Origin of the sequence: Bacillus sp. 166amftsu (assembly GCF_900107445.1) — a bacterium.
Lineage (GTDB): Bacteria > Bacillota > Bacilli > Bacillales > Bacillaceae_G > Bacillus_A > Bacillus_A arachidis.
In genome coordinates this window covers 498,661-612,306 of record NZ_FNQA01000001.1, presented here as the reverse complement: position 1 = coordinate 612,306, position 113,646 = coordinate 498,661, and the positions used below count along the sequence as shown (strand labels likewise).

At 36.5% G+C, this 113,646-nt stretch carries 131 protein-coding genes, 3 pseudogenes, 1 riboswitch and 1 other annotated feature (2 of these 136 cut by a window edge); of the genes and pseudogenes, 99 read left to right on the top strand and 35 right to left on the bottom strand.

Translation table 11 applies throughout. The features are described 5' to 3' along the window. On the bottom strand, positions 1-637 hold the 5' portion of the coding sequence (locus BLV40_RS03490; RefSeq protein ID WP_090687465.1) for a hypothetical protein. Its footprint begins 206 nt before the window's first position; only the first 637 of its 843 coding nucleotides appear in the window; the start codon lies at positions 635-637; its stop codon lies beyond the left edge, outside the window. Between the two features lie 232 nt (positions 638-869). Here BLV40_RS03490 and BLV40_RS03485 point away from each other — a divergent pair. The 3 genes and pseudogenes from BLV40_RS03485 to BLV40_RS03475 form a co-directional block, all read left to right on the top strand. Then, a pseudogene (locus BLV40_RS03485) lies at positions 870-1,153 on the top strand (spore photoproduct lyase family protein); the annotation flags it as partial. A gap of 215 nt (positions 1,154-1,368) precedes the next feature. Then, positions 1,369-1,797 (top strand): transcriptional regulator MntR, encoded by a 429-nt coding sequence (mntR, locus tag BLV40_RS03480; RefSeq protein ID WP_026589968.1) that lies wholly within the window; start codon positions 1,369-1,371, stop codon positions 1,795-1,797. Between the two features lie 104 nt (positions 1,798-1,901). Next, a complete protein-coding gene (locus BLV40_RS03475; RefSeq protein WP_035414365.1) occupies positions 1,902-2,558 on the top strand; it encodes an HAD family hydrolase in 657 nt (218 codons plus the stop codon). 16 nt (positions 2,559-2,574) lie between these two features. On the opposite strand, the gene BLV40_RS03470 is transcribed toward BLV40_RS03475, so the two are convergent. Together BLV40_RS03470 and BLV40_RS03465 are read right to left on the bottom strand one after the other, a co-directional pair. Beyond that, complete coding sequence (locus BLV40_RS03470) at positions 2,575-2,976, bottom strand: SA1362 family protein (protein WP_026589970.1); 402 nt, start codon at positions 2,974-2,976, stop codon at positions 2,575-2,577. Positions 2,977-3,058: 82 nt separating this feature from the next. Next, positions 3,059-3,979 carry a DUF1385 domain-containing protein gene (locus BLV40_RS03465; RefSeq protein WP_026589971.1) on the bottom strand — a complete coding sequence of 307 codons (921 nt, stop codon included), beginning with the start codon at positions 3,977-3,979 and terminating at the stop codon, positions 3,059-3,061. A gap of 243 nt (positions 3,980-4,222) precedes the next feature. Between BLV40_RS03465 and BLV40_RS03460 the strand changes: the two genes are divergently transcribed. The 4 genes from BLV40_RS03460 to efp all read left to right on the top strand — a co-directional run bounded on the left by BLV40_RS03460 (position 4,223) and on the right by efp (position 6,846). Then, positions 4,223-4,687 carry a YqhR family membrane protein gene (locus BLV40_RS03460; RefSeq protein WP_026589972.1) on the top strand — a complete coding sequence of 155 codons (465 nt, stop codon included), beginning with the start codon at positions 4,223-4,225 and terminating at the stop codon, positions 4,685-4,687. Positions 4,688-4,760: 73 nt separating this feature from the next. Next, positions 4,761-5,201, top strand: a complete 441-nt coding sequence (aroQ, locus tag BLV40_RS03455; RefSeq protein ID WP_026589973.1) for a type II 3-dehydroquinate dehydratase — start codon at positions 4,761-4,763, stop codon at positions 5,199-5,201. Between the two features lie 5 nt (positions 5,202-5,206). Next, a complete protein-coding gene (gene pepQ / locus BLV40_RS03450; protein ID WP_026589974.1) occupies positions 5,207-6,268 on the top strand; it encodes a Xaa-Pro dipeptidase in 1,062 nt (353 codons plus the stop codon). Between the two features lie 20 nt (positions 6,269-6,288). Continuing rightward, complete coding sequence (efp, locus tag BLV40_RS03445; RefSeq protein ID WP_026589975.1) at positions 6,289-6,846, top strand: elongation factor P; 558 nt, start codon at positions 6,289-6,291, stop codon at positions 6,844-6,846. A 37-nt stretch (positions 6,847-6,883) separates the two neighbouring features. Here the strand turns inward: efp and BLV40_RS03440 are convergent, their stop codons facing one another. Continuing rightward, positions 6,884-7,195: a hypothetical protein gene (locus BLV40_RS03440; protein WP_170833612.1), complete on the bottom strand. Its 312-nt coding sequence runs from the start codon at positions 7,193-7,195 to the stop codon at positions 6,884-6,886. 53 nt (positions 7,196-7,248) lie between these two features. Then, positions 7,249-7,773: pseudogene (locus BLV40_RS28380) on the bottom strand (GNAT family N-acetyltransferase). Positions 7,774-7,993: 220 nt separating this feature from the next. Between BLV40_RS28380 and BLV40_RS03430 the strand changes: the two are divergent. Genes BLV40_RS03430 through BLV40_RS03390 form a run of 9 tightly spaced genes read left to right on the top strand, consistent with a single transcriptional unit; the run spans position 7,994 to position 13,483 of the window. After that, positions 7,994-8,275: a YqhV family protein gene (locus BLV40_RS03430; RefSeq protein ID WP_090687461.1), complete on the top strand. Its 282-nt coding sequence runs from the start codon at positions 7,994-7,996 to the stop codon at positions 8,273-8,275. Positions 8,276-8,302: 27 nt separating this feature from the next. Continuing rightward, positions 8,303-9,229 (top strand): stage III sporulation protein AA, encoded by a 927-nt coding sequence (spoIIIAA, locus tag BLV40_RS03425; RefSeq protein WP_026589978.1) that lies wholly within the window; start codon positions 8,303-8,305, stop codon positions 9,227-9,229. Next, positions 9,223-9,738: a stage III sporulation protein SpoIIIAB gene (gene spoIIIAB / locus BLV40_RS03420; protein WP_090687459.1), complete on the top strand. Its 516-nt coding sequence runs from the start codon at positions 9,223-9,225 to the stop codon at positions 9,736-9,738. Before spoIIIAA ends, spoIIIAB begins: the two co-directional genes overlap by 7 nt. A gap of 12 nt (positions 9,739-9,750) precedes the next feature. Then, positions 9,751-9,954 carry a stage III sporulation protein AC gene (gene spoIIIAC, locus BLV40_RS03415; protein WP_000020914.1) on the top strand — a complete coding sequence of 68 codons (204 nt, stop codon included), beginning with the start codon at positions 9,751-9,753 and terminating at the stop codon, positions 9,952-9,954. Positions 9,955-9,977: 23 nt separating this feature from the next. After that, positions 9,978-10,361: a stage III sporulation protein AD gene (gene spoIIIAD / locus BLV40_RS03410; protein ID WP_081810938.1), complete on the top strand. Its 384-nt coding sequence runs from the start codon at positions 9,978-9,980 to the stop codon at positions 10,359-10,361. Positions 10,362-10,371: 10 nt separating this feature from the next. Next, positions 10,372-11,544 (top strand): stage III sporulation protein AE, encoded by a 1,173-nt coding sequence (spoIIIAE, locus tag BLV40_RS03405; RefSeq protein ID WP_026589981.1) that lies wholly within the window; start codon positions 10,372-10,374, stop codon positions 11,542-11,544. Positions 11,545-11,556: 12 nt separating this feature from the next. After that, a complete protein-coding gene (gene spoIIIAF / locus BLV40_RS03400) occupies positions 11,557-12,189 on the top strand; it encodes a stage III sporulation protein AF (protein ID WP_026589982.1) in 633 nt (210 codons plus the stop codon). After that, positions 12,179-12,844: a stage III sporulation protein AG gene (gene spoIIIAG, locus BLV40_RS03395; RefSeq protein ID WP_026589983.1), complete on the top strand. Its 666-nt coding sequence runs from the start codon at positions 12,179-12,181 to the stop codon at positions 12,842-12,844. Before spoIIIAF ends, spoIIIAG begins: the two co-directional genes overlap by 11 nt. 12 nt (positions 12,845-12,856) lie before the next feature. Further along, positions 12,857-13,483: a SpoIIIAH-like family protein gene (locus tag BLV40_RS03390; protein ID WP_090687457.1), complete on the top strand. Its 627-nt coding sequence runs from the start codon at positions 12,857-12,859 to the stop codon at positions 13,481-13,483. Positions 13,484-13,521: 38 nt separating this feature from the next. On the opposite strand, the gene BLV40_RS03385 is transcribed toward BLV40_RS03390, so the two are convergent. Then, on the bottom strand, positions 13,522-13,719 hold the full coding sequence (locus BLV40_RS03385; RefSeq protein WP_090687456.1) for a DNA recombination protein RecO: 198 nt from the start codon (positions 13,717-13,719) through the stop codon (positions 13,522-13,524). A 591-nt stretch (positions 13,720-14,310) separates the two neighbouring features. Between BLV40_RS03385 and accB the strand changes: the two genes are divergently transcribed. From accB to BLV40_RS03310, 15 genes are all read left to right on the top strand, one after another. Further along, positions 14,311-14,799 carry an acetyl-CoA carboxylase biotin carboxyl carrier protein gene (gene accB, locus BLV40_RS03380; RefSeq protein ID WP_026589985.1) on the top strand — a complete coding sequence of 163 codons (489 nt, stop codon included), beginning with the start codon at positions 14,311-14,313 and terminating at the stop codon, positions 14,797-14,799. Positions 14,800-14,815: 16 nt separating this feature from the next. Beyond that, entirely contained in the window at positions 14,816-16,168 is a 1,353-nt protein-coding gene (gene accC, locus BLV40_RS03375; RefSeq protein ID WP_026589986.1) for an acetyl-CoA carboxylase biotin carboxylase subunit, read from the top strand. A 23-nt stretch (positions 16,169-16,191) separates the two neighbouring features. Continuing rightward, entirely contained in the window at positions 16,192-16,584 is a 393-nt protein-coding gene (locus tag BLV40_RS03370) for an Asp23/Gls24 family envelope stress response protein (protein WP_026589987.1), read from the top strand. 346 nt (positions 16,585-16,930) lie between these two features. Beyond that, positions 16,931-17,323: a N utilization substance protein NusB gene (nusB, locus tag BLV40_RS03365; RefSeq protein ID WP_026589988.1), complete on the top strand. Its 393-nt coding sequence runs from the start codon at positions 16,931-16,933 to the stop codon at positions 17,321-17,323. Between the two features lie 23 nt (positions 17,324-17,346). Further along, positions 17,347-18,207: a bifunctional methylenetetrahydrofolate dehydrogenase/methenyltetrahydrofolate cyclohydrolase FolD gene (folD, locus tag BLV40_RS03360; RefSeq protein WP_026589989.1), complete on the top strand. Its 861-nt coding sequence runs from the start codon at positions 17,347-17,349 to the stop codon at positions 18,205-18,207. Between the two features lie 26 nt (positions 18,208-18,233). Beyond that, positions 18,234-19,592 carry an exodeoxyribonuclease VII large subunit gene (gene xseA / locus BLV40_RS03355; RefSeq protein ID WP_026589990.1) on the top strand — a complete coding sequence of 453 codons (1,359 nt, stop codon included), beginning with the start codon at positions 18,234-18,236 and terminating at the stop codon, positions 19,590-19,592. Further along, positions 19,582-19,812 (top strand): exodeoxyribonuclease VII small subunit, encoded by a 231-nt coding sequence (gene xseB, locus BLV40_RS03350; protein WP_090687454.1) that lies wholly within the window; start codon positions 19,582-19,584, stop codon positions 19,810-19,812. The genes xseA and xseB overlap by 11 nt, the downstream gene beginning before the upstream one ends. Beyond that, the gene (locus BLV40_RS03345; RefSeq protein WP_090687452.1) at positions 19,812-20,705 is read left to right on the top strand and encodes a polyprenyl synthetase family protein; all 894 of its coding nucleotides are present in this window, start codon (positions 19,812-19,814) and stop codon (positions 20,703-20,705) included. The genes xseB and BLV40_RS03345 overlap by 1 nt, the downstream gene beginning before the upstream one ends. A 365-nt stretch (positions 20,706-21,070) precedes the next feature. Then, entirely contained in the window at positions 21,071-22,963 is a 1,893-nt protein-coding gene (gene dxs / locus BLV40_RS03340; RefSeq protein WP_026589993.1) for a 1-deoxy-D-xylulose-5-phosphate synthase, read from the top strand. 3 nt (positions 22,964-22,966) lie between these two features. Further along, on the top strand, positions 22,967-23,806 hold the full coding sequence (locus tag BLV40_RS03335; protein WP_026589994.1) for a TlyA family RNA methyltransferase: 840 nt from the start codon (positions 22,967-22,969) through the stop codon (positions 23,804-23,806). Between the two features lie 142 nt (positions 23,807-23,948). Continuing rightward, positions 23,949-24,398 (top strand): arginine repressor ArgR, encoded by a 450-nt coding sequence (gene argR / locus BLV40_RS03330; RefSeq protein ID WP_017150893.1) that lies wholly within the window; start codon positions 23,949-23,951, stop codon positions 24,396-24,398. A gap of 263 nt (positions 24,399-24,661) precedes the next feature. After that, positions 24,662-26,401, top strand: coding sequence for a DNA repair protein RecN (gene recN / locus BLV40_RS03325; RefSeq protein ID WP_090687450.1), 1,740 nt, complete (start codon positions 24,662-24,664; stop codon positions 26,399-26,401). Between the two features lie 117 nt (positions 26,402-26,518). Beyond that, positions 26,519-27,820 carry a SpoIVB peptidase gene (gene spoIVB, locus BLV40_RS03320; RefSeq protein WP_026589996.1) on the top strand — a complete coding sequence of 434 codons (1,302 nt, stop codon included), beginning with the start codon at positions 26,519-26,521 and terminating at the stop codon, positions 27,818-27,820. A 289-nt stretch (positions 27,821-28,109) separates the two neighbouring features. Next, complete coding sequence (spo0A, locus tag BLV40_RS03315; protein WP_026589997.1) at positions 28,110-28,904, top strand: sporulation transcription factor Spo0A; 795 nt, start codon at positions 28,110-28,112, stop codon at positions 28,902-28,904. Positions 28,905-29,126: 222 nt separating this feature from the next. Continuing rightward, entirely contained in the window at positions 29,127-29,657 is a 531-nt protein-coding gene (locus BLV40_RS03310) for a hypothetical protein (RefSeq protein ID WP_090687448.1), read from the top strand. 197 nt (positions 29,658-29,854) lie between these two features. Here the strand turns inward: BLV40_RS03310 and BLV40_RS03305 are convergent, their stop codons facing one another. Then, positions 29,855-30,001 (bottom strand): YycC family protein, encoded by a 147-nt coding sequence (locus tag BLV40_RS03305; RefSeq protein ID WP_081810939.1) that lies wholly within the window; start codon positions 29,999-30,001, stop codon positions 29,855-29,857. Between the two features lie 50 nt (positions 30,002-30,051). Here BLV40_RS03305 and BLV40_RS03300 point away from each other — a divergent pair, with 50 nt between their 5' ends. Next, complete coding sequence (locus BLV40_RS03300; RefSeq protein ID WP_026589998.1) at positions 30,052-30,780, top strand: glycerophosphodiester phosphodiesterase; 729 nt, start codon at positions 30,052-30,054, stop codon at positions 30,778-30,780. Positions 30,781-30,818: 38 nt separating this feature from the next. On the opposite strand, the gene BLV40_RS03295 is transcribed toward BLV40_RS03300, so the two are convergent. Continuing rightward, complete coding sequence (locus BLV40_RS03295) at positions 30,819-31,052, bottom strand: DUF2627 domain-containing protein (protein WP_026589999.1); 234 nt, start codon at positions 31,050-31,052, stop codon at positions 30,819-30,821. A gap of 138 nt (positions 31,053-31,190) precedes the next feature. On the opposite strand from BLV40_RS03295, the gene BLV40_RS03290 reads away from it, so the two are divergent. From BLV40_RS03290 to BLV40_RS03190, 19 genes are all read left to right on the top strand, one after another. Continuing rightward, a complete protein-coding gene (locus BLV40_RS03290) occupies positions 31,191-33,263 on the top strand; it encodes a sigma-54 interaction domain-containing protein (RefSeq protein WP_090687446.1) in 2,073 nt (690 codons plus the stop codon). Positions 33,264-33,458: 195 nt separating this feature from the next. Beyond that, positions 33,459-34,358, top strand: coding sequence for a phosphate butyryltransferase (gene yqiS, locus BLV40_RS03280; RefSeq protein WP_026590001.1), 900 nt, complete (start codon positions 33,459-33,461; stop codon positions 34,356-34,358). A 35-nt stretch (positions 34,359-34,393) separates the two neighbouring features. Further along, positions 34,394-35,494, top strand: coding sequence for a leucine dehydrogenase (locus tag BLV40_RS03275; protein ID WP_026590002.1), 1,101 nt, complete (start codon positions 34,394-34,396; stop codon positions 35,492-35,494). 87 nt (positions 35,495-35,581) lie between these two features. After that, positions 35,582-36,685 carry a butyrate kinase gene (gene buk / locus BLV40_RS03270; protein ID WP_090687445.1) on the top strand — a complete coding sequence of 368 codons (1,104 nt, stop codon included), beginning with the start codon at positions 35,582-35,584 and terminating at the stop codon, positions 36,683-36,685. Positions 36,686-36,689: 4 nt separating this feature from the next. Next, complete coding sequence (gene lpdA / locus BLV40_RS03265; RefSeq protein ID WP_090687442.1) at positions 36,690-38,111, top strand: dihydrolipoyl dehydrogenase; 1,422 nt, start codon at positions 36,690-36,692, stop codon at positions 38,109-38,111. A gap of 26 nt (positions 38,112-38,137) precedes the next feature. Next, a complete protein-coding gene (gene bfmBAA, locus BLV40_RS03260) occupies positions 38,138-39,139 on the top strand; it encodes a 3-methyl-2-oxobutanoate dehydrogenase subunit alpha (RefSeq protein ID WP_026590005.1) in 1,002 nt (333 codons plus the stop codon). A gap of 13 nt (positions 39,140-39,152) precedes the next feature. After that, positions 39,153-40,136 carry a 3-methyl-2-oxobutanoate dehydrogenase subunit beta gene (gene bfmBAB, locus BLV40_RS03255; RefSeq protein ID WP_090687440.1) on the top strand — a complete coding sequence of 328 codons (984 nt, stop codon included), beginning with the start codon at positions 39,153-39,155 and terminating at the stop codon, positions 40,134-40,136. Positions 40,137-40,151: 15 nt separating this feature from the next. Beyond that, positions 40,152-41,465: a dihydrolipoamide acetyltransferase family protein gene (locus tag BLV40_RS03250; protein ID WP_090687438.1), complete on the top strand. Its 1,314-nt coding sequence runs from the start codon at positions 40,152-40,154 to the stop codon at positions 41,463-41,465. A gap of 345 nt (positions 41,466-41,810) precedes the next feature. Then, the gene (locus BLV40_RS03240; protein WP_090687436.1) at positions 41,811-42,989 is read left to right on the top strand and encodes an FtsW/RodA/SpoVE family cell cycle protein; all 1,179 of its coding nucleotides are present in this window, start codon (positions 41,811-41,813) and stop codon (positions 42,987-42,989) included. Positions 42,990-43,108: 119 nt separating this feature from the next. Further along, the gene (locus tag BLV40_RS03235) at positions 43,109-43,819 is read left to right on the top strand and encodes a DUF421 domain-containing protein (RefSeq protein WP_090687434.1); all 711 of its coding nucleotides are present in this window, start codon (positions 43,109-43,111) and stop codon (positions 43,817-43,819) included. Positions 43,820-44,026: 207 nt separating this feature from the next. Next, positions 44,027-44,491: an NUDIX hydrolase gene (locus tag BLV40_RS03230; RefSeq protein WP_026590010.1), complete on the top strand. Its 465-nt coding sequence runs from the start codon at positions 44,027-44,029 to the stop codon at positions 44,489-44,491. A 138-nt stretch (positions 44,492-44,629) separates the two neighbouring features. Further along, positions 44,630-45,037, top strand: a complete 408-nt coding sequence (locus tag BLV40_RS03225) for a YjdF family protein (protein WP_090687432.1) — start codon at positions 44,630-44,632, stop codon at positions 45,035-45,037. A 142-nt stretch (positions 45,038-45,179) separates the two neighbouring features. Beyond that, positions 45,180-45,593 carry a BrxA/BrxB family bacilliredoxin gene (locus BLV40_RS03220; RefSeq protein WP_139265493.1) on the top strand — a complete coding sequence of 138 codons (414 nt, stop codon included), beginning with the start codon at positions 45,180-45,182 and terminating at the stop codon, positions 45,591-45,593. Positions 45,594-45,987: 394 nt separating this feature from the next. Beyond that, positions 45,988-46,767 (top strand): transporter substrate-binding domain-containing protein, encoded by a 780-nt coding sequence (locus tag BLV40_RS03215; RefSeq protein WP_090687430.1) that lies wholly within the window; start codon positions 45,988-45,990, stop codon positions 46,765-46,767. 37 nt (positions 46,768-46,804) lie between these two features. Continuing rightward, positions 46,805-47,464, top strand: coding sequence for an amino acid ABC transporter permease (locus tag BLV40_RS03210; RefSeq protein ID WP_026590014.1), 660 nt, complete (start codon positions 46,805-46,807; stop codon positions 47,462-47,464). Continuing rightward, positions 47,457-48,179: an amino acid ABC transporter ATP-binding protein gene (locus BLV40_RS03205; RefSeq protein ID WP_026590015.1), complete on the top strand. Its 723-nt coding sequence runs from the start codon at positions 47,457-47,459 to the stop codon at positions 48,177-48,179. Before BLV40_RS03210 ends, BLV40_RS03205 begins: the two co-directional genes overlap by 8 nt. Positions 48,180-48,470: 291 nt before the next feature. After that, positions 48,471-49,439: an aromatic acid exporter family protein gene (locus BLV40_RS03200; protein WP_026590016.1), complete on the top strand. Its 969-nt coding sequence runs from the start codon at positions 48,471-48,473 to the stop codon at positions 49,437-49,439. 16 nt (positions 49,440-49,455) lie between these two features. After that, positions 49,456-50,007, top strand: coding sequence for a L,D-transpeptidase (locus tag BLV40_RS03195; RefSeq protein WP_026590017.1), 552 nt, complete (start codon positions 49,456-49,458; stop codon positions 50,005-50,007). Positions 50,008-50,080: 73 nt separating this feature from the next. Further along, positions 50,081-50,320, top strand: a complete 240-nt coding sequence (locus BLV40_RS03190) for a DUF3894 domain-containing protein (protein WP_026590018.1) — start codon at positions 50,081-50,083, stop codon at positions 50,318-50,320. A gap of 104 nt (positions 50,321-50,424) precedes the next feature. On the opposite strand, the gene prli42 is transcribed toward BLV40_RS03190, so the two are convergent. After that, the gene (prli42, locus tag BLV40_RS28375) at positions 50,425-50,517 is read right to left on the bottom strand and encodes a stressosome-associated protein Prli42 (protein WP_090687428.1); all 93 of its coding nucleotides are present in this window, start codon (positions 50,515-50,517) and stop codon (positions 50,425-50,427) included. Between the two features lie 199 nt (positions 50,518-50,716). Here prli42 and BLV40_RS03180 point away from each other — a divergent pair, with 199 nt between their 5' ends. Together BLV40_RS03180 and BLV40_RS03175 are read left to right on the top strand one after the other, a co-directional pair. Continuing rightward, positions 50,717-51,262 (top strand): GNAT family N-acetyltransferase, encoded by a 546-nt coding sequence (locus BLV40_RS03180; RefSeq protein ID WP_026590019.1) that lies wholly within the window; start codon positions 50,717-50,719, stop codon positions 51,260-51,262. 120 nt (positions 51,263-51,382) lie between these two features. After that, entirely contained in the window at positions 51,383-52,501 is a 1,119-nt protein-coding gene (locus tag BLV40_RS03175; protein WP_026590020.1) for a tripeptidase T, read from the top strand. 54 nt (positions 52,502-52,555) lie between these two features. Here BLV40_RS03175 and BLV40_RS03170 read toward each other — a convergent pair. Further along, positions 52,556-52,785 (bottom strand): annotated as a pseudogene (locus tag BLV40_RS03170) (hypothetical protein). 121 nt (positions 52,786-52,906) lie between these two features. Here BLV40_RS03170 and BLV40_RS03165 point away from each other — a divergent pair. Beyond that, positions 52,907-54,145: a DNA polymerase IV gene (locus tag BLV40_RS03165; protein WP_090687424.1), complete on the top strand. Its 1,239-nt coding sequence runs from the start codon at positions 52,907-52,909 to the stop codon at positions 54,143-54,145. Between the two features lie 132 nt (positions 54,146-54,277). On the opposite strand, the gene BLV40_RS03160 is transcribed toward BLV40_RS03165, so the two are convergent. Beyond that, the gene (locus BLV40_RS03160; RefSeq protein WP_090688301.1) at positions 54,278-54,787 is read right to left on the bottom strand and encodes a YhcN/YlaJ family sporulation lipoprotein; all 510 of its coding nucleotides are present in this window, start codon (positions 54,785-54,787) and stop codon (positions 54,278-54,280) included. A 126-nt stretch (positions 54,788-54,913) separates the two neighbouring features. Here BLV40_RS03160 and BLV40_RS03155 point away from each other — a divergent pair, with 126 nt between their 5' ends. Then, positions 54,914-55,348 carry a hypothetical protein gene (locus tag BLV40_RS03155; RefSeq protein WP_090687423.1) on the top strand — a complete coding sequence of 145 codons (435 nt, stop codon included), beginning with the start codon at positions 54,914-54,916 and terminating at the stop codon, positions 55,346-55,348. 112 nt (positions 55,349-55,460) lie between these two features. Here BLV40_RS03155 and BLV40_RS03150 read toward each other — a convergent pair whose 3' ends face one another. Beyond that, positions 55,461-55,712: a DUF3932 family protein gene (locus tag BLV40_RS03150; protein WP_090687421.1), complete on the bottom strand. Its 252-nt coding sequence runs from the start codon at positions 55,710-55,712 to the stop codon at positions 55,461-55,463. A 189-nt stretch (positions 55,713-55,901) separates the two neighbouring features. On the opposite strand from BLV40_RS03150, the gene rnz reads away from it, so the two are divergent. From rnz to sdaAA, 5 genes are all read left to right on the top strand, one after another. Continuing rightward, on the top strand, positions 55,902-56,825 hold the full coding sequence (rnz, locus tag BLV40_RS03145; RefSeq protein ID WP_026590025.1) for a ribonuclease Z: 924 nt from the start codon (positions 55,902-55,904) through the stop codon (positions 56,823-56,825). Between the two features lie 460 nt (positions 56,826-57,285). After that, on the top strand, positions 57,286-57,474 hold the full coding sequence (locus BLV40_RS29055) for a PTS sugar transporter subunit IIC (protein WP_231503887.1): 189 nt from the start codon (positions 57,286-57,288) through the stop codon (positions 57,472-57,474). A 104-nt stretch (positions 57,475-57,578) separates the two neighbouring features. Next, entirely contained in the window at positions 57,579-57,710 is a 132-nt protein-coding gene (locus BLV40_RS29585) for a hypothetical protein (protein WP_255301430.1), read from the top strand. Between the two features lie 48 nt (positions 57,711-57,758). Next, on the top strand, positions 57,759-58,418 hold the full coding sequence (sdaAB, locus tag BLV40_RS03135; protein WP_026590027.1) for an L-serine ammonia-lyase, iron-sulfur-dependent subunit beta: 660 nt from the start codon (positions 57,759-57,761) through the stop codon (positions 58,416-58,418). A gap of 18 nt (positions 58,419-58,436) precedes the next feature. After that, a complete protein-coding gene (sdaAA, locus tag BLV40_RS03130) occupies positions 58,437-59,315 on the top strand; it encodes an L-serine ammonia-lyase, iron-sulfur-dependent, subunit alpha (protein WP_026590028.1) in 879 nt (292 codons plus the stop codon). Positions 59,316-59,371: 56 nt separating this feature from the next. Here sdaAA and proI read toward each other — a convergent pair whose 3' ends face one another. Continuing rightward, a complete protein-coding gene (gene proI, locus BLV40_RS03125) occupies positions 59,372-60,211 on the bottom strand; it encodes a pyrroline-5-carboxylate reductase ProI (RefSeq protein ID WP_090687419.1) in 840 nt (279 codons plus the stop codon). Between the two features lie 165 nt (positions 60,212-60,376). Between proI and BLV40_RS03120 the strand changes: the two genes are divergently transcribed. Further along, a complete protein-coding gene (locus BLV40_RS03120; RefSeq protein WP_090687418.1) occupies positions 60,377-61,330 on the top strand; it encodes an MBL fold metallo-hydrolase in 954 nt (317 codons plus the stop codon). A 9-nt stretch (positions 61,331-61,339) separates the two neighbouring features. After that, positions 61,340-62,134, top strand: a complete 795-nt coding sequence (locus tag BLV40_RS03115; protein WP_090687416.1) for an SDR family NAD(P)-dependent oxidoreductase — start codon at positions 61,340-61,342, stop codon at positions 62,132-62,134. Positions 62,135-62,163: 29 nt separating this feature from the next. On the opposite strand, the gene BLV40_RS03110 is transcribed toward BLV40_RS03115, so the two are convergent. After that, positions 62,164-62,349 (bottom strand): YqzH family protein, encoded by a 186-nt coding sequence (locus BLV40_RS03110; RefSeq protein ID WP_090687415.1) that lies wholly within the window; start codon positions 62,347-62,349, stop codon positions 62,164-62,166. Positions 62,350-62,575: 226 nt separating this feature from the next. On the opposite strand from BLV40_RS03110, the gene argC reads away from it, so the two are divergent. From argC to BLV40_RS28370, 7 genes are all read left to right on the top strand, one after another. Continuing rightward, a complete protein-coding gene (gene argC, locus BLV40_RS03105) occupies positions 62,576-63,613 on the top strand; it encodes an N-acetyl-gamma-glutamyl-phosphate reductase (protein ID WP_026590033.1) in 1,038 nt (345 codons plus the stop codon). A 10-nt stretch (positions 63,614-63,623) separates the two neighbouring features. After that, the gene (gene argJ, locus BLV40_RS03100) at positions 63,624-64,850 is read left to right on the top strand and encodes a bifunctional glutamate N-acetyltransferase/amino-acid acetyltransferase ArgJ (protein WP_280138891.1); all 1,227 of its coding nucleotides are present in this window, start codon (positions 63,624-63,626) and stop codon (positions 64,848-64,850) included. 11 nt (positions 64,851-64,861) lie between these two features. Beyond that, positions 64,862-65,629 carry an acetylglutamate kinase gene (gene argB, locus BLV40_RS03095; RefSeq protein WP_090687411.1) on the top strand — a complete coding sequence of 256 codons (768 nt, stop codon included), beginning with the start codon at positions 64,862-64,864 and terminating at the stop codon, positions 65,627-65,629. Further along, positions 65,626-66,786 carry an acetylornithine transaminase gene (locus BLV40_RS03090; protein WP_026590036.1) on the top strand — a complete coding sequence of 387 codons (1,161 nt, stop codon included), beginning with the start codon at positions 65,626-65,628 and terminating at the stop codon, positions 66,784-66,786. The genes argB and BLV40_RS03090 overlap by 4 nt, the downstream gene beginning before the upstream one ends. A 12-nt stretch (positions 66,787-66,798) precedes the next feature. Beyond that, the gene (gene argF, locus BLV40_RS03085; protein ID WP_090687410.1) at positions 66,799-67,749 is read left to right on the top strand and encodes an ornithine carbamoyltransferase; all 951 of its coding nucleotides are present in this window, start codon (positions 66,799-66,801) and stop codon (positions 67,747-67,749) included. A gap of 152 nt (positions 67,750-67,901) precedes the next feature. Then, a complete protein-coding gene (locus BLV40_RS03080) occupies positions 67,902-68,453 on the top strand; it encodes a DUF2062 domain-containing protein (protein WP_139265456.1) in 552 nt (183 codons plus the stop codon). 56 nt (positions 68,454-68,509) lie between these two features. Then, complete coding sequence (locus BLV40_RS28370) at positions 68,510-68,683, top strand: hypothetical protein (protein WP_170833600.1); 174 nt, start codon at positions 68,510-68,512, stop codon at positions 68,681-68,683. A 23-nt stretch (positions 68,684-68,706) separates the two neighbouring features. Here the strand turns inward: BLV40_RS28370 and BLV40_RS03075 are convergent, their stop codons facing one another. Both BLV40_RS03075 and BLV40_RS03070 read right to left on the bottom strand, forming a co-directional pair. Then, the gene (locus BLV40_RS03075; protein ID WP_026590040.1) at positions 68,707-69,153 is read right to left on the bottom strand and encodes a MarR family winged helix-turn-helix transcriptional regulator; all 447 of its coding nucleotides are present in this window, start codon (positions 69,151-69,153) and stop codon (positions 68,707-68,709) included. A gap of 71 nt (positions 69,154-69,224) precedes the next feature. Continuing rightward, positions 69,225-69,995 carry a GDSL-type esterase/lipase family protein gene (locus BLV40_RS03070; RefSeq protein ID WP_090687406.1) on the bottom strand — a complete coding sequence of 257 codons (771 nt, stop codon included), beginning with the start codon at positions 69,993-69,995 and terminating at the stop codon, positions 69,225-69,227. Positions 69,996-70,292: 297 nt separating this feature from the next. Here BLV40_RS03070 and cpdB point away from each other — a divergent pair, with 297 nt between their 5' ends. Further along, positions 70,293-72,596, top strand: coding sequence for a bifunctional 2',3'-cyclic-nucleotide 2'-phosphodiesterase/3'-nucleotidase (cpdB, locus tag BLV40_RS03065; RefSeq protein WP_090687403.1), 2,304 nt, complete (start codon positions 70,293-70,295; stop codon positions 72,594-72,596). A gap of 74 nt (positions 72,597-72,670) precedes the next feature. Here the strand turns inward: cpdB and nhaC are convergent, their stop codons facing one another. Continuing rightward, positions 72,671-74,044: a Na+/H+ antiporter NhaC gene (nhaC, locus tag BLV40_RS03060; RefSeq protein WP_026590043.1), complete on the bottom strand. Its 1,374-nt coding sequence runs from the start codon at positions 74,042-74,044 to the stop codon at positions 72,671-72,673. Between the two features lie 257 nt (positions 74,045-74,301). Further along, positions 74,302-74,521, bottom strand: a binding site (T-box leader). A 144-nt stretch (positions 74,522-74,665) separates the two neighbouring features. Here nhaC and BLV40_RS03050 point away from each other — a divergent pair. The 8 genes from BLV40_RS03050 to BLV40_RS03015 all read left to right on the top strand — a co-directional run bounded on the left by BLV40_RS03050 (position 74,666) and on the right by BLV40_RS03015 (position 81,517). Continuing rightward, complete coding sequence (locus BLV40_RS03050; protein ID WP_026590044.1) at positions 74,666-75,022, top strand: hypothetical protein; 357 nt, start codon at positions 74,666-74,668, stop codon at positions 75,020-75,022. Positions 75,023-75,143: 121 nt separating this feature from the next. Continuing rightward, positions 75,144-76,535, top strand: a complete 1,392-nt coding sequence (gene bioA, locus BLV40_RS03045; protein WP_090687401.1) for an adenosylmethionine--8-amino-7-oxononanoate transaminase — start codon at positions 75,144-75,146, stop codon at positions 76,533-76,535. Next, positions 76,532-77,260 carry a dethiobiotin synthase gene (gene bioD, locus BLV40_RS03040; RefSeq protein WP_090687400.1) on the top strand — a complete coding sequence of 243 codons (729 nt, stop codon included), beginning with the start codon at positions 76,532-76,534 and terminating at the stop codon, positions 77,258-77,260. The genes bioA and bioD overlap by 4 nt, the downstream gene beginning before the upstream one ends. Beyond that, on the top strand, positions 77,226-78,413 hold the full coding sequence (gene bioF / locus BLV40_RS03035; RefSeq protein WP_090687398.1) for an 8-amino-7-oxononanoate synthase: 1,188 nt from the start codon (positions 77,226-77,228) through the stop codon (positions 78,411-78,413). Before bioD ends, bioF begins: the two co-directional genes overlap by 35 nt. Beyond that, complete coding sequence (locus BLV40_RS03030; RefSeq protein WP_090687396.1) at positions 78,410-79,150, top strand: alpha/beta fold hydrolase; 741 nt, start codon at positions 78,410-78,412, stop codon at positions 79,148-79,150. Before bioF ends, BLV40_RS03030 begins: the two co-directional genes overlap by 4 nt. Further along, a complete protein-coding gene (bioC, locus tag BLV40_RS03025; protein ID WP_090687394.1) occupies positions 79,116-79,976 on the top strand; it encodes a malonyl-ACP O-methyltransferase BioC in 861 nt (286 codons plus the stop codon). The genes BLV40_RS03030 and bioC overlap by 35 nt, the downstream gene beginning before the upstream one ends. Further along, complete coding sequence (gene bioB / locus BLV40_RS03020) at positions 79,930-80,928, top strand: biotin synthase BioB (RefSeq protein ID WP_026590050.1); 999 nt, start codon at positions 79,930-79,932, stop codon at positions 80,926-80,928. Before bioC ends, bioB begins: the two co-directional genes overlap by 47 nt. A 268-nt stretch (positions 80,929-81,196) precedes the next feature. Continuing rightward, complete coding sequence (locus BLV40_RS03015) at positions 81,197-81,517, top strand: hypothetical protein (protein ID WP_026590051.1); 321 nt, start codon at positions 81,197-81,199, stop codon at positions 81,515-81,517. Between the two features lie 20 nt (positions 81,518-81,537). Here the strand turns inward: BLV40_RS03015 and ribH are convergent, their stop codons facing one another. From ribH to ribD, 4 genes are read right to left on the bottom strand one after another with little or no spacing between them, the layout of a single operon-like run. Next, positions 81,538-81,999, bottom strand: coding sequence for a 6,7-dimethyl-8-ribityllumazine synthase (gene ribH, locus BLV40_RS03010; RefSeq protein ID WP_026590052.1), 462 nt, complete (start codon positions 81,997-81,999; stop codon positions 81,538-81,540). Positions 82,000-82,021: 22 nt separating this feature from the next. Further along, on the bottom strand, positions 82,022-83,215 hold the full coding sequence (locus BLV40_RS03005; RefSeq protein ID WP_090687392.1) for a bifunctional 3,4-dihydroxy-2-butanone-4-phosphate synthase/GTP cyclohydrolase II: 1,194 nt from the start codon (positions 83,213-83,215) through the stop codon (positions 82,022-82,024). Between the two features lie 12 nt (positions 83,216-83,227). After that, complete coding sequence (gene ribE / locus BLV40_RS03000) at positions 83,228-83,872, bottom strand: riboflavin synthase (RefSeq protein WP_026590054.1); 645 nt, start codon at positions 83,870-83,872, stop codon at positions 83,228-83,230. Beyond that, complete coding sequence (gene ribD / locus BLV40_RS02995) at positions 83,854-84,966, bottom strand: bifunctional diaminohydroxyphosphoribosylaminopyrimidine deaminase/5-amino-6-(5-phosphoribosylamino)uracil reductase RibD (RefSeq protein ID WP_090687391.1); 1,113 nt, start codon at positions 84,964-84,966, stop codon at positions 83,854-83,856. Before ribD ends, ribE begins: the two co-directional genes overlap by 19 nt. A gap of 305 nt (positions 84,967-85,271) precedes the next feature. Beyond that, positions 85,272-85,416, bottom strand: a riboswitch (FMN riboswitch). A 145-nt stretch (positions 85,417-85,561) separates the two neighbouring features. Here ribD and crcB (BLV40_RS02990) point away from each other — a divergent pair. Then, complete coding sequence (gene crcB / locus BLV40_RS02990) at positions 85,562-85,966, top strand: fluoride efflux transporter CrcB (protein ID WP_026590056.1); 405 nt, start codon at positions 85,562-85,564, stop codon at positions 85,964-85,966. Further along, entirely contained in the window at positions 85,963-86,316 is a 354-nt protein-coding gene (gene crcB, locus BLV40_RS02985; protein ID WP_026590057.1) for a fluoride efflux transporter CrcB, read from the top strand. The genes crcB (BLV40_RS02990) and crcB (BLV40_RS02985) overlap by 4 nt, the downstream gene beginning before the upstream one ends. Positions 86,317-86,354: 38 nt before the next feature. Here crcB (BLV40_RS02985) and BLV40_RS02980 read toward each other — a convergent pair whose 3' ends face one another. Beyond that, positions 86,355-86,594 (bottom strand): CDGSH iron-sulfur domain-containing protein, encoded by a 240-nt coding sequence (locus tag BLV40_RS02980; RefSeq protein WP_139265454.1) that lies wholly within the window; start codon positions 86,592-86,594, stop codon positions 86,355-86,357. Positions 86,595-86,697: 103 nt separating this feature from the next. Between BLV40_RS02980 and BLV40_RS02975 the strand changes: the two genes are divergently transcribed. Beyond that, on the top strand, positions 86,698-86,943 hold the full coding sequence (locus tag BLV40_RS02975) for a DUF2552 family protein (RefSeq protein ID WP_026590059.1): 246 nt from the start codon (positions 86,698-86,700) through the stop codon (positions 86,941-86,943). Between the two features lie 17 nt (positions 86,944-86,960). On the opposite strand, the gene BLV40_RS02970 is transcribed toward BLV40_RS02975, so the two are convergent. After that, a complete protein-coding gene (locus BLV40_RS02970) occupies positions 86,961-87,884 on the bottom strand; it encodes an alpha/beta hydrolase (RefSeq protein ID WP_090687389.1) in 924 nt (307 codons plus the stop codon). Positions 87,885-87,962: 78 nt separating this feature from the next. Here BLV40_RS02970 and BLV40_RS02965 point away from each other — a divergent pair, with 78 nt between their 5' ends. Continuing rightward, positions 87,963-88,442, top strand: coding sequence for a GNAT family N-acetyltransferase (locus tag BLV40_RS02965; RefSeq protein WP_090687388.1), 480 nt, complete (start codon positions 87,963-87,965; stop codon positions 88,440-88,442). Between the two features lie 153 nt (positions 88,443-88,595). Further along, on the top strand, positions 88,596-89,525 hold the full coding sequence (locus tag BLV40_RS02960) for a LacI family DNA-binding transcriptional regulator (RefSeq protein ID WP_090687386.1): 930 nt from the start codon (positions 88,596-88,598) through the stop codon (positions 89,523-89,525). A 30-nt stretch (positions 89,526-89,555) separates the two neighbouring features. Here the strand turns inward: BLV40_RS02960 and BLV40_RS02955 are convergent, their stop codons facing one another. After that, positions 89,556-90,875 carry a Na+/H+ antiporter family protein gene (locus tag BLV40_RS02955; protein ID WP_090687384.1) on the bottom strand — a complete coding sequence of 440 codons (1,320 nt, stop codon included), beginning with the start codon at positions 90,873-90,875 and terminating at the stop codon, positions 89,556-89,558. A gap of 128 nt (positions 90,876-91,003) precedes the next feature. Further along, positions 91,004-92,005, bottom strand: a complete 1,002-nt coding sequence (locus tag BLV40_RS02950) for an alpha/beta fold hydrolase (RefSeq protein ID WP_090687382.1) — start codon at positions 92,003-92,005, stop codon at positions 91,004-91,006. Between the two features lie 134 nt (positions 92,006-92,139). Between BLV40_RS02950 and BLV40_RS02945 the strand changes: the two genes are divergently transcribed. Further along, on the top strand, positions 92,140-92,616 hold the full coding sequence (locus BLV40_RS02945) for a ribbon-helix-helix domain-containing protein (protein WP_026590065.1): 477 nt from the start codon (positions 92,140-92,142) through the stop codon (positions 92,614-92,616). Positions 92,617-92,663: 47 nt separating this feature from the next. Here BLV40_RS02945 and BLV40_RS02940 read toward each other — a convergent pair whose 3' ends face one another. Further along, the gene (locus BLV40_RS02940; RefSeq protein WP_090687379.1) at positions 92,664-93,107 is read right to left on the bottom strand and encodes a ferritin-like domain-containing protein; all 444 of its coding nucleotides are present in this window, start codon (positions 93,105-93,107) and stop codon (positions 92,664-92,666) included. Positions 93,108-93,289: 182 nt separating this feature from the next. Further along, positions 93,290-94,879: a bifunctional metallophosphatase/5'-nucleotidase gene (locus BLV40_RS02935; RefSeq protein WP_090687377.1), complete on the bottom strand. Its 1,590-nt coding sequence runs from the start codon at positions 94,877-94,879 to the stop codon at positions 93,290-93,292. A gap of 233 nt (positions 94,880-95,112) precedes the next feature. On the opposite strand from BLV40_RS02935, the gene BLV40_RS02930 reads away from it, so the two are divergent. The 3 genes from BLV40_RS02930 (at position 95,113) to BLV40_RS02920 (ending at position 96,939) form a co-directional block, all read left to right on the top strand. Continuing rightward, positions 95,113-95,367, top strand: a complete 255-nt coding sequence (locus BLV40_RS02930) for a YqkE family protein (protein WP_026590068.1) — start codon at positions 95,113-95,115, stop codon at positions 95,365-95,367. A gap of 69 nt (positions 95,368-95,436) precedes the next feature. Then, on the top strand, positions 95,437-95,961 hold the full coding sequence (locus tag BLV40_RS02925; RefSeq protein WP_026590069.1) for a GrpB family protein: 525 nt from the start codon (positions 95,437-95,439) through the stop codon (positions 95,959-95,961). 150 nt (positions 95,962-96,111) lie between these two features. Then, positions 96,112-96,939, top strand: a complete 828-nt coding sequence (locus BLV40_RS02920) for an aldo/keto reductase (protein ID WP_026590070.1) — start codon at positions 96,112-96,114, stop codon at positions 96,937-96,939. Positions 96,940-96,969: 30 nt separating this feature from the next. Here BLV40_RS02920 and BLV40_RS02915 read toward each other — a convergent pair whose 3' ends face one another. Together BLV40_RS02915 and mciZ are read right to left on the bottom strand one after the other, a co-directional pair. Further along, positions 96,970-97,884: an aldo/keto reductase gene (locus BLV40_RS02915; RefSeq protein WP_090687375.1), complete on the bottom strand. Its 915-nt coding sequence runs from the start codon at positions 97,882-97,884 to the stop codon at positions 96,970-96,972. Between the two features lie 53 nt (positions 97,885-97,937). Further along, positions 97,938-98,066: a Z-ring formation inhibitor MciZ gene (gene mciZ / locus BLV40_RS02910; protein ID WP_026590072.1), complete on the bottom strand. Its 129-nt coding sequence runs from the start codon at positions 98,064-98,066 to the stop codon at positions 97,938-97,940. 74 nt (positions 98,067-98,140) lie between these two features. Here mciZ and BLV40_RS02905 point away from each other — a divergent pair, with 74 nt between their 5' ends. Beyond that, positions 98,141-98,680, top strand: coding sequence for an NUDIX hydrolase (locus BLV40_RS02905; protein ID WP_090687373.1), 540 nt, complete (start codon positions 98,141-98,143; stop codon positions 98,678-98,680). A gap of 22 nt (positions 98,681-98,702) precedes the next feature. Here the strand turns inward: BLV40_RS02905 and BLV40_RS02900 are convergent, their stop codons facing one another. Next, entirely contained in the window at positions 98,703-99,254 is a 552-nt protein-coding gene (locus BLV40_RS02900; RefSeq protein WP_026590074.1) for a GNAT family N-acetyltransferase, read from the bottom strand. Between the two features lie 124 nt (positions 99,255-99,378). Between BLV40_RS02900 and spoIIM the strand changes: the two genes are divergently transcribed. From spoIIM to corA, 9 genes are all read left to right on the top strand, one after another. Beyond that, the gene (spoIIM, locus tag BLV40_RS02895; protein ID WP_026590075.1) at positions 99,379-100,026 is read left to right on the top strand and encodes a stage II sporulation protein M; all 648 of its coding nucleotides are present in this window, start codon (positions 99,379-99,381) and stop codon (positions 100,024-100,026) included. 106 nt (positions 100,027-100,132) lie between these two features. Continuing rightward, entirely contained in the window at positions 100,133-100,588 is a 456-nt protein-coding gene (locus BLV40_RS02890) for a ferric iron uptake transcriptional regulator (RefSeq protein WP_000392653.1), read from the top strand. A 104-nt stretch (positions 100,589-100,692) separates the two neighbouring features. Beyond that, a complete protein-coding gene (locus BLV40_RS02885; RefSeq protein ID WP_026590076.1) occupies positions 100,693-100,923 on the top strand; it encodes a YqzK family protein in 231 nt (76 codons plus the stop codon). Positions 100,924-100,929: 6 nt separating this feature from the next. Beyond that, positions 100,930-101,820: a site-specific tyrosine recombinase XerD gene (gene xerD / locus BLV40_RS02880; RefSeq protein WP_026590077.1), complete on the top strand. Its 891-nt coding sequence runs from the start codon at positions 100,930-100,932 to the stop codon at positions 101,818-101,820. Between the two features lie 374 nt (positions 101,821-102,194). Then, entirely contained in the window at positions 102,195-102,935 is a 741-nt protein-coding gene (locus BLV40_RS02875) for a FixH family protein (RefSeq protein ID WP_090687370.1), read from the top strand. Between the two features lie 365 nt (positions 102,936-103,300). After that, the gene (gene deoB / locus BLV40_RS02870; protein WP_026590079.1) at positions 103,301-104,485 is read left to right on the top strand and encodes a phosphopentomutase; all 1,185 of its coding nucleotides are present in this window, start codon (positions 103,301-103,303) and stop codon (positions 104,483-104,485) included. 13 nt (positions 104,486-104,498) lie between these two features. Continuing rightward, on the top strand, positions 104,499-105,320 hold the full coding sequence (locus BLV40_RS02865; protein ID WP_026590080.1) for a purine-nucleoside phosphorylase: 822 nt from the start codon (positions 104,499-104,501) through the stop codon (positions 105,318-105,320). A 7-nt stretch (positions 105,321-105,327) separates the two neighbouring features. Then, entirely contained in the window at positions 105,328-106,632 is a 1,305-nt protein-coding gene (locus BLV40_RS02860) for a pyrimidine-nucleoside phosphorylase (protein ID WP_026590081.1), read from the top strand. Between the two features lie 61 nt (positions 106,633-106,693). Beyond that, a complete protein-coding gene (gene corA / locus BLV40_RS02855) occupies positions 106,694-107,656 on the top strand; it encodes a magnesium/cobalt transporter CorA (protein WP_026590082.1) in 963 nt (320 codons plus the stop codon). A gap of 33 nt (positions 107,657-107,689) precedes the next feature. On the opposite strand, the gene BLV40_RS02850 is transcribed toward corA, so the two are convergent. After that, positions 107,690-108,979, bottom strand: coding sequence for an NCS2 family permease (locus tag BLV40_RS02850; protein WP_090687368.1), 1,290 nt, complete (start codon positions 108,977-108,979; stop codon positions 107,690-107,692). Between the two features lie 135 nt (positions 108,980-109,114). Then, on the bottom strand, positions 109,115-109,777 hold the full coding sequence (locus BLV40_RS02845; protein ID WP_026590084.1) for an SIMPL domain-containing protein: 663 nt from the start codon (positions 109,775-109,777) through the stop codon (positions 109,115-109,117). A gap of 159 nt (positions 109,778-109,936) precedes the next feature. On the opposite strand from BLV40_RS02845, the gene BLV40_RS02840 reads away from it, so the two are divergent. Both BLV40_RS02840 and BLV40_RS02830 read left to right on the top strand, forming a co-directional pair. Continuing rightward, positions 109,937-110,356, top strand: a complete 420-nt coding sequence (locus BLV40_RS02840) for a MarR family winged helix-turn-helix transcriptional regulator (protein ID WP_026590085.1) — start codon at positions 109,937-109,939, stop codon at positions 110,354-110,356. Positions 110,357-110,458: 102 nt separating this feature from the next. After that, a complete protein-coding gene (locus tag BLV40_RS02830; protein ID WP_139265453.1) occupies positions 110,459-111,004 on the top strand; it encodes a hypothetical protein in 546 nt (181 codons plus the stop codon). 19 nt (positions 111,005-111,023) lie between these two features. On the opposite strand, the gene BLV40_RS02825 is transcribed toward BLV40_RS02830, so the two are convergent. From BLV40_RS02825 to BLV40_RS02815, 3 genes are all read right to left on the bottom strand, one after another. Further along, positions 111,024-112,091: an ABC transporter permease subunit gene (locus tag BLV40_RS02825; protein ID WP_090687364.1), complete on the bottom strand. Its 1,068-nt coding sequence runs from the start codon at positions 112,089-112,091 to the stop codon at positions 111,024-111,026. 124 nt (positions 112,092-112,215) lie between these two features. After that, positions 112,216-113,304, bottom strand: a complete 1,089-nt coding sequence (locus BLV40_RS02820) for an ABC-2 transporter permease (RefSeq protein ID WP_090687363.1) — start codon at positions 113,302-113,304, stop codon at positions 112,216-112,218. Then, a protein-coding gene (locus BLV40_RS02815; RefSeq protein WP_090687362.1) for an ABC transporter ATP-binding protein crosses the window boundary here: on the bottom strand, positions 113,294-113,646 show its 3' end. The gene runs 529 nt beyond the window's last position; 353 of the gene's 882 nt are visible here — the last part of the coding sequence; its start codon lies off the right edge, out of view — the gene reads right to left on this strand; it ends in the stop codon at positions 113,294-113,296. The genes BLV40_RS02820 and BLV40_RS02815 overlap by 11 nt, the downstream gene beginning before the upstream one ends.

The following is a 113,646-nucleotide window of genomic DNA, read 5'->3' as shown; positions in this document are numbered from 1 at the left end:
CATAATTTTCTTGTAGTTTTGAGTTTGTTTCAGCCGCAGTTGTTTGTTTCGGCTTTGTAGGCATAACCGTAACTGTTTCTTTCTTTGCGACTGGAGTAGGTACTTCATTTTTTATAGGTGCTGGTTTAGGTGCCGCTACAACTGTTTCTGAACGCACTGGTTTAGGTGCTGGTGCCGGAATAGGTTTAGGCGTTGCAACAGGTTCCTCAACACGTGTAATAGGTTTAGGTGCCGCTGTAACTACCTTTGGTGCCTCTACGACTACTTCCTTCTTTGGCGCAGCTTCTACTGGTGTTATTTCTTGTTCTACAGCTTCTTTATTTTCTTTGCTCCACATAACGCGTTCAATTTCTAGAGAAACATTATTTTTGTTCATTGCTGTTAATGTAACTTTACCAACTTCAGCGTTTCCAGTGAAATCAACAATTTTATAAATGACACTCTTGTTCCAATCCACGTTTCCGCTCAAAAATAATTCTTCGTTACATTTCGGCGTTAAGCCCTCGATTTTAATTTCTGCGTTTACACCGTTTTCACTATATACCATAATTAGCGAAGCATTTACATCTTCGTCTGCTAACATTAGTTCACGAACCATTTTGCCGGTGCGTACTTGCGTTTTCTTCTTAAGTGACATCAAATTTCTCCTCTCAAAAATTCAGTAATAATAAAAAAATCGTATAACGAAAAATAATTGCTCACGAAGATTTATGATACCGATAATAAAAGCATCACGTCAACAATTTACGTTAATTATTTTGTATTTTTCTTTTTTTCTTTATGAAATTTTTCAGTTTGTAAAATTAGACAGAAGAAAAACAGCGTTATTAGTGTACTTTTGCTCATACTAAAAGCAGGGGGAAAGTTATATAAAGCTATTTATGCCAAAGGTTGTTTATTTTGAAATACAGGCACTTGAGTAATTATATGATAAGTTTACATGGATGGGTCTAGAAATTTGAGAGACAACATCCCATAATCAGATTCGTGATTTATCTGAAGAGAATGATTTGCAGAAATATCGTAATGCGAAAACGATTGAGTGTATTGGATAGAGTGAATAAGATCGTCTTCGTTACATTACGAAATATTCGCATGTAGATCATTTGTTGGATGCAAAGCATAATGGAAAACACGTTTTCGCTTTGTAGTGAGGTTAGAGGAGACAATAAGGGGATGTATTCACAAAAATTTTCCAAATACTGAAATTCAATATTCCGTATAGGGGAATTTATACATATACAGATTCTTTTTTTTGTTTCAGGGCATTTGATCGGTTCGACTCTTGTCATGATACCCTTTCTGGTGTATCATTTTATTGATTGCTTCGTGCGGAAAATATAAAATGAAATTGGATGGAGGAAACCGATGCCTACCCCTAGTATGGAAGATTATATTGAACAAATTTATTTGTTGATTGATGAAAAGGGATATGCCCGCGTGTCTGATATTGCTGAAGCGCTTAGTGTACATCCATCCTCTGTAACGAAAATGGTACAAAAATTAGATAAAGATGAGTATCTAATTTATGAAAAATATAGAGGGCTTGTATTAACAACAAAAGGGAAAAAAATCGGGGAGCGTCTTGTATATCGTCATGAGTTATTAGAACAATTTATGCGTATTATCGGTGTGGATGAAAGTAAGATTTATAATGATGTAGAAGGAATTGAACATCATTTAAGTTGGGAAGCTATTGACCGCATTGGTGATTTAGTACAATATTTTGAGCAAGATGAGCTTCGAATTGAAACACTTCGCGGCGTTCAAAAAGCAAATGAAGAGCAGGGAAAGTAAAGGGAACGAAGTGCGTTTCCTTTTTTGTTTAGAAAAGGAAATTCCTTTATTTAAATTGAATATATAGAGATGTGAAAAATCGTTTTGTAAAAGGTGGGATAGGAATGAAAGCAATTATTTTTGACTTTGATGGATTAATTGTAGATACAGAGACAATTTGGTTCCAATCTTTTCAGGAAGTGATTCACGAATATGGTGGTGAGTTACCTCTAGAAGAGTTTGCGAAATGTATTGGAACAACAGATGAAGTACTTTATACATATATTGAACAACAATTGAAAGAGCAATTTAATAAAAAATTGCTAAAAGAAAAAGTTTCGGCGTTACATCAAGAGAAAATGAAAATACCAGTCGTTCGTGATGGTGTGAAAGAATATTTAGAAGAAGCAAAAAGTCTTGGAGTAAAAATTGGTTTAGCTTCTAGTTCTTCAAGAAAGTGGGTTATCGGATTTTTAGAAGATTTAGGGATTCGAGAGTATTTTGAAGTTATTAAAACAAAAGAAGATGTTGAGAAAGTAAAACCGGATCCAGCACTGTATAAGGCAGCTATTGAAGAATTGAAAGTTGATGCATCAGAAGCTGTTGTGTTTGAGGATTCAGTAAATGGATTGAAAGCAGCGATTGCAGCGGAATTAAAATGTGTCGTTGTTCCTAATGAAGTTACAAAGACTTTGCAGTTTGAAAATCACCATCTTCGCTTAGGGAGTATGAAAGAAAAGAGTTTAACAGAAGTGCTTCAATATGTGAGAGAGCATAAATGAAAAAAGACCGCATTTCCTAAAAGGAAGCGCGGTCTTTCTTTTTATTTTTTTTACCCTCAATCACGGTTAAATGGGATTGTTTTCGCTTCCGCTTTAACAATGATGAATTGCTTTTCTTAACTTTGTCATCAGAAGCATTTCGTTTTAATAAAGAATTGCTTAGGGGTGCTACATTTTGTTTTCCGTATTTTCGGTTCGATTGTTTCGCAGCACGCTTATAAGAGTTTTGCGAATTGGCGGAACCGCTGGAATTTGTAAACATTTTATATAATACATAAAAGACACCAACAACAAGTAACATGATGACAATGTTTTTAACCATTCCATATGGATCAGTAATTGCAGATGATACGAGACCAAATATTGCTAGCCCAATAATAAGTACGAATAAAGCGAACGTAAACGAACGACCGTTCATAGGGAACACCTCCTAAATAACATATATTAAAATTAGTATATTAGCGACAAGGAAAGGAGTTGAGTACCATTTTAAAAAATTATTATTGTTTTTTCTCCAAACGTAATAATTCTTCAAAGGATGCAATCGCAACTTCAACTTGATCATCTTCTGGTTCTTTTGTTGTTAATAGTTGCAGCCATAATCCTGGGTATCCTAATACACGTAAGATTGGAATATCTCGTAATCGATTTGTAAACTGTAAGACTTCAAAAGAAATACCTAGAACAACTGGAATTAATAGAATTCGGTTTACGACTCTGACCCAAAGCGGATCAGTTGGAACAAGAAAGTAGACAAACATTCCGATAATGACTGTAAATATAATGAAACTACTACCACAACGATAATGAAGGCGAGTTTGTTTTTGGACATTTGCTACTGTCAGCGGAAGATTGTTTTCATAAGCGTTGATAACCTTGTGTTCCGCACCGTGATATTGAAACACACGCTTAATGATCGGAGTTAGGGACACAATATATATATAGCTCAGTAAAAGGATGAGCTTAATGATGCTTTCGACAATAATTTGCCCAGTGTGAGATGGGAAAAATGGTCTTGTCAATTCTGCTAAAAGTGCGGGAACTGCTGTGAAAATAACTTTACCGAATATGAACGATAAGACACCGACTGCGGCTACTCCTAATATCATCGTTAATTTGGATTGTTCTTCTTGTTTGTTTACAAGCTGTTCATCGTCTTCAGGATGAACGTCAAATCGTTCTGAAGCAAAGTTTAAGTGCTTTGCTCCATTAGCACTTGCATCAATGATAGCGGCGATACCACGTAGAAATGGAATCTTCTTTAGCGTAGATAATACTTTATTCTGCACGCGTCGTAGTCGATAAAATTCGATTGATTTATCTTTACGACGAACCGCTGTAACAGTATATTCTCTACCACCAAACATAACTCCTTCTATGACCGCTTGCCCACCGTATATTTGTTTTGTCTCCTCTGCCATGTTAACACCAACCTGTATTTGTTTCTCTCTTATGTAGAAAAGAGGCAATTGTCACACTTGGTTCTGTCATTGTGAGATTTGACAATCACCGAGTTTCCTTTATTTTATCGACAAACACAAGCTGCTGACAAGAAAAATTGTTGCAGGAGCCAGACATTTCTTATTCTTTTTATAGACAAAATTCGCATGATTTAAACATGCTTCAAAATAGTTTCGGACATACTAGTAAGCGGAGGTGTTGATGTGAAGCAAGAACAATCAGGAATAAATAAATTTGTACAGATTGGTTTGTTTGGCGGTTTTTTTTGGGGAAGTATATGGTATTTTCTTCATGTTTTTTCATTTACAGAAGCTGGACCAAACTATTTGCTTTTACCATTTGCGTTTGGATCATGGAAAGAAGGCGTTTGGGGAAATGTATTAGGTATTGTCTGTATTGGGATTCTCTCTATTTTGGTGGCCTTTCTCTATAAGGTTCTTTTTAAAAGATTTGAAGGGATACTACCTGGGATCATTTATGGTTTCTTTTGGTGGAGTATTTTATTTTTGGGGCTAGGTTCTATTGCACCTGTTATAAAAAATGCACTTCATTTACCAAAAGAAACAATTGTCACAACGATATGTATTTTTATTTTATATGGTGTATTTATCACATATTCTGTTTCGTTTGAAGCGAACAACATGAATCAAGGGGAAGGGGCAGAGTAGACAAACTATTCAAATAAGTGACTCCTGTGTTAAAATGTTGTATAGACATTTTTATATTAAGGAGTTTACAAATATGAAAAGATTACTCCTCGTTAACGGTCCTAATCTAAATCGCCTTGGTGTCCGAGAGGTGAATGTATATGGGAAAGGAACGTTAGCGACACTTGAAACAGAGATGAAGCAAGAAGCAGAGAAATTGGGAGTGGAGTTAGAATGTTTTCAATCGAATCATGAAGGTGTTCTTATTGACATCATTCATGAGGCCGATGACATATATGAAGGAATCATTCTAAATCCAGGAGCATTTACGCATTATAGCTATGCGATTCGGGATGCGATTGCGAGCATTTCGATTCCGGTTATTGAAGTACATATTTCCAACATACACCAGCGCGAATCGTTTCGCCATGAATCTGTGACGGCAGCTGCCACTACAGGACAAATTGTTGGATTTGGTTTTTATGGCTATAAGTTAGCGTTATTTGCATTAATGGAGAAACTTAGGGAGGCATAAAACTGATGGAAAAGATCACGAAGTTAAGAAGTGCATTTGATGAAGCTGGTATTGATGGTATTTTATTAACGAATGAATATAGTCGTAGATATATGACGAACTTTACAGGGACAGCTGGTGTTGTACTTATTTCTAACGATCGTGCTTTATTTATTACAGATTTCCGCTATGTAGAGCAAGCTAGTAAACAAGCTGTTAGTTATGAGATTGTACAACATACAGGACTAATTCTGGATGAAGTTGCGAAACAAGTGAAAAACTTGGGGATTCAAAAGCTTGGCTTTGAGCAAGATGATCTTACATATAGCTCTTATACAGCACATAAAGAAGCCGTTGAAGCGGAATTTGTTCCAACTTCTGGGCTTGTAGAAAAGTTACGCTTGATTAAGACGGATTCAGAGATTAAGATATTAAAGGAAGCTGCACAGATTGCAGATGCTGCCTTTGAACATATTCTATCATTCATTCGCCCAGGCGTATCTGAAATTGAAGTGTCAAATGAACTTGAATTTTTCATGAGAAAACAAGGAGCAACATCTTCTTCGTTTGATATTATCGTTGCTTCAGGACTTCGTTCAGCACTGCCGCATGGTGTGGCATCTGAAAAAGTGATAGAAAAAGGAGATTTCGTAACATTAGACTTCGGTGCTTATTATAAAGGATATTGCTCTGATATTACACGTACGATTGCAGTCGGCGAACCATCTGATAAATTAAAAGAAATTTATAATGTCGTTTTAGAAGCGCAAATCCGTGGTGTAAACGGCATTAAAGCTGGTTTAACTGGTCGTGAAGCAGATGCATTAACACGTGACTACATAACGGAAAAAGGATACGGTGAATATTTTGGGCATTCTACTGGTCATGGAGTGGGTCTTGAGATTCATGAAGCACCAGGTTTAGCGTTCCGCTCTGAAACGGTACTTGAGCCTGGTATGGCTGTAACAGTAGAGCCAGGTATTTATATTCCAGGTGTTGGTGGTGTGCGTATCGAGGACGATATCATCATAACAAGCGAAGGTAATGAAGTAATCACGAAGTCTCCGAAAGAACTTATTATTTTGTAATACACAGGAGGATTTTTTGCATGATTTCAGTAAATGATTTTCGTACAGGTTTAACAATTTCAGTGGACAATGGCCTTTGGCAAGTTCTAGATTTCCAACACGTAAAGCCAGGTAAAGGTGCTGCGTTCGTTCGTTCTAAATTACGTAACCTTCGCACAGGTTCTGTTCAAGAAAAAACTTTCCGTGCAGGTGAAAAGGTAGAAAAAGCACATATCGAAAACCGTCGTATGCAATACTTATACGCGAGCGGTGAGTCTCACGTATTCATGGATAACGGAACTTATGAGCAAATCGAACTTGGTGAAACTCAAATCGAGCGCGAGCTAAAATTCTTAAAAGAAAATATGGAAGTAGCTATTATGACATACCAAGGCGAAGTACTTGGGGTTGAACTTCCAAATACTGTAGAGTTAAAAGTTGTTGAAACAGAGCCAGGTATTAAAGGTGACACAGCTTCTAACGTAACAAAACCAGCTACATTAGAAACTGGTCTTGTTGTACAAGTACCAATCTTCATTAACGAAGGCGAAATGCTGATCATCAACACAGGTGAAGGTAAATACGTTTCTCGTGCATAGTTAGAAAAAGCACTCGTGATCATCACGAGTGCTTTTTCTATATGAAATAAGGTAAGTAATAAATAACACTTATAATAAGGCTAATCACTACAAGAATGGATGTTCCGAATGTGAAAGGATTCCAATTGATCTGAAATGGCCTTATTTCTCCTGTCTCTACGCCAGTCATTCCCTTATATACTGCGTGATCCATATTCGCATTACGGTTCATATTTAAAGTAGTGAGCCAAGAAACTCCAAATATACTCAGACTACTTAGGAAGAATACCTCTATAAATGACCAATCTACTATTTTAGAAAATAAAAAAATACCGATTACTTCCAATATAATTATGTAAAGAGCACGCATAAGGTTCATTCTAATCACCTCTCTATTTTTTAAAAGTAACTTCCTTATCAGCATCAATCATTTTGTTGTAACCACCTTAAAAAATTTTTTCGAGATACGGCATGTAGTACACAAGGAACTTTTGTTTCTTATTCTAATAAAGCGTGTTCCTTTAGGAATTGCTCCTCCATATGTAATGAAATATAAGGTAACTTTTCCTGCGCTTTTAAAGAACGAACATTCGCCGTTTTTGCACCGGAAAATACATATATAAGATCTAATTCTTCAAATGCAATTTTAAATATTTCTTTTTTAGCAGCCTCATTGTAACCTTGCCCCCAATAAGGATAACCGAGCCAACTACCAATATGAGATGTCTTTTTTTGGTGATCAATATGTTTGAGAGAAGTAATGCCAATTATTTCTTTTTTTCATTGACAATTATTCTGGATAGAGATTTCCCTTTTCGTTCTTCTTTCATTGCAAAACGAATAAATGCTTTTGTATCCTCGGGGGTATCTACTTTTATTCCTAGGGGCGTCCTTCACATGTGCATCACCTGATAAAGTAAAAAGGATTTCTGCATATTGTAAATCCAGTGGTACTAATGTTACGTGTTACATTCCCCCGCCCTCCTTCTTGCATTTAGTATAACATAAGTAGATGTGAATATTCGGAATTTTATGGAATTTAATACAGAAAATATGTTTTTACTTCTGAAATAGACAACCTCTGCATATGGTTGTACAAATATGATCTTTCAGCCTAAAGATTTTGTCAGCTATTTGTAAAGGAATTGTTAGGAGAGAGGGTGGGAGAATGAAACAGTGGCTGGCGGCAATGGAAACATCCGTGCTTGTCATGGGTTTGCTTCGGTTGTTTTCAGGTAGCGCGGAAATATTCGCCGCTTTGCTTATGCTCTATGTGAATGATGCAAAAAAAGCATTGTTTATAAATGGTATGTTGTCATTTGTTGGACCGACTGTATTAATTTTAACGATGTCAATTGGAATTGCGAGCGTTGCGAGTGAGATTTCTTTTTTAAAGCTTTTTTTTCTCGCTCTTGGAATAGGCTGCATTTTTATTGCGGTGTTGAAATAGTAAGTCAAGTATGGTGGGGAGAATCCTATGAAAGAAGTATTAGAGGTTTTACCAAAAACGATGAGACAGTTCATTGAGGGCTGTGAACAATATAGCAAGTTAGAAGAAATCCGAGTTCGAATCGGAAGGCCACTTGAGTGTATTGCACATGGAGAAGTGTTCTTTTCTGACTATATTGTTACAGCAGAGGATGCTATCTACTTGTTGAATAAGCTGAGTCAATATTCCATTTATACGATGGAAGAGGAGTTGAAGCGCGGATATGTTACCTTGCGCGGTGGACACAGAATTGGCTTAGCTGGAAAAGTAATTACTGAGAAAAGTGCAGTGAAAATGATTCGGGATGTGTCGTCATTTAATATTCGGATTGCACGTCAAAAAATTGGAATTGCTGAGCCGCTTCTGCCCTATTTGTATGATACACGTTGGCTAAATACGATGGTAATTGGGCCGCCACAAACAGGGAAAACGACACTTCTAAGGGATGTTGCACGTTGTATGAGCCAAGGGGTTCGTTCTCATGAAATTCCATCTTGTAAAGTTGGGATTGTTGATGAGCGTTCGGAAATTGCCGGATGTGTAAAAGGGATTCCGCAATATGAATTTGGTCCGCGTGTTGATGTATTGGATGCATGCCCGAAAGCAGAAGGAATGATGATGATGATTCGTTCCATGAGCCCGGATATATTAATAGTGGATGAAATTGGGCGTATAGAAGATAGTGAAGCAATTATGGAGGCGGTCCATGCAGGTGTTCAGCTTTTTATAAGTGCTCACGGATTTTCTTTTGATGATGTAATGAAAAGGCCATCTTTAAAGGGTGTGATGGAACTTGGTGTGTTTGATCGCTTTATTGAACTATCGAAAGCAAAGGGGCCTGGAACAGTTGCTCAAGTAAAGGATAAAGATGGAAAACCGGTTCGAAAACGAGGGAAGGTTCAAAGTGTATGGTAAAAATCTTTGGTGCGGTGTTAATTGTAGCGGTTACCACTTTTTTTGGTTTATCGTACGCTAAGAGGTATAGTGAACGCCCACGTCAACTTAGGCTTTTAAAGGCAGCACTGCAATCGCTAGAAGCTGAAATCATGTATGGACATACGCCTTTATCAGAAGCGGCAGAGCGTTTAGTTAAACAAATGCCCAAGCCTTTAAATTGGATATTTCAAAGTTTTTCAAAGCGATTAGATAGCGGTGAGCAAACAGTTAGAGATGCTTGGCTTGATAGTTTGCAAGAAAATTGGAAACTCACTGCATTTAAACAAACTGAATATGAGATTTTACAACAATTTGGTGAAACATTAGGACAGCATGACCGTGAATCGCAGCAAAAACATATTCGCTTATGTATTACACATTTAGAAAGAGAAGAGGGTGAAGCGAAAGCGCTACAACTTCAATATGAAAAGATGATAAAGAGTTTGGGTGTATTAGCAGGGCTACTTATCGTAATTTTACTGCTATAGGGGGGAAGGGCGATGTCCATCGATGTTGGATTAATATTTCAAATCGCCGGAATCGGCATTGTTTTAGCTTTCATTCATACAGTACTAAAAGAGTTAAAGCGGGAGGATATTGCAAACTGGGTGATTCTTGTCGGTTTTGTCGTTATTTTATTTCATGTTGCATTTTTAATTAATACTTTGTTTGACAAGATTAAAAGTGTCTTTCTTTTCCAGTAAAGGGGGCGGTTCGAATCGAAATCTTGCAAATTGTCGGATTGGGCCTCGTTGCGACATTTTTAGCAGCTGTGCTAAATCAACATAAATCTAGTATTACTTCTTTATTTATTGTGTTCATTGCGAGTGTAATGTTTCTGCTACTAATTGATCAAATTCATTCCATTCTAAAAATGATTGAGAGAGTTGCAAGTGAGGCGAAAGTGAGCAATGTCTATGTAGAGACGCTGCTGAAGATTATTGGAATTGCCTACATTGCCGAGTTTGGAGCACAAATTACAAAAGATGCTGGTCAAGGTGCAATCGCATCAAAAATTGAACTAGCGGGAAAAATTTTAATTCTTGTTATGGCGATTCCGATTTTAACGGTTGTCATTGAAACCATTCTCGGTTTCTTACCTACTGGATAAGGAGGAGTGAATGTTGCGAAGGCTTGGAAAAAAGCTGCTGTTTGCTTGCTTCCTTTTCTTTTCTTTACCAATTGTTGTACAAGCTTCTCCTATAGAAAAAAACGTCGTAGATCAGCAATTGGATAAGCTTGGGATAGAAGATGTGAAGCAGTATTGGGACGGGCTTGTCACGAAATATGGAGGCTATTTACCAGAAAGCCAAAAGGGAAGCTTTATGGAATTTGTAAAGGGCGAAAAGGAATTTTCGATAAAAGAATGGATGACAGGGCTATTAAAATATTTATTTCATGAGCTTATTGCAAATGGAAAGCTGCTTGGAACGCTTATTATGCTCACAATTTTTAGTGCATTATTACAGTCGTTACAATCTGCTTTTTCAAAGAGTAGTGTGAGTAAAATTGCAGATGCAGTTGTATACATGGTACTAATTATTTTTGCTTTAAATAGTTTTTATGTAGTAATGACATATGCGCGAGAAACGATTCAAACGATGGTAGATTTCATATTGGCGCTACTTCCTATTCTTTTAGCGCTCATAGCGACAGGAGGCGGGGTTGTATCGGTATCATTCTTCCATCCGATTATCATTTTTTTAATGAATACAAGTGGGCTACTTATGAACTATATTGTACTTCCACTTTTATTACTCGCGACCATTTTAAGCATTGTAAGTACAATGAGTGATCAATATAAAGTTACGAAATTGTCCAAGCTCTTGCAAAATGTAAGTGTGGGGATCATTGGTATCTTTCTAACAATTTTTCTAGGCGTATTATCTGTGCAAGGGACAGCAACAGCAGTTGCTGATGGCATTGCTGTTAAAACTGCGAAGTTTGTAACAGGGAACTTTATTCCAGTGGTAGGGCGGATGTTCACAGAAGCGGCAGATACGGTTATTAGTGCTTCTGGATTGTTAAAGAATACGGTAGGGATTATTGGGCTTATTATTTTATGTTTAATTGCAGCTTTTCCAGCCATTCAAATCTTTTGTATTGCATTTATTTATAAATTTGCTGCAGCGGTACTACAGCCGGTTGGTGGAGGGGCTATTATTAAATGTTTAGACATTATTGGGAAAAGTATTATTTATGTATTTGCCTGTTTATCTATCGTATCTTTTATGTTTTTTTTAAGCATTACCATCATTATTGCTGCGGGGAACATTACTCTCATGATGCGATAGGAGGTGACAGATATGCAATTTATTACAGAGTGGATTCGAAATATTATCGTATTTTTACTCTTAGCGACAATGCTTCATCTTATCCTTCCTAACTCGAATTTGCAAAAGTATGTCAAGTTTGTTGTAGGTCTATTGTTAGTTGTATTGATTTTAACGCCGCTATTTAAATTATTGCAAACAGATGTAAATGAAGTGATTGCAAATTTTAATCAAGAAAAATACGTAGCAGATGGATCAATAAAAAATTCAATTGACACAAAGAAAAAAGAAATACAAGCCCTCACACGTGCATATAGTTTAGAAGAGATGGCTGTCAAAATGAAAAAAGAAGTTGGGAAAGAATTTGAGAAAAAGTATGGCGTGACAGTGTCTGAAATAAAAGTAATCGCAGCAGAAACGAAAGAAGAAGTAAAAACAGCAAAGGATATTCAATCTGTTATTGTGACATTAAAAGAAATGGAGCCGAAAAAAAGCGATGCAATTGAAACAGTAAAACCAGTTGAAATTAATACGAAAGAACCACGAGAAACTTCGGAAGAAACAAACATAGAAATGAAAGAGTTTTTTTCAAGCAGGTGGCAACTAGAGGGTAAACAAATCCAAGTTCAAATGGAAGGGAGGACAGGTAGAGTAAATGGACAATAAAGATAAAAATTCGAAATTCTCATTTTTTCGCAACTTATTAAAAGGGGACGAAAAAGACGATAAGGAGAAGGGGAAAAAGGTAACACCGAAGTTTTTACTTGTCCTACTTATACTTGGAATGTTGCTTATGTTTTCTAGTAATTTTTTTCAACCTAAAAAAGAAGAAGTACCTGTGTTTAAAGAAAAGACAAGTCAAGAGACCGAAAAAGAAGTACCAACCTTTGGGCAAAAAAAGAGCGATAATATGTCAGCTGTAGAAAAATATGAAAAAGCGTATGAACAAGAATTGAAAACGGCATTAGAAGATATAACAGGGGTTAAAGATGTGTCTATTGAAGTGAATTTGGATTCATCTGAAGAAAAAATACTAGAAAAAAATATTGTAAAACGATCACAAACAACAGGTGAAACAGATAAAACTGGAGGTAAAAGGCAAGTTGAAGATGAATCTACTGATGAAAAAACAGTGATTATACGTGAAGGTGATAAAGAAACTCCAATTGTACTACGAACAGAGAAACCGAAAGTGCGAGGCGTTCTTGTTGTAGCAAAAGGAGTGGATAATATACAAATTAAAGCGATGGTGAAGGAAGCGGTGACACGTATGCTTGATGTGCCATCACACCGCGTTGCGGTACTACCAAAAAAGAGTTAGGGAGGAAATAAAGTGTTAAAAAAACAAACAGTTTGGTTATTAACAATGCTAAGTTTAGTTGTTGTGTTATCTGTTTATTATGTAACAACACCTGACAAGATGAACACTGCAACACCAACAGCGGGTGAAAAGGTTGGACAAGAAAAGCAAGGTGTTGAAAAAGAAGTGACGAAAGAAGCAACAAAAGAAACATCCAATAAAGAAACAGATAAAAAAGAGGATGGTAAAAAAGAGACAAGTAAAAAAGAAACAAATAAAAAAGAAAGCAATGTATCAGTACAATCAAGTGATGAGAATTTTACAGCCTTACGTATGCAATTGGAGGATCAACGTAGTGCACAAAAAGAAAAATTGCAAGATGTTATGAAATCAGAAAAATCTTCTGCTGAAGAAATAAGTAAAGCAAAAGATGAATTAAACGCAATCGATAAGATGCAGACAAAAGAAGGTTTGCTTGAAACAGTTATTAAATCACAAGGCGGTTATAATGATGCGCTAGTAAGAGCAGATGGAAATGATATTAAAGTAACAGTAAAAGCTGCAAAGCATTCTCAGAAAGAAGCGAATAAGATTATCCAACTTGTTCGAGCTGAGGCGGGATTAAAAGATGTAGGTGTCAAGTTTGACCCAGTTAAATAAAATGTATGATATATCAATAGCAAGAATAATAGAAAAAGCTATCGCTTTCGATAGCTTTTTTCTATGTCACTTTTTTGTGCTGTTTCAATCTTTTCTATAGGAAAAGGAGAAATGCGCTGCGAGTAAAAAATTAAAGGTTCGTGGTAATGATGATTACTATTTCCATATTTTACATGAGTGAAGACGACGATGAGCCATATCAATACAGCTGGAACGAACAAGATGAGCCATATCATATTTCTGCACCTCACTACAAGATATTTTACTTTGAATATACTATTCGTATATGAAGGAAGGATGAACGGCTTGTAAATAAAAAAATAATATTTGGTAAAAATATGTATTGATAAATCAACAAATGCAGGGGTACATAAAAATGAAAAAGAAACCTTTTTTGAGGGAGAGAATTCGTCTGTGCATAGAAGCGATCAGGTCCTTCTTTGTTCCTCGTAGTAGCGATTTATATGTTGGAGAATCAAAATGTATTAGTAGAAATAGGCTTTGTATTTCGTAGTTTTAATAAAGAAAAAACATGTTTTTTCTGAAGTGGTCTTGCCAATTTTGAGTGAAACTTGGTATTATTACTAGGTAATAAATCATTTAGTGAAATAATATTCTTACAGGAGTTTCGATTTATTGTAAAGAAATATAAAGTTGGAATGTTGAAAATATTTATCGTAAAATGAGAATAACAAATATTTTTATCTAGTAAGTGTCATAGGAATAAGCTTTCTAGTAGAATCATCGTATTTTTACAACCGAAACAGTTTTATATATGTTGGTAGTTGTAAAAACGAGACAAACAAGTGTATGGGAGTGGATTTTACATGTTTAAAATTCAAGAAGTTCGTGAACTAATTAAATTAATTGATAGCTCTAACATTGATGAATTTGAATACAAAAAAGATGGCACGACAATTAAAATGAAAAAGCGCGGTAATGAAGTGGTTTCTGTGCAAACTGCTCCAGTTATGAAGCAAGCGCTACAAACACAGGCTGTAGAAATCGAAACTGCGGTAGCGGCGGCGCAAGTAGAAGCACCGAAGCAGGAAGAGAAGAAAGCTGTTCAAGATGAGAATTTACATAAAATCGTATCACCGATGGTAGGTACATTCTATGCTTCTTCTTCTCCTGATACACCTCCATATGTAAGTGTTGGAGATCGTGTTTCAGAAGGAACAGTCGTTTGCATTGTTGAAGCGATGAAACTTTTTAATGAAATTGAAGCAGAGGTAAATGGAGAAATTGTTGAAATTCTTGTCAACAATGGACAACTTGTTGAATATGGACAACCGCTATTTCTTGTAAAAGCGTAATAAGGGAGTCTTTGTGATGATAAAAAAAGTATTGATAGCTAATCGTGGGGAAATTGCTGTACGAATTATTCGTGCTTGTAAAGAGATGAATATTGAAACAGTTGCTATTTATTCAGAGGCGGACAAAGAATCACTTCATGTGAAAATTGCAGATGAAGCGTATTGTGTTGGGCCAACGGTATCAAAAGAAAGCTATTTAAATTTAACGAATATTATAAGCGTTGCAAAATTAACAGGTTGTGATGCAATTCACCCTGGTTATGGATTTTTAGCTGAAAATGCTGATTTTGCAGAACTATGCCGTGAATGTAATTTGATTTTTATCGGACCTAGCCCCGAAGCAATTTCAAAAATGGGTACAAAAGACGTTGCTCGTGATACAATGAAAGAAGCAGGAGTTCCAATTGTACCGGGTTCACAAGGAATTATAAAAAACATAGAAGAAGCGATCGAGCTTGCAAAGCAAATTGGATATCCCGTTATTATTAAAGCAACTGCAGGTGGCGGTGGAAAAGGTATTCGCGTTGCGCGTCATGAAGAGGAGCTTGTAAAGGGGATTCAAATTACACAGCAAGAAGCTAGTACCGCTTTTGGGAACCCTGGTGTATACTTAGAAAAGTACGTTGAAGATTTCCGCCATGTTGAGATTCAAATAATGGCAGATGCACATGGCAATGCGATTCATTTAGGAGAGCGTGATTGTACAATTCAGCGCCGTTTGCAAAAATTATTAGAAGAAAGCCCTTCTCCTGCTCTTGATGCGAATATTCGCGAGAAAATGGGTGAAGCAGCGGTAAAAGCAGCGGTAGCGGTTGATTATACAGGTGCTGGTACGGTTGAGTTTATTTATGAATATAAAACGAAAAGCTTTTACTTTATGGAAATGAACACACGAATTCAAGTAGAACATCCGGTTACAGAGATGGTAACAGGGATGGACTTAATTAAAGAACAAATTCGTGTTGCTTCAGGAGAAAAGCTATCGCTACAGCAAGAAGAAGTACAATTTAGTGGATGGGCAATTGAATGTCGAATTAATGCGGAAAATCCTGCCAAAAACTTTATGCCATCTCCAGGGAAAGTAGAAATGTACTTACCACCAGGAGGATTTGGTATTCGCGTCGATTCAGCTGTTTATCCTGGTTATTCAATTCCACCTTTTTATGATTCGATGATTGCGAAATTAATTGTTCACGGAAAAACACGTGAAGAAGCAATTGCAAAAATGAAACGAGCGCTTAGTGAATTTGTCATTGAAGGCGTACATACGACAATCCCATTCCATTTACAATTGCTAGATCATCCTGATTTTATAAAAGGGGAATTTAATACGAAATTTTTGGAAGAGCATGAACTTGTGACGCAGTGATACATTTAAAGGAGGTTTTTTTCATGGCTGAACATATGTTAGATATGGGTCAAGATACAACCCTTGGAAAAGTAGAAATTGCACCAGAAGTAATTGAGGTAATTGCAGGTATTGCAGCTGCTGAAGTAGATGGAGTAGCTGCAATGCGCGGTAACTTTGCTACAGATGTTGTTGAAAAGTTAGGAAAGAAAAATCATGGTAAAGGCGTAAAGGTTGAATTAGTAAACGAAGATATTATTGTTGACGTTTATGTTGTTATGTATTTTGGTGTAGCAATTCCAGTTGTTGCACAAAAAATTCAAGATAATATTCGTCAAGCGCTCTTTACAATGACGGGTCTTGAGCCAAAAGAAGTGAATGTTCACATTGTTGGTGTAACATTCGAAACGCAAAAAACAGAAATCGAGCCAGTGTAAAAATGAAAAGGTGCCTCGTCAAAAAGGCACCTTTTTTTCTTGTTTCATTTCTTCACACACAAAACCCTCTAATTATTATACTATTTCAAAAATAGAAAAAATAAGCAAGAAATGATGCGTTTTAAAAAAAAACGTACATTGTGATATGATATGGAACTTGAAGTTAATCTTTTTATTATTTTTCAGCCTTATAACTCGTGTATGAAACGATAAATTGTGGTATTATCATTGTATTATAAAGTTGAAAAATCAATGAAAACTGTAAGGGTAAGTAAATTGACGGCTTATAAATTATAATAATATAACAAAACATAAGGAAAGACTTGAAGTATAAAGGAGAGTTACAATGAAACGTAGGACGGCTAGAGAAAGAGCCATGCAAGCATTATATCAAATGGATATTACTGGTGAATTAGAGCCGAAAGTAGCGGTGGAAAATACGCTAGAAGAAGGCGAAGAAACAAACGAGTTTTTAGAATCACTTGTTGTTGGTTTTGTAGAACATAAAGAAGCGATTGATGAAGCAATTCGTCAAAATTTAAAGAAGTGGAAATTAGAACGTATTAGTATTGTGGATCGCAGTATTTTACGTCTAGCTGTGTATGAAATGAAGTACATGGAAGAAATTCCGCATAATGTAACAATTAACGAGGCAATTGAGATTGCCAAAACATTTGGGGATGAGGAATCTCGTCGTTTTATAAACGGCGTTTTATCTAATATAAAAGACACACTGTAATTTCTTTAAGGGGGAATCTTAAAATGGTAGCAGTAATCATCAAAGGCAATGAAGTTGCGGAGAAAAAACGAGCACAATTAAAAGAAGAAGTTGTGAAGTTGAAAGAACAAGGGATTGTACCAGGATTAGCTGTTATTTTAGTTGGAGAAGATCCAGCGTCTCGTTCCTATGTAAAAGGAAAAGAAAAGGGCTGTGAACAAGTTGGAATTTATTCAGAGCTAATTGAGTTTCCAGATACAATTACAGAAGAGCGTTTGTTAGCTGAAATCGATCGCTTAAATGAAGATGACCGTATTAATGGAATATTAGTGCAACTACCTTTACCGAAACATATTGAAGAAAAAGCTATCATTGAAAGAATCTCACCTGAAAAGGATGTAGATGGATTCCATCCAATCTGCGTTGGTCGTATGATGACAGGCCAAGATACATTCCTTCCATGTACACCGCATGGTATTGTTGAATTAGTAAAAGAAACAAATCTTGATATTACAGGAAAACATGTTGTTGTAATTGGAAGAAGTAATATTGTTGGAAAACCAGTGGGACAGTTATTTTTAAATGAAAATGCGACTGTAACATATTGTCACTCCAAAACGAAAAATATAAAAGAATTATCAAAGTTAGCGGATATTTTAATTGTAGCTGTTGGAAGACCAAAAATGGTAACTGCTGACTATATAAAAGAAGGCGCAGTTGTAATTGATGTTGGTGTTAATCGTCTAGACACAGGAAAACTATGCGGTGATGTTGACTTTGATAATGTACTGGATATCGCAGGCTATATTACACCAGTACCAAAAGGAGTCGGTCCAATGACAATTACAATGCTTCTTCATAATACAGTTGAATCTGCAAAACGTGCAGGGGTTGTTTGTAAATAATTTGAATCGGCTATGAGGAGAGAGAGATGGAAAAGCAATATTTAACCGTTACAGCATTAACACGCTATATAAAAACAAAAATAGAGTATGACCCGCATTTACAGTCTGTTTGGTTAAAAGGAGAAATTTCAAACTTTAAATATCATAGCCGTGGCCATATGTATTTCACATTAAAGGATGAAAATGCAAGGATAGCAGCGGTTATGTTTGCGGGGCATAATCGTAATATAAAGTTTAGACCAGAAGATGGAATGAAGGTACTTGTAAAAGGGAAAATCTCTGTCTATGAAGCAAGTGGTTCATATCAAATTTATGTTAATGACATGCAGCCTGATGGAGTTGGTAATCTTCATTTAGCTTATGAACAATTAAAGGTAAGACTAGAGGAAGAAGGGTTGTTTTCACAAGTATATAAACAGCCAATTCCTGCATATGCAAAAACAATTGGTGTCATCACATCACCAACGGGAGCAGCGATTCGTGATATTATAACAACGATTAAACGTCGTTATCCAATTGGCAATGTGATTGTATTTCCTGTACTTGTACAAGGGGAGTTTGCGGCTCCCTCAATTGTACAAGCGATTCAAACAGCGAACGATATGAGGGAGATAGATGTATTAATTGTCGGGCGTGGAGGTGGCTCTATTGAAGAGCTATGGGCCTTTAATGAAGAAATGGTTGCACGGGCGATTTTTACAAGTGAAATTCCAATCATCTCAGCAGTTGGACATGAAACAGACTTTACAATTGCAGATTTTGTAGCAGATTTACGTGCACCAACTCCAACAGCAGCAGCAGAACTTGCAGTACCTAATATACTTGAATTACAAGAGAAAGTGTTGCAACGAACCCTTCGTCTGCAAAGAGCAATGCGAGAAACGTTACATAAAAAGCAAGAACAGTTGCAAACACTTCAAAAATCGTATGCGTTTCGTTATCCAAAGCAAGTGTATGAACAAAAAGAAGAACAGTTAGATCGCACTCTTGAGCAGCTTATTTTAGCCAAAGAACGTTATATAGAGAAAAAGATAAATCAGTTAAAACAACTTTCATTTTATTTGGAGAAGCATCATCCCTCTCAAAAGATTTTACAAACAAAGACAAGAATACAAACATTGCAGAAGCAATTACAACGCGAAATGCAAACATTACTGCAAACGAAAGAATTTGCATTTATGGGGGCGGCTCAAAAACTAGAAGCATTAAGTCCGCTGAAAGTAATGATGAGAGGTTATGGACTTGTGTATAGCGAGAAAAAGCAAGTGTTAAAAAGTGTGAAAGATGTCGGTCTTGGTGACGTTGTTTCAGTACAATTACAAGATGGTGTTTTAGATTGTAACGTATCGGGCGTAGAGGAGCGTGAATTAAACAATGGAAAATAAATTAAGCTTTGAAGAAGCAATTTCTCAGCTTGAACATCTCGTTTCTAAGCTCGAACAAGGTGATGTTCCTTTAGAAGAGGCAATCTCATATTTTAAAGAAGGTATGGTGTTGTCTAAGCTATGTGATGAGAAGTTGAAAGATGTACAAGAACAAATGGCGGTTATCCTGGGAGAAGATGGAGAACTTAGTCCATTTACGGCTGTAGGAGATGAAGCATAGTGGCATATGTAGCTTTTGATGCTTTTGTGAAAGAAAGTAAAACTTTCGTCGAGGGGCAGCTTGTACGCTATGCAAATCAATTACAATGTCCAAATGTACTTCGTGAAGCGATGACATACTCATTGGAAGCGGGTGGAAAACGTCTTCGTCCGTTACTTTTATTTGCAACGTTGCAAGCTTTTGGAAAAGAAAGAGAACTGGGCATAGGAGCAGCTTGTGCTCTTGAAATGATTCATACGTATTCGTTAATTCATGATGATTTACCATGTATGGATGACGATGATTTAAGACGAGGAAAACCAACAAATCATAAAGTGTTTGGTGAAGCGATGGCTGTTTTAGCAGGAGATGGCTTATTAACATATGCTTTCCAAGTAGTGTCAGCGTATGATCATCAAGATGTTTCTGCAGAAACAAAACTAAGGCTTGCGCTTGAACTTGCCAAAGCAGCTGGACCAGAAGGAATGGTTGCCGGACAGGTAGCGGATATGGAGGCGGAAGGAAAGCAACTGTTGCTTAGAGAATTAGAATATATTCATAGGCATAAAACAGGGCGTTTATTAGAGTATGCTGTGCTTGCGGGAGCTATACTTGCAGGAGCAACTAGAGAGCAAGAAGAAAAACTACTTGCATTTGCAAAATATATCGGTCTGGCTTTTCAAATTCGCGATGATATTTTAGATGTAGAAGGAACAGAAGAAGAGATTGGAAAACCAATAGGTAGTGATGTTTCCAATGAAAAAAGTACATATACTACGTTGTTTACGATAGATGAAGCAAAATGTATCTTAGGAGAAACAATTGCTAAAGCGAAAGATGCGATAGCATCTTTACGATTACAAGATGAATATTTATTATCCATTTGTGATTTAATAGCAAAGCGTAATAACTAATATAGAAGCGTTTTCATTTGTTGAGTCATTCTTCATTTTGTGGTATAAATGTAGAAAAAGGTTTTTCTTTTTTTGTTATTGGCAAAAATATATTTAGATTACGTTGCCGTTATCACTTTGTGTTAGCGGCTCTTTTTTCATCGTATAGAGAAGCTGCAATCAATAATCCTTTGAATCGAATCACTTCTTAATAGAAAGGGATAATTCACTTTCTTAGAAGGTAGAGAAGGATGGAAAATTGTTTGCTAAAGTAGGGTAGAATAGAGTGTAATAGGAAAACCAGTAAAGAATTTCTTGTGTTGTACAAATATTTTTTATAATATTTGACATGTTGACAGATTATGAAACGAAAGTGAGTGATCCATGTGGATCTAACGCAAATTCAAAACCCTAGTTTTTTGAAAGATATGTCTATCAGCGAACTAGAGGCACTGAGTGAGGATATTCGGAAGTTTTTAATTGAAGAGCTTTCTCAAACAGGTGGACATATTGCTCCTAACTTAGGTGTAGTAGAACTCACAATTGCTCTGCATAAATTATTTGATAGTCCAAACGATAAATTTTTATGGGATGTAGGACATCAATCCTATGTGCATAAAATTTTAACAGGGCGTGCAAAAGAGTTTGGTACATTAAGACAATATAAAGGTCTATGTGGTTTCCCAAAACGTTGCGAGAGTGAGCATGATGTATGGGAAACAGGCCATAGTTCAACTTCATTATCTGCTGCGATGGGAATGGCTCTGGCGCGCGATTTAAAGAAAACGAAAGAATGTGTTATACCAATCATAGGGGATGGCGCTTTAACGGGTGGAATGGCTTTAGAAGCGTTAAACCATATCGGACATGAAAAAACAGATATGATTGTTATTCTTAATGATAATGAAATGTCGATTGCGCCGAATGTTGGTGCACTTCATAATGTACTTGGTCGCTTACGTACCGCTGGGAAATACCAGTGGGTGAAAGATGAACTAGAGTATTTACTTAAGAAGATTCCAGCAGTTGGCGGGAAGGTTGCAGCAACGGCAGAAAAAGTAAAAGATAGCTTAAAATATTTACTTGTATCAGGTGTCTTTTTTGAAGAGTTAGGGTTTACATATTTAGGTCCTGTTGACGGGCATAGTTATGAAAACTTGTTTGAAACGCTTCAATATGCAAAGAAAACAAAAGGGCCAGTGCTTGTTCATGTCATTACGAAAAAAGGAAAAGGTTATAAACCTGCCGAGAGTGATGTCATTGGGACTTGGCATGGAACAGGGCCATATAAAATTGAATCGGGAGACTTTGTGAAACCGAAGGAAGTTGCACCAGCATGGAGTTCTGTTGTAAGTGATACGGTTCATAAGCTTGCAAGAACAGATGAGCGCATCGTTGCGATTACACCAGCGATGCCAGTTGGTTCTAAGCTAGAAAAGTTTCATAAAGAGTTTCCAAATCGTATGATTGATGTTGGAATTGCTGAGCAACATGCAACAACGATGGCCGCTGGGATGGCAACGCAAGGAATGAAGCCGTTCTTAGCAATATATTCAACTTTCTTGCAGCGTGCATATGACCAAGTTGTTCATGATATATGTCGTCAAAATTTAAATGTCTTCATTGGAATTGACCGTGCAGGACTAGTTGGGGCAGATGGTGAAACGCATCAAGGTGTATTTGATATCGCATTTTTACGTCATTTACCGAACTTGGTACTCATGATGCCGAAAGATGAAAATGAAGGTCAGCATTTAGTATATACAGCGATGCAGTATGAAGATGGTCCAATTGCTCTGCGTTATCCTCGTGGAAATGGACTTGGAGTTCAAATGGATGAAGAATTCAAAGCGATTCCAATTGGTACATGGGAAACATTAAAAGAAGGCACGCAAGCAGCAATTTTAACATTTGGTACAACGATTCCAATGGCAATGGAAGCAGCGGAGCGTCTTGAAAAAGCTGGAGTTTCAGTGAAAGTTGTGAATGCTCGTTTTATTAAGCCAATGGATGAAACGTATTTACATGAACTCTTAGGAAAAAATATGCCGATTTTAACAATTGAAGAAGCTTGTTTAATCGGTGGATTTGGTACAGGTGTAGCAGAATTTGCTACTGAGCATGGATATCATAGTGCTTTAATTGAACGAATGGGTATTCCAGATTATTTCATTGAACACGGTAGTGTTACAAAGCTGTTAGAAGAAATTGGTTTAACGACAGATGCTGTTGTGGACCGTATTCATACAATGATTCCATCAAAACAAAAAAGGGCGTAACAAATGAGTGTAAAAAAAGAAAGAGTAGATGTACTATTAGTAGAACGAGGGCTTATAGAAACACGCGAAAAGGCAAAACGCGCTGTTATGGCAGGACTAGTGTATGCAAATGAAATGAGACTCGATAAGCCAGGGGAAAAAATACCACAAGATACACCGATTACGGTAAAAGGACAAGTCATGCCATATGTGAGCCGTGGCGGTTATAAGTTAGAGAAGGCATTAGAGACTTTTCACCTTGATTTACAAGATAAAATTATGTTAGATATTGGTTCATCAACTGGTGGCTTTACAGATTGTGCGCTGCAAAACGGTGCGAAGTTATCTTACGCTTTAGATGTAGGGTACAATCAACTCGCTTGGAAGCTTCGTCAAGATGAGCGAGTTGTTGTCATGGAACGAACGAATTTTCGTTATGTAACACCGACCGATTTAGAGCGTGGATTACCGCAATTTGCTAGCATTGATGTTTCATTTATATCATTAAAATTAATTTTGCCAGTCTTAAAAACAATATTGACTCCAAATGGTGATGTTGCGGCTTTAATTAAACCACAATTTGAAGCCGGAAGAGAGCAGGTTGGGAAGAAAGGTATTGTTCGCGATCGTAAAGTTCATGAAGCTGTCGTAGAAATGATCATTGATTTCGCAATAAAAGAAGGATATGATGTTGAAAATTTAACATACTCTCCAATTACGGGTGGAGACGGAAATATTGAGTTTTTAATTCATTTAACGTGGCATGGTGAGCGTGAGAGTGGTGAAAATCATTCCCTAGTTTCTGTAGAGCAAGTTGTAACAGCAGCTCATGAGGTCTTAAAACAAAAAGGGAAAGAGGAATAACGATTGTTGTTCCTCTTTTTGTTGGAATTGTATAATGATTGTAAAAACAATTATGTACAAGTAAACGATTATAAGTTAACATAAATAAGTGAAGTATACCAATGTTTAAACTATGGTAAGAGATAGTGTGAGGTGCAAATGTATGAATAAAGGTCAGCGCCATATTAAAATTAGAGAAATTATCGCGAATAAAGAAATCGAAACGCAAGATGAACTAGTTGATATTTTACGTAATGAAGGCTTTAATGTTACGCAAGCAACTGTGTCACGTGACATTAAAGAGTTGCACTTAGTGAAAGTGCCATTACATGATGGTCGCTATAAATATAGCTTGCCAGCAGATCAACGATTCAATCCGTTGCAAAAATTAAAACGTAATCTCGTCGATTCGTTTGTAAAGTTAGACACAGCAGGACATATGCTTGTGTTAAAAACATTACCTGGTAACGCGCACGCGCTCGGAGCACTTATTGATCATTTAGAATGGGATGAGATTATCGGAACCATTTGTGGTGACGATACTTGCTTAATCATTTGTCGTACGCCTGAAGATACAGGTTTTGTATCAGATCGTTTCTTAAATATGCTGTAAAGAAAGAATCTTGTTTATTTTTTGCTTTAAGCAAAAAGTAAACAAGATATTTTTTTGTTATGGGAAAAATAGATAAATGTAAAGTGGAATATAGTGTTTGTTAGAATGAAGTTAGGAAATCGATGGATTGACCCGTAAAACAAATGTTTGGTACAATGGAGCGGGCTAGAAGAGTAAATGATACATGTAATAACTACTTGAGCGAAAAGTGCTCAGCGGAAGCCCTTAGTAGAGGATTAGTTTATAACGAGGTGAATGGAGCATTGTTATCGGAATTATCGATTAGAAACTTTGCTATTATTGAGTCATTAAATATTTCTTTTCAAAAAGGTTTAACAGTTTTGAGTGGTGAAACAGGTGCCGGTAAATCAATTATTATTGATGCAATTAGCTTACTTGTTGGTGGCCGTGGTTCAGCAGAGTTTGTTAGGTACGGAACAGAGAAAGCTGAAATCGAAGGTTTATTTTATATAGAGGATGACAAGCATCCATGTATTGCGAAAGCTGAAGAGCTAGATATTGAAATTGAAGATGGAATGATCATTTTAAAACGGGATATTGCTGCGAACGGGAAAAGTGTATGTCGTGTAAATGGTAAGCTTGTTACATTGAGTATATTAAAAGAGATTGGGAAAACACTTGTCGATATTCATGGACAACATGAAACACAAGATTTGATGAATGAGGAACGTCATTTGTTTATGCTCGATCATTTTGATGGGGATCGTATCGTGAACCAATTAGAAATATATCAAGGTGTACACGCTGAGTATGAGCAGTTGAAGAGGCATCTTAAATCTCTAACAGAGAATGAACAACAGATGGCACATCGATTAGATTTAATTCAATTCCAGCATGAAGAAATTCGTAAAGCAGATTTGAAGGTTGATGAAGAACATGAATTGACGGAAGAGAGATTAAAAATCTCCAATTTCGAAAAAATTTATAAAGCGCTTGGTGATGCATACCGTTCATTAAGTGAAGATGGCGGTGGGCTCGATCATGTACGAAATGCAATGGGACAAATGGAAAGTATTACACACCTAGATGAGGCATATCAAGAAAATCATGATTCGATTGCTAATAGTTATTACTTGTTAGAAGAGGTTGCCTATCAGCTTCGGGAAAAGTTAGATATGATGGAATATGATCCGAATCGCTTAGACGAAATTGAAACACGTTTAAATGAAATTCGTATGTTAAAGAGAAAGTATGGAAATACTGTAGAAGAGATTTTGGCGTATGCTGATAAAATAGAACAAGAAATTTTTACAATTGAAAATAAAGATATACATATTGAAACGACGAAAAAGAAATTAAAAGAAGTAGAAAATGTAGTTTTAAAGGAAGCAACGATGTTGAGTGATATGCGTCATCAGCTGGCAGATCACCTTACGAACGCAATCCACCAAGAATTAAAAGAACTCTATATGGAAAAAACGAAATTTGAAGTGAGGATTGCGAAAAGGGAAGGAAGTATTGATGATCCGCTTGTAGACGGGATGCCAGTGAAATGTACGATGGATGGATATGATCATGTGGAATTTTATATTTCAACAAATCCAGGTGAACCATTAAAACAACTTTCAAAAGTAGCTTCTGGTGGAGAATTATCCCGTATTATTTTAGCTTTGAAAAGTATTTTTTCTAAGCATCAAGGTGTTGCATCTGTCATTTTTGATGAAGTAGATACGGGAGTGAGTGGCCGGGTAGCACAAGCGATCGCGGAAAAAATTTATCGTGTATCTGTAAACTCACAAGTACTTTGTATTACGCACTTACCTCAAGTAGCATCGATGGCGGATTCACATTTATTTATCCGTAAACAAGTTGCAAATGATCGGACGATTACATCAGTTGCTGTATTAAGTACAGAGGATAAGGTAACGGAGATCGCTCGAATGATTTCTGGCGTGGAAATTACCGATTTAACGACGGAACATGCTAAAGAGTTACTTATGCAAGCACATCGTTTTAAACAGACAGCAGAGGCTATCCAATAATGGATAGCCTTTTTGCTCAAATGCTGATTTCTTAATTCTTCCGGTTATAAACAGAGCGTTGCAAGGAGAAATTAAAAGATGAAGTCGTTAGGCTGAATGTGGGTAGGAGCGAGGAGAGTGAACAAATTGAAATTAGAGCAATTTCGAAAAATAATAGGTCTTTGTCTCCTTGTTTCATTAGTTTTTATCGGATGTTTTAAACCGCTTCGTACGTTTATTTCATCCCCAAAGCAACTTGTTATTTTTGAGGGACAACAATCAGAAATAACATCATTTCCAGTTTTCCAGGCTTCATCGACAAATCATAGTGTTTTTACAGTGAGTTCAAATAAAGAACAGAAATCCGGACTTGTAGTAAATTCGCATCAAACTGGTGAAGCGGATATGGTTTTTCAACTTGCTGGTTTTCCAGTAAAAAAAGTAAATGTTAAAGTATTGAAAGATTTTAAAGTGATTCCAGGCGGCCAATCAATTGGAGTAAAATTGAATACAAAAGGTGTACTTGTTGTTGGGCATCATTTAATTCAAACAGAGAGAGGTAAAGTATCACCTGGAGAAGTGGCTGGTGTACAAGTTGGGGATATGATTACTGAAATTAATGGAAAAACAATTGAAAAAATGAGTGATGTGGCACCTTTTATCCATGACAGCGGACAAACAGGTGAACCGATTAATCTTGTTTTATTACGAGATGGTAAGTATATTCGTACAAAACTAACACCAGAAAAAGGTAATGGTGAGTCGTCTTACCGAATTGGTTTATATATTCGTGATTCAGCTGCTGGTATTGGAACAATGACGTTTGTTCATCCGGATTCCATGAAATATGGAGCACTTGGGCATGTTATTTCTGATAATGATACGAAAAAACCAATTCAAGTAGAAGACGGACAGATTGTTCGTTCGACAGTTACTTCTATCGAACGCGGTAGTCATGGAAATCCAGGAGAAAAATTAGCAAGGTTTTCACCGGATCGTGAAGTAATTGGTAATATTACAACAAATAGTCCGTTTGGTATTTTTGGTAAATTAAATACAGGCATAAAAAATGGCATAATGGATGAGGCGATGCCGATTGCTTTATCTCATCAGGTGAAAGAAGGACCGGCAAAAATATTAACAGTTATCGATCAAGACAAAGTAGAGGCATTTGATATCGAAATCGTAAGCACGGTACCACAAAAGTTCCCAGCGACAAAAGGAATGGTTGTAAAAGTTACAGATAAACGTTTGTTGGCCAAAACAGGTGGTATTGTTCAAGGGATGAGTGGTAGCCCAATTGTTCAAAATGGAAAAATGATTGGTGCTGTTACACATGTATTTGTGAATGATCCGACTTCGGGGTATGGTGTTCATATTGAATGGATGTTACATGAAGCAGGAATTAATATTTATGAGCAAGAGAAAAAAGCAAGCTGACTAACATCAGCTTGCTTTTTTTTTTTTGAGAAATTCGTTGAAATTTTGTAAAAGCTCCGCAAGAGCTGCTTTTTGTTGTAAAATAAAACAAAAGAGTGAACGTTTCGTTGTAAACCTATGATGGAATGTGTAAAGAAAGAAAATAAATGAACGATAAACATATTTTTTTGTGATTTTATCGGAAATTAAGAAACTTTAAAAGGGAAATTTCACACAATTGTCGAACAATTCATGTAGCCTAGAAGCTTACACATGTCGGGAGAATCGATTCGGTAAGGGAGGAAAAGCTGTGGAGAAAATTAAAGTGTGTCTTGTGGATGATAATAAGGAACTAGTATCAATGTTAGAAAGTTATGTTGCTGCCCAAGATGATATGGAAGTAATTGGGATTGCTTATAATGGTCAAGAGTGTTTAAATTTACTGAAAGAGAAACAACCAGATGTACTCGTTTTGGATATTATTATGCCGCATTTAGATGGTTTAGCGGTATTAGAGAAAATGCGGCATATTGAACGACTAAGGCAGCCGAATGTTATTATGTTAACAGCATTTGGACAAGAGGATGTAACGAAAAAAGCAGTTGATTTAGGTGCTTCTTATTTTATCTTAAAGCCATTTGATATGGAAAATTTAACGAGCCATATTCGTCAAGTAAGCGGTAAAACGAATACTACAATTAAACGTCCACTACCATCTTTCCGATCTGCAACAACAGTAGATGGAAAACCGAAGAATCTAGATGCGAGTATTACCAGCATCATTCATGAAATTGGTGTACCAGCTCATATTAAAGGATACATGTATTTGCGAGAGGCGATCTCTATGGTATATAACGATATCGAGCTTCTTGGCTCTATTACGAAAGTTTTATACCCGGATATTGCAAAAAAATATAATACGACAGCAAGCCGTGTAGAACGCGCAATCCGCCATGCAATTGAAGTGGCGTGGAGCCGTGGGAATATTGATTCAATCTCGTCCTTATTTGGTTATACTGTATCGATGTCAAAAGCAAAACCTACGAATTCAGAATTTATCGCGATGGTAGCAGATAAGTTAAGGCTTGAACATAAGGCTTCGTAAGTGTTGTTGTATCAAGATGTTAAGCGTATTTCATAACAAAATTTAATAGCCAACAAATTACGTATGTAGGCAATAAAGTACATAAGTAATTGGCGGTTAATTTAAAAACCTTTTATTTATTGGATTAGAAGTTTATTCCGATAGATAGGAGGTTTTTATTATGTTACGCTGGAAATAAGAGGTATCTTTTTAGAAAATAGAAAAAGGAGTATAAGGACTGATATGAAATTTGTGGTGATTAATGAAAATACAGAAGAGGGATTTCAAGATTTAACGTTTAATATTACACATTATTGGAGAGAGAAAGGGTATCATGTTGTTAAAGCTTTTGGTCAATTTGAAGGGGAAATTGTTGGATTCATGATTGCTTTTAAAAATAATATGATAAGGGGTATAAGTACTGAAGGGGAAATAAATGATAACGCTTTTCATCAAAACGGTATTGTATTTTATTCTTTGGGGAGTGATTCCGATTATTTAGTACACGTTATATCACATTTATACTTATCGAAAGATAGTAATTCTAAAATGAATAATGTAGTACCTTTTACGTGTTTTACATTAGCGGGTGATCCATCAAATTTTGAAAATGAAATTCTAAAATTTAAATTGTTTTTTGATGAAGATGAAGAATTAAATCGTTATTGCGAACTATATGTGAATATTGATTTGAGGCGTAAGGTTCTAGAATTGAAGGAAAAGGACGAGGAGTATAGAGAAAATATCGTAATGGCTTTAACATTGCCAATCTAAATGGGTTCACTATCGAGGTTATAAAGTAAGAGGTGTTTTTCTTTCGCATTAAAAAATGTTTGTTAATGATGGGCAACTGTGCACTCACATTATTTTCGTTTAAACTATAAGGTTTTATGTGAAATTGCTCAGTGATAAGATGAATTAAAAAGGGAATAAATTGAGGGTAATAAAAAGCCCTGCAAAACAGGACTATATTATTCTTTATCTTTATTTTGTTTTTCTAATTCAACTAACTTTTGAATTAAAATATGCTGTGGCATATGCATAATTTGTTCAAGTGGAACACCTAGAGCTTTTGATAGGCGAATTGCAGTGTCTGGAGAAATTTGTAATGGTCTCATAGAAGTACCTCCTTTTTCGTATAGTATAGCATAAGATTGGGGGAGAGAGGATGACTCTTGTATTTGCTCACAGAGGTGCAGCTGGGACGTATCCAGAAAATACAATGATTTCGTTTGAAGCTGCGGAATCATTTCGAGCAGATGGTATTGAATTGGATGTACAGTTTACAAAAGACAAAAAAATCGTTGTTATTCATGATGAAACGGTCAATCGTACAACGAACGGTAAGGGTGCTGTTCGAAATTATTTATATGAAGATTTACGGAAGTTAGATGCCAGTTACAAGTTTTCTGAAAAAGTAGGGTTCTGCAAAATTCCTTTACTGGAGGAAGTGCTAGAATGGCTACAATCTAATTCATTGTTGCTTAACATTGAATTAAAAAATAATAAAATTCCATATCATGGTTTAGAAGAAGAGGTTATAACACTTGTAAGAAAATTTGCCTTAGAAGATCGAATCATTTTCTCCTCTTTTAATCATTACAGTATGAAGATGTGTCATATGATGGCCCCGGATATTCAAACGGCTATTTTATATCGAGAAGGTTTACATAGTCCGTGGGCGTATGCGCAAAAAATGGGTGCTACTGCTATTCATCCGAATTATCGTTACCTTCCTGATGCGATTGCTGAATTAACAATGGAATGTGGAGTTGATGTTCGTCCGTATACGATAAATGATGAGACGGTCATGCGTAAATATTTTGATATGAATATATCAGCAATTATTACTGATTATCCAGAAACTGCTAGAGTACTATTGCAAGTGGAAAAATGAGACCCTTAATGAAAGAAGGTCTCATTTTTTATGTTTACTTATCTTCGAAAACGGGCTTGAACTTTATTTCGCTTACGATCGCGGTATAATACGAAGCCGCCAAAGATATAAAAACCGATTGCAAAGCAGAATACACCTATTAAAAATTGCAACCACAATACAGGAATGGGAGATAAAAGGATGCCGAATACAGTATCTCTCATTAGTTTTATCCCTAGCACTGCTAATGAAATGGGAATAAGTGCTAAGAGAAGAGCAAAGTAACGCTGCATAGGTAATGCTCCTTTTCAGATAATTTTGTATATATTAAATGATGTTATATAAAAAGGGGGTTTGTCAAGAGGGGGCTGAACGAGTAAGATAAGGGTGTGCAAAATTTTGCAGAGATACTTCGAGGGGAAGTGTAATGTGTGAAACAAAAAGTGTTAATTATTGGAGCGGGCGAAGGTGGAAGTACGATTCTGAGCTTGCTACAGAGTTCAAATATATTTGAGATTATAGGGATGATTGATATAAACCCAAAGGCGAAAGGATTGCAACTTGCAAAAGAACGACATATTGCAATTGGAACGAATATAGAGCCCTTTTTGGCAACTGATATTGATGTGATGTTTGATATGACAGGGGATTATCAATTACATAAAGTTCTTTTAGAAAGCAAACGAGAAAACACCCTTTTGATACCAGGAGATATTGCGAAGATTGTTACGAGGTTAGCACATGAGAAGGAAGAGCTAATTGAAAAATTAAAAGAACAAACGCAGCAAGGGAATTTAATTTTAAATTCCACTCATGATGGAATGATCGTGATTGATTCAGAAGGGTATGTAAAATTATTTAATAAAAGTGCAGAACGTATAACAGGTTATAAGTCCGGAGAAGCGGTAGGGAAATACATTTTCGAAGTAATCCCGACTAGTAAATTACTTCGCATTATACGAACGAAACAAATAGAAGTGAATCATGAACTGACATTAGGGAATGGAAAGAAGATTATTACAACGCGCATTCCTATTTTGAAAGAAGACGGAGAGGTTCAAGGGGCATTTGCAATTTTTAAAGATATTACAGAAGTTGTAGACTTGGCGGAAGAGGTTACAGATTTAAAAGAAATTCAAACATTATTAGAAGCGATCATTCATTCGTCTGAGGAAGCGATTTCTGTTGTAGATGAGAAGGGGAGAGGTCTTGTAATTAATCCTGCTTATACAAAATTAACCGGTCTAAACGAGGATGACATTATTGGGAAACCGGCGACGACTGATATTGTAGAAGGCGAGAGTATGCATATGAAAGTACTTCGGACGCGTAGAGCTGTTCGGGGGATACATATGAAGATTGGACAGAAAAAACGAGATGTAGTTGTAAATGTGGCACCGGTTATTGTTGATGGTATATTGAAGGGCAGCGTTGGTGTTATTCGTGATGTGTCAGAAATTCAAAAGTTAACGCATGAATTAAATCGGGCAAGACAAATTATTCGAACGCTCGAAGCAAAATATTCTTTTGAGGATATTGTGGGGACGTCTGATGAAACAATGGCCGCAATTGAACAAGCAAAACTTGGAGCGAATACACCGGCAACTGTATTGCTCCGAGGAGAGTCAGGAACTGGAAAAGAGTTATTTGCGCATGCTATTCATAATGGGAGTAATCGGAAGTACAATAAATTTGTGCGTGTGAACTGTGCTGCTATTTCAGAAACGCTATTAGAAAGTGAACTGTTTGGTTATGAAGAAGGAGCATTTTCTGGTGCGAGAAGAGGCGGTAAACGTGGCTTCTTTGAAGAAGCGAACAATGGGAGTATTTTTTTAGATGAGATTGGAGAAGTTTCTGCAAGTACACAAGCGAAATTACTGCGTGTTTTACAGGAGAAAGAGATTGTGAAGGTGGGAGGGACAAAGCCGATTCCTATTAATGTTCGGGTTATTGCAGCCACACATGTAAATTTAGAAAAAGCAATTTTGGAAGGTGAGTTTCGAGAAGACTTATATTATCGCTTAAATAAAATTCCGATCCAAATTCCTTCTCTTCGTCAGCGGAAGGAAGATATTCCTGTTATATCAGAACGATTGATTCAAAAAATTAACCAAGATTATGGCCGTAATGTAGAAGGGTTAACAGAAGCGGCTATTGAATATTTGCAATCGTATGATTGGCCTGGGAATGTGAGAGAGCTAGAAAATATTTTGGGACGGGCCATTATTTTTATGAACTATAATGAAATGTATATTGAGGTGCATCATTTACCTTCTTTGCATAAGGGAGATCAAGTGGAGGTAAAGGGGACTAGTTTGCTACCTAAATTAGAAGAAAGGTCTCTTGAACACCTGGTAACAGAATTTGAAGGGAATATTATACATGAATATTTAGAGGAATTTGAAGGGAATAAAACAAAGACGGCAAAAGCGCTAGGAATTTCAGTTCGAAATTTATATTATAAGTTAGAAAAGTATGACCATGCAAAAAATAGCATGCAATAAATTGCGTACCATGCAATTTATTGCATGGTATATAAAAAACGACATTTTAAGACAGCATATTATGTGATTTTTCAAAGTGCTGATTTTACTGCATTTTGTATACGTTTTCATAATTGGTATGACCACTTTAAAAAGTTGGCACGGTATTTGCTTATTAAATAGACGAGGGACGATGGAAAGGGTTGATTACAAAATATGAAGTTGCAAAACCTAATTGATCAAGCAGCCGGAAAGCCAAGAAAAACTGTGGCTGTGGCAGTAGCTGAAGATCATGAAGTAATTGAGGCAGTAGTTAAAGCGATACAATTACAGTTAGCTCAATTTCGTCTATATGGAAATCAAGAAATAATTATGGGTATGTTACAAGAGCATGGATTACAAGCTTCAGACCATGTTCAAGTGATTGCAGCATCATCAAATATCGAGGCTGCGGAACTTTCTGTTAAGGCAGTAAGAAATGGTGAAGCCGATGTGCTTATGAAGGGGAACATCCCAACAGCAAGTATTTTAAAAGCAGTATTAAATAAAGAGTGGGGACTTCGCAAAGGTAGCGTATTATCGCATGTAGCGGCATTTGAAGTTCCAAATTATGATCGCTTTATTTTCGTCACAGATGCAGCGATGAATATTGCACCTGATGTACAGCAAAAAGCTGCTATTATACAAAATACTGTTGAAGTTGCCCGGGCAATAGGAATTGAATTACCGAAAGTGGCTCCAGTTGCAGCGGTGGAAGTTATTAATCCAGCAATGCAGGCAACAATTGATGCAGCAATGTTGACACAAATGAATCGTCGTGGACAAATTAAAAATTGTGTCGTTGATGGACCACTTGCTTTAGATAATGCTGTATCACAAATTGCAGCAGAACACAAAGGCATTGTAAGTGATGTAGCAGGTAAGGCAGACATTTTACTCGTCCCAACGATTGAAGCCGGAAACGTGCTATATAAATCGCTTGTTTATTTTGCAAATGCAAATGTAGGAGCGATGATTGCTGGCGCGAAAGCACCAATTGTTTTAACATCTCGTGCCGATTCGGCAGAAACAAAAGTATATTCATTAGCTTTAGCAGTTGCGACTGCTTCTAAATAAACCAAAAGGGTAAAAACAATTAGGGGGAAATGACAATGACATTAGAAATCTTCGAATACTTAGAAAAATATGATTATGAGCAAGTAGTATTTTGTCAAGATAAAGAATCTGGATTAAAAGCAATCATTGCAATTCATGATACAACACTTGGACCGGCACTTGGTGGAACAAGAATGTGGACATATGATTCTGAAGAAGCGGCGATTGAAGATGCATTGCGTCTTGCAAAAGGGATGACATATAAAAACGCAGCAGCTGGTTTAAACTTAGGTGGTGCAAAAACAGTTATCATCGGTGACCCACGTAAAGATAAAAGTGAAGCAATGTTCCGTGCGCTAGGACGTTATATCCAAGGCTTAAACGGTCGTTATATTACTGCAGAAGATGTTGGTACAACGGTTGATGATATGGATATTATTCATGAAGAGACTGACTTTGTAACAGGTATTTCACCTTCATTCGGTTCTTCTGGTAACCCATCTCCAGTAACTGCTTATGGTGTTTACCGTGGTATGAAAGCAGCAGCAAAAGAAGCATTTGGTACAGATAGCTTAGAAGGAAAAGTAATTGCTGTTCAAGGTGTTGGAAACGTAGCATATCACTTATGCAAACATTTACATGCTGAGGGAGCACAATTAATCGTTACAGACATTAATAAAGAAGCAGTACAACGTGCAGTAGAAGAATTTGGTGCAACAGCAGTTGAGCCAAACGAAATTTACGGTGTAAAATGTGATATTTACGCACCATGTGCACTAGGGGCAACAGTGAATGATGAAACAATTCCACAACTGAAAGCAAAAGTAATTGCGGGTTCTGCAAATAACCAATTAAAAGAAGATCGTCATGGCGATACGATTCATGAAATGGGAATTGTATATGCACCGGATTATGTAATTAATGCGGGCGGCGTAATTAACGTAGCGGATGAGTTATATGGATACAATAGAGAACGTGCATTAAAACGCGTAGAATCTATTTATGACACAATTGCAAAAGTAATTGAAATTTCAAAACGTGATGGTGTACCAACTTATCTTGCAGCAGATCGTCTAGCTGAAGAGCGTATTGCAAGTTTAAAAAATACACGTAGTACATTCTTACGCAACGGCCATGACATTATTAGCCGTCGCTAATCTATCATATATAAATTTTACAAAAGCTGTGGTTACCTCTTATGAGGTTTCCACTGCCTTTTGAATTTAAAGGTGGAGGTAGCAACATTGTCTTTAAATCGAATCCTTGTTATTAATCCGGGTAGTACATCAACAAAAATAGGTGTTTTTGATAATGAAAGACCTGTTCTAGAAGAAACGATTCGTCATGATGTAGATAAAATTGGGAAATATAAACGAATTATTGATCAATATGAATTCCGAAAAGAAACCATTTTAGAAGTTCTTCATTCTCATGGTATTAATATTTCGAAATTAAACGCTGTTTGTGGCCGCGGGGGATTACTTCGTCCGATTGAAGGTGGTACGTATACAGTAAATGAATCGATGTTAGAAGATTTGAAAAGTGGATATAGCGGTCATCATGCATCAAATCTTGGAGGGATTTTAGCATATGAAATCGCTTCTGGATTAAATATTCCGGCATTCATCGTTGATCCAGTTGTTGTTGATGAAATGGCACCGATTGCACGCATTAGTGGAATAGCTGGCATGGAGCGGAAAAGTATTTTTCATGCGTTAAATCAAAAAGCGGTAGCTCGTAAGGTTGCAGTAGAGCTTGATCGTAAATATGAAGACTTAAACCTATTAATTGCTCATATGGGCGGTGGGATTACAGTTGGTGCTCATAAAAATGGAAAAGTTATCGATGTAAATAATGGCTTAAACGGAGAAGGGCCATTTAGTCCAGAACGTGCTGGAACAGTACCAGTTGGACAGTTAGTTGAAATGTGTTTCTCTGGTGAGTATTACCGCGATGAAATGATGAAAAAGATTGTTGGACAAGGCGGGTTAGTGAGTCTCATTGGCACAAATGATGCAATTAAGGTTGAAAACATGGTTGAGAAAGGTGATCCTGAGGCAACACTTATTTATAAAGCAATGGCGTACCAAGTTGCAAAAGAAATTGGTGGGGCAAGTGCCGTTCTTCATGGGAAAGTCGATGCAATTGTTTTAACAGGTGGACTTGCATATAGTAAAATCCTTGTTGATGAAATTAAAGAGCGTGTTCATTGGATTGCCGATGTCATTGTACATCCTGGAGAAGATGAATTACAAGCATTAGCAGAAGGAGCGCTTCGTGTGTTACGTGAGGAAGAAGCTCCAAAAGAGTATGTTGTACGAGAAAAAGAAACGGTAGCTAGGGGTTGAGATAATGGCAAAAGAATATGATTTAGTCATCGTTGGCGGCGGTACTGGTGGATATGTTGCTGCCATTCGTGCATCACAATTAGGGCTAAAAACAGCGCTTGTTGAAAAAGATAATCTTGGCGGAACTTGCTTACACAAAGGGTGTATCCCTAGTAAAGCATTGCTACGCAGTGCTGAAGTATATGCAACTACGAAAAAGAGTGAAGAGTTTGGCGTTGTAACGAGCAATGTAGAATTAAACTTTGCAAAAGTGCAAGAGCGTAAAGAAAAAATTGTAACGCAGCTTCATAAAGGCGTTCAACATTTAATGAAGCAAGGTAAAATTGATGTGTTTGAAGGTATCGGCCGAATCCTTGGACCTTCTATCTTCTCTCCAATGCCAGGAACCATTTCGGTTGAACTTGCAAGTGGTGAAGAGAATGAAATGCTTATTCCAAAAAATGTTCTGATTGCAACAGGATCTCGTCCAAATTCATTACCAGGTTTAGAATTAGATGGAGAATATGTAATGTCATCAGATCATGCTTTAAAAATGGAAACACTTCCGAAGTCCATTATTATTGTGGGCGGCGGTGTAATCGGGATTGAATGGGCATCTATGCTTGCTGACTTCGGTGTAGAAGTTACTGTTTTAGAATATGCAAAACATGTCCTGCCGCTTGAGGATCAAGATGTTTCTAAAGAAATGCAACGTCTATTCAAGAAAAAAGGTATTAAAGTAGTGACGGGTGCAAAAGTATTACCAGAAACATTGGTAAAAGATAATGGAGTAGCAATTCAAGCAGAACACAATGGTGAAAATAAAGAATTCAAGGCAGAAAAAATGCTTGTATCTGTAGGAAGACAAGCGAATACACAAAATATCGGTTTAGAGAATACAGAAATTGTCGTAGAAAAAGGATACATTCAAACAAATGAATTTTATCAAACGAAAGAATCACATATTTATGCAATTGGTGATGTAATCGGCGGCTTACAGCTTGCACACGTTGCTTCTCATGAAGGTATTGTTGCTGTAGAACATATAGCTGGTAAAGAAGTTATGCCAATCGATTACTCTATGGTATCGAAATGTGTATACAGTAGTCCAGAAGTAGCTTCTGTTGGTTTAACGGAACAAGAAGCAAAAGAAAAAGGTTATAAATTAAAAGTAGGTAAATTCTCATTCCGTGCAATAGGAAAAGCGCTTGTATACGGCGAATCAGATGGCTTTGTCAAACTTGTAGTTGATGAAGAAACAAATGATATTCTTGGTGTTCATATGATTGGTCCACATGTAACGGATATGATTTCTGAAGCAGGTCTTGCAAGAGTGCTTGATGCAACACCTTGGGAAGTGGCACATACAATTCATCCGCATCCATCATTATCAGAAGCGATTGGTGAAGCTGCGTTAGCAGTAGATGGAAAAGCGTTACACGCATAAAAATGTGGATTTAGGAGGTTATAAAAATGGCAGAAGTAAAAGAAAAGCGCCATGAAGAACTTGGCTTAAGTGATGAGCAAGTATTAGAAATGTATCGTACGATGTTACTTGCACGTAAAATTGACGAACGTATGTGGTTATTAAACCGTGCAGGGAAAATTCCATTCGTAATTTCTTGTCAAGGACAGGAAGCTGCGCAAGTAGGTGCAGCATTTGCACTTGATCGCGAAAAAGATTATGCATTGCCATATTATCGTGATATGGGTGTAGTACTAGCATTTGGTATGACAGCAAAAGAGCTTATGTTATCTGGCTTTGCAAAAGCAGGAGACCCAAACTCTGGTGGCCGTCAAATGCCTGGTCACTTCGGTCAAAAGAAAAACCGTATTGTGACAGGATCGTCTCCAGTTACAACGCAAGTACCGCATGCAGTTGGTATTGCTTTAGCTGGTAAGATGGAGAAGAAAGATTTAGTAACGTTTGTAACATTTGGTGAAGGTTCTTCTAACCAGGGTGACTTCCACGAAGGTGCAAACTTTGCTGGTGTACACAAATTGCCTGTTATTTTCATGTGTGAGAATAACAAATATGCAATTTCTATTCCTGTTGAAAAGCAATTAGCATGTAAGAATGTATCAGATCGTGCGATTGGTTATGGTATGCCAGGATATACAGTAGACGGAAATGATCCACTTGCAGTATATAAAGCTGTAAAAGAAGCAGCTGATCGTGGCCGCAGAGGTGAAGGTCCAACTTTAATTGAAACGGTATCATATCGTTTGACAGCACACTCTAGTGATGACGATGATCGTGTATATCGTGATAAAGAAGAAGTAGAAGAGGCAAAGAAAAAAGATTCAATCTTTACATTTGCTGCTTATTTAAAGGAAGTTGGCGTGTTAACAGAGGAATCTGAAAAACAACTGTTAGATGAAATTATGCATATCGTAAACGAAGCTACAGAATATGCAGAAAATGCTCCGTATGCAGCACCTGAAGACGCATTGAAGCACGTATACGCAGAATAGGGGGGAACGTTTCATGGCTGTAATGTCTTATATTGACGCGATTACATTAGCGATGCGCGAGGAAATGGAACGCGATGAGAAAGTATTTGTATTAGGAGAAGACGTTGGTAAAAAAGGTGGTGTATTTAAAGCGACAACTGGATTGTATGATCAATTTGGTGAAGATCGTGCCCTTGATACACCGCTTGCAGAATCTGCAATTGCTGGGGTAGCAATTGGTGCGGCAATGTACGGAATGCGTCCAATTGCTGAAATGCAATTTGCTGATTTCATTATGCCGGCAGTAAACCAAATTGTTTCTGAGGCAGCGAAAATTCGTTACCGTTCTAATAACGACTGGACTTGTCCAGTTACTATACGTGCACCATTTGGTGGCGGTGTTCATGGTGCGTTATATCATTCGCAGTCTGTAGAAGCAATGTTCGCAAATCAACCAGGTTTAAAAATTGTCATTCCTTCTACACCATATGATGCAAAAGGATTATTAAAAGCAGCAATTCGTGATGAAGATCCAGTACTATTCTTTGAACATAAACGTGCATATCGTTTAATTAAAGGCGAAGTACCAGAGGACGATTATGTATTACCAATCGGAAAGGCAGATGTAAAACGTGAAGGTGATGATATTACGGTCATCACATATGGATTATGTGTTCACTTTGCTCTTCAAGCTGCTGAAAAATTAGCGAAAGATGGCATTTCTGCTCACATTCTTGATTTACGTACTGTGTATCCATTAGATAAAGAAGCGATTATTGAAGCAGCTTCAAAAACTGGTAAAGTTCTTCTTGTAACGGAAGATAATAAAGAAGGAAGCATCATAAGTGAAGTAGCAGCAATTATTGCAGAAAATTGCTTATTCGATTTAGATGCACCACTTGCACGTCTTGCAGGTCCAGACGTTCCAGCAATGCCATATGCACCAACAATGGAAAAATTCTTTATGGTAAATCCAGATAAAGTTGAAAAAGCAATGCGTGAACTTGCGGAATTTTAATCGGGGGGACTATACATGGCTGTAGAAAATATTACAATGCCTCAGCTTGGGGAAAGTGTAACAGAAGGTACAATTAGTAAATGGCTCGTAAATGTTGGCGATCATGTAAATAAATATGATCCGCTTGCAGAAGTAATGACAGATAAAGTAAATGCAGAAGTGCCATCTTCTTTCACTGGAATTGTGAAAGAGTTAATCGCTGGTGAAGGTGATACACTGGCTGTAGGTGAAGTTGTTTGTGTAATTCAAGTAGAAGGAGCAGATGAAGTAGCTGCCACGACTGTAGAAGAGAAAACAAAAGAGGAACCAAAAGTAGAAGTAGCTTCATCTGGAAAAGCACCAAAAATGAAGCAACCAACTGATGGCAAACCACGTTTCTCACCAGCTGTATTAAAACTTGCAGGTGAACATAATCTTGATTTAGATGCAGTGGAAGGTACGGGGGCAAATGGCCGTATCACACGTAAAGATATTTTAAAGCTAGTTGAATCTGGTAACATCCCGGTAGTTGGGGCAAACAAAGAAGAGGCACCTGTCTCTGTACCAAAACTACAGGAGGCACCAAAATCAGCTACGCCAGCACCAAAAGCAGAAGCGGCAAAACCAGTATCTGTACCGACAGTACCTGGAGATATCGAAATTCCGGTAACAGGTGTGCGTAAAGCAATTGCTGCGAATATGCTGCGTAGCAAACATGAAGCACCGCACGCATGGATGATGATTGAAGTAGATGTAACAAATCTTGTATCATACCGTAATTCAATCAAAGGCGAATTCAAAAAGCGCGAAGGTTTCAATTTAACATTCTTTGCATTCTTTGTAAAAGCAGTTGCACAAGCATTGAAAGAGTACCCGCAAATTAATTCAATGTGGGCTGGCGATAAAATCGTTCAGAAGAAGGATATTAACCTTTCTATCGCAGTTGCAACAGAAGATGAGTTATTTGTACCTGTTATTAAACAAGCAGATGAGAAAACAATTAAAGGCATTGCTCGTGAAATTACAGAACTTGCAGGAAAAGTCCGTACAAAATCATTGAAAGCAGACGAAATGCAAGGCGGTACATTTACAATTAATAACACAGGATCATTTGGATCTGTTCAGTCCATGGGAATTATTAATTATCCACAAGCTGCGATTTTACAAGTAGAATCTATTGTAAAACGTCCAGTAATTATGGATAATGGCATGTTTGGTGCACGTGACATGGTTAACTTATGTCTATCACTTGATCACCGCGTACTTGATGGTTTGATTTGTGGTAAATTCTTAGGACGTGTAAAAGAAATTCTTGAAAATGTATCAGCGGATAATACATCTGTATATTAATAAAAAGCTCGCGTCTGCGAGCTTTTTGCTTTAGAAAAGATATACTTCTTCACTTTGTATTCCACAATAAAATATGCCTTCCATTAATCTGACAATGAATAACAATGTATTATAAATTTATGAAAATACATTGCTGATATTCAGTATATAGATATACAATAAAAAAAGAATCCTTTTTTGGCAAATCTTACTGACGAAACTGTAGTATAATATATTGTATTGTTTGAAAAAGAAAGTTATTCTATATAAGTATTTTATAGATTAATGTGCAATCAGCCGTCAAAACATGAAGCGTATTGACTCCTGATTTTTTATTTTGCCTTAACAATGTTTCAGGAGGGTGTCATGAAGAGAAGTACCGAGTTTCTAAAAAGTTTAGATGTAAAATTAATTTTAATTTTGTGTGTCTTATGCATTACAAGTATAGCTGCCATATATAGCAGTCAACAAACAGGGCAATATGGAGATGCGAACTTTGCAATGAAACAAGGGATTAACTATATAATAGGTATTGTGTTATTACTACTTGTTGCAAGTATTGATTTAGATCAGTTGCAAAAATTAGCGTGGCCATTGTATATTGTTGGATTTGCTTCTATTATCATACTTAAGATTTCACCATTTAAAGGTTTAACACCTGAAATATTAGGTGCAAAAAGATGGTTTCGTGTCCCTGTCCTTGGGGCAATTCAGCCATCAGAGTTTTTCAAAATTGCGTTGCTTATTTTAGTTGCCAGTTTAGCGGTGAAGCATAATGCGAAATATATGGTACGAACTTTTCAAACGGATTTAATATTAGTAGGTAAGATTATTTTAGTATCGATTCCACCTGCTTTAATTGTATATAGTCAGCCTGATACAGGGATGGTTTTCCTATATGCTGCAGGGATCGCATGTATTTTGTTTATGTCAGGTATTCAAAAGAAGTTAATTGCAATATGTACAGTTATTCCACTGACCATATTGTCCACATTAGTATTTATATTTTTGAAATACCCAGATATTTTTTTCAACAAATTGGTTGCTTTACTAAAGCCACATCAACAGTCACGAATTTTGGGATGGCTAGATCCATTTGAGCACGCAGATCAAGGTTATCAAACACAACAATCAATTTTAGCGGTGGGTAGTGGAGGAATGGATGGAAAAGGATTTGGATATGGAAGTGTCTACATTCCCGAAAAGCATACCGATTTCATTTTTGCTACAATTGCTGAAGAAGGTGGATTTTTAATTGCAGCTTTTATTGTATTTATGTTCCTTCTTCTTTTATATCGAACAATTATAATTGGGTATTCAGCAGATAATTTGTTCGGTACATTATTATGTGCAGGAATAATTGGTGTTTTAACACTACAAATCTTCCAAAATGTTGGTATGATCGTTGGATTAATGCCGGTAAAAGGAATTGCGCTTCCGTTTTTATCATATGGAGGAAGTTCCTTATTCTCGAATATGATGATGATGGGGCTCGTTTTATCGGTGCGGAAAACTTATAAAAAGTATATGTTTTCAGTTAGTTAATTTTTATGTAAAAAGGCTGATTCGTTTTCATGCGAATCGGTCTTTTTTGTATAGATGCTCTTAATCATCACAAACTAAAGGGAGTGTGAAAGTTTGTGATGATTAAGGAGTGCAAATTCATGCATATGCATATTTTGAATGGGGCACATCATCTTTCTTATATAGAATGGATGATTCGAGCTATCATAGCGTATATTTTTTTAATTTTTGTTGCTAAAGCAATGGGACAACGCTCCATTGCACAGCTTCGTTTTTTGGATGTCGTATTAGTGCTATTGTTGGAAGGGAATCTCTCTAACGCACTATCCGATGAAAGAGTCGGTTTACTCGGATCGATGATTACAACATGTATGCTCATTGTTCTTTATATTGTCAGTTCGATTTTAGCGTTGAAATGGGATCGATGGAGACGCTTTTTAGAACCATCGCCCATTATACTTATACATAATGGGTCAATTGATTTTAATAATTTGAAAAAAGCAAGAATTACAGTAGAGTATTTATTCTCTGAATTACGCTTACAAAGTGCTAGTGATATTAAAACGATAAGATTAGCATTATGGGAAGCAAGTGGTGTTGTTTCGGTATTTCAGTATCCAGAATATGAAACGGTATCTCGGCAGGATATGAAAGTAGCTGGTAAAAAATCACCTATTTCATTTATTCTTGTAAAAGACGGGAAAATTCAAAAGGATGTGCTCACTTTATTGGGGAAAACGGAAAGATGGGCAAAGGAGGAATTATCAAAAAAAGTATCAATTGAATTGATTCAATTAGCAACTATAGATGAAAATGCACAAATCAATATTTTGTCTAGCGTTCAAGATTAAAATGCAAGGAAAGAAAAAAAGTTAGGTGGGGGAATGTGCTGCTCGTAAAAGCCTAATTGATGAAAATGAATTATCACTGGGGAGGGAGAAAAACTCCACTGATTAAAGTTTTACTTTATAAAAAAGTAAAAAATATGGCATTTTACCATTTCTTGCATATGATACAATAGTGTGGACAACGAAATAGAAAAAGAAGGGTTTGTTTCGATGGGATATGTAGAAGAATTACGGAAAGTAGTTGGTCATCGCCCTTTAATTTTAGTTGGTGCTGTTGTTCTCGTATTGAATGAAGATGGACATGTTTTGCTACAACAACGAACAGAACCGTACGGAAAATGGGGATTACTTGGCGGTTTGATGGAACTTGGAGAATCACCAGAAGAAACAGCTTGCCGTGAAGTATATGAAGAAGCAGGGATTCATGTAAAAAATTTAAAGCTCATTAATGTGTTCTCTGGAGCGAATTACTTTATAAAATTAGCGAATGGTGATGAATTTCAATCCGTAACGACGGCTTATTATACAAATGAATATGAAGGGTTGCTATCTGTCAATAAAGAGGAAGCAGTTCAACTTAAATTCTTTCCAATTACAGGATTACCAGATTATATTGTAGGTTCGCATAAAAAAATGATTGAAGTATATGAAAATATAGGAAAAAGAGTTAAATGAAGTAAAAATGATGTATAATGGATATAGAAATGCAAAAACACAGTTCTGGTTGGTAGTCCAGGCGCATACTAGTATGTCAGTAACCTTCCCCTCCGGGATGTCCAGTATTTCTAATTTTTTCTAAGGAGGGGCTGTCGAATGGATTTGACAGTATATCACGATGGTCAGTTTTTTGTAGGAATGATTGAGAACACACATAAAGGAACTTTGTATGCAGCGAGGTATATTTTTGGTGCTGAGCCATCAGATGAAGAGATACTTTTGTTTGTAAATGGTATGATGCTAAAGTATTTTAATCACTTTGCCAGATGTGGTGTTAAAGTGAAAGAGAAACAGCGTCCAAAAAATATAAAGCGTATCATAAGAGAAGCTGCGAAAGAAATGCATACAAAGCGCTTTACGAAAGCACAAGAAGCAATTAGTTTATCTTATGAATTGCATAAGCAGGAAAAAAGAGTGCAATCTAAGGAACAGCGTGAAGCAGAAAAGCAGAAAAAACGTCTTATCAAAGTGCAAAAAGCAAAACAAAAGCATCGTGGACATTAAGAGAAACGTCTTAGGACACTTGTTCTAAGACGTTTTATTTATACACAAAAGTAAGTTTACTTGTACTTCTGAAACAGTAACTGGTAAGATACAAATAGATAGATCTAGAGGAGGGAAAACATTGATTAACTTTAACTTTTTTATGAATGATGTTGTCCGTCAAGCGCGTGAGGAAATTGTTTCCGCTGGATATACAGAATTAACAACAACAGAAGCGGTCGATGAAGCGTTCAAAAAAGAGGGCACAACGCTTGTAATGATAAACTCAGTATGTGGTTGTGCAGGTGGTATTGCTCGCCCTGCTGCTGCACATTCCGTACACTATGATAAACGTCCAAATCAACTTGTAACAGTATTTGCAGGTCAGGACAAAGAGGCAACAGCACGTGCACGTGAATATTTTGAAGGATATCCACCATCTTCTCCGTCTTTCGCATTATTAAAAGATGGAAAGATTGTAACGATGGTTGAACGCCATGAAATTGAAGGTCACGATCCAATGCAAGTTATTGCAAAATTACAATCGTATTTTGAAGAGAATTGTGAAGAGATTTAATAGAATGAAAAAACGGTACAGACACTTATGTGTTTGTACCGTTTTTTTTGTATCTTGCTAATTAGAGTGAAACGAGGAAGATGGGGAGTAGAAAAATTTCCTTTTTGCTAGAAGTTTCACATATTGAAAGGATATGTAGAAAAATCTCACTTTAATGATTAATAGAATTTGAATTTCTTTATTCTTAGTTGCATATCATGAAAGAGAATATACATAAAAAACATGTATTATGCAAAAAAATATACATAAAAAACATATTGGATATTGATTATAATTAAAAACATTATTTATTTTTATTTTAATTATTGCATAAAAATAAAAACGCTGATACAATACAAGCATCTAATAAAAATTCTATAAAACTTTTAAATATACATTATTAGGGGGAAGAAACATGAAGAAGTTATTATCAATTTCATTTGCACTTATTTTAATCGTAAGTATGTTTAGTGCTTGTAGTAAGGGAGAAACAAAAGAAGCGAATGAAAATAAGAAAGTACTTATTATGGGAACTTCAGCAGACTATAAACCTTATGAATATGTAGAAGCTTCCAAGAGTGATGAAATTATCGGTTTTGATGTAGATATTGCAAAATATATTGGAAAAGAACTTGGTTATGAAGTGAAAATAAAGGATATGGATTTTGGAGGATTGCTAGCATCTCTTAGCTCAGGAAAAGTTGATTTTGTTATGGCAGGTATGACACCAAATCCAGATCGTAAGAAGAATGCCGATTTTACAGATATATATTTTGTTGCTAAAAACATGATCGTTTCGAAAAAGGATTCTGGTATTAAATCATTACAAGATTTAAAAGATAAAAAAGTAGGAGTACAAACAGGTTCTATTCAAGAAGAAAAAGCAAACGACTTCAAAAAACAAGTGAACTTCCAGGCGGAAGGTCGTGACCGTATACCAGAAATTGTACAAGAAATTCAGGCTGGACGCTTTGACGCTGCCATTATAGAAGATACAGTTGCTAAAAATTATTTAGACAAAATAAAAGATTTACAAGGAATTGAAATCAAGGAAGCTCCAGAAGAAGTAGGAGCAGCAATTGCCCTTCCGAAGAATAGTGATAAAACAGCAGAATTTAATAAAGTAATTAAGAAAATGCAAGAGAATGGTGAAATGGATAAATTAGTGAAGAAATGGTTTGGCAGCGGAAAGTAAGCTGCCTTTCTATTTTCTGTGAGAGGAATGACAAAAGATGAACTTAGATTTTTCGGCAATTACTCCGTCGATACCATATATATTAAAGGGTCTAGAAGTTACACTGAAAATTGTAGCAGTATCTGCTATAGCTGGTTTTATGCTCGGAACGCTATTAGCACTTTGCAAAATTGCTAGAATAAGAGTATTAAATATCGCCGCTGATTTATATACATCGATATTTCGTGGTACACCGCTCGTCTTGCAATTAATGATTATTTATTTCGGTGTCCCGCAAATGATTGGATATGATATACCTGCATTTTTAGCAGCAGTACTTGCATTTAGTTTAAATTCAGGTGCATATATGTCAGAGATAATTCGTGCAGGTATTCAAGCAGTTGATAAAGGACAGACAGAAGCTGCGATGGCATTAGGTGTTCCGTATGGAAAAATGATGAGAAATATTATTTTGCCACAAGCATTAAAAAATATATTACCAGCGCTTGTGAATGAGTTTGCAACACTTACAAAAGAGTCAGCAGTAGTAACGGTAATTGGTGCTACAGATTTAATGCGCCGTGCTTATATTGTAGGTGGTGAAACGTTTAAATATCTTGAACCGCTATTATTTGTCGGACTTGTTTACTATATTTTAGTAATTATTCTTACGTTTGTTGGGAAAGCAATTGAAGGGAGAATGAAGAAAAGTGATTAAAGTTGAAAACCTTCATAAATCATTTGGACAAAATGAAGTATTAAAAGGCATTACAACAACAATTGAAAAAGGCGAAGTTGTTGCGATTGTTGGACCGTCTGGATCGGGGAAATCAACATTTTTACGTTGTATGAACATACTAGAAACACCTACAAGTGGTAACATTTGGATTGGTAATGCCGAAGTGACTAACCCAAAAACGAATATTATGCATGTTCGCGAAAATGTTGGTATGGTGTTTCAACATTTTCACTTATTCCCTCATATGACTGTATTAGAAAATATTACGTATGCACCAGTAAATGTAAAAGGAGTGACAAAACAGGAAGCGGAGAAAAAGGCAAAGGAGCTTCTTGAAAAAGTAGGGCTGCTCGATAAAAAGGACGCGTATCCAAATCGTCTTTCAGGCGGACAAAAGCAGCGTGTTGCAATTGCCAGAGCTTTGGCAATGGAGCCAGAAGTTATGCTATTTGATGAACCAACATCTGCACTTGATCCTGAAATGGTAAAGGAAGTATTAGAAGTAATGAAATCTTTAGTGACTACTGGAATGACGATGGCAATTGTGACACATGAGATGGGTTTTGCGAAAGAAGTAGCTGATCGTGTGCTCTTTTTAGATGGTGGTAAACTTGTTGAAGATACACACCCAGAACAGTTTTTTACAGAGCCAAAGAGCAAGCGGGCGCAAGAATTTTTACAAAAAATATTGTAACATGTAAAAGTTACGTGAATAATAAGGAGAAAAGGATGACAGTTTGTCATCCTTTTTTTATACTTACTGTAACTACCTGTATACATATATATAAATACAGATTGAAAAAACAATATAAAACCTTTTCTTTTAGGGAGAAGAGAGCGTCAGCCCTTGCATAGAATCGGTCATTGCTTTTTTATCCCCATGCCACGTGAAAACAAAGGGAGAAAATGAGTGGAGAGACCTTTTTATTTTCATAGCCGTGACTTATATGCTGGGAAATTAGAATGAATGTATAGGAGCAATGATATGTTTAGAATTGGATATCGTACAGTGAAAACAGCAGTTGGAACAGGTGTAGCAGTTTTTATTGCCCAGCTATTCGGGCTGGAATTTTATAGTTCTGCGGGGATTTTGGTTATTTTGTGTGTACAAAATACGAAGTGGAAATCACTTCAAGTCTCTTTACATCGATTTTTGGCCTGTTTGTTATCAATGGCATTCTCATTTTGTATTTTTGAAACAATCGGTTATACGCCGCTTGCAATTAGTTTGTTACTTCTTACTTTTATTCCGACAGCTGTTATGTTTAAGATTCAAGAAGGAATTGTTACAAGTTCAGTTATTGTTATGCATTTATATTCATTAAAACATATCACATGGGCAGCGATTGGGAATGAAGTAGCTGTTTTAACAATTGGGATTAGTGTGGCTTTGTTAGTAAATATGTATATGCCAAGTGCAGAAAAAAAATTAAAAGGCTATCAAGAAAAAGTAGAATGGAATTTTAAAACGATTTTATTTGAGATGGCTGTATATTTACGAAATCGGGATAGCGCATGGTCTGGAAAAGAATTAATTGAAACAGAGAACATTTTGAAGCAAGCAAAAGAGCTGTCTTTCAAAAAGCTTGAAAATCAATTTATGCGAGAAGATGATTATTATTATCGATATTTTGATATGCGTATGCAGCAATTTGAAATTTTGGAGCGGATTATGCCACTTGCAGCCTCATTATCGTGGTCATATGAACAATCAGATATGATTGCGGAAATGATTGAAAACGTTGGGAACTCAATTCGTCCTGAAAGTACGGGGCTTATTTCACTTAGACAATTACAAGAAATGCGAGAGATTTTTAGGGAAATGCCACTTCCTGAGACCCGTGAAGAATTTGAAATGCGTGCGAAGCTTGTTCAACTTGTTTATGAAATGGAGCAATATTTACTCATTAAAAGTAGGTTTAAAGGGAAGGATAATGTGAAAGAACTTATATAGAGGGAAGGAATGAATCATGCCGTATTTTCTATCCTTGCTACTATGTTTTTCTCTTTCACCAATTTGGCCTCTTGGAGATAATCCGCGTGCTGGAGATCCATTTATTATTGTAAATAAGCAGACGAATAAGCTTGCTTATATTGATGATGGTAAAATTCAAAAAGTTTTTCCTGTAGCGACTGGAAAAACAAACGAGTTAACACCAGAGGGGACTTTTGATATTGTAATGAAGGCAAAAAATCCTTATTATATTGCGAAGGATATCCCTGGTGGTTCACCCCAAAATCCACTTGGGTCTAGGTGGATGGGGTTTAATGCACGAGGTACTGATGGGAGTAAATATGGTATTCACGGTACAAATCAGCCAAGTTCAATCGGGAAATATATTTCACAAGGATGTATAAGGATGAAGAAACAAGATGTGGAATATTTATTTGATCGTATTCCGATTGGAACAAAGGTGTGGATTGTAAAAACGAATAAGCCGTTTCAGAAGCTCGCAAAAGAAAAAGGGGCTATTGCTTATGAAAAGGTCAACCATACAAGTTGGCTTTTTCTTTCTGACTAGGTTGTCTTGACATGTGTACATAACCATGAGTTAATGAGAATATACAAAGATAATAGGAAAAGGAGTTGCTTGTATGTATTTGAATCCAAAGCTTTCCTATATGCAATTTTTTATTGGCTTTCTATTCGTTGTTACTTTCATATTGGCAACTTTTAATGTATGTTCTTTTCTTGTATCTATTGTTTTTATGGTGTTCCTTAATTTGACATTTGTAATTGGAGCGTTTCAGCAGAAACATTATACGAGTTTTGTTATGGCACTTGTGATGGCCTTTTCATTCAGTATTGTCGCGATTGTGCTAATCATGAAATAAATATTATTCATTAAAATCATTGTGATTGAACAGGCTGCTTATTTTCTATCTAGAAGAATAAGCAGCCTGTTTGTGTAAAAAAAGGACGAAATACATCGCCCTCTTTACCAAAACATACTAGCTCCAGTGAGTAATGTTGTTACAAGCATTGAAATTAGCATAACGTATATCATAATTTTTTGTGCTTTTTTATTCATACTGGTCCTCCTTGCAATCATTACAATTTTATTGTATCGAGAAATGAAAACATGGACAAGAGTATAAAGAAGACAAAATTCGAGAAGTGTATCTAAAATATAACAGGAAAATATAGAATACATAGAGAATATAGAAGGATGGGACACAAGGTTTTTCGGTGCCTTTAAAAAGTTTTACTAGATGAAGAATGGAGATACGATGATGAAAATATATGAAACAGAACGTTTACAATTAAGAGAAATCGATGAGTCGTATGCAGAGCAAGTTCTTCAATATTACGACAAAAATCGTGAGTTTTTAAAGGCGTGGGAAGAATATCGACCAGATGATTTTTTTACACTAGACTATCAAAAAAAACGATTGCAAAAAGATAAAAAAGAGTTTAATGAAGGAAAAACGATTCGATTATGGATTTTTAAGAATGGAGATAATACGAATATTATAGGATGTATTTCTTTCAATTTAATTGTGAGAGGGATTTATCAATCTTGCGTTCTAGGCTATAAGTTAGATAAAGATGAATTGAATAAAGGATATACAACAGAAGCGCTTAGAAAAGCAATTGATGTTGCTTTTCAAGAATTTCACTTACACCGTATTGAAGCCCCGATTATGCCGCGTAATTTAGCATCTATTCAAGTTGTAACGAAGATTGGTTTTCAATATGAAGGAGTGTCGCGGAAAATGTTAATGGTGAATGGGGTGTGGGAAGATCATATGCGCTGGGTATTGTTAAATGAGTAGAATAGATGGTTATCTAGATGTGTGAACCATCTATTTTTTTCGTGTCTTTCGAAACTTTTGCGAAATTCTGTTATAATTAACCTTGTTACATACATAATGCAATGCAGGAGGCGCATTCTCATGATTAATCAAGAACGTTTAGTAAATGAATTTATGGAACTTGTTCAAGTAGATTCTGAAACAAAATATGAAGCAGAAATTTGTAAAGTGTTAACAAAAAAATTTACTGCTTTAGGTGTTGAAGTATTTGAAGATGACACAATGGGTGTGACTGGACATGGAGCTGGAAATTTAATTTGTACTTTACCAGCGACGAAAGAAGGAGTAGATACAATTTACTTCACTTCTCATATGGATACAGTAGTTCCTGGTAAAGGAATTAAGCCTTCTATTAAAGATGGTTATATCGTATCAGATGGTACTACAATTTTAGGATCAGATGATAAGGCGGGATTAGCTTCTATGTTCGAGGCAATTCGTGTTTTAAAAGAAAAAAATATTTCCCATGGGAAAATTGAATTTATTATTACAGTTGGTGAAGAATCTGGTCTTGTTGGTGCGAAAGCATTGGACCGTGACCGTATTACAGCAAAATATGGTTATGCATTAGATAGCGATGGAAAAGTTGGCGAAATCGTAGTTGCAGCACCAACACAAGCAAAAGTAAATGCGATTATTCGTGGGAAAACAGCTCACGCTGGCGTAGCACCAGAAAAAGGTGTATCTGCAATTACGATTGCAGCAAAAGCAATTGCAAAAATGCCACTAGGTCGTATTGATTCGGAAACAACTGCAAATATCGGTCGCTTTGAAGGTGGCACACAAACAAATATTGTTTGTGATCATGTACAAATCTTTGCAGAGGCTCGCTCTTTAGTAGATGAAAAAATGCAAGAACAAGTTGCAAAAATGAAAGAAGCATTTGAAACAACTGCAAAAGAAATGGGCGGTCAAGCGGATGTTGAAGTAAAAGTTATGTACCCTGGATTTAAATTTGCCGATGGCGATCATGTTGTAGAAGTTGCAAAACGTGCTGCTGAAAAAATTGGTCGTACGCCTTCTCTTCACCAAAGCGGTGGCGGAAGTGATGCAAACGTAATTGCTGGACATGGTATTCCAACAGTAAACTTAGCAGTTGGTTATGAAGAAATTCATACAACAAACGAGAAAATTCCTGTTGAAGAATTAGCAAAAACAGCTGAATTAGTTGTGGCAATTATTGAAGAAGTAGCGAAATAATTGTAAGCATAAGAAAAAAGGGCGTGTAAACCACAATAGGTTTACACGCCCTTTTCATTTAGATTTAATCGCTTTTACAAGGCGAATGAGCCAATAGAAAAAATCCATGGGAGTATATACTTTGTTACTACACCTACTGCGCGAGGGAAAAGTGCAAAGGTAATATAAAAATTGAAAATTTGCAGTAGTAAATAGTTAATAGCAATAATTAATATAATAACAAGGAATGTGTAATTGAGTTTGTAATGTACGCCACTTCTTGTGAAAAAATATTCATATTTAATATAAGTATATCAAAAATATGAATGGGAACGAACGTGCTTTTGTAGTTGGAGAAGCTCCACTGTTTTCATGGAATTTGATATAATAAAATTAGGAACGAATGTTCTTTAGGGGGTGGAAAACATGAGAGAAATGTATCCCAAAAACGGTCGTGTCATCTTACACGTTGATATGAATTGTTTTTTTGCATCAGTTGAAATTGCGCATGACCCATCGTTAGAAGGTAAGCCACTAGCAATTGCCGGAAATGAAAAAGAGCGAAAAGGAATTATTATAACATGTAGTTATGAAGCGAGAGAATACGGAATACGAACAACAATGCCTCTTTGGGAAGCAAAACGATTATGTCCAGATTTAATTGTAAAGCATCCAAATTTTAAATTATATCGTGAGGCATCATTTGAAATGTTTCAAATTCTGTCACGTTTTACTGAGAAGATACAGCCTGTTTCTATAGATGAAGGATACTTAGATATAACAGATTGTTATGGATTAGGTTCCCCCATTGATATCGCTCGAATGATTCAACAGGCGTTATTAACGGAGTTGCATTTGCCATGTAGCATTGGGATTGCCCCAAACCTTTTTCTTGCAAAGACTGCGTCGGACATGGAAAAGCCGCTCGGTATTACTGTGTTTCGTAAACGAGATATTCAGGAGTTACTGTGGCCGCTTCCTGTTGAAGCGATGCATGGAATTGGTGAGAAAACAGCAGAGAAATTGAAAGAGATCCATATATATACAATTGAACAGTTAGCACATGAGGAAGAACATGTCATTCGCGCCAAAATAGGAAAGCATGGTGTGGATTTACAAAAAAGGGCAAAAGGTATGGATGATAGAGAAGTTGATCCAAATCAAATGGGACAACATAAAAGTGTTGGGAATTCAAAGACATTTTCAAAGGATATGGATGAAGAGAAGGAATTGCTTGATATGTTAGAGTGCTTAGCGAAATCAGTTAGTAAAAGGCTACAAAAACGTACGCTTGTCAGTTATAACATCCAAATTACGATTAAATATTATGATCGGCGTACAGTAACACGGAGTAAACAATTAAAAAATGCAATTTGGGAAGAAAGCGATATCTTTCAAGCTTCTTCACGTTTGTGGAAACAACATTGGGATGGAGATCCGATTAGGTTGCTTGGTGTTACAGCTACTGAACTAGAGTGGAAGACAGAATCAATCAAGCAACTGGATTTATTTTCATTTGAAGAAGATGCGAAAGAAGAGCCAATATTAGCTGTGATTGACCAGATCAATGATAAATATGGAGCTCCTATTTTGCAAAGAGGAAGTCAGTTATTTCGAAAGCAGGAAAAATCTTTTCAGCAGAAATTAGAAAATAAATTTATGTAAAAGGTGTCATGACAATTTCATATCATGACACCTTTTATGTTTAAATAGCTTCTTAATTGAATGAAGTAGCGGCCAGTCTAGATTTCAAAAGTATTCGGCTTACTACTTCTTCAATTAAGGCTACTTGATTTATTATCGAGGATTAGGGAATACTCTTCGAACGGTTTCAGTAAATTCTTCAAATAGTCCTGATACTGGTTTACCCTGGTTGATTTTGTCCGCATAGTCTCTCATGCGATCTGCAAAATCAGGATTTGATGATACAAATACATTGCGGATATCTGGATCTGTAGCTCTTACTTGGTCAGCAATTTTGTTCTCTAATTGCTTTGTGACATCACCTTTTACGTTGTCACGTAAAACGACTGCAACATAGGCATTTTTGTTTGTGACGACTACAGTTGCGTTGTCCACTTCTGCTAATTCAACAATCCGGTCAGCTGCTTTATTGGCTACGCGTAGTCGTGTTTCATTGTTCGTGATACCGTTCGTATCATTTCGTACCCTTTGAAGGTCAGTGTTGGTTCCTTCGTATCTAACATTGCGTACGTCATTGTTTTCGCGAGTATCCAATGCTTTCTCCTTTTGCTTTCCTGCACATCCAAATAGCGAAATAGCTGCTAAAAAACAGATTGTAAGCATCTTTACATTTTTCAATGATAACCCTCCTTCATTATACTACGTTCTTAAAATGACCAGTTGTACATTTATTATGCATAGTGAAATAGGATGATATAATTTTTATCAAATAAGTTTGGGGGGAAGGGCATGGAGCAAAGTAATCTGAGCTATAGGGTACAAGAACTTTGTAATGTGGCTATTGAATATGCAAAAGCCTTTGACAAAACTTTTAATTATTCCGAGGAGGATATCAAAGAATTGGAAGAGATTTTAGATTATTATGCGAACGATTTACGGGATAAGAAAGCAATTGGGGATGAAGAAGATATACCGACAGAAAATCAAATGTATTCGATGGCTTTAATTTGGGGGAGTTATTTAGGCGAAGTTCTAAAAAGGCATTTAGGACAAGAGGCAGAGTGGCTTCAAGAACCAGTCTTTGATAATGAAGAGGTTTTACATTTACAAGTAGGAGAGTGGAAAGTGTTTCCCATTGATAAAGTATATAAACGATTGGTAAATGGATCAGAAGAGAATGTTATATCCTTCTATGATATAACTAAAGAGTATATGTTAAAGTAATGAGATTTGTATATTTTTGAAATAAAAAAGGCATCGAGAATCGATGCTTTTTATTTTTGTGTTGCTATTTGCGGACAGTAAAACGCCACTCATTAAAGTTTCATTTTATAGATTATGAGATGGTAGAATTTTCATAAATTACGATCTCTGAATAGTTTGTTGTTGAAATACGTTGTGCATAATATGTGATAGAAGAAGAAATATATTTCGGTAACGTTTGATTTGTGTGCAATGTTGTGTACTCATGGATTAATTCTTTTAAAGTCGTCCACTGTAATTGTGCCGGGTGATCAGAAACGAAAGAACTTACCCAGCGATCAAATGAAGATGAAAAATCAGTTTGTAAACGAAATACTTCTTTCATAGTTAAAGGCTCCCCTTTTATTTGATATAATCATTTTACTACAAAATACGAACGTTTGTTATTTTTTTTATTTATAACGTTCGCGTTATATAGTTGTCTAGATGAGTTGTTTATGAAATTTGATTTGCCATTTGAAATTACATTCCGTAAGATGAGAGATAGAGTATATAAAGAGCTGGAGGAAACAAAGTGGAATTTGTATTTTTAGGAACTGGTGCAGGCGTTCCTTCAAAAGGAAGAAATGTCTCATCAATAGCTTTACAATTACTAGAGGAACGTGGTGAAACGTGGTTATTTGACTGTGGTGAAGCAACGCAACATCAAATTTTACATACATCTGTGCGTCCGCGTCGCATTGAAAAAATTTTTATTACTCATTTACATGGTGATCATATTTTTGGGTTACCTGGTTTATTAGGAAGTCGCTCTTTTCAAGGTGGAACAACGCCATTAACGGTTTATGGCCCAAAAGGAATTAGGCAATTCATTGAAGTGGCATTATCAGTGAGTACGACGCATGTTAAATATCCACTTGAAATTGTTGAAATTACGGAGGAAGGTATTGTTTTTGAAGACACTCAATTTTCTGTAGAAACGAAGAGATTATCACATGGGATTGAATGCTTTGGATATCGCATTGTAGAGAAAGATATACAAGGGCACCTTCTTGTTGATAAATTGTTAGAAGCAGGAGTAAAACCAGGACCAATCTTTAAGCGTTTAAAAGATGGTGAAACAGTAGAATTAAATGATGGAAGAGTCTTACACGGGAAAGACTTTATCGGTCCACCGCAAAAAGGGAGAATTATCACGATATTAGGAGATACGCGTTATTGTGAAGCGAGTAGCCAACTTGCACAAGACGCAGATGTGCTTGTTCATGAAGCGACGTTTGCAGCAGCAGATGAAATCCAGGCGCATGATTATTTTCACTCGACAACGAAACAGGCAGCAAGTATTGCGTTACAAGCGAATGTGAAACGATTGATATTGACTCACATTAGTTCGCGGTATCAAGGAGATGCATATAAGGAATTGTTACAAGAAGCTCAGTCGCTGTTTGCAAATACGGAAATAGCGATGGATTTGAAATGTTTTCCAGTAGAAAGGTGACATTTCACAAACAATGGCAATATAGATTTGCCATTGTTTTGTTTTTTATAAAAAAGTTTTCTCTATAAAATAGATAGAACTGTTATAATTTGATAAATTTATGAACTGATACAGGAATTTTAAGATTTTTGAAAGGGTATGAAAGAAGTACGAAAAATCATTTGTCTTGAAAAACTGTTATATAGATAATTTGTTTTATTATTAATACAAGGGGAATAAATGAGATTGAATTCGGAAATTTTAAAATTCAATAAAAGTAAGCGTTTTATCAAAAACAAGCTATAATGAGGGCGAATTACAATTCATCGTAAGTTGCATCGTGCATTTTAGCCATTTTTCGTAACGAAACGAAATTGACTAAAAGAGAGAGGGCATCAAGGAGATAATTAAAGGAACTGTATTATTATTATTATTTGTATTAAGTCTTTTTTAGCTTTTTAGTTTCAAAGCACCAAATGGTATGAAAGCAATGGGTGCTTTAACGAGTGCCGCTGTTGCAAGTTTCTTAGTTGAAGCATTTCAGCTATATGTTGATGGAGATGTAATTGACATACCGTTTTTGAAAGAAGTTGGAGAATCAGCAGGTAGTCTAAGCGGAGTAGCTGGTGCAACTCTTGTTGCGTTAGTAATGGGGGTCTCACTTGTTTAGGCTATGCTTGTAGGGGCTTCTGTGTTAGAATTTGGATTGCTACCAGGATTTATTGTTAGACTTATGACAATGTATGGCTTTAATGATCCGATGAAAGTGACGCTATGTTTCTTATGTATTATGGTGTCTGGTATTTTACAGGATATATCGGCTCACTTCTATTCAAAAACTATCCAATTCGTACAGCACAGCAAATTCGTGGTACGGAAGGGAAGGCAACAGAATCGGCAGCTTAATAGAATAGTAGTAAGCAATTTTTGATAAAAGGTTTAGGGGGAATCATGATGAAATATCGCTCAGTATTTGATATTATCGGTCCAGTTATGATTGGGCCGTCCAGTTCACATACCGCAGGGGCAGCAAGAATGGGACAGGTTGCTCGTCAACTTTTCCGGCATGAACCAGAAAAAATTACGATTTCGTTATATGGCTCGTTTGCCAAAACATATCGTGGTCATGGTACGGATGTCGCATTGATTGGTGGAATACTAGGATTTGAAACAGATGATATACGTATCCCAAGTGCGCTAGAAATTGCAAAAGAGCGTGGGATTGAAGTGAATTTTATTGAAGAAGAAGCGAATGCACCACATCCGAATACAGCGAGAATTCGCTTGTATAAAGGAGAAGAGGAGATTGAAGTGGTTGCTTGTTCAATCGGTGGTGGAAAGATTGAAGTGGTGGAATTAAACGGATTTGATTTACAATTATCAGGAACAAGTCCAGCACTTCTTATTGTCAATAACGATCGCTTTGGAGCGATTGCATCTGTAGCTTCTATACTTGCCAAGCATGAAATTAATATTAGTACAATGAGTGTTTCACGTAAGGAAAAGGGAAGAAAAGCACTTATGGTCATTGAAACAGATGAATTATTAGCAGATGAAGTGATTGAGGAAATTAAGGGACAATCAAATATTTGTCAAGTAACTATTATGGACTAATTGCAGGGGGGACACACCATGTTTCGGAACGCAGCGGAACTAGTGACACAAGCTAAAGAACAGAATGTAAAAATTGCAGAAATTATGATTCAATGTGAAATGCAAACGAGAAGTATTTCTCGTGAAGAAGTACTTGCAGGTATGGAAAAAAACTTAGTCGTGATGGAACAAGCAGTAGAACGTGGTATTCGTGGTGTAAAATCACCAACCGGTTTAACTGGCGGAGATGCGGTGAAAGTACAAGAGTATATGAAGAGTGGAAAAGGCTTATCTGGACATACGATGTTGGATGCGGTAAGTAAAGCTGTTGCGACAAATGAAGTGAATGCAGCGATGGGAATCATTTGTGCAACACCAACAGCTGGATCAGCGGGCACTGTACCAGGAGTATTGTTTGCACTTAAAGAAAAGTTACAGCCAACACGCGAAGAAATGATTGAATTTCTATTTACAGCTGGAGCATTTGGTATGGTTGTTGCCAATAATGCTTGTATTTCTGGTGCAGCTGGAGGATGTCAAGCTGAAGTTGGTTCAGCAAGTGGAATGGCAGCGGCAGCAGCTGTTGAAATGGCAGGAGGAACACCGGAGCAAGCGGCTACGGCGATGGCAATTGCTCTAAAGAATATGTTAGGATTAGTATGTGATCCTGTTGCTGGACTTGTAGAAGTCCCTTGTGTAAAACGTAACGCAGCAGGTGCTTCAAATGCGATGATTGCAGCTGATTTATCATTAGCTGGTGTAACAAGTACGATTCCATGTGATGAAGTTATTGAAGCGATGTTTAGAATTGGGCAAACAATGCCAGTTGCACTTCGTGAGACGGCTGAAGGTGGACTAGCAGCAACACCGACAGGACGTCGCCTTCAAGAAGAGATTTTTGGGAAGAGTAGCAAATAAGAGAATACGATCGTAATAAAAAACGGAGCTCAGATTTATTTTCTGAGCTCTGTTTTTTATTTTTCTTTTGCTAATTGTTCTAATGTTTTTCCTAGCTCATGAGATCGTTTTGTAGCTTGTGTAATACACGCGATGAGTGCTTGTTGAAAATTAAAACTTTGTAGAACCTCGATTCCAGCTTCTGTCGTTCCACCAGGAGAGGTAATTTCTTTTCGTAAGATAGAAGGGTGTTTTGTATTCGCTTTAAGCATTTCAGCTGCACCAATCATTGTTTGTAAAATAAGAGATTTAGCTACATGCTCTTCTAAGCCGATTTGTTTTGCAGCTTCTTCCATTGCTTCAACTACGTAGTACACATATGCAGGACCGCTTCCAGATAGGGCAGTAACAGCATGCATATGCTCTTCTGCTACTACTGAAACAAGACCGATTGTTTCAAATAAAGATTTAGCAATATGAACATGTTGCTCTGTTGCATGCAAGGATGGAGAGATAGCTGTAGCTGATTTTAAAATAGCTGCCGATGTATTTGGCATTGCACGGATAATCGGAACATTTTTTTGAAGCAGACTTGTAATAGAACTTGTAGAAACACCTGCTAATAATGAAATGATAAGTTGGCTACTTGTTATATATTCTTTAAGAGGTGTTAAGGCTTCCACTACATCCTTTGGCTTCATTGCGAGAAAGATAATATCTGCATGAGCCAGTAGATCTTGTTTGTTATGGGTTCCTTTAACACCATATTTTGTATGTAATTCCTGTAATCTTGTTTCATTGGAGCGATTACTTACTGTAATTTGTTCACTCTTTACAACATTTGCATCTAATAAACCGGCGATGATTGCTTCAGCTATTGATCCAGCACCTAGAAAGGAAATATTTTGAATAGACATGATGAAGCCTCCTTCATTTTGGTAAGAAAAACTTATAAATTTACATACATTCGTTTTATTATAGAAAAAACCTTCTTTTTGTCTGAAAATAATGACAAATTTTTATGGAAGTTGTAAACTGAAGAGAGATTCATTTTGAACCGGAGAGAGATGGGGGGCATAAACATGGTAGCAATTCATCGAATGGAGATTCCTGTTCCATTTGCAGTTGAGACAGTTAATGTGTTTTTAGTAGAGGGAGAATCATTAACATTAATTGATACAGGGACAAATACAAAAGAGGCAAAGTCAGCATTAGAAAAACAATTAAGGACTTTAGGATACAAGATAGAAGACATTGAAACAGTAGTGATTACACATCATCATGCTGATCATTGTGGGCTTCTAAATACATTTTCCGAGAAGACGAATATTGTTGGCCATCCTTGGAATGAGCCATGGATTACACAAGATTCTCAATTTTTGAAACGTTATCAGCAATTTTTTAAAGAAGCCGCATTACAGTTTGGCGTCCCAGAAGCATTTTTGAAAGATGAAGTATTACTTACAACGAAAACACTTAAATATTCTTGTAATAGGTCGTTAACACATACTGTACTAGAGGGAGATAGTATTGAGTCGTTACCTGAGTTTACAGTTATTGAAACACCTGGGCATGCTTCGACGCATATTTCGTTATATAGGGAGAGAGATGGACTGTTAATTGGTGGGGATGCTTTAATTAGTCATATTTCTTCGAATCCAATACTAGAACCGCCATATGAAGGGCAGACGGAGCGAGCACGGCCTTTGTTACAATATAACCAAACATTAAAACGTTTAAGTAATATGAATATTTCACGTATTTTATCAGGTCACGGAGAAGATATTGTGGATGTGAAAGCGCTGATAAGAGGAAGATTGCAAAAGCAAGAAACACGCGCATTTAAAGTATTAGAATTATTAAAAGAAAAGCCGATGACAGCCTTTGAAGTATGTGTGAAATTATTTCCTGTATTATATAAAGAACAATTGCCACTTACGATTTCGGAAACAGTTGGACAATTAGACTTTTTAGCATATAATCAACAAGTGATGATTGATGAATCGTCGCCACAATTGATTTATTATGCAAAGTAGGTGACAGCGATGACAGGACGTTTACAAGAAAAAGTAATCGTCATTACAGGAGCTTCTAGTGGGATTGGAGAACAAGTCGCGATGCAAATTGCAGCTGAGGGCGCAATTCCTGTATTAATAGCGAGGACAGAAGAAAAACTGCGAGTATTAGCGGGGAAGATTAAAACGACTTACAATACGCCTTGTTATTATTATGTATTAGATGTAAGTAAAGAAACAGAGGTTAATACTGTCTTTGCAAAAATACTAGCAGATGCAGGACAAATTGATATATTAGTAAATAATGCTGGCTTTGGCATTTTCAAAACATTTGAAGAAGCGACCATGGTTGAAGTGAAAGATATGTTCGAGGTTAATGTATTTGGATTAGTAGCTTGTACGAAAGCGGTATTATCTCATATGTTAGAAAAAGATAGTGGGCAAATCATTAATATTGCTTCGTTAGCAGGGAAAATTGCAACGCCAAAATCGAGTGCGTATGCTGCAACCAAACATGCGGTATTAGGATTTACGAATAGCTTACGCATGGAGCTCTCAAGTACAAATATTTATGTAACAGCAATTAATCCAGGACCAATTGACACAAACTTTTTTGATATTGCCGATCAATCCGGTACATATGTAAAAAATATGGGGCGTTACATGTTAAAGCCAACATATGTAGCAGAGCAAATTGTAAAAGTGATGCGAACGAAAAAGCGTGAAGTGAATTTACCCAAATGGATGAATATTGGACCAAAACTTTTTGCGTTATTTCCGGGATTGTTTGAACGTGTAGCAGGTAAATCATTAAGTAAAAAATAGGAGATTTCCAAATGGAAATCTCCTATTTTTTATTTTCCCGTAATATATTCATAAATAATGTCCTCAATTGCTTCATATAAATCGATATGAGGTTCCGAATGAATCAGTGTTTGGATACTTTGAATTAAAATTTCCTCATCTTCTTTTGAAACAGGTTTACATTGATATTGCCGAAAACTTTTTGCTAACATCTTCTCAATTAATTTTTCGTTCATCTTTTTCCCCGCTTATGTGTATACATGTATTGTTTTTATTGTACTTGAAGTGTAGAAAAAATACTAGTATACGTCTTTTGTGTATAAAAATTCATAACCAATTAATGTTTTTCTAGAAAAATTACGGTTTTTAAAACTTTTAAAATTAATAAATATTTAATTGACTCTATAAATATACAATATTATAATCATACTTAATTTAAAGAATCGATATAAGGAGGAGCGTATGAAAGTCGCGATTATTGGAGCAACAGGATATGGAGGAATTGAGTTAATAAGGTTATTACAACATCATCCATACTTTTCAATTGTATCTCTCCATTCTTTTTCACAAGTAGGGGAACGCATAACAAATGTATATCCTCATTTACAAAATTTTATTGTTCATACGTTGCAAGAAATCGATGTGGAGGTAATAGCGAAGGAAGCTAGTATTGTATTTTTAGCGACACCAGCAGGAGTTTCTGCGCATATAACGCCAAGATTGCTAGCGGCTGGTTTAAAAGTTATTGATTTATCAGGTGATTTTCGTATGCTAAATCCTCATGCATATGAAACATGGTATAACAAGCCTGCTGCAAAGGAAGAAATTCTGCAAAAGGCAGTGTATGGATTGAGTGAATGGAAAAAGTCAGCTATTCAAGAAACAAAATTAGTTGCAAATCCAGGGTGTTTTGCAACAGCTGCACTATTAGCGGCCGCACCATTAATGCAGGGTGGGATGATAGAGGAAGACTCACTTATTATCGATGCGAAATCAGGGGTATCAGGAGCAGGAAAGACACCGACAACAATGACGCATTTTCCTGAGTTGTATGATAATTTTCATATTTATAAGGTGAATGAGCATCAACATGTTCCAGAGATTGAACAAATGCTTACTGAGTGGAATGAACAAGCACAACCTATTACATTTAGCACACATTTAATTCCGATATCGAGAGGGATTATGATTACTCTCTATACAAAAGCAAAACGAGATATCAATACACGTATATTACAGAAGTTATATGAAGAAACGTATTGTCATGCTTCCTTTGTTCGTATTCGTCCTAAAGGGGAGTTTCCAAGCCCAAAAGAAGTGAGAGGTTCAAATTATTGTGATATTGGAGCGGCTTATGATGAACGAACAGGGCGTATTACAGTTGTTTCTGTCATCGATAATATGATGAAAGGAGCTGCTGGGCAAGCAATTCAAAATGCAAACTTATTAGCAGGGTTAGAGGAAACAGCAGGGTTACAATATATACCGCTTTACCCATAAGGGAGGAAGAATAATGATTGAAACAGATTCTATTATAAAAGTTGCAAGTGGATCAATTGTAACGCCAAAAGGTTTTGCTACAATTGGTATCCAGGTTGGATTGAAAAAAGAGAAAAAAGATATGGGAGCAATTGTTTGTGATGTTCCTGCAAATTGCGGGGCTGTGTATACAACAAATCAGTTTCAAGCGGCACCGGTGCAAGTAACAAAAGAAAGTATTGCGGTGGAGGGGAAAGTGCAGGCCGTTGTTGTAAATAGCGGAAATGCGAATGCTTGTACAGGTATACAAGGATTGCAAGATGCGTATGAAATGAGAATGTTGGCTGCGAAACAATTCCATGTAAAAGAAAATCATGTGGCGGTTGCTTCAACAGGTATCATTGGAGTTCCTTTAGCGATGGATGTGATCCGTGCTGGTATTGTCCATCTTGTGCCATCGAAGGAAAAAGAGAAAGTAGATTCATTTTATGAAGCCATTTTAACAACGGATCTCGTCAAAAAACAATCGTGTTATCAGTTTACAATTGAAGGGAAAGAAGTGACGATTGCAGGAGCTGCTAAAGGGTCTGGAATGATTCATCCAAATATGGCAACGATGCTTAGTTTTATTACAACCGACGTACATATAGAACAAGCTACACTTCAGCTAGCGTTATCACAAGTGACCAATCATACGTTTAACCAAATTACAGTGGACGGAGATACGTCTACAAATGATATGGTGATTGTTATGGCAAGTGGATTATCAGGGACGACTGCCATTGATACAAATCATACAGAGTGGGGAAAATTTATGTGTGCTTTGCAAAAGGTATGTGAGGACTTAGCGAAGCAAATTGCTAAAGATGGTGAAGGCGCTACTAAGTTAGTTGAAGTAAATGTATCTGGGGCACGAACAGTAGAAGAAGGAAATAAGATTGCGAAACAAATTGTTGGCTCAAGTCTTGTGAAAACAGCGATGTATGGTGAAGACGCAAATTGGGGTCGCATTATTAGCGCAATTGGTCAAAGTGGAGTTGCTATTGAACCTACCGCCGTTGATATCGCTGTTCAGTCCATTTCTGTTTTACAAAGCAGTGAGCCACAAGTATTCTCTCAAAAGGAAATGAATAAAAAATTAAAGCAACCTGAAATTGTTATTGATGTTCATTTGCACCTTGGAGAGGAAAAAGGAAGAGCTTGGGGCTGCGACTTAAGTTATGAATATGTGAAAATAAATGCTTGTTATCGTACGTAGGGAGAGAAAAGATGAGCGAGTATATTGTAGTAAAATGCGGTGGTAGTATGTTAGAGCGTTTAGACCATGTATTTTTTGAATGCATAGAGCAGCTGAAGAAAAAATATCAAGTTATTGTTGTTCATGGCGGTGGACCAGAAATTGATGCAAAGCTACAGCAATTTAATATTTCAATTGAAAAGAAGAATGGACTACGTGTGACGACAAAAGAAGTGATGAATGTTGTTCAGATGATTTTATGCGGGAGCACGAATAAAAAAATGGTGATGAATTTTCAAAAGCATGGCTTGCATGCAATTGGAATCTCTGGTTGCGATGGAAGGTTACTGCAAGTTAAGCAACTTGACTCTGAACTTGGATACGTAGGAGAAGTTAGTGGTGTAGAGACGGCGCTATTAAAAGGGTTACTAGATTTAAATTATATTCCGGTTATTGCTCCAATTGGGATAAGTGGTGGCCAAGTATATAACATAAATGCAGATACGGCGGCAGCTGGAATTGCATACGCGCTGGGGGCGAAAGAACTTATTTTTATTACTGATGTAGATGGGATATTGTTCGAAGGAAAGTTGTTAAAGAAAGCAGATAAAGCTGAGATCCTACGACTGATAGAAAAAGAAGTTATTACAGGGGGAATGATTCCGAAAGTACAGGCGGCTCTTACCTCAATACAGATGGGCGTTCAGAACGTCAGCATTGTAAATGGTACAAAACATTTTGTTGGAACATCAGGCGAGTGGATTGGAACGAAAGTAACAAAAGGGGTGAGTATTGTATGAGTAGTCATATATTTCCCACATATGGAAGACGCAGTATTGAAATTGTTCAAGGGACTGGAACAAAGGTTATAGATGAAAATGGGAAAGAGTATATGGATTTTACTTCTGGCATTGCTGTATGTAATTTAGGACATTGTCATCCTGTACTTGTAGAAGCGATGACAAAGCAATTAGAGGAAATTTGGCATATATCAAACCTTTTTCCGCACAAGGTACAAGAAAAGGTAGCTGCACTATTAACAGAGGGGCGTGAGCTAGATTACGTGTTCTTTTGTAATAGCGGAGCAGAAGCGAATGAAGCAGCACTTAAACTAGCACGCAAGCATACGGGAAATTCACTCGTTTTAACATTCCAGCAATCCTTTCATGGTAGAACTTTTGGGACAATGAGTGCAACTGGACAAGAGAAAGTCAAAACAGGATTCGGGCCACTTCTTCCGTCTTTTTTACATATTCCCTTTAATGATATAGAAGCACTTAGGGAGACAATGAATGAAGAAGTAGCTGCAGTTATGGTGGAAGTTGTGCAAGGGGAGGGTGGAGTTTTACCGGCCGATATTTCCTTTTTACAAGAGATTGAACAATTATGTAGACAATATGGAGCTCTTTATATAATTGACGAGGTGCAAACAGGGATGGGAAGAACGGGAACGTTGTTTGCTTATGAACAGACTGGAACATCCCCAGATATTGTTACAGCGGCAAAGGCGCTTGGAAATGGTATTCCGGTTGGGGCAATGCTTGGAAAGAAAGAGCTTATGACTGCTTTTACAACTGGGGCTCATGGCTCTACATTTGGTGGGAATTATATTGCGATGACAGCAGCAAAAGAAGTGTTGCGAATTATGAAGCAACCGTTTTTTTTACAAGAAGTTAAAGTAAAGGGAGAATATTTACTACAAAAACTAAAAAAAGAATTACATGATATCGAATGGATTACTGATATTCGCGGAAGAGGACTTATGATTGGAGTCGTTTGCAAGTGTGATGTCACACCAATTATAGAACAGTTAGAAGAAGAGGGGATTCTTGTATTGCAAGCTGGAACAAATGTCTTGCGATTGTTACCACCGCTCATTGTAACGAATGAAGAAATAGATGAAGCGGTAAATATGATAAAGAGAGTAATTTGTACACAAAAATCACCAATATTATAAGGGGGAATTTCCATGTCAACTATACAAATACCGAAATTACAAACGAAAGATCTTTTAACATTAGAGGAATTGACACAGGAGGAATTGATTGCGTTAATTGAATTTGCTATTTATTTAAAAAAGAATAAACATGAACCGTTATTAGAGGGAAAAATATTAGGACTCATTTTTGATAAACATTCAACTCGTACGCGTGTTTCTTTTGAAGCCGGAATGGTACAGCTTGGTGGGCATGGAATGTTTCTAAGTGGAAAAGAAATGCAACTTGGTAGAGGAGAAAGTGTTTCAGACACAGCGAAAGTATTATCTCATTATATTGATGGAATTATGATTCGTACATTTTCGCACGCAGATGTAGAGGAACTTGCGAAGGAAGCTAGTATTCCTGTTATTAATGGATTAACAGATGATCATCACCCATGTCAGGCATTAGCGGATTTGATGACAATTTATGAAGAAGTTCATACATTTAAAGGGATTAAACTTGCTTACGTGGGAGATGGAAATAATGTATGTCACTCTTTACTGTTAGCAAGTGCAAAAGTCGGTATGCATATGACAGTAGCAACTCCCCCGGGGTATGAACCAAATGAACAAATTGTAAAGAATGCGCTAGAAATTGCAACTGAGACAGGAGCGAATATTGAAGTTTTACATAATCCAGAGTTGGCGGTGAAAGATGCAGACTTTGTCTATACGGATGTTTGGATGAGTATGGGGCAAGAAGATACGGAAGGGAAATATAAATTATTCGAGCCGTTTCAAGTGAATGGAAAACTTGTTCAGCATGCGAAAGCAACGTATCGTTTCTTACATTGTTTACCCGCTCATCGTGAAGAAGAGGTAACAGGAGAAATTATAGATGGTCCTTCTTCTGTTGTCTTTGAGCAAGCTGGGAATCGATTACACGTTCAAAAAGCATTATTGGCAAGTCTGCTTCAAAATGTCAAAAAACCTTCCTAATCAGGAAGGTTTTTTTGTTATGAAATGTCTGATGTATATTTGGTGAATGCCCTTTGTATCATTTATAATAAGATGAAGATGAGTAGTTTTGTTTCTTAGTAATATATAAGAGCATACTGGAAAGAGAAAATACTATTAAAGAGATGATGATTGTGCGAACAAGTAAAAAAACATATTCTTTTTTTCAGCGAATATGGAGGGTGCCGAAATTTCATTATTATAAGTTGCTCCGTTCGCCAGAAGGAGCAAAGAAAGTGTCACGAGGATTTGCGATTGGGTTTGCTTTGGAAATGCTAGTGCTTTATACAGCGTCACTTGTGTATCTTGTTTTTTATCCAATTGTGCGATTAGCAAAGGGTTCTTTTCCTGCAGCGGTTATTGGCAATATTATCGGAAAAGTATCATTTCTTCCGGTATTTTTGTTTCCGTTTGCATATGCATTAGGAAAAATGTTATATCCGTTTGAAATAAAGGTAATTCCGCATAAACCATATACAATATCTGATCTTTTCTCAAGCGATGTTTTTATGATGCTAAAGAGCTTATTGCAGAGTGAAGTATATGTATTAATTGGGATGACGATTTTAGGTGTTGTGTTCGGAGTGATATCTTATTTTGTTGTGTATTATTTATATGAAAAGAACCGGAAGTTACGTTTGAAAAAAAGAAAAAAACAAACGAGAGAACCACTTGTACAAATATAAAGAATGTCACACCCATTTCCTGCCTTGAATATGTTTAAGAAAAAGGGGGGGAATGAATGTATTATTACTATGTACCTCAAGTATATCCATATGCGAATTATTATACTGCTCCTTATCCACGGCAGCAGTTTGAATTATATCAGCCACCGCAGCCTTCACAGCAACGAAAACCTTACTTAATGACATGGCCGTATTCAAATGTATATTATGGAAATTATTATGAATCATAAAGCTGCTTCTTTTGGAAGCAGCTTTACATGTTTGTTTTCAAAATTAAATTTTGAATCGTTTGAAGCGAGTGAATGAGTTGGTCACGATCGCTTTCCGACAATGTTTGAAAGTTTTCTTTTAATTTGTCTAAAATAAATTGTTGATATTGATTTACTAACGATTTCCCTTCTGTTGTCAGGTAAATTAAAATGACCCGTCGATCTTTTTCGCTGTAATGCCGCTCTATAAGTTCTTCCTGAATCAATTTATTTAATAGAGGTGTCATGTTTGGTCTTGAAATCGCTAATCGTTTTCCGATTTCTGAGACTGCTAATGTGCCATGTTCATGTAATAGCAATAACACCTGTGTATGTGACGGTGGCATGTGCCTTTGTGAAGAAAATTCTCCAGGAAGCATAAATTTGCGATAAAAAAGAGGCACTAACGAAAGAAGATGATCAACAATACGTTCCCACTCACGTGATTCCATATAAAGGCCCCCTTCCATTATCATTGTAACAAAAAAGGTATCGTATAAAAATAGAATTGTTTGGCTTAGCCTCAATATTTATAGGACAATACTTGCTTTGTAAATGCATTAGCAATAATCTCATAGCCTTTATCATTTGGGTGTACTTGGTCGTATAGTAAATCTTTATTATCATTTGGTATTAATTTTCGAATTGGTAAAACAATGGACGGTTGATTTGCTTTCGAAATGGAGTAAACTGTATCATTCCAGCCGTCTAAAAACATATCAGCATAAGAAGCAATTGAATCATCGAGTTGTAAAGGGTTATAGAGTTCAGATAGAATGAGTAAAGCATTCGGATTGAGTGTCCGAACTGTCTTTACAATATTTTTTACGTCTGTTTCAAAATGAGTCTTTTCTTTATTTAACATTTTAATACCATCTATAACACCTACATTGCGATTTAAACGAAATAAATTATTTCCCCCAATATTTATGGTAATTATATTCGCTTCTTTAATTTTTTGTTGTACTTCTTCTGTCTGAACTTTTTGAACGAGACGATCCGTTGTAAGTCCATTTACTCCAAGGTTTTCCACTTTAATTGGTTTATGAATTTGTTCCTCTATTTGTTTGGAGGCTAATTCCGCGAATCCTCCTTGTGTCGAGCCAAATCCTTTTGCAAGCGAATCCCCTAATACAAGGTGATAAAAAGAATCATTCGTCTGCCTATCAATCCAATGGGGAGCAGACGCTGCTTTTTGTTCTTTCTGTTCTTTTGTCTCATCGTTCTCTTCAAAATATGAATAAGAAATGATTAGAAGGAGGAGACAAAGTATAGTTAAGATGACTTTTTTCATAAATTTATCCTCCTGGTAATTGGTTATTGTATCATACCTAACTGTATAAGCAGTGAAAGTTTATATTATATCTTTATGGAAAGTTTACAATAACTTTACAGAAAATTTGTAGAAGCATGTCAAAAATTATTGACGATATGAAAGTATGTTCGATATGATAATGTCAGATAAATGAATGTATGTCACTCTAATATGAGGAAAGAAGAGAATAAAGGTAGAGAGAAAGCTTTATTAGAGTTTGATAAGAAACTCATTTTATTTGTTTTTCAAGGGACAATTTTATAAGGGGGATTTTTTGTGAAGAAGTCAAAGAAAGTGTTAGCGGGAGCAACGCTTGCATTAGGTGTTATGGCTCCACAAGTGTTGCCAACAACTGCACATGCAGAGGAACAAGCAGGGGAGAGTACAGTTAATTTACGAATCTTAGAAACTTCTGATATTCATGTTAACTTAATGAACTACGACTATTATCAAACGAAAACAGATAATAAAGTGGGATTAGTTCAAACTGCAACGCTTGTAAATGAGGAGCGTGCAAAAGCGAAGAACTCTGTACTATTTGATGATGGGGATGCTTTGCAAGGGACTCCGCTCGGGGATTATGTGGCGCAAAAAGGTTTGGATGGAAACTATGTTCATCCTTTATATCGTGTAATGAATTTAATGAAGTATGACGTCATTTCTCTTGGGAATCATGAGTTTAACTACGGTTTGGACTACTTACATAAGGCAATTAGTAAAACACAGTTCCCAGTTATTAACTCAAATGTTTTTATAGATGATCATGATAATAATGAAGAAAACGATAAAAATGCATTTGAAAAGTATCATATTTTTGACAAAGTAGTAACAGATGAAGCTGGCAAAACACAAACAGTGAAAATCGGTGTAATGGGCTTTGTACCACCGCAAATTATGGGCTGGGATAAAGCAAATTTAGAAGGAAAAGTAAAAGCGAAAGATATTGTGCAAACAGCGAAGGATTTGGTTCCAGAAATGAAAGCTAAGGGTGCAGACATTATTGTTGCACTAGCGCATTCTGGTGTCGATAAAAATGGTTACAATGCTGGTATGGAAAATGCATCGTATTATTTAGCAACACAAGTTCCTGACGTTGATGCAGTGTTAATGGGACACTCGCATACGGTAATAACGGACAAGTTTGACGGTGTTCCAGTTGTCATGCCTGGTGTTTTCGGAAGTAATCTAGGTATCATTGATATGGAACTGAAAAAGGTAAACGGCAAGTGGGAAGTACAAAAAGATAAATCGGTTCCAAGTGTTCGCCCAATTTCTGATAGCAAAGGAACTGCATTAGTAGAACCTGATAAAAAATTAGTTGATGAGATCAAAGATGATCACGAGGCGACAATTAAATATGTAAATACTCCTGTTGGTAAAACGACAGCACCAATTAACAGTTATTTTTCACTTGTACAAGATGATCCATCTGTCCAGCTCGTTACAAATGCTCAAAAATGGTATGTAGAAAAGCTATTAAAAGATGAAAAGTACAGTGAATTTAAGGGAATCCCAGTCTTATCAGCAGGTGCACCTTTTAAAGCAGGCGGCCGAAATGGTGCAACTTATTATACTGATATTCCAGCAGGAACGTTAGCAATTAAAAACGTTGCTGATTTATATGTATATCCAAATACACTGTATGCTGTAAAAGTAAATGGTGCGCAAGTAAAAGAATGGCTGGAAATGTCAGCAGGGCAGTTCAATCAAATTGATCCAGCGAAGGCAGAAGAACAGTCGTTAGTAAATGTAAACTATCCTACATACAACTTTGATGTTTTAGATGGCGTAAAATACGAAATTGATGTTACACAACCAGCAAAGTATGATAAAGATGGGAAAGTAGTAAACCAAAATGCAAATCGTATTGTGAATGTAACGTATGATGGAAAACCGGTAGCTGATAATCAAGAATTTATTGTTGCTACAAATAATTATCGCGGTAGTAGCCAAACATTCCCTGGTGTAAGTAAAGGTAAAGTTGTATATCAATCTCAAGATGAAACGCGTCAAATCATTGTGAAATATATGCAAGAAACACCAGTTATTAATCCGGCAGCAGATCAAAACTGGACGTTTAAGCCAATCGTAGCTGAAAAATTAAATACTACATTTGATTCTTCACCAAACGCGCAGAAGTATATTACACAAGGTGGAAAAATTTCTTATGTTGGCCCGTCCGAAAATGAGTTTGCGAAATATGCTATTGACCTAACGAAAAAGAAAGATGAGGGCACTCCAACAACACCAGGTGAAGAGAACAACGGTGGTAATCCAACAACACCAGGTGGAGAGAATAACGGTGGTAACCCAACAACACCAGGTGGGGAAAATAACGGTGGTAACCCAACAACACCGCCAGCAGGTGAAGAAAATGCTGGAGATAAACCAACAACTCCTGACAATGGGAATAAAGACACGAAAGAACCTACAAATGTAAGTGAAGACAAAGAAACAAGCAAAGTAGATCGTGATTTACCAAAAACGGGAGCGAATGTCTTCTCTACAATTGGAGCGGGACTTGCATTTATTGGAGCTGGTATGTTCATGCTCTTTAGAAGAAAAAAAGCAAATAGATAATAACGTTCGCAAATAGAGGAATAAAGAAAAAAGGGATTACCGATAGTGGTAATCCCTTTTTCTTTATATTTCATTTAAGAAACTGAAACAGTTTTTTCTTTTTTCCATGAAAGCCCGAATCCTGTGAATCCAACGATAATTGTAACGATTGGGCAAGCTAAGCAGAAGATTGAGTATGGAACATAATCAATTGTTGGAACGCTTAGTACGTTTGCTAAGAAGACGCCGCTTACGCCCCATGGTACAAGAGGATTAACAACTGTGCCTGCATCTTCTAGTACGCGTGATAAATTACGGCGTTCTAAACCGACTTCATCGTATTTGTTAGCAAATGCTTGTCCTGTTAAAACGATAGATAAGTATTGCTCACCAAGCAAGAAGTTAACTCCAATTGCTGTTGAAGCGGTAGAAATAATTAAACGCGTGCTTGTCTTAACGAAATTAGAAATAATGTTCATAAGCTGAGTAATAATGCCCATTCCTTGTAGTAATCCACCCATAGAAAGAGCAAGGAAAATAAGTGCAATTGACATAAGCATACTTTGTAGCCCGCCGCGTGATAATAAGCTATCAATATCTTTTATGCCTGTCTTAGCAACATAGCCATCTTGCATAATTTTCATCAAATCAGAAAGTGATGTACCCGGCTTGAAAATAAAGAGAATGATAATGCCAGCTACAATGCCAGCAAGTAAAGTTGGAACAGCCGGTACTTTTTTAAATGCGCATACGAATAGTAATAGAATCGGAATAAGTGTGACGATTGAAATGATTGTATTCTTTTCTAACGCATTTGTAAAAGTAGAGAAATCAACATTTCCTGAAGAACCACTTCCTAAAGTGAAGAAAGCGATAAAGGCAATAATGAAAGCAGGAATTGTTGTCCAAAGCATGTTACGAATATGCTCAAATAGATCCACTCCTGTTACAGCAGGAGCTAAGTTTGTTGTATCCGATAAAGGAGACATCTTATCCCCGAAGAAAGCTCCAGAAACAATTGCACCAGCAATAAGTGCTGGATCGTATCCAAGAGCAGTGCCCATACCCATAAAAGCAAGTCCTACTGTCGCTGCTGTTGTAAAGGCGCTGCCAATACTTGTTCCAACAATTGCACAAACAACAAAGACTGTCGGAATGAAAACCTTTGGAGATACAAGCCCGAAGCCGTATACCATTAATGTTGGGATTGTTCCAGCGGCAATCCAAACACTAATTAGAACACCAACAAGTAAAAAGATGAAAATGGATGGAATGCCAGCTGAAATGCTACTTATCATTCCTTTTTCCATAGTAGACCAAGGGATTTTTTTAATAAATCCAAATGCTAATAGTACGATAATGCCAAATAGAATTGGAATGTGTGGTGATGTTCCTAATTGAATAACACTGAAGCCAATGCAGAAAAAGATTAAAAATGTTAAAAGAATAGATTCAATTTTTGAAATCATTGTTTGCTCCTCCTAATAATCTAAAATAGTTCTTTTTTATATAAAATTCGCCAATATTGTATATTTCCTTCTAAAATTTAGAATTTTGTGACAAATTACCGGTAATTGTTTAGCTTCATAAAAAAACGTCCCTGCATATAAATATGCAGGGACGAAAAAAATCGCGGTACCACCCTAGCTTGTGAAAAGAACGTAGCACAAAATAAAGGATCGTATAATATGCACCAACAGAAAATAAAAAACGCCCCTGCAGTATATGCAGGGACGAAAAATCGCGGTACCACCCTAAATTGTGAAACAGTTTCATTTCACCACTCTGTAGAAATAACGGTCCATAACCGTCTTTTACTACTCCCAACGTTTCGTAAAAGAAGCTCAAGGGGGTAATTCATAATTCGCTCTGTACTGGTTCGCACCGACCACCAGCTCTCTGAAATCAAGAAACGAAATACTACTAAATCCTATCATCGCCGATTCATATGATGTTAGTTAAATTTTTATCACACATCTGGATAATATGTCAACATATATGTTAATTATTTTTCAAAAGAAAATAATGTTAGAATATTTTTTTAATTCCTTGTTTGTGCGTTATAATGAAAAAAGAAAGGAGGGGAGTGAATGAAGAAAAAATTATTTCTTTTGACAACCTTACTTGTTCTTGGTGGGGGTGCTGGGATTTATACAGTATTTGCGGCATCACCAGATCAACCGAAATTACAGGTTGAGCAAAAAGTAGAAACAAAGGAATTAGAGAAAGTCAAAGAAGAAAAAAATAGAGAGAAAGCAGCTGATAAATTAGGCGTTTCTCTTGAAGGGAAAACAGAGAAAGAGATTCAAAAAGAGTTAAATACAGCAAGGTTTGAAAAGCGTCATGAGCTGCTTATAGAACATGCAAAGCAACTTGGGATTGATACTGAAGGAAAAAAAGATGAAGAGATTATTTTAGAAATCGGAAAGATTCAACATGGAAAATAAAGCGACTTATCTTATGATAAGTCGTTCTTTTTTAAGAACATTACCAACTGAAAAAATTGACAGCACTTCGTTTTTAATGTTAACTATATTTATATAAAAGTTAACATTAGGGGTGACAATTGTGACTGTGAGTCGTAATACAAGTAAAAAAATAGCTTATACATATGAAGAGTTAGCTGAAAAGAATAAAGCGTATGTGTGGCATCCATTTACACAAATGAAGGATTACTTAGCGGAAGATCCTGTTATTATTGAACGTGGAGAAGGACGTAAATTATACGATGTCAATGGAAATGGTTATTGGGATGGTGTTTCATCGATTTGGCTTAATGTTCATGGACACCAGGTCCCTGAATTAGATGATGCAATTCGTGAACAATTAAATCAAGTTGCGCATTCTACTATGCTAGGACTTGCCAATGTACCATCTATTTTACTTGCAGAAAAGATTATTGAAGTTGTTCCAAAAGGTTTGAAAAAAGTATTTTATTCAGATTCTGGTTCTACAGCTGTTGAAATTGCAATCAAGATGGCGTTTCAATATTGGCAGCATAAAGGAAAAATTAAAAAGCAAAAGTTTATTACATTAAAAGAAGCATATCACGGAGATACAATCGGAGCTGTTTCAGTAGGAGCGATTGACTTGTTTCACCAAGTGTACAGTTCGCTCTTATTTGACACGATAAAAATGCCATATCCATATACATACCGTTCTCCTTATGGGGACGACAAAGAACAAATTGTACAAGAACATTTGAAGGAAATGGAAGAGCTATTAAAACAAAAACACGAAGAAGTTGCAGCGATTATTGTAGAACCGTTAATGCAAGGTGCAGGCGGTATGATTACAATGCCAAAAGGGTATTTAAAAGGCCTTCGGGATCTTTGTACAACATATAATGTTTTATTTATTACAGATGAAGTAGCGACAGGGTTTGGTCGTACTGGAAAAATGTTTGCTTGTGAACATGAAAATGTTACACCCGATATTTTAACAGCTGGAAAAGGCTTAACAGGTGGCTATTTACCAGTCGCTATTACTGTGACAACAGATGAAATTTATGATGCTTTTTTAGGTGACTATGAAGAGCAAAAAACATTTTTCCATGGCCATAGTTATACGGGCAATCCATTAGGTTGCGCTGTTGCAATTGCTAATCTAGAACTTTACGAAAAAAACAATCTAGTAAATGATGTTGCATATAAAGCAGAATATGTAGGGAAACAGTTGGAAGCACTTTACGAATATAAGCATGTTGGAGATATTCGTCAGTGTGGATTGATGATTGGAATTGAACTTGTGAAAAATAAAGAAACGAAAGAGTCGTTTGAGTGGACGGAGCGAGTAGGCGTAGAAGTGTGTAAAAGGTCAAGAAAGCTAGGAATGATCTTACGCCCACTGGGTAACACAATTGTATTTATGCCACCACTAGCATCTAAGATAGATGAGATTGATGAAATGTTGCACATCTTATATCAAGCAATTGCAGATGTTACGGAGGGAGAATCATGAGTGGCTTTTTTATAACAGCAACGGATACGGAAGTTGGAAAAACAGTTGTTGCAGGTGCATTAGCAGGAGTGCTTAGAAATCGTGGGTATAACATAGGGGTATATAAACCATTGCAAAGTGGACACATCGCTTCTCATCCTGAAGGTGATGCTGCGAGATTGAAAATGGCATCAGGAGTGATGACAGAGACTGATAGTATTTGCCCTTATTCTATTGAAGAACCTCTCGCGCCAAGATTGGCAATGCAGCGAGCAGGAAGAATTGTGACACTAGCACAAATTACCGCTCATTATAACGAGTTAATGACAGAGTTTGATAGTTTGTTTGTAGAAGGGGCAGGTGGTCTTGCTGTTCCGTATACAGAAGATGCGTTAGTGGTTGATTTTGCAAAGGAACTAAAATTACCACTTATTATTGTCGCGCGTCCAACGTTAGGTACTGTTAATCATACCGTTTTAACGATTTCGTATGCGAAAGCCCATGGTTTAACAGTTGCAGGTGTTATTTTATCCGGCTGTAAGGAATGTGAGAAGGAACGTGTGCAAGAGAATAAAGAAATGATTGAGGAGTTAAGTGGTATTCCAGTTTTGGGCTTACTACCAGAGCTTAGAGAAGGGGTTACGCGTGAAGAACTATTGAGAGCAGCAGAAGAAAATATCGCGATTTTAAATTTAGAGGAGTTTGTCAAACATGGATCAAACGTGGAATCTACACTTTCACTCTAGTTTAAGTCGTTTGAAAGAGAAATCACAATATCGACATGTAGTTATGACTGAGCAAGCTGAAGAAACATGGCTGATTAGGGATGGAAAACGTATGCTGAATTTAGCTTCGAATAACTATCTAGGTTTGGCGGGAGATAGAAGATTAAAAGAAGCATCTATTGTAGCGACAAAGCAATACGGAGTAGGAGCTACGGCGTCACGGCTTGTTGTAGGGAATTATTCACTATATGAAGAGGTAGAACAGAGCGTTTGTGATTGGAAAGAAACCGAAAAAGCAATCATTGTGAACAGTGGATATTCAGCAAATGTAGGGGCACTCTCTTCTTTAGTGAGTCGGCACGATATCGTTTTTAGCGATAAGTTAAATCATGCCAGTATTGTCGATGGAATTATGCTTAGTGGTGCGGAATATAAAAGGTATCGACATAATGATTTGGAACATTTGGAAAGATTGTTGCAAATGGCCCCTGTTGCAAAGAAAAAGTTAATCGTAACAGACACTGTTTTCAGCATGGATGGAGATGTTGCTCATCTAAAAGAATTGATTATGTTGAAAGAAAAATACGGAGCATTATTGATGGTTGATGAAGCGCATGCAGGTGGAATATACGGGAGACATGGTGCTGGTTTAGCTCATGTGGAGCAAGGACTTTCACAGAAAATTGACATTCATATGGGAACATTTAGTAAAGCGCTAGGATGCTATGGAGCATATTTAGCAGGTGATGCAATTTGCATTGATTATATGAAAAACATGATGAGAAGCTTCATTTTCACAACAGCATTACCACCAGGGACGCTCGGTGCAATGAAATGTGCAATTAAAATTGTTAAGGAAGATGAGGGAAGGCGGCAGCGTCTCTTAGAAAATGGAGCGTATTTCCGCAATACTTTAGAGGAAGTTGGCTTTAATATTGGCGATAGTTCAACTCATATTGTCCCAGTTATTGTCTCATCGAATGAAGCTGTGATACGTTTTAGCGAAAAATTGCAGGAAGCAGGAATTGCTGCAATTGCTATCAGGCCACCAACTGTTCCGCATAATAGTTCCCGAATTCGATTTGCAGTTACGTCTGAACATACAAAATCTGATTTACAATGGGCTACTCGGCAGATCATTCGAATTGGTAAAGAAGAGGGGGTACTCATATGAAACCGCTTCAGCTTATTTTCATTCCTGGATGGGGGATGGAAAAACAAGTATGGGATTTATTACTTCCATATTTTCAAGAATATTCTGTTCGATATGTTGAATGGCGTAGTGTAAAAGTGGTTAATGATTTTGCAGATCGTATAGTAGAAGTTGCGGAAGAACAGGATGTAATTTTGATTGGATGGTCACTTGGTGCATTAGCTGCTCTTCAAGCATGTGATAGAGTGCGGACAAAAGGAATGATTTTAATAGGTGGTACGGCAAAGTTTACAGTGGATGAAAATTATGAGAGTGGATGGAGACATGCTTTTGTAGAACGGATGAAAAGAAGTTTGGTAAAGCGAAAGGACGATACATTGAAGCGCTTCTATAAAAGTATGTTTGCCAAACAAGAGCTAAAAGAGAGGGAACAATTTGAAGGCATTACAGAGCATTTTCAAGGTGATTCCATTGAATCTTTACAGATGGGGCTTGATTATTTAATAGAGGTGGATATGAGAAGTCAGCTAAAGTATGTAAAGACACCGATATTACTTCTTCATGGAGAACAGGATGCGATATGTCCACTATCTGCTGCTCGCTATATACAAAAAAATACGAATGGAACGCTTAAAGTAATAAATGGAGCGGGGCATGCACTTTGTGTAACGGATTTTGAATATTGCGTAAATGAAATAATCCAGTTTGTAGAGGGGATACAAAATGATCAACAAAACGTTATTACAAAAACGATTTAATGGGGCAGCAGTATCCTATGATCAATATGCAAATGTACAGAAAAAGATGGCGCAACAATTGCTCTCTATAATGAAAAAACACTACCAAAAGATGTCGTCCATTCGTATTTTAGAACTTGGATGTGGCACAGGGTATTTGACTGAACAATTGGCGGTTTCTTTTCCAAATGCAACAATTACCGCAATTGATTTTGCTGAAAGTATGATTGCTGTTGCGAAAACGAGAAGTTATGTGGAATCTGTGACATTTCGATGTGAAGATATTGAACATCTCACATTAAGCGAGTCATTTGATGTCATTATTTCAAGTGCGACATTTCAATGGTTAAACGATTTGCAAACAACGGTGAACAGTTTATATAGTCGTCATTTATGTGAAGATGGCTTATTGTTATTTTCGACGTTTGGAGAACAGACATTTAGGGAGCTTCATATAGCATTTCAAAGCGCTAAAGAAGAAAGAAATAGACAAAATGCTGCATCTGTTGGACAACGTTTTTTTACGAGAGAACAGCTGCAAGGTTTATGTGAAAGTGTAACAGGGGATGTTCATGTTTCTGAAACATGTTACATAGAGAAGTTTACTGAAGTTCGGGAGTTTCTACAATCCATTCGGAAAGTGGGAGCAACGAATAGTAATGCAGAATCATACTGTCAAATTCCTTCTATCTTTCGAACTATGCTTCGTATATACGAAAGAGATTTCACGGAAGAAGGGGAAATTGTAGCGACGTACCATGTTTTATTTGCGTATATTGAAAAAGAGGGGAAGAGGAAAAATGAAACAAGTACAAACAAAAGTAGATTGGAAACAAATTGCATCTGAAGTAGTAGAGGGTAGAAATATAACAAAAGAAGAAGCGGTAGCAATTTTAGAAGCAAACGACACAGAAGTATTAGAGATTATGAACGCAGCTTATGTCATCCGCCATCATTACTTTGGTAAAAAAGTGAAGTTAAATATGATTATTAATACGAAATCTGGACTATGTCCGGAGGATTGCGGATATTGCTCACAGTCTATCGTTTCAGAAGCGCCAATCGATAAGTATGCATGGTTAACACAAGAAAAAATCGTAGAGGGAGCTCACGAAGCAATTCGCCGTAAAGCAGGTACATACTGCATTGTTGCATCTGGTCGCCGTCCAACGGATAAAGAAGTAAATCATGTTATCGGTGCCGTAAAAGAAATTCGTGAAACAACAGATTTGAAAATTTGCTGCTGCTTAGGATTTTTAAATGAAGATCAAGCAGGGCGCTTAGCAGAAGCAGGTGTTCATCGTTATAATCATAATTTAAATACACATGCAAATAATTATGATAGCATTTGTTCAACACATACGTATGATGATCGCGTAGATACAGTCGAAAAAGCGAAGCAAGCGGGAATTTCTCCATGTTCTGGTGCAATCTTCGGAATGGGTGAAACGAAAGAGCAGCGCGTTGAAATTGCACTTGAATTAAAACGGATAGATGCGGATTCTATTCCATGTAACTTCCTTGTTGCTGTAAAAGGCACACCGCTTGAAGGACAGAAAGAATTAACACCATTAGAATGTTTAAAAACTCTCGCGATGATGCGCTTCGTGAATCCATCAAAAGAAATTCGAATTTCCGGTGGGCGTGAAATTAATTTGCGTTCTGTACAACCACTTGGTTTATTCGCAGCAAATTCAATCTTTGTTGGTGATTATTTAACAACAGAAGGACAAGAGCCAACAGCAGACTGGGGTATGATTGAGGATTTAGGGTTTGAGATTGAGGAGTGTGCGCTGTAAAAATGAGGGAGGAAAGCTCCTTTGTAGACTAGAATAATGAAATAAAAGTTATACAAAACAGCCATTGTTTCATGAAACAATGGCTGTTTTTAATTATAAAAGAAATAGATTATTTTACGGGATTTCATTGTAAATAAAATGTAATAAATTATCTTTAGTCCTTCAGATATGCGGATTTTTAGTGAAAAAATTAATTTCGTGGACGAATTTTCCAACCTGTAATTGTACAAAGTAAAGATGTAATTTACCTTGGGTTGGAGGATTTCACATGCACAAATATATATTAGCTATTATGACGTTTCTTATTTTATTAAAAGCGATAAGTACTGATCCTGTTAAAGCGGCTGAAAATCCAGAGCAGAAAGAAATGCAGCAAAGAATTGAACAGCATTTTCGAACAAAAGCTGAGCATTTTGGTATTGAAACTGAGGGGAAAGACTTAAAAGAGGTGCGGAAAGAAATTCATATTGTAGAGGAAGAAAAAAGGCGAGAAAATGTGTGGAAAACCGCTCAAAATCTTCGTATTAAAACAGAAGGAAAAACAATGGATGAATTGATACAAGATGTGCGGAAAAAAGTAAAAAAATAAAAAGAGGCCGAAGCCTCTTTTTATGCCCATTGTTTGGATAAATGAGCCATTTCAATCGCAGCAACTGCCGATTCATAGCCTTTGTTACCAGCTTTCGTACCAGCCCGTTCAATGGCTTGTTCAATTGTTTCAGTTGTTAATACACCGAAAATAACTGGGATGTCTGTTTGTAATGATAAAGAGGCAACGCCTTTTGCAACTTCATTACAAACATAATCATAATGAGTTGTAGCACCACGAATGACTGTTCCTAGTGTAATGACAGCATCGTATTTGCCGCTACCAGCCATTTTCTTTGCGATTAATGGAATTTCAAATGCACCTGGAACCCATGCGACATCAATATCGTTTTCTTCTACCCCATGGCGCTTCAACCCATCTAATGCGCCTCCTAATAGTTTGCTTGTAATAAATTCATTAAAGCGTCCAACCACAACTCCGACTTTTAATCCTGTACCAACTAAATGACCTTCGAATACCATATTATATCTCTCCCTTTATATATTATAAACTTAGTAAATGACCTAATTTTTCTAATTTTGTTTGTAAATATACTTTATTTTCTTCTTTTGTTGGCATTTGTAACGGTACACGTTCCACAACTTCTAAATCATACCCTTGCAAGCCGGCAATTTTTCTTGGATTATTTGTTAATAAACGCAATTGCTGTAAGCCTAGATCTTTTAAGATTTGAGCACCAATGCCGTAATCGCGAAGATCTGCAGGAAACCCTAATTTTTCATTTGCTTCAACTGTATCTAATCCTTCTTCTTGTAATTTGTATGCACGGAGCTTATTTAACAGCCCAATCCCGCGACCTTCTTGGCGCATATAAAGAAGAACGCCTTTTCCTTCTCGTTCAATTTGAGCGAGGGCGGCATGGAGCTGTGGACCACAATCGCAACGGCATGAGCCGAAAACATCGCCAGTTAAACATTCAGAATGAACACGAACGAGAACAGGTTCATCAGTAGAGATGTCTCCTTTTACGAGAGCGATATGTTCTTTTTGGTCAAGCGAGTTGGAATAACCAATTGCATGAAATGTACCGAAATCTGTCGGTAATGTAATTTCAACTTCCCTTGTTACGAGTGTTTCATGATGGCGGCGATAAGCAATTAAATCTTCAATCGTAATCATTTTTATATCAAATTGTTCTGCAACTTGTACTAAATCAGGAACACGTGCCATCGTACCGTCTTCTTTTATAATTTCACAAATGACCCCTGCTGGTCCCGCACCGCATAATTTTGCTAAATCAACAGCTGCTTCTGTATGGCCAGCGCGGCGCAGTACTCCGCCTTCCTTTGCAATTAAAGGGAAAATATGCCCTGGACGATTAAAATCTGTTCCTTTTGATGTTGGATTTAATAACTCGCGTACAGTTGTCGCGCGTTCGTAAGCACTAATACCTGTTGTTGTAGAAACGTGGTCAATACTTACTGTGAACGCAGTATGATGGGAATCTGTATTATGAGAAACCATAGGTTCTAACTGTAAGCGTTCTGCATATTGCTCTGTAATCGGTACGCAGACAAGACCACGGCCATGTGTAATCATAAAATTAATTGTTTCAGGTGTGATGTTCTCTGCTAAAGCGATGAAATCTCCTTCGTTTTCACGGCTTTCATCATCACATACAATAATGACTTTTCCTTGTTTTAAATCTTCTAGTGCTTCTTCAATACGATGAAACATTGTGCTTCCTCCTTATAGAAATCCGTTTTCTTGTAAAAAGCTCTCTGTAACTGAACTGCTCTGTTTCTTGGGCTTTGAAATGAAACGCTCAATATATTTTCCAATCATGTCACATTCAATATTTACGATGTCTCCAGCTGCTTTTTCCCCAATAATAGATGCACTTACTGTATGCGGAATGAGCGAAATGGTAATGGAAGATTCATCTATATCAAATATCGTTAAGCTTGTGCCATCAACAGCTATCGATCCTTTGTGTAAACAATAACGGAGCAAATCATCTGGAATTTCAATTTTGTAATATATCGCATTATAGTGCTGTTTTTTACTTACAATGGTTCCAATTCCATCAATATGCCCTGTGACGAAATGGCCACCAAAACGCCCATTTGCAGCCATTGCTCGTTCTAAATTCACTTTAGAACGGGTACCGAGCATACGGAGTGATGTCGCTCGCATTGTTTCCGGCATGGCATCAACAGTAAACGAAGACGCTGTAAAAGAAGTGACGGTTAAACAGATTCCATTTACAGCGATACTGTCTCCTGATCTTACATCTGACAAGATTGTATTTGCGGTAATTGTTAGCCTCATGGCCTCTCCGCTTTGACTTATATTCGAAACAGTTCCAAGCTCTTCTACAATTCCTGTAAACATGCAAGCACCTCATTTCGCACTGTAGCGACGATTTTTATATCATCACCAAGTTGTTTCATCTCTTGAATTTGCAAAGAAATTGCATCTTGTAGCTTGTTAAATCCGGTGCCACCAAACATAGTTGGAGAGGCTTTTCCACCAATTAATTTAGGGCTTATATAAGTTACAATTTCATTAAAACACTTTGCTTCTAAAAAGCTCGCATGCACGGATTGTCCACCTTCAACAAAGAGTGAAAGAATTTGTTTTTCACCAAGAAGGAGGAGGAGATCACGTATTTCAATTTGGCTCGTCTGCATTTGAAGTACAGATACTGCCTGAGATTCGTAGGTGGCTATTTTTTCTTTCTTTACATCTTTTCCAACAATAATCCATGTTTGCGCTATCCCGTCTGTTATGACATGAGAGGATCGCGGCGTTCGTAAATGTGTATCTAAAATAATTCGAATCGGATGCTTGCCTCCGTTTGGAAGACGTGTTGTTAAAGATGGATTATCAGCTATAACAGTATTGACTCCAACAAGGATGGCATCGTGCGTATGACGATATTGATGAACATCTTCGCGAGCTATTTCACCTGTAATCCATCTGCTTTCTCCAGTAGTAGTAGCTATTTTTCCATCTAAACTCATTGCTGTTTTTATTGTTACAAACGGTAGTTTTGTATTCATATAGTGGAAAAAGTAGCGATTTAATGTGATGGCTTCCTCTTCAAGAACACCGGTAGTTACACAAATACCTGCCGCTTGTAAACGTTTTGCGCCGTTACCTGAAACGAGCGGATTGCAATCAAGTGTAGCAATTACTACACGCTTCACTTTTTTTTCAATGAGTAGATCGCAGCACGGCGGAGTTTTTCCAAAATGACTGCACGGCTCTAACGTTACATATACAGTGGATCCATTTGCTTTGTCACCAGCCGTACGAAGAGCATGAACTTCAGCGTGTTCCTCACCTGCGCGCAGATGTGCTCCCATTCCAACGATGTTTCCATCTTTTACAACAACAGCGCCGACCATTGGATTTGGACTTGTTTGCCCTGCAGTGCTTTGTGCTAACTGTAAGGCGATCTTCATATATTCTTGGTCTGTCATTCTTTTCACCTCTCCTAAGAAAAATCAAAAAACCCCAAGGATTAATATCCTTGGGGTTTGGGAGACGTGATTTCTAGAAGTATAGCTCGAATACGAAAGTATAAGAAAGAAACCTAACGATGATTGATATTTTTGCATGAGAAAAAAACCTAGCAAACTATCAATTTTCATACGCTAGTCGTATCTTTTTATTTCAGCATAGAAAAATAGGTATATGAAAGAAAACACATACAGTGATTCAAAACGAATCAGTACACATGTGTACGCCAAAATAAAAGTGTATTCGCTATATAAGAACTAGAAAACATATCCTTCTCCCATCCAGACTATACTGTCGGCCCTAGAATTTCACTAGATCCACCGTTTCCAAGAGTGAAAACGGGTCACGGACTTAGAAGTGTGCACTTCATCACCGCCGGTTGGGAATTTCACCCGACCCCGAAGGATGCTGTTTGCTCACATTATAGCACAAAAAAGAAAAAAGGATAGTAAAAAATATTTGAATGTGAAGAATTGCATGAAAATGAAGGGAGGGATAAAGTTTGTTATACTAGCATGAGAAAGATTTCAGTGCATACATAAATGAGGTGAGGATATGAAATATATTGCAGTAGGAATCGGTGGTGTTATTGGGGCTTTAGCTCGGTATGGATTAGGACAATGGATTGATACTCCTTCAGTCGATTCTTTTCCGCTGGCAACATGGATAGCGAATATGATTGGTAGTTTTTTATTAGCATTTTTAACGATGTATTTATTTCGTATGAAACATGTTTCACAAACGATAATGAGTAGCGTTGGAACAGGAATGCTTGGATCTTTTACTACTTTTTCAACATTTAGCATGGAGACATTAAAATTAATGCAACATGAAGCATTTTTTATGGCATTTTATTATGTAAGTACAAGTATAGTTGGAGGATTGCTTTTGTCTTTATTTGGATTTTATCTTGGGAATACACTATATGAAAAAAGCATGAAGAAAGAAGGAGCGCTATGAATATTTTACTTATAGGAATCGGTGGCTTTTGCGGAGCTGTTGCTAGATTCTCTATTAGTAATGTAATGAAAAAAAAATACGGGAATGTATTCCCGTATGGAACATTATTTGTAAATATAGTTGGATCATTCTTGCTGGGTCTGTTGTATGGAGCTAATGTGAGTAATACATGGTTATTATTATGCGGAACAGGGTTTATGGGGGCATTTACGACCTTTTCAACATTTAAGTTTGAATTGGTTCAATTAATACATAAACGTGAGGGACAAAAGGCGTTATTATATTTAGTAATGAGTTATATAATAGGCATTTTTTGTGCGTTTCTAGGTTTTTATATAGGATATTTATAAGAAGCATGCGCAAATCATTTTGCATGCTTCTCGTATTATTATTCCTTTGGTGCTCGAACGACAGACTCAAATTTTCCTTTATGTGAAGCATCACAATAAGGCATATTTTTTGATAAGCCGCAGCGACATAAAGAAAATGCAGGCTTTGCAGGGAAAGCATTCCCTTGTGAGTCGATTAATTCCACATCCCCTGTAATGCGAAATGAACCATTATCATTCACTTTAATTTGAACTTTTGCCAACGTTATCCCTCCCTCCCAAACGCTTACGTTCATCATATAATTACAGGAAGTACTTGACAATAGAAAACTGTACTTTGTATGTAGTGGAAGAGAATGTTATAATAACGTTTATAACTGAAATACAGTAAGGTGAAGAAACATGAATAAACAATTACGTACATTACAAAATATTGCAAATGAGCGCACTTGGGCATCGTTTTTAAATGATAATCATCCATATAGCTTACTTCATTGGTCGATTGCAGGTGCGGGACAAGAGCCTAAAGATGTGTGGCTACTTCAAGATGAAGTAACATTTCAAACGACAGAATTTCAAACGCTCGAAGAAGCGGTAAAATGGATCTCTGAAAATATGGAACAAGTTACAGATGTGTTAGGGCAATAAAGTGACAAAAAACAGGCTTATGCAAGCCTGTTTTTTGTTTCTTTCACATATGTTTTTAAGAATTGATCCACTGCAGCTTCATACTCTTGCCGGTTCTCATTATAAGAGCAAGCGTGTGCACCGTGTTCTGCAATAAAGAGCTGTTTATTATTTTCTTTCGCTTCATAAAGTGCTTTTGTCATATCACATAAAATATAGTCATCGTCTTTACTGTGAATAAAAAGAACTGGATTATTTATGTTTTTTACACAATCGATTGGAGAAACTTCTCGTATTGTATAACCGTCCCGTACTTTTAAAAAGGCATTTGCTAATGGTAGTAGCGGCCATTTCGGTAAATGGAATTCGACTTTTAAGCGATGTTGTAGCTGGCCATAAAAGTCAGAGAATGGACAATCTGCAATATAAAAATCAGCACCATCTTCCACCATTCCTGCATATTGAAGGAGTGTCGCAGCCCCCATCGATTCTCCATGAATGCCCAGTATAATATTTGTTCCAAAACGGTCTTTTAGCCAATCAACTATCGTCTTTAAATCATGTTTTTCGTAATAGCCATAACTTGTCGTTTTACCACCGGTTTTACCATGGCGACGGTGATCATAAATAAATACGTTATATCCTCTGTTTAAAAATAAATTTGCATATTTGACAGAGTTTATTTTATTTACGGTTACACCGTGACAAAAAATCATAAACTTATTAGAATTGCCTGCAGAAATGTAATACCCGTGAATTTCATATTTAAATTGAGATGGAATACGAACCTCTTCTTTTGGAATGGCATTAAAATCCTCTAAGCGAAAATGTTTTTTTGTTTCACGCTCTAAAATTTCTTCTTCTGTTTTTTTCTTTAAGTACATTACTTTATTCGTAAAGAAAATACCGATACCAATTAAGGCTCCCATTATGGTTAGCAATGCTGTAAAAAAACGTTTCATACCTCATCCTCCACATACCTCTACATATGATACTCTTATATTGTATCATAATGATGTAAAAAGGGGAGAGAGTGAACCATGATTCAAATACAAAAAATTACAGAAGAAATGAGAGGAACAATTGCGCTATTTATGCGTGAAAATTGGGGAAGCACGCTGATGGTTTCACGTGGAAGAGCACATCAGTTAGACCAATTACCCGGTTTTATTGCAATTGAAGATAACAGAATAATAGGAATTATTACATATGAAATAAGAGGAAATGATTGTGAGATTGTTTCATTAGATAGCTTTAAGGAGAAAAAGGGAACTGGAACGAAACTTGTAGAGTATGTAATTAATATTGCCAAAAAACAATGTTGTAAAAAGGTGTGGCTTATTACGACAAACGATAACACGAATGCACTTCGTTTCTATCAGAAACGTGATTTTATCATGACTAACTTATACATAGATGCGGTTAAGGAGGCGAGGAAGATAAAGCGAGAAATTCCTCTCATTGGTTATGACAATATTACGATTTCACATGAAATTCAACTAGAAAAAATGAATATATAAAATCACTCTTTACATATGTTGAAGATGGAAAATGTAAGGAGTAAGAAGTATTCGTGTAACAATTTTCAGAAATATAGAATAATAATATTGACGAATGTCCTACTTTGTTTTAGGTTTGAATTGTAAGCTATTACCATATTAAGGGGTGAAGATGTGGCAACCATACGTGATGTTGCAAAATCGGCCGGTGTTTCAGTCGCAACCGTTTCACGAGTAATTAACGAAAAAGGGTATGTCCATGAGGATACAGTCAAACAAGTAAAACAAGCAATTGAAGAGTTACAGTATAAACCTAATGCTGTAGCGAAGGCATTATTTAAAAAATCTTCGACAATGATTGCTATATTAGTATCAAATTTAGAAAATCCATTATATATAACATTGCTTCGTTCAGTAGAAGAGGCTGCATATAAAGAGGGATATCAAATTGTTATTTGTAACATAGAAAATAAGAGTGATTATATAGATATACTAATGCAAAATAATATTGCTGGTGTTATTATGACGAACGACATATTCAAGCGGCTGAATAATATTTCCATTCCGTTTGTCATACTTGATGAAGCAGGAGAGCTTTCTACATATTACGAAAGTGCTAGAAAGGCAGTTGTTTTGTTAAAAGAAAAAGGTTGTCATTTTCTTGCTTATATGGGAGAAGAGGTAGAAGATGAGACAATGGAAGAACATGTATCTGGATTTTTAGATGCAGTTTGGGAAGAGGGTCTTGCTTATCGAAAAGAAAGAATAGAGGGACCTGAAGAAAAACAAATTATTGAATTGTTACGAAAGTATCCATATATTGATGGTATTGTGGCTTCTAGTGATGCTGTTGCAATTGCAGTCGTCCGTGCAGCAAGCTATCTTGGTATTCATATACCTGAGCGTTTGCAGGTTGTTGGTTTTAAAGGAAGTTTACAAGGTGAATGGGTTATGCCATCTTTGACAACGATTGGAAGGTCTTTTGAAAAACAAGGAGTACTAGCTGTTCAAAGCTTAGTAGGAAAAATAAAGAAGAAACAAGTAAAACATGAGGAAGTGCAGGAAGAAGAGTTTCTATTAATTGAACGAGAATCGACAAAGTAAAAGGTGCGTCCAAGTAAAACGCACCTTTTTTTATAATGTGACTGCAGCAATAAAACCGAATATAAGTAACGGGATATTGTAGTGAAGAAAAGTAGGGACACACGTATCCCATATATGATGATGCCTGCCATCAGCATTTAAACCTGAGGTAGGTCCTAACGTACTATCCGATGCTGGAGAACCAGCATCACCTAATGCACCAGCTGTACCGATAATAGCAATGGTGGCCATCGGGCTAAAGCCAAGTTGGATACATAGCGGAACGAAGATAGTTGTTAAAATCGGAATGGTAGAAAAGGAAGAACCGATTCCCATTGTAACAAGCAGACCGATAATAAGCATAAGGAAGGCAGCAAGTGGCTTACTGTTCCCAATTAAATCAGCACTTGTTTGAACAAGCGATTCAACATGTCCTGTTTTTCGAAGAACTGCTCCGAATCCTGCTGCAGAAATCATAACAAAACCGATAAATGACATCATGCGCATACCACTAGTCAAAATGGCATCAGCTTCTTTTAAAGGAAGACTGCCACTAATGGATAATACTATGATACCTGCTAATGCACCAAAAATCATTGATTCTGTTGCTAGTTGTACACTTAGTGTTGCGACAATAGACAATAACCCAAAAGAAATGCTTCTTTTCGTATAAGGTACAATTTCATCAGATGGAGTATGAATGGTTTCAGCATGATAAGTTCGTGGTTTACGATATGAAATAAAAACAGCGATACATAGACCAATAATCATTCCTATTGCCGGAATGGTCATGGCTTTTGGAATGAGTGCTACATCAAATGTAAGACCGCTTTGCTGTGCATTTGTTTGTAATACATCGTGATAAATTTTTCCAAATCCAGTTGGAATCCACATGTAAGGAGTGATTAATCCGAATGTAATAAGACATGCAACAAGCCGACGGTCCACTTCTAATTCATTTAAGACTTTTAAGAGTGCTGGAATTAAAATGGGGATAAAAGCAATATGGACCGGAATAATATTTTGTGAAAAACAAGCCATTGCTAAAATGATAAATAAAATGAGCATTTTTGAATATGTTTGTTTTTTCGTGTCTTTTTCGTTGCTGATTAAGTTCAGTGCAGTATGGATCATAGCATCGGGAAGACCTGTTTTGGAAAGAGAAATAGCAAATCCTCCGAGCATGGCATAACTTAAAGCGATTGGAGCACTGTTTCCAAGACCTATGGTAAAAGTATTGATTGTTTCTGAAATTCCAAGACCACCAATTAGTCCACCTGTTAAAGCACCGACGATAATAGCGACAATGACCTGGACACGTAATAAACTAAGCAGTAACATCACTGCAACTGCGACGAGTACAGCATTCATAATAAATGTAATCTCCCTGATCTTTTTCTGTTTCTGCAACTTATCTTAGGTAGGTATAGGTACTAACAGAGTAAAGTTGCGACATGTAATTATAAAGTGTTTTTTGTGAAATGTAAAAGGTATACCGATTACTGGTGTGGAAAAGATAGCTCTTGTTTGATAGAACATAAAGATCGTGCAAAAAGTTCAGGTTCTTCTAAATTTGGTGAATGAGCAGAGTTTGGGAACCAAATCATTTTTTTGATGGGTGCTTGAATCATGTCGCAATATTGTTGAACGAGTGCATAAGGCGTTTGATAGTCGAAACGACCAGAACAGAAATAAATAGGTACAGAAAGCTTTGAAATTGTAGAAAAGAAATCTATTGTGAGCATTTCTTCCCATAACGTCCCAGATTTCATATTTCCAGCGAGAAATTTTATCCAATCTAACCATGTATATTCTGAAGAGAATAGCCCTTTTCGAATGAAGGAAAATGAAGTCCCATTTTGCACGGATCCTCCAAATGTACCAAGCCATTTTCTTTGAATAATCAAGCGCCGCATATCTAGAAAAGGAGGTTTTCCAAGTTTTGAAAGTGAAGTCAATGCCCGCTCGTGCCCATGTTTTTTTGCAGAATGAATTAAGTGTTGATAGAGTAATTCTTCGTTTTGTTTCATATGTACAATCTGACCAATGCCAATATAGGCCTCAATATGGTGTGGATATTGACTTGTAATTTGTAGGCCGATAATACTTCCCCAAGAATGTCCAGCAAGAAATAGTTTCTGTTTATTGAAGCGAGAAAGAAGGTATTTTATTATTTCAAGTGCATCTAAAATAAATTGTTCAATTGTGAATGGTGTTTTAATATCTCGCCAAGAAAAAGTTTTCCCTGCTCCGCGCTGATCCCAATTGACAACAATAAAGTGCTTTTCTAAGTCTTTTTGAAAATGGCGAATAAATCCAATTTGTGCCATGCCAGGGCCACCGTGACAGCATAATAAAATAGGCTGATTTATATCTTGACCACGAATAAGTAGAGATTGTTTGCGATTGTTAATCGTAACGCTTTCTATCGTAGCGACGCTATTTGGAATTGGACTCTTTCTTTCATTGTAAAACTTTGGAGTGTGGCTACGAAAAAGCATATAAAAAAATCTCCTTTTCTCTAAGAGTATGTATCGCACGGGTGTACTATCTTGCATATACTGTTAAAAAGTTATTGTATCATAACATATAGGCTATATTTCAACTATGAACGCTTAGGGAGAGGAGGAAGGAAGTGACGATTGGAGAAATTATAGATTGCTTGAACAAACGTGAACCACTTGCCATAGTTGCGAAACGCCTCGATATGAGTCCCTATGCATTGTCGAAAAAGTTAAGGATACTTGGATATGAATATGATGGTGAACAGAAGAAACGAATATTTATTGGAGAGGGAGAAGAGCCCCGCCATTTATATCTTCAAGAAGCAACTGCACTTCAATATGTAAAAACAGATTATCAGGTTTTGATTTATGAACAATTGCAAAATATTTATGAATTATTGCGAAAACGCGAGGAACTTATTCTCCCCAAAATAATCACAAGTAATGAGAAGAAAAAACGCACTTTTTCTATATGTACGGAGATTTTAGAGAAATTAGACGTTATAGCTGATGCGACAGGAGTTCATAAATCTAAAATTGTAGAAGAAGCGTTGATAGAATTTTTACGAAAGTATAAAGAAGCTGATGAATTGTATCAAGATAAATGAAGGGAAGGATACTATGTTCAATGCAAAAGCATGTATCCTTTGTAGTATTATTTTTTAGTTTTAAAAAAATAATACAAGAACCAAACGGCATGATTTTGTTCATCTGCTGCTGCTCTACGAAATGCTTCTTTAATGAATTGATTTGTAGTATCATCTGCAATTTTTAAGTAGAAGTCAACAGTTCGTTGTTCGTCTTGTAGCGCGAATTCTAATCCCTCTTCATAAAAATTTGGACACTCTTCAATGATTTTTGGTTGAGGTTGCCTACCCGTTAAGCTGATGTAAATCTGTACAAATTGTTGAAAATGTTTTATTTCATCTTGGCGGATTTCAAGAATTTGATTTCGCTCAGTATTTTGTGAAGCCAAATTAGCTAATTTAGCATAACAATTTATTGCGCTGTACTCTCCATTGATGGCTTTTTCGATGTCAACAATTAATTTTTCGTTTTGTCTGTATATAAAATTGTAATTATTTGAATAGGAATACATTTTTTCCCCTCCCAGTTTATTCTTATATATTTTACGGGGAATGAAGATACTGGGTGCATATCCTTTAGAATAGATTTTAGGTTATGTATGAAAAACCCCCGTATTCTAAATGAACATGGGGGTTTTAAGTGAGAATATAGTGGAGCTCTTTTTAGTATTAACGTATTTTCGTATAGAAAAAACTAGTTCAGTTTTTGAATTCTTCCATCAATAATAGGTTGAATTGGTTCCTTTGCTTGTTTTACATAATTCACTAACGCTTCGAAATCAGTTGGTCCTGTTTCAGCATCTTTTCCATTTTTAAAGGATACAAATCCATCACCGCCCGAAGCTAGAAAGGCATTTGCAACGACGCTGTAAGTTTTAGAGGCAACTAACTCTTCTCCGTTTGTTAAGTGGATATTTGTAACTTTTTCACCATTTGGTTTATTCGCATCCCAAGTGTACTGAATACCTGAAATTTGAAGCATTCTTGTTATGTCTTTTTGCCATTGTTGATTTAAAATATCTCGAATGTCTTGACCAGTTAAATTAACTTTTATCAATTGATTCCCAAATGGTTGAATGCCATATAATTCTCCCCATGTAATATCGCCAGCATCTAGATCATTGCGAATACCACCAGGATTCATAAGGGCAATTTGAGTATTCATGGTCTCGCGCTGAACATCAGCAATTAAATTTCCAAGAGTGGATTCGCCCGCGTCATTTTGTTTACGATCCATTGGAGCGGTAGATTTTCCAACAACCTGATTTACAAGAGGAGCAATTTTTTCTTGATACTGATCCATTTTCTTTTTCACTTGTTGATCAGGTTTTATTCCTTCATGGTAGGTTGTAACAACTTCTGCTTTTTTCCCAACAATATCTTTTGTTTTACGATCAATTTTTACATCTACGTCGGCAAAGGCCATTCCATAAGAATTTGCTTGTACGACAAGCTTGTTGTTAACGGTTCCATTTACATAAGTATGACTATGACCGCCGAAAATCACATCGACTTCTGGGTCAGTCTCATTTGCTAAGCGAACGATATCGCCATTTGTTACGCCGTTATTATCCGTTGTACCTCCATTATGTGCAAGAACAACGATAGATTTAACACCTAGTCTTTTCAGTTGTTTTACAGATGTGTTAATTGCTTCAACTTCATCTGTAATTTGTACATTTTTTAGCATAGTAGGCATAACAACGTTAGGAACATCTGTTGTTACAACCCCGATAAAGCCGACAGGAACCCCTTGTACCATTTTCACAGTAAATGGTGGTAGAAATAAGCGACCAGTTGATTTGTTGTAGAAATTGGCAGCAACGTACGGGAATTTTGCTCCTTTGAAATTCCCTGTTTTTTCATGGTATCCACCATAAATAAGACGATGCATTTCGTCTATTCCTTCATCAAATTCATGGTTTCCAATCGTTCCAACATCAAATCCTAAATCATTTAAAAATTCAATTGTTGGTTCGTCTTGTAGTAGTGCTGAAACTGGAGGACTTGCTCCGACGACATCACCCGCATGAACCATTAATGTATTTGGATTTTGCTTTTCACGATCACGTAAATAAGCAGCTAAGTACTCGGCGCCCCCTGCCTCTTTGTTGTTAATTTTCTTTACAGTGTCTAATTGTCCATGAAAGTCGTTAATACCAAGCATTTGTACGTCTATGTAGCGGTTTTGTTCTGCTGGTGTCTGAGACGGTGGTGCAGCGAATACACTTGAGAAGGTAATCGTACTTAATACTAGAGCAGCAGGAATGACTTTTTTCCACATGAAATTTCTCTCCCTTTTTTTTATAATCTGACATCATACGACATAATTTTAATAGATTAAGAGGATTAATGCTACAAAATTTCTTTTTATTATAAAAATTAATGAAACTTTATTTTTCCCTTTACATCTTTACGAGATAAAAATAGTAGGGGAATCGAAAGAGAATGGGCTTTTTTATTGTGGAGAGGGAGTCATTTCCCCTATAATGGAGAAAAAAGTAAAAGGTGAGTAGTATGAAGAAAAAGAAGCAAAGACAAACACAAATGAATCATCAGACAGAGAAAGATTCTATTACCATTGGTGATCAATTGAATGCATCACTAATGAATCAATTGAAAAGTAAGAAGAAAGAATTACAAGTAAGAGCTGAGCAAAAAGAAATAGAAGAACAAGAAAGAAAACGTAAAGAGCAAAAGGAACGAGAAAAGAATAAATCGTTTGAAGAACTATTAAGTGAAAGTAATCTCACTTGGAAAGACTTTAAATAATATAAAAAATCATCAGCGGTATTATCCTGATGATTTTTTTAACGATTTGATAAGAAAAGGGGAATTGGGATGAGAAAGATTGTAGTCGTTCCTTATGAAAACCATTGGAGTGAGAAGTTTCAAATAGAAGCGAAGAGGCTAAAAATAGCAATGCCAGAACCTGTGAAGGTACATCATATTGGTAGTACATCAGTACCAGGGCTCGCAGCAAAGCCGATTGTTGATATGATTATGGAGGTGGAAGATATTGAGAGAGTAGACAATTGGAAAGAGCGCTTTGAAAAACTCGGTTACATTGTAAAAGGTGAAAATGGTATTTCCGGTCGGCGTTTTTTTATCCATGGAACGGAAGAAAAACGGTCGTATCATTTACATGTATTTGAAACAGGAAATCCAGAAATCACACGTCATTTAGCATTTCGTGATTATATGATGGCACATTGTGAAGAAGCAGAAGCTTATGCGGCATTAAAAAATGACTTAGCAGAAAAATTCACATATGATGGAGATCAATATACAGAAGGAAAGACTGATTTTGTACGTAATATTGATGTGAAAGCAAAAGAGTGGTTAGAAAGTAACGTGAGCAAGTAAGAACGTGTTATTTTTATAAAAATATTATGTTAACTGAATGTATTTTTTTGACTTTTGCTATAAATCTTGTTCAAATAAGGTGATGGTTACAAAAATTTTATGGCACCTCTCTATATCATTCGTAGGAGAGAAGAAGGAGGAGCAACAATCATGTATATTCCAACAACTACACTTCGTAATGGTGTGAAAATGCCGATGCTTGGTTTAGGTGTATATAAAGCAAAAGAGGGAGAAGAAGTAAAACAAGCAGTAAAAGCAGCTTTAGAAGTTGGATATCGCTCTATTGATACAGCGACTGTATATGAAAATGAAAGCGGTGTCGGAGAAGCGGTTCGTGAATCGGGGATTGCCCGTGAAGAATTGTTTATTACGACAAAAGTATGGAATGACGATCAAGGTTATGAAACGACGCTTCAAGCATTTGATAAAAGTTTAAAGAAATTACAAATGGATTATGTAGATTTATATTTAATTCACTGGCCAATAAGAGGAAAATACATAGATACATATCGGGCTCTTGAGAAATTATATGAAGAAGGAAAAGTGCGTGCAATAGGCGTTTCGAATTTTCACCAACATCATTTAGAGCAGCTTTTGCCAAATTGTAATGTGAAGCCGATGGTGAACCAAGTAGAACTTCACCCGATGCTCGCGCAGTTTGAATTACGTGATTTTTGTCAAAATGAACAGATTCAAATGGAAGCGTGGAGTCCGTTAATGAGAGGTGGCGAAGTCTTTCAGCATCCAATTATTCAAGAGATTGCTAAAAAATATGAAAAAACACCTGCTCAAATTATTTTACGCTGGGATATTCAAAGTGGTATCGTAACAATTCCTAAATCTGTTACACCATCTCGTATTCAAGAGAACTTTACGATTTTTGATTTTTCATTAACAGAAGAAGAAATCAAGCAGATTGATACGCTGGATCGTAATTTACATGTAGGTACAAACCCTGATAAATATGATACATTGTAAAAAAACGCTACCATTTTCGGTAGCGTTTTTTTAACGGTGTGATGTGTATGTATCATATTTAGTAGTTGCTTGAATTTGTTTGTATTCTTCAGTTGTTAATGGAGATTGTTTGGTGGCTTGTACATTTTCTCGCAATTGCTGAATAGAGCTAGCACCTGGAATAACAGTTGCAACAGCCGGATCATATAAGCAATACTGAAGAGCTGTTTCGGTTAATGAACGCCCTTTTGTAATTGCTTTAGCAGTAGCTAAAGCTTCTGTTAACTCATTATAAGAATAAGAAAGATAATCTTTTTCTTTCACTTTTTCTATCTTTCTTTCATTGTTGTCAGTTAATAAACCTTTTGCGAGTGGCCCGCGGGCAATCACGCTAATTTGATTATCTTGTAAGAACGAAAACCATTCTTCTGGCCGGCGATTTAATAGACTGTACTCCATTAATACGCTAACAATGTTAGACCGTTTTGCATATTCATGAATAACATTTGGACGGATAGAAGAGATACCGTAATGACGAATCACACCTTCTTGTTTTAAATCTTCAAACGCTTCGATTGTTTCATCGATAGGATCTTCTATTGTTCCGCCGTGAAGTTGATATAAATCAATATAATCCGTTTGCAGGCGGCGTAAACTTTCTTTTACCTCTGCTTTTATATAAGCTTTAGAAGGATCCCAAGACCAACCGTTTTTGCCATCTGTCCAGCGATTTCCTACTTTCGTTGTAAGAACAATTTGATCGCGTTTTCCCTTAAGGGCTTTCCCAACAAATTCTTCATTTAATCCATAATTGTATAAGTCTGCCGTATCAAAAAAATTAATTCCTAAATCTATTGCTTCATGGATGATGCGGATTGCTTCGTGTTCATCGGTGCCAAGAGACATGCAACCGAGTCCTATTTCAGTAATATATAAATCTGAGTTTCCTAATTGTCGTTTTTTCATCGCTCAACCCCCTATCTTATATTGTACGAAAGTAGAAGAAGGTTGACAAACGTTTACTTTTTGCTTGCGTTAATCCAGTCTTGTACAGTTGTGTACTCTTTTCCATATTGTTTTAGTTTATTACGAATTTGCCAAGCTTTCCCGACCAATGTGATACGATTCGGTAAAATATATACTTTCATTTTTATCACGCTCCTTTCAGTGTGGTAAAATGTATGAAGAACGATTAGGAAATAGAATAGGGAGATGAAATATTGTGAGTAATCTTGCAGAGAGAACAGTTGCAACTGAGCCAATTTTTGATGGAAAAGTTATTAAAGTTCGTGTTGATGATGTAGTATTGCCAAATGGAGAAATGAGTAAACGTGAGATTGTAAATCATCCTGGTGCCGTTGCAATTATCGCTGTTACAGATGAAGAGAAGCTTGTGCTTGTTGAGCAGTACCGTAAAGCTCTTGAAAAAGAGATTGTTGAAATTCCCGCGGGAAAATTAGAGCCTGGAGAAAAGCCAGAGGTCACAGCAATTCGTGAATTAGAAGAAGAAACGGGTTATGTATGTGATGAAATGGAATTCATCACATCTTTTTACACATCACCAGGTTTTGCTGATGAAATTTTATATGTGTATAAAGCGACAGGATTAAAGAAAAAAGAAAATAAAGCGGCTTTAGATGAAGATGAATTTGTAGAGTTAATGGAAGTTTCACTAGAAGAAGCCATTGAACTTATGAAAAATCAGCGTATTCATGATGCGAAGACGATGTTTGCTGTGCAATACTTACAATTACAAAAATAAACACTCGCCTTAGGCGAGTGTTTTAATTAATTTTGGCGTAAACGCGTGTGTCACGTAAGCTGCCGTCTGGAGCAAGAAAGTCATTTTCGAGTGTGCCTTCTAAAATGAATTCAAGACGTTCTGCTAAAGTACATGCATTTACATTTGTAGCATCGCAGCGAATTTCAAGTCGTCTAGCATTAAGCTTATCAAAAGCAAACTGGACAGCACCTTTCAACGCTTCTGTCATATATCCTTGTTTTGTATAAGCGCTATGTAGCCAGAAACGAATTGAAAACTTTGGAATATCCCAATTTTCTGGGTGAAGGGTAAGGGCGCCGATAAATGTACCATTGGCTTTATCATATAAATGAAAAGCTAATGTTTCACGAAGTAAAAATTGTCCGTGAGCTTCTCGGACTGTTTCCTCAGCACTTTCTTCTGTTTCAGATGTAATGGATATCCAAGGTTGTAAGTCTTCTAAAGAAGCTTGAATTGCTTCATATACTTCTGTTCCATCTCCTGGAAATGGTTTGCGTACTTGCAGGCGCTCAGTTTGAAATAATGTTGGAAAATCTAATAATAATGGTTTCAAGTAAAATCCCTCCTATTCTCTACTTTTAAGTTTAGCAAAGTAGAGCGGAATTTCAATGTTAATTCGTCATACTTTTTTCTTTCTTTCATACATTTTAGTAAGAGTGTGAACGGAGGGAAGAAAAATGTTACGAAAAACTTGGCAAGATCGTGTAATTTCTCATATACAAGAGAATTCTTCGCTATATATATTTAATTCTGTTTTGTTATTGATGGGTGTGGTGTTTGGAGCCGTTCTTGTAAATAGCCTAGAGGTCAATCAAAAACAAGATCTATCTTTTTATTTGAATCGATTTTTTGGACAAGTTTCCAAAGGAGAATTTGCAATTGCGAGCGACATGTTTCGAGAAAGTTTCTTTTCACAATTAAAATATATTGGATTTATTTGGTTGTTAGGAATTTCAATTATTGGATTGCCACTAATTTTTATTTTATTATTTTTAAAAGGGGTAGTTGTTGGGTTTACAGTAGGGTTTTTAGTTAGTCAGCATGGATGGAATGGATTGTTATTAGCATTTGTATCTGTGTTGCCACAAAATTTAATTATCATTCCAGCGTTTCTTGTCATGACGACAATTGCTGCAAGTTTTTCTTTACGTATGATTAGGCATCAATTTATTCGAAAAATTACCGAGCCACTACTACCGTTATTAATCCGCTATACTTGCTTCTTTCTTGTTATTGGCATAGTATTAGCAATTGCTTCTAGCATTGAAGCATATGCGTCACCAGTGTTAATGAAAGAAGTCGTGGAAGTTATCAATAAAAAATAAATACTATATGAGAATGATTATCAAGTTATTTTCATTGTTTTTCTTTTGACAGAAGTCCTTCTTCTGATATAATGGTGTAAGAGTGGCGAGGAGGGAGTAGTACCGAATGGAAGAGAGAATTGAACGAATTAAGAAGCAATTGCATGCAGCGAGCTATAAATTAACACCACAACGTGAAGCAACAGTTCGTGTGCTGCTGGAAAATGAAGAAGATCATTTAAGTGCAGAAGATGTTTACCTCCTTGTAAAAGAAAAGTCGCCAGAGATCGGATTAGCAACCGTCTATCGAACTTTAGAGTTATTATCTGAGTTAAAAGTTGTTGATAAAATTAACTTCGGAGACGGTGTTTCACGCTATGACTTACGCCAAGAAGGTGCACAGCGTTTCCATCATCATTTGATTTGCACGCAATGTGGTGCTGTACAAGAAATTCAAGAGGATTTACTTGGTGAAGTGGAGAAAAAAGTAGAACGAGACTGGAGCTTCAAGGTAAAAGACCATCGTTTAACTTTCCATGGGATTTGTAAAAATTGTCAAGAAAATGAAACGGATGAAAAATAACCTTTTCCTATTTAGCTAGGAAGAGGTTTTTTATTTGAATTTAGGTATAAATCGCAGAAAGCTTGGCATATGTTGTAATAACATATATTTTGGAGGAGTTTACCATGCGCCGAGCTTTACAATTAACTTTTGATGGGATGAAGGTATTTTTATTATTTACAGGTTGTACGATTTTGTTTTATTTCGCTATACTATGGGTAAATGAAGAATATGAAAGTTATCATCGTTACGAAAAACCAAAAGAGGAGACAGTAGAAAAAGTATCAGGGAATGAGGAACCGGCAAAAGATGCTTTTGTAAATAGAATAATTTTTTTCTATGAAAATGGGGAGTAGTGTAGATTGGAAGATCAATTAAAAGATTTTATTCATTATATGATTGTTGAAAAAGGTTTAGCAAAAAATACAGTTGTATCTTATGAACGTGATTTAAAAAGCTATGTGAAGTATTTACAAAATGTCGAACAAATAAAAACATTTCATGAAGTGACAAGGATGCACATTGTGAATTTTTTGCAGTATTTAAAAGAGAACGGAAAATCATCAAAAACTTTGGCACGCCACATTGCCTCTATTCGTTCATTTCATCAATTTCTACTTCGTGAAAGAGTGGTAGAACACGATCCATCTGTACATATTGAAACACCTCAAGGTGAGAGGAAATTACCGAAAGTATTGTCAGTGAGCGAGGTAGAGGCATTACTTCAAATGCCCAAAGCGACAAGTGCGTTCGGTATTCGGGATAAGGCTATGCTAGAGTTGCTGTATGCAACAGGACTCCGCGTCTCTGAATTGATAGCACTAAATTTAGAGGATGTTCATTTGACAATGGGGTTTGTTCGCTGCATTGGAAAAGGGAATAAAGAGCGGATCATCCCATTAGGAAGTTTGGCTACGGAAGCAATTCAACGTTATATTGAAAAGGGAAGAAAAGAATTAATGGGGAAGAAAGCAGTCGATGCACTATTTTTGAACCATCATGGTAATCGATTGTCACGTCAAGGTTTTTGGAAGATTTTAAAGCGCTTAGCAAAAGAGGCCAATATAGAAAAAGAGCTTACGCCGCATACATTAAGACATTCTTTTGCGACTCATTTATTAGAGAATGGAGCGGATTTGCGTGCTGTACAAGAAATGCTTGGGCATGCAGATATTTCAACAACGCAAATCTATACGCATGTTTCAAAAACTAGATTAAAAGATGTATATAAACAGTTTCATCCGAGAGCATAAGTATTATGCTCTTTTTATTTTTTATTTATATAAGTACAAATTGAGAAAGTGTTTTAGGTGGGAGAGAATCCGGCCATGCATAGAAGCGGTCAGTTCTTTTTCCTGCCCTATGCCAGGTGAAAACGAAGAGAGAAAATAAGTAGCGGTAACCTTTTGTTCTTTATAGCCGCGACTTATATGTGGGAAAATCAAAATGAATGTGTATTGCCAGAGCTAATTAGTAAACGAATAAAGCGTTTTGAGAATAAAAAGTAAGTAGATGTGAGGAATTCACAAAAACTTCACAAACATTTCGTACATTGTTTTCAGCAGAAGGCTGGAATATGAACTGGTATATCCTCTATACTAAATAAAGTATAAAGGAGGAAATCAAAATGAAAAAACTTGTAATTACTTTATTTATCGCGATGCTAGCATTAGCTGGTTGTAATACAAAGAAAGAAGAATCAACGAAAAAAGACAAAATTGAAGAAGTGAAAGTAGCGGTTCAAACAAATCCGAAAGAAATTAAACCAAATGAAAAAACAGAAGTGCAGGCACTTGTTACACAAGGAAAAGAAAAAGTAACGGATGCTGACGATGTGAAGTTCGAAATTTGGAAAGATGGAGAAGAGAAACATGAAATGCTAAACGGTAAACATAAAGGAAAAGGTGTTTATGCAGTAGAAAAAACATTCCCATCTGATGGTGTGTATCATGTTATTGCACATACAAATGCACGTGAAATGCATGTTATGCCAGAAGTGAAAATAGCTGTAGGAAATGCGAAAGTTGAAGATGCGAAGAAAGAAAAAGGTGGCCATGAAGCAGGGCACGGTGGTCACAAGAGTGATACGATGATTCATCTTATGGCTGGCGATGTAAAAGCAAATAATGAATCAACAATGAAAGTTCATTTGAAGCAAAAAGAAGAAGCGTTAACTGGAGCTGAAGTACAGCTTGAAATTTGGAAAGATGGCGTTGAAAAGCATGAGTTTATTCCCGCAAAGGAAGGGGATAAAGGTGAGTATGTAAGTAAACATACATTTAAAGAAAATGGTGCTTATAAAGTGAAAGTTCATGTGAAAAAAGGTGAACTTCACGAACATAAAGAGGAAACAGTAGAAGTAAAATAAGAAGCGGCTCTTTAGAGCTGCTTTTTTCTTTAGGTTAATGAAATAAATCATAATTTCATTAGCACTTCAGTGCAGAATGGATTACAATAGAAAATGTGAAGAAAATAAGAATTTCTACGAAAATGTATTAAAAAGAAAGCGTAAACATGTTATGATATCAACATAAGATGTCTGACATCTGACTTAGAAAAAACAGGAAAGTTTTTTTGCTTCGTTTGAAAATAGAGCGAAGAGGGTTGGAGCATGACTTGAAGAAGTGTTTTAGTAAGTGGAAAACGAGAGAATTCTCATTGATAGCAGTTTCACTTTACAACGTTTTGAACATACTACAAGGAGTGGAACTGAACATAAAGGAGGTTGCAGTTATGAATAAATATAAACGTATTTTCCTAGTCGTAATGGACTCAGTAGGAATCGGAGAAGCACCGGATGCTGAAAAATTTGGCGATTTAGGCTCTGATACAATCGGTCATATTGCTGAACATATGAACGGATTACAAATGCCAAATATGGTGAAATTAGGCCTTGGTAACATTCGTGAAATGAAAGGGATTTCAAAAGTAGAGAAACCACTTGGCTATTATACAAAAATGCAAGAGAAATCTACTGGTAAAGATACAATGACAGGTCATTGGGAAATAATGGGTCTTTACATTGATAAGCCATTCCAAGTGTTCCCAGAAGGATTCCCAAAAGAATTATTAGATGAATTAGAAGCAAAAACAGGACGTAAAATTATTGGGAATAAACCTGCTTCTGGAACTGAAATTCTTGATGAACTTGGTCAAGAGCAAATGGAAACTGGATCTCTAATTGTTTATACTTCCGCTGATAGCGTATTACAAATTGCTGCACATGAAGAAGTTGTACCACTTGAAGAACTATACAGCATTTGTAAAATTGCACGTGAGTTAACACTGGATGAAAAGTATATGGTAGGTCGTGTTATTGCTCGTCCATTCATTGGAGAGCCAGGAAACTTCACACGTACACCAAACCGTCATGACTATGCATTAAAACCATTCGGTCGTACAGTCATGAATGAATTGAAAGACAGTAACTATGATGTCATTGCAATTGGCAAAATTTCTGATATTTACGACGGAGAAGGCGTAACTGAATCTCTTCGTACAAAATCGAATATGGATGGAATGGACAAGCTTGTAGATACATTAAATATGGACTTTACAGGTCTTAGCTTCTTGAACTTAGTTGATTTTGATGCGCTGTTTGGTCATCGCCGTGATCCTCAAGGATACGGAGAGGCGTTGCAAGAATATGATGCACGTCTTCCAGAAGTATTTGAAAAACTAAAAGAAGATGATTTATTACTAATTACAGCGGATCATGGTAATGATCCAATTCACCATGGTACAGACCATACGCGTGAATATGTACCATTATTGGCATATAGTCCAAGCATGAAAGAAGGCGGAGAAGAATTAGCACTTCGTCAAACATTTGCTGATATTGGTGCAACAGTAGCAGAAAACTTCGGTGTAGCAATGCCAGAATACGGAACAAGTTTCTTAAACAACTTAAAGAAATAAGGGGGAAAATATAATGAATCGTGAACTTATTACAAAATCAGCTTCATACTTAAAAGAGAAATTCCAAGAAACACCACAAGTAGGACTTATCCTTGGTTCTGGACTAGGTGTATTAGCAGATGAAATCGAAAATGCTGTAACAGTACCGTATAGTGAAATTCCTGAATTTCCTGTTTCAACTGTAGAAGGTCATGCTGGTCAGCTTGTATTTGGTACACTTCAAGGTGTAACAGTAGTGGCAATGCAAGGTCGTTTCCATTATTACGAAGGATATGACATGCAAAAGGTAACATTCCCAGTTCGTGTTATGAAAGAACTAGGTGTAGAAACAGTTGTTGTAACAAATGCAGCTGGTGGTGTAAATACATCATTTGAACCAGGAGATCTAATGTTAATTACAGATCACATTAACTTTATGGGACACAATCCATTGATTGGACCAAATGATTCTGAAATGGGAGTACGTTTCCCTGATATGTCTGAATCATACACAAAAGAACTTCGTATGATGGCAAAACAAGTTGCAACTGATTTAAACATTAAAATACAAGAAGGTGTATATGTTGCGATGACAGGCCCAGTATATGAAACACCTGCAGAAATCCGTATGCTTCGTACACTTGGTGGCGATGCGGTTGGAATGTCAACTGTACCAGAAGTTATCGTTGCACGTCATGCTGGTATGAAAGTACTTGGTATTTCTTGTATTTCAAATATGGCAGCTGGTATTTTAGATCAACCACTTCATCATGATGAGGTAATTGAAACAACAGAACGTGTAAAATCTAATTTCTTAGCATTAGTAAAAGCAATTGTAAAACAAATGAAGGGATGAGTTTACAATGAGAATGGTGGACCTAATTGCGAAAAAACGTGATGGACATGCATTAACGACGGAAGAAGTAAATTTTATTGTAGAAGGCTATACAAATGGTGATATTCCAGATTATCAAATGAGCTCACTTGCAATGGCAATTTTCTTCCAAGATATGAATGAACAAGAGCGTGCTGATTTAACGATGGCAATGGTAAATAGCGGTGATACAATTGACTTATCAGCGATTGAAGGCGTAAAAGTAGATAAGCATTCAACAGGTGGTGTTGGTGATACAACTACGCTTGTGTTAGGTCCATTAGTAGCTGCTTTAGATGTACCAGTTGCAAAAATGTCAGGCCGTGGTTTAGGGCATACAGGTGGTACGATTGATAAATTAGAAGCAGTTCCAGGGTTCCATGTAGAGATTGAAAATGATGAATTTATTCGTCTTGTAAATGAAAATAAAATTGCTGTTATCGGTCAAAGTGGAAACTTGACACCTGCCGATAAAAAACTATATGCGCTTCGTGATGTAACTGCGACAGTAAACTCAATCCCTCTGATCGCAAGCTCTATTATGAGTAAGAAAATTGCAGCTGGTGCTGATGCAATTGTGCTTGATGTGAAAACAGGTGCAGGTGCATTTATGAAAACGGATGAAGATGCAAAACGTTTAGCAGAAGCAATGGTACGTATCGGTAATAATGTTGGTCGTAAAACAATGGCAGTTATTTCTGATATGAGTCAACCGCTTGGCGAGGCCATTGGTAATGCATTAGAAGTACAAGAGGCAATTGATACATTACAAGGTAAAGGACCGAAAGACTTAGAAGAGTTATGTTTAATACTTGGAAGTCAAATGGTATACCTTGCTGGAAAAGCTTCTTCTTTAGAAGATGCGCGTGAAAAACTAATTGAAGTTATGAACAACGGAAAAGCGTTAGAAGCATTTAAAACGTTCCTAGCAGCGCAAGGCGGAGACGCTTCAGTTGTTGATGATCCTTCTAAACTACCACAAGCACAATTTAAAATTGAGGTAGAGGCAAAAGAAGATGGATACGTATCTGAAATTGTTGCAGATGAAATTGGAACAGCAGCAATGCTTTTAGGTGCAGGACGTGCAACGAAAGAATCTGAAATTGATTTAGCAGTTGGACTTATGCTTCGCAAAAAAGTAGGGGATAGCGTGAAAAAAGGTGACTCACTTGTTACGATTTACGCAAACCGCGAAAATGTAGAAGATGTAAAAGAAAAAATTTATGAGAACATGAAAATAACGAAAGAACATGTGGATGCACCGAAACTTGTGCATGGCATTGTAACGAAATAAGCTGAAAAAGCCAAGGAGACTTCTCCTTGGCTTTTTTGACTGTTTTTTGTTTATAATATTAATGGGTGAAATTATGATTAGAATTTGTGCAGTAACGAAAGAAGATGAAGTATTATATGATGTTTCGTTAGAAGAAACAGGACGAGAAGATATCGTATGGTATTGGCTTGATTTATATAAGCCAACAAAAGAAGAGTATACATACATTTTGCAAGAGCATTTTAAGTTCCATCCCCTTGCGATTGAAGATTGTGTAGAATATGTTCAGAGGCCAAAAGTGGATTTCTATGACGGATATAACTTTTTAGTTCTCCACGCATTTGGAGAAGATGGATTAGAACCGCATGAGATCGATTTATTTGTTAGTGATCGTTATATCGTTTCTTTCCATTTTTCACATAATAATGCGATTGAAAGAGTGTGGACAACGCTTGGCGAGAGAAAACGTATCAAGAAGAGTTCCTTACATGTAGCACATACAATCATTGACCAAATTGTGGATGATTACTTTGCACCTGTTTACTATATTGAAGATCATTTAAATGCAATTGATGATAATTTAACAGGTGATACAGCAGGGAGTGTACTAGAGGAAGTATTCGATATTCGTGCGGATTTATCTAAGCTTAGGCGTACCATTATACCGATGCGCGATCTCTTGTATCGTATTTTAAATTCCACTAGGTTTTATGGTGTAAGCGACCATGAGATTTATTTTAAAGATATTCATGATCATTTGCTAAAGCTTTCAGAAATGATTGAAGCAAGTCGAGAGTTAACAGCTGATATCAGAGATAGCTATTTTTCGTTGAATTCTCATCATATGAACAATATTATGAAAACATTAACTGTTTTCTCGACGATTTTCATGCCACTCACATTCATTGCCGGGGTGTATGGGATGAACTTCGCGCATATGCCAGAATTAGTAGGGAAATATAGCTATTTTATTTGTTTAGCTATTATGGTGTTAATTGGTGGAGGAATGATGGTTTGGTTTTATAAAAAAGGCTGGTTTAAGTAAAAACCGCCGAGGAACTCCCTCGGCGGTTTTTCTCTAGCCAATAGTGTGTAACACAAACATGGCTAAGAATAGGCATGCAATGATATACATGGACGGCGCGACTTCTTTATGCTTTGCAAGAGCGATCTTTAAAATAGGGTAAGCAATAAATCCGAACGCAATGCCATCGGCGATACTATATGTGAGCGGAATCATAACGATAATTAAAAACGCTGGAAATCCTTCTGAAAAGTCGTTTAGAGGGATTTCTTGAATGTTTGAAATCATCAGGCCGCCAATAATAATTAAGATTGGTGCAATGGCACTATCAGGAATTAATTTTACAAACGGAAGAGCAAACAGTGATGCAAAGAACAACATCCCTGTAACGATAGACGTCAGACCTGTTTTACCACCTGCTGTAATACCTGCGGCACTTTCTACTGTTGAAACGGTAGGACTTGTGCCAAATAGACCACATGTCATTGCTGAAATTGCATTTGCTTGATAGGCACGTGGGAATTTACGGTCATCTTCTAATAATCCATGTAAAAGTCCCATGTTCTCAAAAATAAGCACCATGCTTAAGGAAAATGTTGCAATCCAAAACGGTAAGGAAGAAAGCTTTCCAAAGGACATAGCTCCAAATACATCTCCATAGTTTGAGATTGAAAATGAGCTATTTCCAACCTGGCCTGTATCAACAAGACCAAATATCCATGCAATACCGGTTCCAATTGCAATCGTCCATAAAAAGTTCCCACGTACGTTACGAATAAATAACACAAGTGCCACAACAAGAGTAAGCAGTGTTGCTAGAACAACAGGATTACTTAATTTTCCTAATGCAACAGCAGTGTTCGGATTCGAAACGACAAGACCACCTTTTTGCAAGCCAATGAAAGCTAAGAATAAACCAATACCGACAGTGATCGCTTCTTTTAATGACTTTGGAATTGATAATGAAAGCGTGCGAGCAATCGGTGTAAACGCGGCAATTGCAAAAATAATACCAGCGATAAAGACAGCTGCTAATGCTTCTTGCCAACTTAATCCAAGCGTATGCACAGCTGTGTACGTGAAGAATGCATTTACACCCATACCTGGTACAAGAATAGCAGGTGCATTTGCCCAAAATGCCATCAATAGACATCCGACAAATGAGCTAAAAACAGTTGCCAAAATTCCTGCTTCAAGCGGAATGCCGGCATCTGATAAAATGGACGCATTGACAATCATAATATAAACGATTGTGAAAAATGATGTCACTCCAGCTAATATTTCTTGTTTTGGTGATGTGTGGTGTAGGTCTAATTTAAATGTTCTTTCGAGTATTCCTTTCATGTTAAACCTTCTTTTTCATATCCCTCTCCCACCCGTGATATCCCTATGAAAAGGGCCCACCGTCCTTTATTATATCAGAACATAATCTTTTTACAATAAATATAATGAGAACGGTTACTTAAAAGTTAATTGGTGCTACAAATATGTGAAAATGGCTCGAACAGTAGAGATGATTTCGAGTTCCCCAGATTGAATTGGAGGAGCGGCTTGTGCTTGTAAAGTAGCATGAGACATAAATTCACGTGGGACTTGTGCCGATTCTTCAACGAGTGAAAGTGGGACGGGATTAATATTTAAATTATATGAACTTGCAATGATACGAGCTTTTTCTTGAGCATGTTGAACTGCTTGTAAGAGTGCTTGTTGATAGTACGCGTTTGGATGGGAAATAAGAAAACGTAATCCTCTTGCTACATTTGCACCATTTGTAACAGCTATATCATATACTTCCCCAGCTTTTTGTACATTTAAAACGGTAATTTCATACAAATGCTCTACTCGGTAACCTTGTAAGAGTGCTTTTTCTTTCACATATTCATATTGGGGAGTAATTGTATATGAAATGGTTTCTATATCCTTATCGGCGATACCAATTTGTTTAAGTGCATCGAGTAATTGTCTAGAATGAATGGAGTTCTCCTCTTGTGCTTGTTTCACATCTTTATTGTCTGTTCTAATACCAATTGTTAATACAACGACATTTGGTTTTGCTTTTATAATTCCCTCTCCTTGCACAGTAATGGTTGCTTGTTTACCATTGCGGACATCAGGTGAATAAGGGTTCATGCCAACTTGCATTTTTGCTCACCATCCTTTTTATATGTATATGAGTGAAAGAGAGAGAAAATTGTATGTAAAAAGTTACATAATTGAGAAGTGAAAGGAAAGAAAACATATACAATGTAGGTATCGATAGATTATAATATGTGTAAATATTATAAAAAAGGGTCGAGGCTAGTGAACGAAAAAAGAGAAGCACTGATTTTAGATTTATCTGCATCATTTCGAAAGATGATACGTTTATTACAAAATGATATTAATACACGTTTTTCAGAGCATATGCCATATAATGAGTTTTCTGTATTGCGTGCGTTATTTTGGAAGAGCCCGCAAATGGCTTCGCAAATTGCAAGTGAAGTAAACGTAACATCTAGCCATATTACAGCTGTAACAGATCGTTTAGTACGAAAGGGCTTCGTAACGAGAAAACGTTCTGATTCAGATCGTCGTATTGTATATTTAGAAATTACAGAGCATGGAAAAGAAGTGGCTGAAAAACTGGAAGCTGTACGTAAAGAATATTATAGAGAGAAATTTAAAGGTTGGAGCGATCAAGAAGTTGAAATGGTATTAGAGTTATTTGGTCGCGTATTATAATAAATGAGGATAGGAAGCGAAATGCTTACCTATCCTTTTTCTTTTGAATAAAAATATTTTGAAACTCCAATACTTTAAGTAAAAAGTATCGGAGGAAAAATAATGAAATATATGGTCTCATTCCTAATTATGATTGGAAGTTTTATATGTTCTAGCACATTGATTTATGCAAAAACACCAATCCAAGTTGTTCAAAAAGAAATGCACTATATTGCAAGTAATCAGCCTGTTTTATATTCGAAATTATGGGTTCGTTCTATGCAGAGTAGAATTTTACTTCATCATAGTAATAATATTCGTGAGCAGGATAGACTGCGCAATGTTACAAATTCTTCTCTCGTAAAAGTAAAACAACTTTCACTTGAAAAAGCTTCAAATTACATCCCGAGATTATCTCAATATGTTTCTAAATTTGAAAATAAAAATGTTCAAGTGTATTACGTTGCTGTGCGTTATGAAGTGAAGAAAGAAACTCCATATCAACTAAATGGAATGAATTACTTTCTTCAAGTATTTGTTCAAGAGCAAGGAGATTGGAGAATTGCTGAAAGTATTGTAGCTCCTACAGATCAAATAATAGAGAATGGCGATGGTTTTGGAATGAAAGAAGAGAAGGAATATGGAAAAAGAAGAGAGAATGTGAAATAACCTCCTTGGGGTGAGGAGGTTATTTTGCATATAAAGAAAGCTTGTGTTTTAACAGTCGCTGCAAGATAATATATGTCAGTATGCCAGACCCTATAAAATAAATATAGTAAAGAGGTAAAGAATTACTACCATCAATAAAAATAGTACCGCCAAGAAGTGCGAAACAAATAGAAGTACAGATTAAGAAATACTTATGAAGTCTTGGATATAGCAATATTTTTCCGTTATGTTCATTCGGAGCGCGTGTATATAGATAAGCTCCTAGCGGAAGACAAATGAGTATATAGATAACAGGGCTTAACAGTGTCCAAGCAGACGGGGTGTGATGATAAGTAGGTCCTGTTCGTATGTTTCCGAATTCATCTTCAAAAGTGTCCCTCTGTGGATCATAGTTGTAGTTAATACGAAACTGATTAAGAGGAGCTACTACACTTATATTTTCTGTATATTTTTCATGTTTAATGTAATTATAATTGTACTCTTCTCGTGATAAATCTATATGTAGTGCGAAAAAAGGGAACGCAAGCTGAAAGATGTATAAAGGTAAAATGATAATAATGTAACTTAAAACACTTTGTGAAATCACATTTCCTGTAATCGTCCCAATAAAGAGCGTAAATGTATAAACTGCAATTAACGTAATGATTGTATAAGCAAAGTATACATGAAATGGTGAAAAGGATTGGTATTGAACGTGTATCGTGTTTTTATAGATGATAAACATAAGAAGCCAACTAAGGCTAAGCGGACTTACGATATGAACAATGCCTAGTAACCATTTTGATAAAAATAAGTGCGACCGTTTAAATGGCATAGACCAAAGAAAATCGATACTTTGGTTATTGCGTTCCCATCCGATTAAGAGGATTGCTAATACCATTAATAGAAGACCTGGAAACAGTATCGCGTCCGCTCCCTCTAAATGATACATATAATAAGTATCTGTTGTCGTGCGTAAATACTCATCTGTGTGCTGTGCGGCAGCATAATATTTATATGGTAAGGCGTATAAAATACTTAGCCAAAAGAGCGTAATGACATATTTTCCTTGTTTATAATTCCGTATCCATAAAGCTTTATGAAACATGATCCCACCTCAATTCGTATTTATCCCACATTAACGGGCAGTAAGACCCACACCTCAAAATTCAGAGAAAAACGAGGAAGATAGGTGGGGGATACAGAAAACCCCCACTGAATAAAGTTTCACTTTATCTCCCTCCAAAAGCAAACTTCAATTTTAATAGACGTGTAAAAATGAAGTAACTTATGATAGCGAATAGGAAAAATCCAATATAATAAGACAGAAGTGCATCTCGTCCGCCTAATATTCTACCGCCAAGTAATCCGAAGCATAGAACAGTACAAAGCATGAACCACCTTTGTAAGCTAGGAAACAATAGTATTTTTCCGTTTTGTTCGTTCGGTGTACGTGTGTATAGAAAAATTGATAATGGTAAAAAGATCATGATGTAAGCAAATGGTGTTAATAGTGTCCAAGGAGAAGGCACAGAAGTATGCTCCATTGGATTGTCCTGTAGTACACTAGAAAGTTTATTTCCATAGTCATCAAATGTTTCTATCGGATGGTAATCATAATTAATAGAAAAAGATTCTAATGGTGAAATAATCCCTACATGTTGTAAGTACTCATGAGTCTGCACCTCTATTTCTCCCATTGCCTCTAAAGACCATTGTGTATGGGTATAAATGAATCCAGAGATTAATAATACGGAACCGTATGGTAAAAATAATAAAATTGCCGTTAAGCTACTTTGGGAGAAAATATTTCCAGTAATAGTTCCGATAAATAAAGTGAATGTATAAATAGCAATGAGTACAACCGTAGCATATACAAAGTAACTATGAAACGGAGTAAAGACTTGATACTCATTGTGAAACGATATGTTTTTTATTCCGTACATGCTAATCCAGCAAATTATGTGTACTGTAATGATATTCAAAACGCCAAGCAACCATTTTGTTAAAAAAATATCTTTTCGCTTAAAAGGCATCGAGAATAGAAAATCAGTAGATTGATTGTTACGTTCCCATCCAATTAAAAGACAAGCCAGTGCAATAAGAATGGCTCCTTGCGTGACGAAGGGATTATCGAATGTATTAAAAGAGTAGGAATAATAATACACATAGTCATCCAGTTTCATTTTTGATTGGTTAAGCGCCGTTTGTGCTGCTTGATAATATTTATAAGGGAGTTGATACAAACTAATTAACCAAAACAATAGAATTATATATTTTCCTTGTTTCCATTGTCTCATCCATAAAGCTTTATGAAACATGCGAATCCTCCTCAAACGTTGTGACAAATATATCTTCGAGTGACATTGGTAATTCTTCTAATAAAATAGGCTGTTCTTTATGAAACTTTTCTAATGTAGCTGCTACATTGCCCTCAATTAAAATCGTGTACACTTTTCCTGTTTGATTTAATATTTTTACATGATTTAAGTTTTCTAGTTTTTGTGGTAGTGAACGTTCATAAGCGACTTGTATTTTTGCATAGCGAGATTTCGTATCTTCTAATGCTGTAATCGATGCGATTGTATGATCTTTTAAAATAATAACCGTGTCTGCAATTTTTTCCACTTCATCTAAGTGATGAGTAGAAATGAGAATGGTAA

Coding starts and splice junctions, on each gene's coding strand:
- mntR (WP_026589968.1), top strand. CDS start 1,369: ATGCCTACCCCTAGTATGGAAGATTATATTGAACAAATTTATTTGTTG.
- BLV40_RS03475 (WP_035414365.1), top strand. CDS start 1,902: ATGAAAGCAATTATTTTTGACTTTGATGGATTAATTGTAGATACAGAG.
- BLV40_RS03470 (WP_026589970.1), bottom strand. CDS start 2,976: ATGAACGGTCGTTCGTTTACGTTCGCTTTATTCGTACTTATTATTGGG.
- BLV40_RS03465 (WP_026589971.1), bottom strand. CDS start 3,979: ATGGCAGAGGAGACAAAACAAATATACGGTGGGCAAGCGGTCATAGAA.
- aroQ (WP_026589973.1), top strand. CDS start 4,761: ATGAAAAGATTACTCCTCGTTAACGGTCCTAATCTAAATCGCCTTGGT.
- pepQ (WP_026589974.1), top strand. CDS start 5,207: ATGGAAAAGATCACGAAGTTAAGAAGTGCATTTGATGAAGCTGGTATT.
- efp (WP_026589975.1), top strand. CDS start 6,289: ATGATTTCAGTAAATGATTTTCGTACAGGTTTAACAATTTCAGTGGAC.
- BLV40_RS03440 (WP_170833612.1), bottom strand. CDS start 7,195: ATGCGTGCTCTTTACATAATTATATTGGAAGTAATCGGTATTTTTTTA.
- BLV40_RS03430 (WP_090687461.1), top strand. CDS start 7,994: ATGAAACAGTGGCTGGCGGCAATGGAAACATCCGTGCTTGTCATGGGT.
- spoIIIAA (WP_026589978.1), top strand. CDS start 8,303: ATGAAAGAAGTATTAGAGGTTTTACCAAAAACGATGAGACAGTTCATT.
- spoIIIAB (WP_090687459.1), top strand. CDS start 9,223: ATGGTAAAAATCTTTGGTGCGGTGTTAATTGTAGCGGTTACCACTTTT.
- spoIIIAC (WP_000020914.1), top strand. CDS start 9,751: ATGTCCATCGATGTTGGATTAATATTTCAAATCGCCGGAATCGGCATT.
- spoIIIAE (WP_026589981.1), top strand. CDS start 10,372: ATGTTGCGAAGGCTTGGAAAAAAGCTGCTGTTTGCTTGCTTCCTTTTC.
- spoIIIAF (WP_026589982.1), top strand. CDS start 11,557: ATGCAATTTATTACAGAGTGGATTCGAAATATTATCGTATTTTTACTC.
- spoIIIAG (WP_026589983.1), top strand. CDS start 12,179: ATGGACAATAAAGATAAAAATTCGAAATTCTCATTTTTTCGCAACTTA.
- BLV40_RS03385 (WP_090687456.1), bottom strand. CDS start 13,719: ATGATATGGCTCATCTTGTTCGTTCCAGCTGTATTGATATGGCTCATC.
- accB (WP_026589985.1), top strand. CDS start 14,311: ATGTTTAAAATTCAAGAAGTTCGTGAACTAATTAAATTAATTGATAGC.
- accC (WP_026589986.1), top strand. CDS start 14,816: ATGATAAAAAAAGTATTGATAGCTAATCGTGGGGAAATTGCTGTACGA.
- BLV40_RS03370 (WP_026589987.1), top strand. CDS start 16,192: ATGGCTGAACATATGTTAGATATGGGTCAAGATACAACCCTTGGAAAA.
- nusB (WP_026589988.1), top strand. CDS start 16,931: ATGAAACGTAGGACGGCTAGAGAAAGAGCCATGCAAGCATTATATCAA.
- folD (WP_026589989.1), top strand. CDS start 17,347: ATGGTAGCAGTAATCATCAAAGGCAATGAAGTTGCGGAGAAAAAACGA.
- xseA (WP_026589990.1), top strand. CDS start 18,234: ATGGAAAAGCAATATTTAACCGTTACAGCATTAACACGCTATATAAAA.
- xseB (WP_090687454.1), top strand. CDS start 19,582: ATGGAAAATAAATTAAGCTTTGAAGAAGCAATTTCTCAGCTTGAACAT.
- BLV40_RS03335 (WP_026589994.1), top strand. CDS start 22,967: ATGAGTGTAAAAAAAGAAAGAGTAGATGTACTATTAGTAGAACGAGGG.
- argR (WP_017150893.1), top strand. CDS start 23,949: ATGAATAAAGGTCAGCGCCATATTAAAATTAGAGAAATTATCGCGAAT.
- BLV40_RS03310 (WP_090687448.1), top strand. CDS start 29,127: ATGAAATTTGTGGTGATTAATGAAAATACAGAAGAGGGATTTCAAGAT.
- BLV40_RS03305 (WP_081810939.1), bottom strand. CDS start 30,001: ATGAGACCATTACAAATTTCTCCAGACACTGCAATTCGCCTATCAAAA.
- BLV40_RS03300 (WP_026589998.1), top strand. CDS start 30,052: ATGACTCTTGTATTTGCTCACAGAGGTGCAGCTGGGACGTATCCAGAA.
- BLV40_RS03295 (WP_026589999.1), bottom strand. CDS start 31,052: ATGCAGCGTTACTTTGCTCTTCTCTTAGCACTTATTCCCATTTCATTA.
- yqiS (WP_026590001.1), top strand. CDS start 33,459: ATGAAGTTGCAAAACCTAATTGATCAAGCAGCCGGAAAGCCAAGAAAA.
- BLV40_RS03275 (WP_026590002.1), top strand. CDS start 34,394: ATGACATTAGAAATCTTCGAATACTTAGAAAAATATGATTATGAGCAA.
- lpdA (WP_090687442.1), top strand. CDS start 36,690: ATGGCAAAAGAATATGATTTAGTCATCGTTGGCGGCGGTACTGGTGGA.
- bfmBAA (WP_026590005.1), top strand. CDS start 38,138: ATGGCAGAAGTAAAAGAAAAGCGCCATGAAGAACTTGGCTTAAGTGAT.
- bfmBAB (WP_090687440.1), top strand. CDS start 39,153: ATGGCTGTAATGTCTTATATTGACGCGATTACATTAGCGATGCGCGAG.
- BLV40_RS03250 (WP_090687438.1), top strand. CDS start 40,152: ATGGCTGTAGAAAATATTACAATGCCTCAGCTTGGGGAAAGTGTAACA.
- BLV40_RS03240 (WP_090687436.1), top strand. CDS start 41,811: ATGAAGAGAAGTACCGAGTTTCTAAAAAGTTTAGATGTAAAATTAATT.
- BLV40_RS03235 (WP_090687434.1), top strand. CDS start 43,109: ATGCATATGCATATTTTGAATGGGGCACATCATCTTTCTTATATAGAA.
- BLV40_RS03230 (WP_026590010.1), top strand. CDS start 44,027: ATGGGATATGTAGAAGAATTACGGAAAGTAGTTGGTCATCGCCCTTTA.
- BLV40_RS03225 (WP_090687432.1), top strand. CDS start 44,630: ATGGATTTGACAGTATATCACGATGGTCAGTTTTTTGTAGGAATGATT.
- BLV40_RS03220 (WP_139265493.1), top strand. CDS start 45,180: ATGAATGATGTTGTCCGTCAAGCGCGTGAGGAAATTGTTTCCGCTGGA.
- BLV40_RS03215 (WP_090687430.1), top strand. CDS start 45,988: ATGAAGAAGTTATTATCAATTTCATTTGCACTTATTTTAATCGTAAGT.
- BLV40_RS03210 (WP_026590014.1), top strand. CDS start 46,805: ATGAACTTAGATTTTTCGGCAATTACTCCGTCGATACCATATATATTA.
- BLV40_RS03200 (WP_026590016.1), top strand. CDS start 48,471: ATGTTTAGAATTGGATATCGTACAGTGAAAACAGCAGTTGGAACAGGT.
- BLV40_RS03195 (WP_026590017.1), top strand. CDS start 49,456: ATGCCGTATTTTCTATCCTTGCTACTATGTTTTTCTCTTTCACCAATT.
- BLV40_RS03190 (WP_026590018.1), top strand. CDS start 50,081: ATGTATTTGAATCCAAAGCTTTCCTATATGCAATTTTTTATTGGCTTT.
- prli42 (WP_090687428.1), bottom strand. CDS start 50,517: ATGAATAAAAAAGCACAAAAAATTATGATATACGTTATGCTAATTTCA.
- BLV40_RS03180 (WP_026590019.1), top strand. CDS start 50,717: ATGATGAAAATATATGAAACAGAACGTTTACAATTAAGAGAAATCGAT.
- BLV40_RS03175 (WP_026590020.1), top strand. CDS start 51,383: ATGATTAATCAAGAACGTTTAGTAAATGAATTTATGGAACTTGTTCAA.
- BLV40_RS03165 (WP_090687424.1), top strand. CDS start 52,907: ATGAGAGAAATGTATCCCAAAAACGGTCGTGTCATCTTACACGTTGAT.
- BLV40_RS03160 (WP_090688301.1), bottom strand. CDS start 54,787: ATGCTTACAATCTGTTTTTTAGCAGCTATTTCGCTATTTGGATGTGCA.
- BLV40_RS03155 (WP_090687423.1), top strand. CDS start 54,914: ATGGAGCAAAGTAATCTGAGCTATAGGGTACAAGAACTTTGTAATGTG.
- BLV40_RS03150 (WP_090687421.1), bottom strand. CDS start 55,712: ATGAAAGAAGTATTTCGTTTACAAACTGATTTTTCATCTTCATTTGAT.
- BLV40_RS29055 (WP_231503887.1), top strand. CDS start 57,286: ATGAAAGCAATGGGTGCTTTAACGAGTGCCGCTGTTGCAAGTTTCTTA.
- BLV40_RS29585 (WP_255301430.1), top strand. CDS start 57,579: ATGTTTCTTATGTATTATGGTGTCTGGTATTTTACAGGATATATCGGC.
- sdaAB (WP_026590027.1), top strand. CDS start 57,759: ATGAAATATCGCTCAGTATTTGATATTATCGGTCCAGTTATGATTGGG.
- sdaAA (WP_026590028.1), top strand. CDS start 58,437: ATGTTTCGGAACGCAGCGGAACTAGTGACACAAGCTAAAGAACAGAAT.
- proI (WP_090687419.1), bottom strand. CDS start 60,211: ATGTCTATTCAAAATATTTCCTTTCTAGGTGCTGGATCAATAGCTGAA.
- BLV40_RS03120 (WP_090687418.1), top strand. CDS start 60,377: ATGGTAGCAATTCATCGAATGGAGATTCCTGTTCCATTTGCAGTTGAG.
- BLV40_RS03115 (WP_090687416.1), top strand. CDS start 61,340: ATGACAGGACGTTTACAAGAAAAAGTAATCGTCATTACAGGAGCTTCT.
- BLV40_RS03110 (WP_090687415.1), bottom strand. CDS start 62,349: ATGAACGAAAAATTAATTGAGAAGATGTTAGCAAAAAGTTTTCGGCAA.
- argC (WP_026590033.1), top strand. CDS start 62,576: ATGAAAGTCGCGATTATTGGAGCAACAGGATATGGAGGAATTGAGTTA.
- argB (WP_090687411.1), top strand. CDS start 64,862: ATGAGCGAGTATATTGTAGTAAAATGCGGTGGTAGTATGTTAGAGCGT.
- BLV40_RS03090 (WP_026590036.1), top strand. CDS start 65,626: ATGAGTAGTCATATATTTCCCACATATGGAAGACGCAGTATTGAAATT.
- argF (WP_090687410.1), top strand. CDS start 66,799: ATGTCAACTATACAAATACCGAAATTACAAACGAAAGATCTTTTAACA.
- BLV40_RS28370 (WP_170833600.1), top strand. CDS start 68,510: ATGTATTATTACTATGTACCTCAAGTATATCCATATGCGAATTATTAT.
- BLV40_RS03075 (WP_026590040.1), bottom strand. CDS start 69,153: ATGGAATCACGTGAGTGGGAACGTATTGTTGATCATCTTCTTTCGTTA.
- BLV40_RS03070 (WP_090687406.1), bottom strand. CDS start 69,995: ATGAAAAAAGTCATCTTAACTATACTTTGTCTCCTCCTTCTAATCATT.
- nhaC (WP_026590043.1), bottom strand. CDS start 74,044: ATGATTTCAAAAATTGAATCTATTCTTTTAACATTTTTAATCTTTTTC.
- BLV40_RS03050 (WP_026590044.1), top strand. CDS start 74,666: ATGAAGAAAAAATTATTTCTTTTGACAACCTTACTTGTTCTTGGTGGG.
- bioD (WP_090687400.1), top strand. CDS start 76,532: ATGAGTGGCTTTTTTATAACAGCAACGGATACGGAAGTTGGAAAAACA.
- bioF (WP_090687398.1), top strand. CDS start 77,226: ATGGATCAAACGTGGAATCTACACTTTCACTCTAGTTTAAGTCGTTTG.
- BLV40_RS03030 (WP_090687396.1), top strand. CDS start 78,410: ATGAAACCGCTTCAGCTTATTTTCATTCCTGGATGGGGGATGGAAAAA.
- bioC (WP_090687394.1), top strand. CDS start 79,116: ATGATCAACAAAACGTTATTACAAAAACGATTTAATGGGGCAGCAGTA.
- bioB (WP_026590050.1), top strand. CDS start 79,930: ATGAAACAAGTACAAACAAAAGTAGATTGGAAACAAATTGCATCTGAA.
- BLV40_RS03015 (WP_026590051.1), top strand. CDS start 81,197: ATGCACAAATATATATTAGCTATTATGACGTTTCTTATTTTATTAAAA.
- ribH (WP_026590052.1), bottom strand. CDS start 81,999: ATGGTATTCGAAGGTCATTTAGTTGGTACAGGATTAAAAGTCGGAGTT.
- BLV40_RS03005 (WP_090687392.1), bottom strand. CDS start 83,215: ATGTTTCATCGTATTGAAGAAGCACTAGAAGATTTAAAACAAGGAAAA.
- ribE (WP_026590054.1), bottom strand. CDS start 83,872: ATGTTTACAGGAATTGTAGAAGAGCTTGGAACTGTTTCGAATATAAGT.
- ribD (WP_090687391.1), bottom strand. CDS start 84,966: ATGACAGACCAAGAATATATGAAGATCGCCTTACAGTTAGCACAAAGC.
- crcB (WP_026590056.1), top strand. CDS start 85,562: ATGAAATATATTGCAGTAGGAATCGGTGGTGTTATTGGGGCTTTAGCT.
- crcB (WP_026590057.1), top strand. CDS start 85,963: ATGAATATTTTACTTATAGGAATCGGTGGCTTTTGCGGAGCTGTTGCT.
- BLV40_RS02980 (WP_139265454.1), bottom strand. CDS start 86,594: ATGATGAACGTAAGCGTTTGGGAGGGAGGGATAACGTTGGCAAAAGTT.
- BLV40_RS02975 (WP_026590059.1), top strand. CDS start 86,698: ATGAATAAACAATTACGTACATTACAAAATATTGCAAATGAGCGCACT.
- BLV40_RS02970 (WP_090687389.1), bottom strand. CDS start 87,884: ATGAAACGTTTTTTTACAGCATTGCTAACCATAATGGGAGCCTTAATT.
- BLV40_RS02965 (WP_090687388.1), top strand. CDS start 87,963: ATGATTCAAATACAAAAAATTACAGAAGAAATGAGAGGAACAATTGCG.
- BLV40_RS02955 (WP_090687384.1), bottom strand. CDS start 90,875: ATGAATGCTGTACTCGTCGCAGTTGCAGTGATGTTACTGCTTAGTTTA.
- BLV40_RS02950 (WP_090687382.1), bottom strand. CDS start 92,005: ATGCTTTTTCGTAGCCACACTCCAAAGTTTTACAATGAAAGAAAGAGT.
- BLV40_RS02940 (WP_090687379.1), bottom strand. CDS start 93,107: ATGTATTCCTATTCAAATAATTACAATTTTATATACAGACAAAACGAA.
- BLV40_RS02935 (WP_090687377.1), bottom strand. CDS start 94,879: ATGTGGAAAAAAGTCATTCCTGCTGCTCTAGTATTAAGTACGATTACC.
- BLV40_RS02930 (WP_026590068.1), top strand. CDS start 95,113: ATGAAGAAAAAGAAGCAAAGACAAACACAAATGAATCATCAGACAGAG.
- BLV40_RS02925 (WP_026590069.1), top strand. CDS start 95,437: ATGAGAAAGATTGTAGTCGTTCCTTATGAAAACCATTGGAGTGAGAAG.
- BLV40_RS02920 (WP_026590070.1), top strand. CDS start 96,112: ATGTATATTCCAACAACTACACTTCGTAATGGTGTGAAAATGCCGATG.
- BLV40_RS02915 (WP_090687375.1), bottom strand. CDS start 97,884: ATGAAAAAACGACAATTAGGAAACTCAGATTTATATATTACTGAAATA.
- mciZ (WP_026590072.1), bottom strand. CDS start 98,066: ATGAAAGTATATATTTTACCGAATCGTATCACATTGGTCGGGAAAGCT.
- spoIIM (WP_026590075.1), top strand. CDS start 99,379: ATGTTACGAAAAACTTGGCAAGATCGTGTAATTTCTCATATACAAGAG.
- BLV40_RS02890 (WP_000392653.1), top strand. CDS start 100,133: ATGGAAGAGAGAATTGAACGAATTAAGAAGCAATTGCATGCAGCGAGC.
- BLV40_RS02885 (WP_026590076.1), top strand. CDS start 100,693: ATGCGCCGAGCTTTACAATTAACTTTTGATGGGATGAAGGTATTTTTA.
- BLV40_RS02875 (WP_090687370.1), top strand. CDS start 102,195: ATGAAAAAACTTGTAATTACTTTATTTATCGCGATGCTAGCATTAGCT.
- deoB (WP_026590079.1), top strand. CDS start 103,301: ATGAATAAATATAAACGTATTTTCCTAGTCGTAATGGACTCAGTAGGA.
- BLV40_RS02865 (WP_026590080.1), top strand. CDS start 104,499: ATGAATCGTGAACTTATTACAAAATCAGCTTCATACTTAAAAGAGAAA.
- BLV40_RS02860 (WP_026590081.1), top strand. CDS start 105,328: ATGAGAATGGTGGACCTAATTGCGAAAAAACGTGATGGACATGCATTA.
- corA (WP_026590082.1), top strand. CDS start 106,694: ATGGGTGAAATTATGATTAGAATTTGTGCAGTAACGAAAGAAGATGAA.
- BLV40_RS02850 (WP_090687368.1), bottom strand. CDS start 108,979: ATGAAAGGAATACTCGAAAGAACATTTAAATTAGACCTACACCACACA.
- BLV40_RS02845 (WP_026590084.1), bottom strand. CDS start 109,777: ATGCAAGTTGGCATGAACCCTTATTCACCTGATGTCCGCAATGGTAAA.
- BLV40_RS02830 (WP_139265453.1), top strand. CDS start 110,459: ATGAAATATATGGTCTCATTCCTAATTATGATTGGAAGTTTTATATGT.
- BLV40_RS02825 (WP_090687364.1), bottom strand. CDS start 112,091: ATGTTTCATAAAGCTTTATGGATACGGAATTATAAACAAGGAAAATAT.
- BLV40_RS02820 (WP_090687363.1), bottom strand. CDS start 113,304: ATGTTTCATAAAGCTTTATGGATGAGACAATGGAAACAAGGAAAATAT.